Source organism: Streptomyces sp. NPDC036764 (assembly GCF_055609385.1).
The window spans coordinates 171,729-286,478 of the sequence record NZ_JBVJPT010000015.1 but is presented as its reverse complement, the minus strand read 5'-3'; the positions used below and the strand labels follow the sequence as shown (position 1 = coordinate 286,478).

General features: G+C 70.9%; 97 protein-coding genes, 6 tRNA genes and 3 pseudogenes (1 of these 106 cut by a window edge). 65 read left to right on the top strand and 41 right to left on the bottom strand.

The window, feature by feature from the left end; all coding sequences use genetic code 11:
- Positions 1-121: 121 nt before the first annotated feature.
- The gene (locus ACZ69Q_RS38325; RefSeq protein ID WP_471051478.1) at positions 122-1,657 is read right to left on the bottom strand and encodes an MFS transporter; all 1,536 of its coding nucleotides are present in this window, start codon (positions 1,655-1,657) and stop codon (positions 122-124) included.
- 83 nt (positions 1,658-1,740) lie between these two features.
- Between ACZ69Q_RS38325 and ACZ69Q_RS38320 the strand changes: the two genes are divergently transcribed.
- Positions 1,741-2,325 carry a TetR/AcrR family transcriptional regulator gene (locus ACZ69Q_RS38320; RefSeq protein WP_471051475.1) on the top strand — a complete coding sequence of 195 codons (585 nt, stop codon included), beginning with the start codon at positions 1,741-1,743 and terminating at the stop codon, positions 2,323-2,325.
- Here the strand turns inward: ACZ69Q_RS38320 and ACZ69Q_RS38315 are convergent.
- Genes ACZ69Q_RS38315 through ACZ69Q_RS38300 form a run of 4 tightly spaced genes read right to left on the bottom strand, consistent with a single transcriptional unit; the run spans position 2,312 to position 7,215 of the window.
- A complete protein-coding gene (locus tag ACZ69Q_RS38315) occupies positions 2,312-2,992 on the bottom strand; it encodes an ATP-binding cassette domain-containing protein (RefSeq protein ID WP_471051472.1) in 681 nt (226 codons plus the stop codon). The genes ACZ69Q_RS38320 and ACZ69Q_RS38315 overlap by 14 nt on opposite strands.
- Positions 2,989-3,960, bottom strand: coding sequence for an ABC transporter ATP-binding protein (locus ACZ69Q_RS38310; RefSeq protein ID WP_471051469.1), 972 nt, complete (start codon positions 3,958-3,960; stop codon positions 2,989-2,991). The genes ACZ69Q_RS38315 and ACZ69Q_RS38310 overlap by 4 nt, the downstream gene beginning before the upstream one ends.
- Positions 3,950-5,719 carry an ABC transporter permease subunit gene (locus ACZ69Q_RS38305; RefSeq protein ID WP_471051467.1) on the bottom strand — a complete coding sequence of 590 codons (1,770 nt, stop codon included), beginning with the start codon at positions 5,717-5,719 and terminating at the stop codon, positions 3,950-3,952. The genes ACZ69Q_RS38310 and ACZ69Q_RS38305 overlap by 11 nt, the downstream gene beginning before the upstream one ends.
- On the bottom strand, positions 5,716-7,215 hold the full coding sequence (locus ACZ69Q_RS38300) for an ABC transporter substrate-binding protein (protein WP_471051464.1): 1,500 nt from the start codon (positions 7,213-7,215) through the stop codon (positions 5,716-5,718). The genes ACZ69Q_RS38305 and ACZ69Q_RS38300 overlap by 4 nt, the downstream gene beginning before the upstream one ends.
- Positions 7,216-7,368: 153 nt before the next feature.
- Here ACZ69Q_RS38300 and ACZ69Q_RS38295 point away from each other — a divergent pair, with 153 nt between their 5' ends.
- On the top strand, positions 7,369-8,937 hold the full coding sequence (locus ACZ69Q_RS38295; protein ID WP_471051461.1) for an FAD-dependent monooxygenase: 1,569 nt from the start codon (positions 7,369-7,371) through the stop codon (positions 8,935-8,937).
- Positions 8,938-8,955: 18 nt separating this feature from the next.
- On the opposite strand, the gene ACZ69Q_RS38290 is transcribed toward ACZ69Q_RS38295, so the two are convergent.
- Positions 8,956-10,158 carry a PucR family transcriptional regulator gene (locus ACZ69Q_RS38290; RefSeq protein WP_471051459.1) on the bottom strand — a complete coding sequence of 401 codons (1,203 nt, stop codon included), beginning with the start codon at positions 10,156-10,158 and terminating at the stop codon, positions 8,956-8,958.
- A gap of 181 nt (positions 10,159-10,339) precedes the next feature.
- Here ACZ69Q_RS38290 and ACZ69Q_RS38285 point away from each other — a divergent pair, with 181 nt between their 5' ends.
- Together ACZ69Q_RS38285 and pruA are read left to right on the top strand one after the other, a co-directional pair.
- Positions 10,340-11,266 carry a proline dehydrogenase family protein gene (locus tag ACZ69Q_RS38285; protein ID WP_471051458.1) on the top strand — a complete coding sequence of 309 codons (927 nt, stop codon included), beginning with the start codon at positions 10,340-10,342 and terminating at the stop codon, positions 11,264-11,266.
- Between the two features lie 39 nt (positions 11,267-11,305).
- Positions 11,306-12,937 carry an L-glutamate gamma-semialdehyde dehydrogenase gene (pruA, locus tag ACZ69Q_RS38280; RefSeq protein ID WP_471051455.1) on the top strand — a complete coding sequence of 544 codons (1,632 nt, stop codon included), beginning with the start codon at positions 11,306-11,308 and terminating at the stop codon, positions 12,935-12,937.
- 78 nt (positions 12,938-13,015) lie between these two features.
- Here pruA and ACZ69Q_RS38275 read toward each other — a convergent pair whose 3' ends face one another.
- A complete protein-coding gene (locus ACZ69Q_RS38275; RefSeq protein ID WP_471051453.1) occupies positions 13,016-13,222 on the bottom strand; it encodes a DUF5988 family protein in 207 nt (68 codons plus the stop codon).
- A 107-nt stretch (positions 13,223-13,329) separates the two neighbouring features.
- On the opposite strand from ACZ69Q_RS38275, the gene ACZ69Q_RS38270 reads away from it, so the two are divergent.
- Complete coding sequence (locus tag ACZ69Q_RS38270; RefSeq protein ID WP_471051451.1) at positions 13,330-13,887, top strand: GNAT family N-acetyltransferase; 558 nt, start codon at positions 13,330-13,332, stop codon at positions 13,885-13,887.
- A 258-nt stretch (positions 13,888-14,145) separates the two neighbouring features.
- Positions 14,146-14,286 carry a hypothetical protein gene (locus ACZ69Q_RS38265; RefSeq protein ID WP_471051449.1) on the top strand — a complete coding sequence of 47 codons (141 nt, stop codon included), beginning with the start codon at positions 14,146-14,148 and terminating at the stop codon, positions 14,284-14,286.
- Positions 14,287-14,343: 57 nt separating this feature from the next.
- Here the strand turns inward: ACZ69Q_RS38265 and ACZ69Q_RS38260 are convergent, their stop codons facing one another.
- A complete protein-coding gene (locus tag ACZ69Q_RS38260; RefSeq protein WP_471051446.1) occupies positions 14,344-15,921 on the bottom strand; it encodes a purple acid phosphatase family protein in 1,578 nt (525 codons plus the stop codon).
- Between the two features lie 143 nt (positions 15,922-16,064).
- On the opposite strand from ACZ69Q_RS38260, the gene ACZ69Q_RS38255 reads away from it, so the two are divergent.
- The gene (locus tag ACZ69Q_RS38255; RefSeq protein WP_471051443.1) at positions 16,065-17,108 is read left to right on the top strand and encodes a 3-isopropylmalate dehydrogenase; all 1,044 of its coding nucleotides are present in this window, start codon (positions 16,065-16,067) and stop codon (positions 17,106-17,108) included.
- 269 nt (positions 17,109-17,377) lie between these two features.
- Positions 17,378-18,466, top strand: a complete 1,089-nt coding sequence (locus ACZ69Q_RS38250; RefSeq protein ID WP_471051441.1) for a branched-chain amino acid aminotransferase — start codon at positions 17,378-17,380, stop codon at positions 18,464-18,466.
- Here the strand turns inward: ACZ69Q_RS38250 and ACZ69Q_RS38245 are convergent.
- Entirely contained in the window at positions 18,463-19,914 is a 1,452-nt protein-coding gene (locus ACZ69Q_RS38245) for a cytosine permease (protein WP_471051440.1), read from the bottom strand. The genes ACZ69Q_RS38250 and ACZ69Q_RS38245 overlap by 4 nt on opposite strands.
- A 129-nt stretch (positions 19,915-20,043) precedes the next feature.
- Between ACZ69Q_RS38245 and ureA the strand changes: the two genes are divergently transcribed.
- The 8 genes from ureA to ACZ69Q_RS38205 all read left to right on the top strand — a co-directional run bounded on the left by ureA (position 20,044) and on the right by ACZ69Q_RS38205 (position 30,157).
- Positions 20,044-20,748, top strand: a complete 705-nt coding sequence (ureA, locus tag ACZ69Q_RS38240) for an urease subunit gamma (RefSeq protein WP_471051437.1) — start codon at positions 20,044-20,046, stop codon at positions 20,746-20,748.
- Complete coding sequence (locus ACZ69Q_RS38235; protein ID WP_471051434.1) at positions 20,745-22,454, top strand: urease subunit alpha; 1,710 nt, start codon at positions 20,745-20,747, stop codon at positions 22,452-22,454. The genes ureA and ACZ69Q_RS38235 overlap by 4 nt, the downstream gene beginning before the upstream one ends.
- Positions 22,455-22,463: 9 nt before the next feature.
- Positions 22,464-23,504, top strand: coding sequence for an agmatine deiminase family protein (locus tag ACZ69Q_RS38230; RefSeq protein ID WP_471051431.1), 1,041 nt, complete (start codon positions 22,464-22,466; stop codon positions 23,502-23,504).
- A 9-nt stretch (positions 23,505-23,513) separates the two neighbouring features.
- A complete protein-coding gene (locus ACZ69Q_RS38225; protein WP_471051428.1) occupies positions 23,514-24,113 on the top strand; it encodes a TetR/AcrR family transcriptional regulator in 600 nt (199 codons plus the stop codon).
- A gap of 122 nt (positions 24,114-24,235) precedes the next feature.
- Positions 24,236-26,446, top strand: coding sequence for a hypothetical protein (locus tag ACZ69Q_RS38220; RefSeq protein ID WP_471051426.1), 2,211 nt, complete (start codon positions 24,236-24,238; stop codon positions 26,444-26,446).
- Between the two features lie 26 nt (positions 26,447-26,472).
- On the top strand, positions 26,473-27,753 hold the full coding sequence (locus ACZ69Q_RS38215; RefSeq protein WP_471051423.1) for a TolB family protein: 1,281 nt from the start codon (positions 26,473-26,475) through the stop codon (positions 27,751-27,753).
- Between the two features lie 308 nt (positions 27,754-28,061).
- Positions 28,062-29,666, top strand: coding sequence for a citramalate synthase (cimA, locus tag ACZ69Q_RS38210; RefSeq protein ID WP_471051420.1), 1,605 nt, complete (start codon positions 28,062-28,064; stop codon positions 29,664-29,666).
- 56 nt (positions 29,667-29,722) lie between these two features.
- The gene (locus ACZ69Q_RS38205) at positions 29,723-30,157 is read left to right on the top strand and encodes a VOC family protein (RefSeq protein ID WP_471051418.1); all 435 of its coding nucleotides are present in this window, start codon (positions 29,723-29,725) and stop codon (positions 30,155-30,157) included.
- 17 nt (positions 30,158-30,174) lie between these two features.
- On the opposite strand, the gene ACZ69Q_RS38200 is transcribed toward ACZ69Q_RS38205, so the two are convergent.
- The gene (locus ACZ69Q_RS38200) at positions 30,175-32,037 is read right to left on the bottom strand and encodes a lectin (protein ID WP_471051415.1); all 1,863 of its coding nucleotides are present in this window, start codon (positions 32,035-32,037) and stop codon (positions 30,175-30,177) included.
- A 237-nt stretch (positions 32,038-32,274) separates the two neighbouring features.
- On the opposite strand from ACZ69Q_RS38200, the gene ACZ69Q_RS38195 reads away from it, so the two are divergent.
- Both ACZ69Q_RS38195 and ACZ69Q_RS38190 read left to right on the top strand, forming a co-directional pair.
- On the top strand, positions 32,275-35,301 hold the full coding sequence (locus tag ACZ69Q_RS38195) for a glycoside hydrolase family 3 protein (protein ID WP_471051412.1): 3,027 nt from the start codon (positions 32,275-32,277) through the stop codon (positions 35,299-35,301).
- A gap of 105 nt (positions 35,302-35,406) precedes the next feature.
- Positions 35,407-36,747 (top strand): hypothetical protein, encoded by a 1,341-nt coding sequence (locus tag ACZ69Q_RS38190; protein ID WP_471051409.1) that lies wholly within the window; start codon positions 35,407-35,409, stop codon positions 36,745-36,747.
- Positions 36,748-36,774: 27 nt separating this feature from the next.
- Here the strand turns inward: ACZ69Q_RS38190 and ACZ69Q_RS38185 are convergent, their stop codons facing one another.
- The 4 genes from ACZ69Q_RS38185 to ACZ69Q_RS38170 all read right to left on the bottom strand — a co-directional run bounded on the left by ACZ69Q_RS38185 (position 36,775) and on the right by ACZ69Q_RS38170 (position 40,744).
- Positions 36,775-37,998 (bottom strand): MFS transporter, encoded by a 1,224-nt coding sequence (locus ACZ69Q_RS38185; RefSeq protein WP_471051406.1) that lies wholly within the window; start codon positions 37,996-37,998, stop codon positions 36,775-36,777.
- Positions 37,999-38,105: 107 nt separating this feature from the next.
- A complete protein-coding gene (locus tag ACZ69Q_RS38180; RefSeq protein WP_471051403.1) occupies positions 38,106-39,251 on the bottom strand; it encodes a hypothetical protein in 1,146 nt (381 codons plus the stop codon).
- 184 nt (positions 39,252-39,435) lie between these two features.
- On the bottom strand, positions 39,436-40,011 hold the full coding sequence (locus ACZ69Q_RS38175) for a cysteine hydrolase family protein (RefSeq protein ID WP_471051505.1): 576 nt from the start codon (positions 40,009-40,011) through the stop codon (positions 39,436-39,438).
- Between the two features lie 154 nt (positions 40,012-40,165).
- Positions 40,166-40,744 (bottom strand): cysteine hydrolase family protein, encoded by a 579-nt coding sequence (locus ACZ69Q_RS38170; RefSeq protein ID WP_471051400.1) that lies wholly within the window; start codon positions 40,742-40,744, stop codon positions 40,166-40,168.
- A 153-nt stretch (positions 40,745-40,897) separates the two neighbouring features.
- On the opposite strand from ACZ69Q_RS38170, the gene ACZ69Q_RS38165 reads away from it, so the two are divergent.
- Entirely contained in the window at positions 40,898-41,944 is a 1,047-nt protein-coding gene (locus ACZ69Q_RS38165; RefSeq protein WP_471051397.1) for a GlxA family transcriptional regulator, read from the top strand.
- 231 nt (positions 41,945-42,175) lie between these two features.
- Here the strand turns inward: ACZ69Q_RS38165 and ACZ69Q_RS38160 are convergent, their stop codons facing one another.
- From ACZ69Q_RS38160 to ACZ69Q_RS38150, 3 genes are all read right to left on the bottom strand, one after another.
- Positions 42,176-42,958, bottom strand: a complete 783-nt coding sequence (locus tag ACZ69Q_RS38160; protein WP_471051395.1) for a serine protease — start codon at positions 42,956-42,958, stop codon at positions 42,176-42,178.
- A 239-nt stretch (positions 42,959-43,197) separates the two neighbouring features.
- Complete coding sequence (locus tag ACZ69Q_RS38155) at positions 43,198-44,400, bottom strand: Cmx/CmrA family chloramphenicol efflux MFS transporter (protein ID WP_471051392.1); 1,203 nt, start codon at positions 44,398-44,400, stop codon at positions 43,198-43,200.
- Positions 44,401-44,522: 122 nt separating this feature from the next.
- The gene (locus ACZ69Q_RS38150) at positions 44,523-45,542 is read right to left on the bottom strand and encodes a DMT family transporter (RefSeq protein WP_471051502.1); all 1,020 of its coding nucleotides are present in this window, start codon (positions 45,540-45,542) and stop codon (positions 44,523-44,525) included.
- A gap of 132 nt (positions 45,543-45,674) precedes the next feature.
- Here ACZ69Q_RS38150 and ACZ69Q_RS38145 point away from each other — a divergent pair, with 132 nt between their 5' ends.
- Positions 45,675-46,253 (top strand): TetR/AcrR family transcriptional regulator, encoded by a 579-nt coding sequence (locus tag ACZ69Q_RS38145; RefSeq protein WP_471051499.1) that lies wholly within the window; start codon positions 45,675-45,677, stop codon positions 46,251-46,253.
- Between the two features lie 133 nt (positions 46,254-46,386).
- Positions 46,387-46,956, top strand: a complete 570-nt coding sequence (locus ACZ69Q_RS38140; protein WP_471051390.1) for a YdeI/OmpD-associated family protein — start codon at positions 46,387-46,389, stop codon at positions 46,954-46,956.
- A gap of 37 nt (positions 46,957-46,993) precedes the next feature.
- Here ACZ69Q_RS38140 and ACZ69Q_RS38135 read toward each other — a convergent pair whose 3' ends face one another.
- The gene (locus tag ACZ69Q_RS38135) at positions 46,994-47,599 is read right to left on the bottom strand and encodes a YceI family protein (RefSeq protein ID WP_471051388.1); all 606 of its coding nucleotides are present in this window, start codon (positions 47,597-47,599) and stop codon (positions 46,994-46,996) included.
- 135 nt (positions 47,600-47,734) lie between these two features.
- Here ACZ69Q_RS38135 and ACZ69Q_RS38130 point away from each other — a divergent pair, with 135 nt between their 5' ends.
- The 3 genes from ACZ69Q_RS38130 to ACZ69Q_RS38120 all read left to right on the top strand — a co-directional run bounded on the left by ACZ69Q_RS38130 (position 47,735) and on the right by ACZ69Q_RS38120 (position 52,026).
- Positions 47,735-50,050, top strand: a complete 2,316-nt coding sequence (locus ACZ69Q_RS38130; protein ID WP_471051385.1) for a polysaccharide lyase 8 family protein — start codon at positions 47,735-47,737, stop codon at positions 50,048-50,050.
- A 154-nt stretch (positions 50,051-50,204) separates the two neighbouring features.
- Complete coding sequence (locus tag ACZ69Q_RS38125; RefSeq protein ID WP_471051382.1) at positions 50,205-51,788, top strand: acyl-CoA carboxylase subunit beta; 1,584 nt, start codon at positions 50,205-50,207, stop codon at positions 51,786-51,788.
- A gap of 46 nt (positions 51,789-51,834) precedes the next feature.
- On the top strand, positions 51,835-52,026 hold the full coding sequence (locus ACZ69Q_RS38120) for an acyl-CoA carboxylase subunit epsilon (RefSeq protein ID WP_330356368.1): 192 nt from the start codon (positions 51,835-51,837) through the stop codon (positions 52,024-52,026).
- A gap of 155 nt (positions 52,027-52,181) precedes the next feature.
- Here the strand turns inward: ACZ69Q_RS38120 and ACZ69Q_RS38115 are convergent, their stop codons facing one another.
- The 8 genes from ACZ69Q_RS38115 to ACZ69Q_RS38080 all read right to left on the bottom strand — a co-directional run bounded on the left by ACZ69Q_RS38115 (position 52,182) and on the right by ACZ69Q_RS38080 (position 62,725).
- Complete coding sequence (locus ACZ69Q_RS38115; protein WP_026248371.1) at positions 52,182-52,763, bottom strand: GTP-binding protein; 582 nt, start codon at positions 52,761-52,763, stop codon at positions 52,182-52,184.
- Complete coding sequence (locus ACZ69Q_RS38110) at positions 52,744-53,316, bottom strand: DUF742 domain-containing protein (RefSeq protein WP_471051379.1); 573 nt, start codon at positions 53,314-53,316, stop codon at positions 52,744-52,746. The genes ACZ69Q_RS38115 and ACZ69Q_RS38110 overlap by 20 nt, the downstream gene beginning before the upstream one ends.
- A 95-nt stretch (positions 53,317-53,411) precedes the next feature.
- Positions 53,412-53,825, bottom strand: a complete 414-nt coding sequence (locus ACZ69Q_RS38105; protein WP_037781109.1) for a roadblock/LC7 domain-containing protein — start codon at positions 53,823-53,825, stop codon at positions 53,412-53,414.
- A gap of 10 nt (positions 53,826-53,835) precedes the next feature.
- Positions 53,836-57,087: a sensor histidine kinase gene (locus tag ACZ69Q_RS38100; protein ID WP_471051376.1), complete on the bottom strand. Its 3,252-nt coding sequence runs from the start codon at positions 57,085-57,087 to the stop codon at positions 53,836-53,838.
- A gap of 388 nt (positions 57,088-57,475) precedes the next feature.
- Complete coding sequence (locus tag ACZ69Q_RS38095) at positions 57,476-58,051, bottom strand: GTP-binding protein (protein WP_030051303.1); 576 nt, start codon at positions 58,049-58,051, stop codon at positions 57,476-57,478.
- Positions 58,032-58,430, bottom strand: a complete 399-nt coding sequence (locus tag ACZ69Q_RS38090; RefSeq protein ID WP_003997626.1) for a DUF742 domain-containing protein — start codon at positions 58,428-58,430, stop codon at positions 58,032-58,034. The genes ACZ69Q_RS38095 and ACZ69Q_RS38090 overlap by 20 nt, the downstream gene beginning before the upstream one ends.
- Positions 58,431-58,543: 113 nt before the next feature.
- The gene (locus tag ACZ69Q_RS38085; protein ID WP_005479910.1) at positions 58,544-58,957 is read right to left on the bottom strand and encodes a roadblock/LC7 domain-containing protein; all 414 of its coding nucleotides are present in this window, start codon (positions 58,955-58,957) and stop codon (positions 58,544-58,546) included.
- 9 nt (positions 58,958-58,966) lie between these two features.
- Positions 58,967-62,725: a sensor histidine kinase gene (locus ACZ69Q_RS38080; RefSeq protein ID WP_471051373.1), complete on the bottom strand. Its 3,759-nt coding sequence runs from the start codon at positions 62,723-62,725 to the stop codon at positions 58,967-58,969.
- Positions 62,726-63,290: 565 nt separating this feature from the next.
- Between ACZ69Q_RS38080 and ACZ69Q_RS38075 the strand changes: the two genes are divergently transcribed.
- The 10 genes from ACZ69Q_RS38075 (at position 63,291) to ACZ69Q_RS38030 (ending at position 69,631) form a co-directional block, all read left to right on the top strand.
- Positions 63,291-63,473 (top strand): hypothetical protein, encoded by a 183-nt coding sequence (locus ACZ69Q_RS38075; protein WP_471051370.1) that lies wholly within the window; start codon positions 63,291-63,293, stop codon positions 63,471-63,473.
- A 166-nt stretch (positions 63,474-63,639) separates the two neighbouring features.
- Positions 63,640-64,425 (top strand): fumarylacetoacetate hydrolase family protein, encoded by a 786-nt coding sequence (locus ACZ69Q_RS38070; RefSeq protein ID WP_471051368.1) that lies wholly within the window; start codon positions 63,640-63,642, stop codon positions 64,423-64,425.
- Positions 64,418-65,902, top strand: a complete 1,485-nt coding sequence (gltX, locus tag ACZ69Q_RS38065; RefSeq protein WP_471051365.1) for a glutamate--tRNA ligase — start codon at positions 64,418-64,420, stop codon at positions 65,900-65,902. The genes ACZ69Q_RS38070 and gltX overlap by 8 nt, the downstream gene beginning before the upstream one ends.
- Positions 65,903-66,067: 165 nt before the next feature.
- Positions 66,068-68,278: a hypothetical protein gene (locus ACZ69Q_RS38060; RefSeq protein WP_471051362.1), complete on the top strand. Its 2,211-nt coding sequence runs from the start codon at positions 66,068-66,070 to the stop codon at positions 68,276-68,278.
- Between the two features lie 36 nt (positions 68,279-68,314).
- The gene (locus ACZ69Q_RS38055) at positions 68,315-69,046 is read left to right on the top strand and encodes an HAD family hydrolase (RefSeq protein ID WP_471051359.1); all 732 of its coding nucleotides are present in this window, start codon (positions 68,315-68,317) and stop codon (positions 69,044-69,046) included.
- A 91-nt stretch (positions 69,047-69,137) separates the two neighbouring features.
- Positions 69,138-69,209, top strand: a tRNA-Gln gene (locus ACZ69Q_RS38050).
- A 21-nt stretch (positions 69,210-69,230) separates the two neighbouring features.
- Positions 69,231-69,303 (top strand) — tRNA-Glu (locus ACZ69Q_RS38045).
- 62 nt (positions 69,304-69,365) lie between these two features.
- Positions 69,366-69,438 (top strand) — tRNA-Glu (locus tag ACZ69Q_RS38040).
- A 20-nt stretch (positions 69,439-69,458) separates the two neighbouring features.
- Positions 69,459-69,530, top strand: a tRNA-Gln gene (locus ACZ69Q_RS38035).
- Between the two features lie 28 nt (positions 69,531-69,558).
- Positions 69,559-69,631, top strand: a tRNA-Glu gene (locus tag ACZ69Q_RS38030).
- A 49-nt stretch (positions 69,632-69,680) separates the two neighbouring features.
- Here the strand turns inward: ACZ69Q_RS38030 and ACZ69Q_RS38025 are convergent.
- Positions 69,681-70,325, bottom strand: coding sequence for a MerR family transcriptional regulator (locus ACZ69Q_RS38025; RefSeq protein ID WP_471051356.1), 645 nt, complete (start codon positions 70,323-70,325; stop codon positions 69,681-69,683).
- A gap of 87 nt (positions 70,326-70,412) precedes the next feature.
- On the opposite strand from ACZ69Q_RS38025, the gene ACZ69Q_RS38020 reads away from it, so the two are divergent.
- Positions 70,413-70,922: a DUF4188 domain-containing protein gene (locus ACZ69Q_RS38020; RefSeq protein ID WP_471051353.1), complete on the top strand. Its 510-nt coding sequence runs from the start codon at positions 70,413-70,415 to the stop codon at positions 70,920-70,922.
- Between the two features lie 114 nt (positions 70,923-71,036).
- On the opposite strand, the gene ndgR is transcribed toward ACZ69Q_RS38020, so the two are convergent.
- Positions 71,037-71,753, bottom strand: coding sequence for an IclR family transcriptional regulator NdgR (gene ndgR, locus ACZ69Q_RS38015; protein ID WP_217215073.1), 717 nt, complete (start codon positions 71,751-71,753; stop codon positions 71,037-71,039).
- 201 nt (positions 71,754-71,954) lie between these two features.
- Between ndgR and leuC the strand changes: the two genes are divergently transcribed.
- The 4 genes from leuC to ACZ69Q_RS37995 all read left to right on the top strand — a co-directional run bounded on the left by leuC (position 71,955) and on the right by ACZ69Q_RS37995 (position 75,261).
- A complete protein-coding gene (leuC, locus tag ACZ69Q_RS38010; protein WP_471051350.1) occupies positions 71,955-73,385 on the top strand; it encodes a 3-isopropylmalate dehydratase large subunit in 1,431 nt (476 codons plus the stop codon).
- Positions 73,386-73,391: 6 nt separating this feature from the next.
- The gene (leuD, locus tag ACZ69Q_RS38005; protein ID WP_471051347.1) at positions 73,392-73,985 is read left to right on the top strand and encodes a 3-isopropylmalate dehydratase small subunit; all 594 of its coding nucleotides are present in this window, start codon (positions 73,392-73,394) and stop codon (positions 73,983-73,985) included.
- Positions 73,986-74,251: 266 nt separating this feature from the next.
- Entirely contained in the window at positions 74,252-74,482 is a 231-nt protein-coding gene (locus tag ACZ69Q_RS38000) for an SCO5555 family protein (RefSeq protein WP_217215076.1), read from the top strand.
- Positions 74,483-74,619: 137 nt separating this feature from the next.
- Complete coding sequence (locus ACZ69Q_RS37995; protein ID WP_471051344.1) at positions 74,620-75,261, top strand: HU family DNA-binding protein; 642 nt, start codon at positions 74,620-74,622, stop codon at positions 75,259-75,261.
- A gap of 82 nt (positions 75,262-75,343) precedes the next feature.
- On the opposite strand, the gene ACZ69Q_RS37990 is transcribed toward ACZ69Q_RS37995, so the two are convergent.
- Both ACZ69Q_RS37990 and cofC read right to left on the bottom strand, forming a co-directional pair.
- The gene (locus ACZ69Q_RS37990) at positions 75,344-75,547 is read right to left on the bottom strand and encodes a hypothetical protein (protein WP_471051341.1); all 204 of its coding nucleotides are present in this window, start codon (positions 75,545-75,547) and stop codon (positions 75,344-75,346) included.
- An 88-nt stretch (positions 75,548-75,635) separates the two neighbouring features.
- Entirely contained in the window at positions 75,636-76,274 is a 639-nt protein-coding gene (cofC, locus tag ACZ69Q_RS37985) for a 2-phospho-L-lactate guanylyltransferase (protein WP_471051338.1), read from the bottom strand.
- A 170-nt stretch (positions 76,275-76,444) separates the two neighbouring features.
- Between cofC and ACZ69Q_RS37980 the strand changes: the two genes are divergently transcribed.
- The 3 genes from ACZ69Q_RS37980 (at position 76,445) to ACZ69Q_RS37970 (ending at position 79,474) form a co-directional block, all read left to right on the top strand.
- Entirely contained in the window at positions 76,445-77,239 is a 795-nt protein-coding gene (locus ACZ69Q_RS37980; protein ID WP_471051335.1) for a lysophospholipid acyltransferase family protein, read from the top strand.
- Positions 77,236-78,246, top strand: a complete 1,011-nt coding sequence (locus ACZ69Q_RS37975; RefSeq protein ID WP_471051331.1) for an NAD(P)H-dependent glycerol-3-phosphate dehydrogenase — start codon at positions 77,236-77,238, stop codon at positions 78,244-78,246. The genes ACZ69Q_RS37980 and ACZ69Q_RS37975 overlap by 4 nt, the downstream gene beginning before the upstream one ends.
- 70 nt (positions 78,247-78,316) lie before the next feature.
- Positions 78,317-79,474 carry a D-alanine--D-alanine ligase family protein gene (locus ACZ69Q_RS37970; protein ID WP_471051328.1) on the top strand — a complete coding sequence of 386 codons (1,158 nt, stop codon included), beginning with the start codon at positions 78,317-78,319 and terminating at the stop codon, positions 79,472-79,474.
- 15 nt (positions 79,475-79,489) lie between these two features.
- Here the strand turns inward: ACZ69Q_RS37970 and ACZ69Q_RS37965 are convergent, their stop codons facing one another.
- Both ACZ69Q_RS37965 and ACZ69Q_RS37960 read right to left on the bottom strand, forming a co-directional pair.
- Positions 79,490-79,999: a DUF3515 domain-containing protein gene (locus tag ACZ69Q_RS37965; RefSeq protein ID WP_471051325.1), complete on the bottom strand. Its 510-nt coding sequence runs from the start codon at positions 79,997-79,999 to the stop codon at positions 79,490-79,492.
- A 20-nt stretch (positions 80,000-80,019) separates the two neighbouring features.
- Positions 80,020-80,253: an Lrp/AsnC family transcriptional regulator gene (locus ACZ69Q_RS37960; RefSeq protein WP_030952852.1), complete on the bottom strand. Its 234-nt coding sequence runs from the start codon at positions 80,251-80,253 to the stop codon at positions 80,020-80,022.
- Positions 80,254-80,459: 206 nt separating this feature from the next.
- On the opposite strand from ACZ69Q_RS37960, the gene ACZ69Q_RS37955 reads away from it, so the two are divergent.
- Both ACZ69Q_RS37955 and thiD read left to right on the top strand, forming a co-directional pair.
- Positions 80,460-81,428 carry a thiamine-phosphate kinase gene (locus tag ACZ69Q_RS37955; RefSeq protein WP_126395335.1) on the top strand — a complete coding sequence of 323 codons (969 nt, stop codon included), beginning with the start codon at positions 80,460-80,462 and terminating at the stop codon, positions 81,426-81,428.
- The gene (gene thiD, locus ACZ69Q_RS37950) at positions 81,425-82,216 is read left to right on the top strand and encodes a bifunctional hydroxymethylpyrimidine kinase/phosphomethylpyrimidine kinase (RefSeq protein ID WP_471051321.1); all 792 of its coding nucleotides are present in this window, start codon (positions 81,425-81,427) and stop codon (positions 82,214-82,216) included. Before ACZ69Q_RS37955 ends, thiD begins: the two co-directional genes overlap by 4 nt.
- A gap of 131 nt (positions 82,217-82,347) precedes the next feature.
- Here thiD and rpmB read toward each other — a convergent pair whose 3' ends face one another.
- A complete protein-coding gene (gene rpmB / locus ACZ69Q_RS37945) occupies positions 82,348-82,533 on the bottom strand; it encodes a 50S ribosomal protein L28 (protein WP_003993230.1) in 186 nt (61 codons plus the stop codon).
- A 256-nt stretch (positions 82,534-82,789) separates the two neighbouring features.
- Between rpmB and ACZ69Q_RS37940 the strand changes: the two genes are divergently transcribed.
- On the top strand, positions 82,790-84,478 hold the full coding sequence (locus tag ACZ69Q_RS37940; RefSeq protein WP_471051318.1) for a DAK2 domain-containing protein: 1,689 nt from the start codon (positions 82,790-82,792) through the stop codon (positions 84,476-84,478).
- A gap of 13 nt (positions 84,479-84,491) precedes the next feature.
- Here ACZ69Q_RS37940 and ACZ69Q_RS37935 read toward each other — a convergent pair whose 3' ends face one another.
- Together ACZ69Q_RS37935 and ACZ69Q_RS37930 are read right to left on the bottom strand one after the other, a co-directional pair.
- Entirely contained in the window at positions 84,492-87,422 is a 2,931-nt protein-coding gene (locus tag ACZ69Q_RS37935; RefSeq protein ID WP_471051315.1) for a tetratricopeptide repeat protein, read from the bottom strand.
- The gene (locus ACZ69Q_RS37930) at positions 87,422-89,257 is read right to left on the bottom strand and encodes an HSP90 family protein (RefSeq protein ID WP_471051312.1); all 1,836 of its coding nucleotides are present in this window, start codon (positions 89,255-89,257) and stop codon (positions 87,422-87,424) included. The genes ACZ69Q_RS37935 and ACZ69Q_RS37930 overlap by 1 nt, the downstream gene beginning before the upstream one ends.
- A gap of 190 nt (positions 89,258-89,447) precedes the next feature.
- On the opposite strand from ACZ69Q_RS37930, the gene recG reads away from it, so the two are divergent.
- The 8 genes from recG to mutM all read left to right on the top strand — a co-directional run bounded on the left by recG (position 89,448) and on the right by mutM (position 96,684).
- Positions 89,448-91,655 carry an ATP-dependent DNA helicase RecG gene (gene recG / locus ACZ69Q_RS37925; protein WP_471051309.1) on the top strand — a complete coding sequence of 736 codons (2,208 nt, stop codon included), beginning with the start codon at positions 89,448-89,450 and terminating at the stop codon, positions 91,653-91,655.
- A 107-nt stretch (positions 91,656-91,762) separates the two neighbouring features.
- Positions 91,763-92,350, top strand: a complete 588-nt coding sequence (gene rsmD, locus ACZ69Q_RS37920) for a 16S rRNA (guanine(966)-N(2))-methyltransferase RsmD (RefSeq protein ID WP_471051307.1) — start codon at positions 91,763-91,765, stop codon at positions 92,348-92,350.
- Between the two features lie 26 nt (positions 92,351-92,376).
- Positions 92,377-92,856 carry a pantetheine-phosphate adenylyltransferase gene (coaD, locus tag ACZ69Q_RS37915; protein WP_471051496.1) on the top strand — a complete coding sequence of 160 codons (480 nt, stop codon included), beginning with the start codon at positions 92,377-92,379 and terminating at the stop codon, positions 92,854-92,856.
- A 60-nt stretch (positions 92,857-92,916) separates the two neighbouring features.
- The gene (locus tag ACZ69Q_RS37910; protein ID WP_471051305.1) at positions 92,917-93,975 is read left to right on the top strand and encodes a cell division initiation protein; all 1,059 of its coding nucleotides are present in this window, start codon (positions 92,917-92,919) and stop codon (positions 93,973-93,975) included.
- Between the two features lie 139 nt (positions 93,976-94,114).
- On the top strand, positions 94,115-94,756 hold the full coding sequence (locus ACZ69Q_RS37905) for a YceD family protein (RefSeq protein ID WP_471051302.1): 642 nt from the start codon (positions 94,115-94,117) through the stop codon (positions 94,754-94,756).
- Positions 94,757-94,758: 2 nt separating this feature from the next.
- Complete coding sequence (rpmF, locus tag ACZ69Q_RS37900) at positions 94,759-94,932, top strand: 50S ribosomal protein L32 (protein ID WP_003951102.1); 174 nt, start codon at positions 94,759-94,761, stop codon at positions 94,930-94,932.
- A 19-nt stretch (positions 94,933-94,951) separates the two neighbouring features.
- Positions 94,952-95,740 carry a ribonuclease III gene (rnc, locus tag ACZ69Q_RS37895; RefSeq protein ID WP_471051493.1) on the top strand — a complete coding sequence of 263 codons (789 nt, stop codon included), beginning with the start codon at positions 94,952-94,954 and terminating at the stop codon, positions 95,738-95,740.
- A gap of 83 nt (positions 95,741-95,823) precedes the next feature.
- Positions 95,824-96,684: a bifunctional DNA-formamidopyrimidine glycosylase/DNA-(apurinic or apyrimidinic site) lyase gene (gene mutM / locus ACZ69Q_RS37890; protein WP_471051299.1), complete on the top strand. Its 861-nt coding sequence runs from the start codon at positions 95,824-95,826 to the stop codon at positions 96,682-96,684.
- Here the strand turns inward: mutM and ACZ69Q_RS37885 are convergent.
- A complete protein-coding gene (locus tag ACZ69Q_RS37885; protein ID WP_471051297.1) occupies positions 96,657-97,058 on the bottom strand; it encodes a winged helix-turn-helix transcriptional regulator in 402 nt (133 codons plus the stop codon). The genes mutM and ACZ69Q_RS37885 overlap by 28 nt on opposite strands.
- Positions 97,059-97,165: 107 nt before the next feature.
- Between ACZ69Q_RS37885 and ACZ69Q_RS37880 the strand changes: the two genes are divergently transcribed.
- The 4 genes and pseudogenes from ACZ69Q_RS37880 (at position 97,166) to ACZ69Q_RS37865 (ending at position 99,768) form a co-directional block, all read left to right on the top strand.
- Positions 97,166-97,756 carry a flavodoxin family protein gene (locus tag ACZ69Q_RS37880; protein WP_471051294.1) on the top strand — a complete coding sequence of 197 codons (591 nt, stop codon included), beginning with the start codon at positions 97,166-97,168 and terminating at the stop codon, positions 97,754-97,756.
- A gap of 230 nt (positions 97,757-97,986) precedes the next feature.
- A pseudogene (locus ACZ69Q_RS37875) lies at positions 97,987-98,124 on the top strand (DUF7144 family membrane protein); the annotation flags it as partial.
- A gap of 869 nt (positions 98,125-98,993) precedes the next feature.
- Positions 98,994-99,084, top strand: a tRNA-Ser gene (locus ACZ69Q_RS37870).
- Positions 99,085-99,369: 285 nt separating this feature from the next.
- The gene (locus ACZ69Q_RS37865; RefSeq protein ID WP_471051291.1) at positions 99,370-99,768 is read left to right on the top strand and encodes a squamosa promoter-binding protein 15; all 399 of its coding nucleotides are present in this window, start codon (positions 99,370-99,372) and stop codon (positions 99,766-99,768) included.
- Positions 99,769-99,883: 115 nt separating this feature from the next.
- On the opposite strand, the gene ACZ69Q_RS37860 is transcribed toward ACZ69Q_RS37865, so the two are convergent.
- Positions 99,884-100,162, bottom strand: coding sequence for a hypothetical protein (locus ACZ69Q_RS37860; RefSeq protein WP_471051288.1), 279 nt, complete (start codon positions 100,160-100,162; stop codon positions 99,884-99,886).
- 61 nt (positions 100,163-100,223) lie between these two features.
- Positions 100,224-100,502 (bottom strand): annotated as a pseudogene (locus ACZ69Q_RS37855) (transposase); the annotation flags it as partial.
- Between the two features lie 144 nt (positions 100,503-100,646).
- Here ACZ69Q_RS37855 and ACZ69Q_RS37850 point away from each other — a divergent pair.
- Positions 100,647-101,384: pseudogene (locus ACZ69Q_RS37850) on the top strand (tyrosine-type recombinase/integrase); the annotation flags it as partial.
- Positions 101,385-101,404: 20 nt separating this feature from the next.
- On the opposite strand, the gene ACZ69Q_RS37845 reads toward ACZ69Q_RS37850, so the two are convergent.
- Positions 101,405-102,559 (bottom strand): CAP domain-containing protein, encoded by a 1,155-nt coding sequence (locus tag ACZ69Q_RS37845; RefSeq protein WP_471051285.1) that lies wholly within the window; start codon positions 102,557-102,559, stop codon positions 101,405-101,407.
- Between the two features lie 152 nt (positions 102,560-102,711).
- Between ACZ69Q_RS37845 and ACZ69Q_RS37840 the strand changes: the two genes are divergently transcribed.
- The 4 genes from ACZ69Q_RS37840 to ACZ69Q_RS37825 all read left to right on the top strand — a co-directional run bounded on the left by ACZ69Q_RS37840 (position 102,712) and on the right by ACZ69Q_RS37825 (position 109,172).
- Positions 102,712-102,993, top strand: a complete 282-nt coding sequence (locus tag ACZ69Q_RS37840) for an acylphosphatase (protein ID WP_393510093.1) — start codon at positions 102,712-102,714, stop codon at positions 102,991-102,993.
- Between the two features lie 381 nt (positions 102,994-103,374).
- Complete coding sequence (locus ACZ69Q_RS37835; RefSeq protein ID WP_030048901.1) at positions 103,375-103,578, top strand: hypothetical protein; 204 nt, start codon at positions 103,375-103,377, stop codon at positions 103,576-103,578.
- A 253-nt stretch (positions 103,579-103,831) separates the two neighbouring features.
- The gene (smc, locus tag ACZ69Q_RS37830) at positions 103,832-107,461 is read left to right on the top strand and encodes a chromosome segregation protein SMC (RefSeq protein WP_471051282.1); all 3,630 of its coding nucleotides are present in this window, start codon (positions 103,832-103,834) and stop codon (positions 107,459-107,461) included.
- A gap of 295 nt (positions 107,462-107,756) precedes the next feature.
- Positions 107,757-109,172, top strand: coding sequence for a sugar porter family MFS transporter (locus ACZ69Q_RS37825; RefSeq protein WP_471051279.1), 1,416 nt, complete (start codon positions 107,757-107,759; stop codon positions 109,170-109,172).
- Between the two features lie 118 nt (positions 109,173-109,290).
- Here the strand turns inward: ACZ69Q_RS37825 and ACZ69Q_RS37820 are convergent, their stop codons facing one another.
- Positions 109,291-110,262 carry an LLM class flavin-dependent oxidoreductase gene (locus ACZ69Q_RS37820; protein WP_471051277.1) on the bottom strand — a complete coding sequence of 324 codons (972 nt, stop codon included), beginning with the start codon at positions 110,260-110,262 and terminating at the stop codon, positions 109,291-109,293.
- Between the two features lie 105 nt (positions 110,263-110,367).
- Between ACZ69Q_RS37820 and ftsY the strand changes: the two genes are divergently transcribed.
- Positions 110,368-111,576 carry a signal recognition particle-docking protein FtsY gene (gene ftsY / locus ACZ69Q_RS37815; RefSeq protein WP_471051274.1) on the top strand — a complete coding sequence of 403 codons (1,209 nt, stop codon included), beginning with the start codon at positions 110,368-110,370 and terminating at the stop codon, positions 111,574-111,576.
- 85 nt (positions 111,577-111,661) lie between these two features.
- Here ftsY and ACZ69Q_RS37810 read toward each other — a convergent pair whose 3' ends face one another.
- Positions 111,662-112,318, bottom strand: a complete 657-nt coding sequence (locus tag ACZ69Q_RS37810) for a bifunctional DNA primase/polymerase (RefSeq protein WP_471051271.1) — start codon at positions 112,316-112,318, stop codon at positions 111,662-111,664.
- Between the two features lie 458 nt (positions 112,319-112,776).
- Between ACZ69Q_RS37810 and nsdA the strand changes: the two genes are divergently transcribed.
- Entirely contained in the window at positions 112,777-114,270 is a 1,494-nt protein-coding gene (gene nsdA / locus ACZ69Q_RS37805; protein ID WP_471051269.1) for a transcriptional repressor NsdA, read from the top strand.
- A gap of 334 nt (positions 114,271-114,604) precedes the next feature.
- On the top strand, positions 114,605-114,750 hold the 5' end (the start) of the coding sequence (locus ACZ69Q_RS37800) for an ammonium transporter (protein WP_471051266.1). The gene runs 1,198 nt beyond the window's last position; only the first 146 of its 1,344 coding nucleotides appear in the window; the start codon lies at positions 114,605-114,607; its stop codon lies beyond the right edge, outside the window.

Here is a 114,750-nt window from a genome sequence, read left to right as displayed (position 1 = left end):
CCCCCCCCCCCCCCCCCCCCCCCCCCCCCCCCCCCCCCCCCCCCCCCCCCCCCCCCCCCCCCCCCCCCCCCCCCCCCCCCCCCCCCCCCCCCCCGCTTCCGGCCCTGAAGGGGCCTCGTCCTCACACGCCGGACGGGCTGAGCTGGTCAGCCTGTCCGGCGTTCTGGCGTGCCCGTCGCGGCAGGCTCACCGCCGCCAACACCGCCGCTCCCGCCAGCAGCAGCGCCCCCGCGACCGCCGCGCCGTGCATCCCGCTGGTGAACGCCTCGCGCGCGACCGTGGCAAGCCCCGGCACCCGATCGGCGACCGCCAGTGCCCCGCCAAGCGTCTCGCGGGCCGTGTCCGGGGCCGAGTCCGGGATGTCGTGACGGTAGATCGCCGTACCGATCGAGCCGAGCACCGCCATGCCCAGCGCGCCGCCGAACTCTCCGCCGGTCTCCATCAGGGAGGACGCGGCGCCGGCCCGCTCCACCGGGGCGGTGCCCAACGCGAGGTCCATGATCTGGGACATCACCGTGACGCCGCCGACGGCCAGGACCGCGCACGAGGTCAGCACCAGCCACATCGAGTCCGTTCCGGCGAGGGTCAGCAGCGCGAAGCCGGCCGCGGCGATCGTGAAGCCCGCCGTGACGACGTGGGCCCGATCGACGCCCTTCTGCACCAACTGGGTCGCGATCGGCCCCGCCGCCCCGATCGGCACCGACGGCAGCAGCGCCCACAGGGCCGCCTCCAGCGCACCCATGCCGAGCACCGACTGCAAGTACTGCGTGGTGAAGTACGACGAGCCCATCACCGCGAACATGCAGACGAGGTTCAGGGCGACCGACGGCGCGAAGCCCCGCCCCCGGAACAGGGCCGGGGAGATCATCGGTGAGGCGCTCGTGCGCTGCCGGTGCACGAACAGCGCCGCGAACAGCAGGCCGACGGTGATCGAGACGACGTAGCGGACGTTCCAGCCCTCGGAGGGAATCTCCTTCAGGCCGTAGACCACGGGGAGCACGGCCGCCATCGACAGGGGGACGCTCAGCAGGTCGAAGCGGCCGGGTGCCGGGTTCTTCGACTCGGGGAGCAGGATCGGGCCGAGGATCAGCAGGAGCGCCATCGCGGGCAGGTTGACCAGGAAGACCGAACCCCACCAGAAATGCTCGACCAGCACGCCGCTCATCACCGAGCCCAGCGCGATCCCGCCGGTCATCACGCCGGACCACACACCGATCGCCTTCGCGCGCTGGCCGGGGTCGGTGAACAGCGTGCGCAGCATGGCCAGCGTCGACGGCATCAGGGTCGCGCCGCCGATGCCGAGGACCGCGCGGGCCGCGATCAGCATCTCGGCGCTGTTCGCGTAGGCCGCCGTCAGCGAGGCGGCGCCGAAGGCGGCGGCGCCGATCACCAGGAGCCGGCGGTGGCCGATGCGGTCGCCGAGCGAGCCCATCGTCATCAGCAGGCCGGCCAGGACGAAGGCGTAGATGTCGAAGATCCAGAGCTGCTGGGTGCCGCTCGGCTCCAGGTCCGCGCTGATCGCCGGGATCGCGAAGTAGAGGACCGAGACGTCCATCGAGACCAGCAGCAGCGGCAGCATCAGCACGCCCAGGGCGGTCCATTCGCGGCGGCCGGCCCGGGCGGGCGGTGCGGTGGTGGTGCTCGGGTTCGTTGTCATGACGGTGAATGTACGCGCGTCTTAAACGCTTGTCTAGAACGTTTGTATAGGACGGTTGTATGGATCGGCGGTAGGGTGGTCGCATGGGACACCGTGAGGATCTGCTGGAGGGCGCCAAGCGCTGCCTGCTCGACAAGGGCTTCGCGCGCACGACGGCGCGGGACATCGTCAAGGAGTCGGGGACCAACCTGGCCTCGATCGGCTACCACTACGGCTCGAAGGACGCGCTGCTGGCGCAGGCGTACGTGTCGCTGGTCGAGGGGATGAGCGATGCCTTCGACGGCGACGGGAGCGCCGGGATCACCGCCGAGCCGGGCTCGTTCGAGAGATTCGAGCAGGTGTGGTCGAACATCATCGGCACCATGCGCGAGCCCGGTTCGATGTGGCGGCTCAGCATGGAGATCGTCGTCATGGGCGACCGGCTGCCCGAGCTGCGCGACCATCTTGCGGCGGCTCAGCGGGAGGCCGGGCGCGGGCTGATTCCGCTGCTCATGGGCGGACGGGAGGAGGACGTCCCGGAGGAGGCCGTGGACACGCTCGGCATGTTCTACGTGACCCTGATGACGGGCCTGATCGCGCAGTGGACCTTCGACCCGAAGACCGCGCCCGGCGCGGAGCAGCTCACCGCGGGGCTGCGTCAGGTGTTCGAGGCGTTCACGGGGAAATGACGCGTCCTTCGCGCATCTCGATCGCCCGGTGCGCGAAGTGCCGTACGACGGCCCGGTCGTGGCAGATGAACAGGTAGCCGAGGCCGAGGTCGTCCTGGAGGTCGGCGAGCAGGTTCAGCACGCCGGCCCGGACGGAGGGGTCCAGGGACGAGACCGGTTCGTCGAGGACCAGCAGTCGCGGTTCGCAGGCCAACGCGCGTGCTATGCCGACGCGTTGGCACTGGCCGCCGGAGAGTTCGTGCGGCCGGCGCTCGCCGCAGGACGGGTCCAGGCCCACCCGGTCGAGGAGTTCGGCGACCTGGGCGGGACCGTCGTCGGGGCTCCAGCGGCCCTGCACCTTCAGCGGTTCCGCCACGGCCTCGCGGACGCGTTGGCGCGGGCTGAGGGAGCCGTACGGGTCCTGGAGGACGGGCTGCATGCGCGGGCGGACCGGCCGCAGCTCACGTTCGCTGAGCGTGGTCAACTCCCGCCCCTCGAAGCGCACTTCACCGGAGTCCGCGCGGCGCAACTGGAGCACCGCCAGGGCCGTGGAGGACTTGCCGCAGCCGGAGGGGCCGCACAGGGCGAGGGTCTCGCCGGCGGCCAGGGTGAAGGAGACGTGGTCGACGGCGGTGACGTCGCCGTGGCGGACGACGAGGTCGCGGACGTCGAGGAGCGGGTCACTCATGCGGGCTGCGGCCCCTCTGTCAGGAACAACTCGGTTGCCGGGTACGGGAGTTCGGGCCAGCGGTCGCAGGCCACCAGCCGCCCCTCCACCCGCTGCGGCTCCGGCTCCGCCGTACGGCAGGCATCCGCGGCGAGCGGGCAGCGCGGGGCGAAGGCGCAGCCCGGCGGCAGGGCGTCCGGGACGGGCGGGGTGCCACGCAGGGCGGGGAGGCGACGGCCCGCGGGCGCGTGCTGCGGGAGGGAGGCCAGCAGGCCCGCCGTGTAGGGGGCGCGAGGCCGGTCCAGCACCTCGTGCGCCGGGCCGAGCTCGGTGAGCCGGCCGGCGTACATCACCAGCACCCGGTCCGCGTGGTCCCGTACCACGTCCATGTCGTGGGTGACCAGGACGAGCGCGGCCCCGACGGCCTCACGCCGCTCGGCGAGCACCCGCAGCACCTGGTCGCGGTGCTCCTCGTCCAGGGCGGTGGTCGGCTCGTCCGCGACGACGATTCCGGGCTCGCCGACCGTCGCCATGGCGATGACGGCGCGCTGCCGCATGCCGCCGGAGTACTCGTGCGGATACGCCCGTGCCCGGCGCGCGGCGTCCGGGATGCCCACCCGGTCCAGCGCGGCGACCGCACGGGCCCGGGCCTCCTTGCGGGAGACGCCGGCCACCGACCGTACGGCGGCGGCGAGTTGGTCGCCCACCGGGTGCACGGGGGAGAGGGCGGACAGGGCGTCCTGCGGGACGAGGGAGATACGGCGGCCGCGGTGGGCCGAGAGGTCCGGCAGGATCGTGCCGCTCGTCGTCGCGCGCCGGGGCAGCATGCCGAGCAGGGCCCGGGCGGTGAGCGACTTGCCCGCGCCCGACTCGCCCACGATCGCCAGGACTTCGCGCGGGCGGACGTCGAAGGACAGGCCGCGCACGGTCGGGGCGCCGTCGAAGGCGATACGCAGGTCTCGCACCGACAGCAGTACGTCAGACGGCAACGGAGGGCTCCTTCCGTGGTTCGGCCCCGGTCGCTCGCCGTGGCCTCGCCCGACGGCCGGGCACGGCCGCCGCCCCTGACACCGCAAGGCCCGCGAGCAGGGCCAGTGCGACCGCCGGGGCGAGGGCCGCCCAGGGGGCGCGCTCGACGTAGGCACGGGACTCGTCGAGCAGCAGCCCCCACTCGGGCGCGGGCGGCTGGGCGCCCAGGCCCAGGAAGCCGAGGGAGGCCAGGGCGAGGGCGATGCCGGGCAGGCGCAGCAGGGCGTGGCGGGCGACCGGGGCGGCGACCGACGGCAGGACGTGCCGGGTGACGATCCACAACGGGGTCGCCCCCATGGCCCGCTGTGCGGTGAGGAACGCGGACGCCCGCACCTCCTGCACGAGCGCCGCCGCGTGCGCGGACAGCGCCGGCCAGGAGATCAGGGCGACGGCGAGTGCCGCACCGGCCGTGCCGGGACCGGTCGCAGCGGCGACCAGGATGCCGACGATCACCGGCGGCAGGGCGTTGGCGATGTCCGCCGCGCCGGCCGCGACGCCGGGCATGAAGCCCATCGCGAGCGCGACCAGCAGGCTCAGCGCGCAGATGGCGACGGCCGTGCCGACCGTCGAGGCGGCGCCATGGCCGAGGCGGGCGAGCACATCGCGGCCGAGGGCGTCGGTGCCGAGCGGGTGCGCCCAGGAGGGGGCGGCGAGCCGGGCGGCCGTGTTCACCGTGTACGGGTCGCGCAGCAGGCCCGAGCCGATGGTGAGCAGCAGGACGGCGGCGAGCGTGAGCGGGACCGCCGGGTGGGCACGGACCGGGCGGGCCGGCGGCAGGCTCAGCCCCGCGTCACGCAGGGCGGGGCCGAGCAGCCGGCGCCGTACGCCCAGCGCCACCGCGCCCGTGACCAGGCCGAGCAGCAGCAGGGCCATTACGGAGCCCTGGAGCAGCGGCAGGTCCTGCGACTTGGCCGCGCCGAGTGCGCTGCGGCCGATGCCGGGCACCGCGAAGACCATCTCCACCGCGACCGCGCCTCCCGTCAGGCCGACGGCGACCATCCCGAACTGCGGTACCAGCGGCGGCAGTACGCGCCGCAGCGCGGCCCCCGCGATCCTGGCCCGGCTCACCCCGGCGCCCCGCCACAGCTCCACCCACCGTTCGTCGAGGACGGCGGGCAGCGCGTCCGCGACCAGTCGGCCGAGCAGCCCGCCCGCCGGGACGCCGAGGGCGAGCGCGGGCAGCACCAGATACCCGGGGCCCGCCCAGCCGGCCGTCGGCAGCCACCCCAGCCACACCCCGCACACCAGCAGCGCGACCGTGGCCAGCAGGAACTCGGGTACGGCGGCGAGCATCGCGGCGAACGCGCCGGCCGAACCCCGGCCCCGCACCAGTACGGGCACGACGATTGCGGCGGCCAGCACGACCGCCACGCCGAGCGCCGCGCCCATCAACCCCAGCGACACCTGGAGCCCGGCGACGACGGACGGCAGCACATCGGTGCCCGACACCCAGGAGGTGCCGAAGTCGCCGCGCAGCAGGTCGGCGGCCCAGCTCCGCAGCAGGGCGAGGGGGCCGGCGTCCAGTCCGAGGTCCGCGCGGATCGCGGACAGGGCCTCCTCGGTCGGCTCCTGCTCGGCCGACCTGGCGCGCAGCACGGTGAGCGCGGGGTCCCGGTGCGAGAGCCAGGGCAGCAGACCGACGGTGGCCAGGACGGCGACGAGACAGACGATCCGGGCCGGCGCGGCCGAGGTGGTCGACCTCCGTGCGGTGGGCCTCACTTGACGTAGGTGTTCACGGTGACGAGCTCGCGCTCGCGCGGGTCGTGCGCCGCGCCGACGACACCGGCCGCGTCGCCCTGGATCACCCGCTCGTGCAGCAACGGCACGGCCGCGTCGGTGGCGAGTACGGCGGCCTCGGCGGCGACGATCGCCTCGCGGCGGGCCTCACCGACCTTCGTGCCGGCGGCCTTCCTCAGCCGCTCGTCGACGCCGTCGCTCGCGAACTGCGACAGGTTGAAGGTGCCCTCGGAGGCGAAGTCGCTGTAGAGGTACGCGGCCGGGTCGCCGGAGTCGAGAACGGTGGCACGGGACAGGACGAACGCGTCGAACCGGCCCGCGAGGGCGTCGGCCTCGATGTTGGTGTACTCGCGGACGTCGAGCTTCACCTCGAACCCGGCCTTCTGGAGCTGCTGTTGCAGCAGTGCCGCCACCTCCGGCATCTCCGAGCGGTCGGTGTACGTCCCGATGGTGATCGCGGCGCCCTTCGGGTCACCCGCCCCGGCAGCCCGCGTGACCGGCTCGCGCAGCTTCGCCGCCCACGGCAGTGCCGGGCCGAGCAGCCCCTCGGCGACGTCGGCGCGCCCCTCGTACACGCCCTGCGCGATGGCGTCGGTGTCGATCGCCTCGCGGGCCGCCGCCCGCAGTGCGGGGTCCTCGAACGCGCCCTCGGCGGTGTTCAGATACAGCGTGTTGGTGCGCGGCATCGGGACTTCGGTGATCAGGTCCTGGTCGAGCACCGCCGCCTGGGAGACCGGGATCGCCTCGACGATGTCGGCCTCGCCGCTGCGCAGCGCCGCCGCGCGGGCGGTGCCGTCGGGGACGAACTTCACGTCGATCCCGGGGGCCTTGGCCCTGCCGCCCCAGTAGGCGTCGTAGCGGTCGAGGGTGGCGGCGGCGGTGCCGTCGGCCTTCGTGAGCTCGAAGGGTCCGGTGCCGGCGCCGACGGGGTTCACCGTCTTCCCCCGGTACGCCTTCGCCGCCAGGATCGACAGTTGGGGCGAGCAGAGGCGTTGCGGGATCAGCGGGTCCTCGGTGGCGGTCGTGACGGTGACCGTGCCGGCGTCCGCGGCCTTCGCGGTCAGCTCGACGCCGTCGAGGATGCGGGGCTTGGGGGAGGCGGAGGCCGCCTTCGCCAGGGAGCGGACGACGGAGGCGGCGTCCAGTCTCGTGCCGTCGTGGAACGTGACGCCGTCGCGTATGTCGAAGGTCCAGGTTCTGCCGGACTGCCGCCACGCTGTGGCCAGGGACGGCCGGGCGTCGCCGTCCTCGTCGAGCCGTACGAGGGTCTCGGCGGTCGACCAGCGCGACAGCTTGAACGCGTCGTCGGAGAGCGGGGACAGCCCGGAGCGCGGGGGCTGCATCATCGCGACGCGTACGCGCTTGCCGTCGGCCCCCGCTTCGGTGGCGGACTCGGCACCGGCGAAGCAGCCGGTGAGCAGTGCGGAGACCGCGGTCAGGGCGGTGGCGGGGAGCAGGAGACGGGCGGGCAGGCGCACGGAACCCTCCGGGTAAAGGGGCAGTCAAGAGAGCGGTTGCTGCGACCGTAGCATGATGACAATCGTTTTCAATAATTAGTCCCAAGGTGTGGGGTGAGGCTCTGGCCGTCGCCTGTCGTTGCGGTCGTGCGCTGCGTGCGGATGATGGATCCCATGCGGCTCGACACGCCTGGAGCAGGCGCCGAGGTGGATGTTCTGATCGTCGGTGGCGGGCCCGTCGGGCTCACCGCCCGGGCGCTGCTCGAACGCTGGGGCGTACGGACCCTGCTGGTCGAGAAACGCCGTGAGTTGTCGCCGTTCCCACGGTCCCGGCTGGTCAACGTGCGCACGATGGAGATCTTCCGGCAGCTCGAACTCGCCGAGCGGATCACGCAGGCCGCGTTCGCGCCGGAGTACGGCCGGATCCGCTTCCGGGACACGCTGCACGCCCCCGACTTCGCCTCGGCGGCGATGATCGGGGTCAACGGGCCGGTGCCGGAGAGCCCGGTGACCGGCGCCGTCACCTCGCAGGACCGGCTGGAGCCCACCCTGCTCGGCGCCGCCGCCTCCGAGGTGCGGTTCGGTGTCGAACTCGTCGACCTCGCCGAGAAGGGCGAGAGGGTCGTCGCCCTGCTCGCCGACCACGACGGCGGGGAGCGCACACGCGTCAGCGCCCGCTACCTACTGGCCGCCGACGGCGCCAACTCCACCGTCCGCGAACGGCTCGGCATCGGCACCGAGGGCCCCGGCGCGGTCGGCCGCGTCACCACCGTCGTCTTCGACGCCGACCTCGGCCGGTGGTCCGCACGGCAGCCCGCCGGGGTCTACCTCACCTCGCAGGGATCGTTCCTGCCGCTGTACCCCGAGGGCGGCTGGGCCTGGTTCACGCCCACACCCGAGGACACCGGCGGCGCCGACTGGCCCGGCCTCGTCGCGCGTTCCCTCGGCGCCGACGTGAAGGTCGACGTCCTTCGCGTGCAGCACTGGGTGGTGAACGCCTTCGTCGCCGAGCGCTTCCGGCACGGACGGACCCTGCTGGCCGGCGACGCCGCGCACGCGATCCCGCCCGCCGGCGGTCTGGGCATGAACGTCGGCGTCGCCGATGTGCACAACCTCTGCTGGAAACTGGCGGGCGCGCTGCAGGGCTGGGCCGGGCCCGCGCTGCTGGACAGCTACGAGCGGGAACGGCGGCCCGTCGCCCACCGCACGCTCGGCCAGGCGGTGGAGAACTCCAAGATGATGTTCCAGGTGCAGGACGTGCGCCGCGAACAGCTCAGCGCGGGCGCCGCGCGGCCGCCGGACCACGTCGAACCGCCCTGGTCGGAACAGTACTTCGCGCAACTCGGTCTGGTGCTCGGCGTCGCCTACCGCTCCGACGCCGTCCTGACCGGCGACGGCACGCCGACGATGCCGCCGGAGACGGGCACGACCTACGTCCCCACGGCCGAACCGGGCCACCGCGTGCCGCATCTCTGGCTCACCGACGGCCGCTCCACCCTCGACGCGTTCGGCGAGTGGTTCACCCTGCTCACCTCCGCCCCCGACGACTGGCGGCCACCCGCCACCCCGCCCTGGCCGCTGCGCGTCGAGCCGCTGCCCGCCGAGCACACCGAACAGTGGGACCTGCCCCCGCAGGGCGCGCTGCTCGTCCGCCCCGACGGCCACATCGCCGCCCGCTTCGGCGACGGACCGCCGGGCGACGGCACCCTCCACGACGCCCTCGCCGCCGTCACCTCGCGCTGACCGGCCGATCCGGCCCGGCTACAGCCGCGCCCCCTTGAGCGCCATGTGCAGCAGCAGCCGGTCCTCCCCGTCGTCGAGGTCCAGGCCCGTGAGCTGTTCGACGCGGGAGAGGCGGTAGTACAGGGTCTGTCGGTGGATACCCAGCTCGGCTGCCGTGCGGCCGGCCTGGCCCGCGCAGTCCAGGTAGACCTCGGCGGTGCGGGCGAGTTCCTGATGGGCGGGGGAGAGGAGCGGGGCGACCGCGGGGTCGTGGAGGGTCTGCGGGGAGAGCGAGGTCAGCAGGCGGTACGGACCGATGCCCGACCACTCCGCCACCGGGCCCAGCTTCGGTTCCGCGAGGGCCGCGCGGGCCGCGGCCGACGCCTCCTGCCAGAGTGTGCCCAGCTCGGCGAGGCCGGTACGCGGCTCGCCGAGGCCGGCCGCGACCTGCGCCGGGCCGCCCGGCTTGGGCGGCCGGGTGGCGGCGGGGCCCTCCTTCAGCAGCCGGGACGCCGCCGCCTGGGCGGCCGTGCGCACCTGCGGCGAGCGCAGCCGTACGAGCACGGCGAGACTCTGCCCGGACGCGCCCCACGGCACCGTGCACAGCGCGGTCGCGTGCGGCACCGTCCGCACGGACGGGGCGTCGTCGGGGTCCGCCGACTGCCACGGGGCCACGCAGACGACAGTGTGGACGCCGTCCGCGCGCGGGCCGAGGGCCGTGCGCAGCTCGGCGATCGCCATGTCGCCCTGCCAGCCGCGCTCGGCGGTCAGCGCGGCCCGCAGCTCCCGGCTCAGGTCCGCCCCGTGCTGCGCCTCGTCCGCGAGCAGCGCGCCGATCCGGGCGGTCACCTCCATCGCGGCCGTGAGCTGCTGGTCCGTGGGCCCCGGATCGTCGTCCAGGAGCCAGACGTAGCCCCGTACTACACCCCTGTGGCGTACCGGCAGGCAGATACGTCCGCGGTACACCCCCGCCTCCGGGGTGCGCGGGATCCGCACCGGCCCGGTGGCGCGTGTGATGCCGAAGCCCTCGAACCAGGTCTTCACGGCCGACGTGGAGCGGCGCGTCAGGATCGAGCGGGCGCGGACGGGGTCCAGGGCCGAGGCGTCGAGCTCGTCCTCGCTGTCGTAGGCCCCGAAGGCGATCAGCTCGAAGTCCCGGTTCTCCAGCGTCGCGGGGGCGCCCAGGAGCTCCGAGATCTCGTCGACCAGCTCCTGGTAGTCACCCTTGAATTCCGACGTCACCCGGGCATTCTCCCGCATTTTCCGAGGCTCTTCATACATCTGTCTGAGATCTGCGGCACGGATGCGTGACAGGTGTCGATGGCCGACGATCGGAGGGATCCTTAGGTTTCACGGTGGTTCTCCGTGCCGTACCCGACTGGTTGGGATTCGGCTGCTTTTCTCCTGTCTGTGGAGGTGCCCCGTGCTGGGTCCCGTGATTCTTGCCGCGTCGCGCAGCGACCGGATGCGACGCCTGATCTCGGCGGCCCCGGTGACCAAGCAGGTCGTCGACCGCTTCATCCCGGGCGAGACGGTCGACGAGATCGTGCCGATCATCAAGGACCTCAGCGACCGGGGTCTTGAGCTGACGATGGACGTCGTCGGCGAGGACATCACCCGCCCGGAGCAGGCCGCCGCCGCCCGGGACGCCTATCTGGCGCTGATCGACCGGCTCAAGGAGCTGGAGCTGGGCACCAGGGCCGAGATGTCCGTGAAGCTGTCGATGTTCGGCCAGGCGCTGGAGGGCGGCCACGAGCTGGCCCTCGCCAACGTCCGCCCCGTCGTCGAGGCCGCCGCAGCGATCGGTACGACCGTCACCCTCGACGCCGAGGACCACACCACCCTCGACTCGATGTTCGCCATCCACGAGGAGCTGCGGAAGGACTTCCCGCAGACCGGCTGCGTCATCCAGGCCTACCTCTTCCGCACCGAGGCCGACGCCCGCCGCCTCGCGGAGAGCGGCAGCCGGGTGCGGCTGGTCAAGGGCGCCTACAAGGAGCCCGCCGAGGTCGCCTACCAGCAGAAACACGAGATCGACAAGGCGTACGTCCGGATCCTGAGGATTCTGATGGAGGGCGCCGGGTACCCGATGATCGGCTCCCACGACCCCCGCCTGATCTCCATCGCCCAGGAACTGGCCCGCACGGCCGGGCGCAAGCTGGACGAGTACGAGTTCCAGATGCTGTACGGCATCCGCAGCGACGAGCACCTGCGCCTCGCCGCCGAGGGCCACCGCATGCGCGTCTACACGGCCTACGGAACCGACTGGTACGGCTACTTCATGCGCCGCCTCGCGGAGAAGCCGGCCAACCTGCGCTTCTTCGCTCGCAGCATGATCAGCAAGGGCTGAGCCCGAACACCCGCTCAAGTTCAAGGAGTTACGGATCTCATGGACGCTGTGACCCAGGTCCCCACCCCCGTCAACGAGCCGGTGCACGGCTACGCCCCCGGCTCGCCCGAGCGTGCCCGCCTCGAGGTCAAGCTCAAGGAGCTGGCCGAGAACCCGATCGACCTGCCGATGACCATCGGCGGCGAGAAGCGGATGGGCGGCGGCCAGCGCGTCGACGTCGTGCAGCCGCACAACCACAAGGCCCGCATCGGCACCTACGGCACCGCCACCCAGCAGGACGCCCAGGACGCCATCGACGCGGCCCTCGCCGCCGCCCCGGCCTGGCGCGCGATGTCCTTCGACGACCGCGCCGCGATCATCCTGCGCGCCGCCGAGCTGCTGGCCGGCCCCTGGCGCGAGACGCTGGCCGCCTCCACCATGCTGGGCCAGTCCAAGACCGCCCAGCAGGCCGAGATCGACACCCCCTGCGAGCTCGTCGACTTCTGGCGCTTCAACGTCAAGTACGCCCGTGACCTGCTCGCCGAGCAGCCCCCGGCGAACTCCCCGGGCGTCTGGAACCGCCTCGACCACCGCCCGCTCGAGGGCTTCGTCTACGCGATCACGCCGTTCAACTTCACGGCCATCGCGGGCAACCTGCCGACCGCCCCGGCCCTCATGGGCAACGTCGTCGTCTGGAAGCCGTCCCCGACCCAGACTCATGCCGCCGTGCTGCTGATGCAGCTCCTCGAGGAGGCCGGGCTGCCCAAGGGCGTCATCAACCTCGTCACCGGCGACGGCATTGAGGTCTCCAAGGTCGCCCTCGAGCACCGCGACCTCGCCGGCATCCACTTCACCGGCTCGACCAAGACCTTCCAGTACCTGTGGAAGACGGTCGGCAACAACATCGAGAAGTACCGCTCCTACCCGCGCATCGTCGGCGAGACCGGCGGCAAGGACTTCGTCGTCGCCCACCCGAGCGCCGACAAGGCGGTCCTGAAGACGGCCCTGACCCGCGGTGCCTTCGAGTACCAGGGCCAGAAGTGCTCGGCGACCTCCCGGGCGTACATCCCGGCGTCGATCTGGAACTCCGGCTTCAAGGAGGAGTTCGCGGCCGAGGTCGACTACATCACCATGGGTGACGTCACCGACCTGTCCAACTTCATCGGCGCCGTCATCGACGAGCGCGCCTTCGCCAAGAACAAGGCCGCCATCGACCGCGCCAAGCAGGACGACTCCTGCACGATCGTCGCGGGCGGCTCCTACGACGACTCGGTCGGCTACTTCGTCCGCCCGACCGTCATCGAGTGCAGCGACCCGGAGAACGAGGTCTTCACGACCGAGTACTTCGGCCCGGTCCTCGCCGTGCACGTCTACGAGGACGACAAGTACGACGAGATGCTGGACCAGATGGAGTCGGTGTCCGCCTACGCGCTGACCGGCTCGGTCATCTCCGGCGACCGCGCCGCGACCGCGTACACGATGGACAAGCTGCGCTACGCCGCCGGCAACTTCTACATCAACGACAAGTCGACCGGCGCCGTCGTCGGCCAGCAGCCCTTCGGCGGCGGCCGTGCCTCCGGCACCAACGACAAGGCCGGCGCCCCGCAGAACCTGATGCGCTGGACGCTGACCCGCGCCATCAAGGAGACGCTGGTCCCGCCGACCGACTACGGCTACCCGCACATGGGCTGACACGCCAACTCATCGGAAAAGGCCGGGTCTTGAACGGACCCGGCCTTTGCCGTGCGGGCAGAACGCGGCCAGGGTGAGCTACTCGGCGATCTCCGTGCGCTCCCACCACTCGTAGACCGGCAGCGCGCCCTGCGGTGAGTCCATCCGCCGTGTCGTCGGCCGGAAGTGCTCGTATCCGCCGCGGAGCTTGATCTTCACGTCCGGCCCCGGGGACGGGGCCGGGACGACCCGATCGGGCAGGTCGTCCGGGCCGCCCTCGAGGAACACCTTCGCCGTGTCGTTCATGACCTCACCGTTCCCCTCGTCGTGACCGTCTGTCCCGTGCCGCGCTGAGGATCAGCCGAGTGGGCGATCCCCGGCAGCGGTCGGCGGGCGGCGCCGATACTGGACGGATGACCACGACCGCGTCCGCACCCACACCCCGCACCGCGCACACCGCCGACCTCACCCCCGCCGAACTGCGCGCGATCCGCGCCCTGTTGCACGACGCCTTCGACGGCGACTTCTCCGACGAGGACTTCGACCACGGGCTCGGTGGCATACACGCCCTGGTCCACGACGACGCCGGGCTGCTCGTCGCACACGGGTCGGTGGTGATGCGGCGGGTGCGGCACCGGGAGAGGTGGCTGCGGGTCGGGTACGTCGAGGCGGTCGGCGTACGGCCCGACGCGCGCCGCACCGGGCTGGGGGGCCTGGTGATGGCCGAGCTGGAGCGGGTGATCGGGCGGGCGTACGACGCGGGGATGCTCTCCGCGAGCGACGAGGGGGCCGCGCTGTACGCCGCCAGGGGCTGGCAGGTGTGGAGCGGGCGGGTCTGCGGGCTCGGGCTCGACGGCGTCGTCCATCTCCCGGACGAGGAGGGCAGCACCTTCGTGCGGACCGCACTCGCCGGGCCGCTGGATCCCGCATTCGAGCTGGTCTTCGACTGGCGGGACGGGGATGTGCTGTGACGGGCCGTCGGTAGAAAGCGCAGGTCAGAGGCGTGTGACCCACTGCACCGTCTCAGATAGTAGGAAGTCCGAGTAATTGTGGAGACAGACGCGCCGTCCTCCCTTAGCTTTGTAGAAGCCGAACGTCTCGCTCGATCAAGCGAATGGCGGTCGTGAGCCGAGCCCCGTGCAGGCAACCCCTGCGGCCCGCTCCCCGCCCCACCCGGCGTCTCGAAACCCGTCTGTGTACTCCCGGATTGTCGAAGGAGTCGATTTCCCATGACCGAGACGACCGCCCGCCGTCGAGTCCGTCACATCTCCCGTACGAGCGATGCCGACCGCAAGAACGCGGCCGCCGCCCTCCAGCGTGCCCTCGACCGCAGGGACAACGGCGGCAGCACCGGCCACCAGGCAGCCTGACGCCCCGACGCCCGCAAGAGCCGGGAGCCGCACCCGATCGAGGTGCGGCGTGTGGGTTCAGGCCCCGCGCCGCACCTCGAAGTGGTCGACCCGCTTGCCCTCCGGCGTCAGCGCCGACACGGTCAGCCGCGGCTTCGCACCGCTCTCCGCCTCCACTGAGAGGAAGGAGAAGCCCCGGTAGCGCACCCGCGACCACTCGACGCTCTCCGCCTTGGTGCCGCGCGACTTGGTCCACTTGAAGGAGTCGACCGACTCCCGCTCGGTGACATGGCCCTCGTAGCTCTCCTCGACGCCCGTCGGGAAGCCGTACAGGTCCTTGCCGCCGCCGCCCGCCGTGACGTACACGATCCCGTCCCGCCTCGGATCCGTCGTCGCGCCGATCGGCACCGGGCTGCCCACCTCGCCGTTCTTGATGGCGTCGGTGCGCTCGTAGACATGGTTGTGCCCGTTGATCACCAGGTCGACCTGGTGCTGGGCGAACAGCGGCACCCACTCGGCGCGAAGGCCCCCGTCGGAGGCGTGCGTCGAGGTCGAGTAGGCGCAGTGGTGGAAGTAGACGACGATGAAGTCCACCGCGCTGTCGGCCCGCAGCTCACCGAGCGTGCGGTCCAGCCATTTGGTCTGCCGCCCCTGCGAGTAGCCGAAGTTGGCGGGGATCTCGTACGACACGTCGTTCGCGTCCAGCGCGACCACGCCGACGTTGCCGTACGTGAACGTGTACACCCCCGGTGCCGAGCGCGGGTCGAAGCCGCTGTCCGGGAGGGAGAAGCGGGCGAACTGGCCGCCATAGCCGTCCGGCGAGTACCACGCCTCCATGTCGTGGTTGCCGGTCGTCACCATCCACGGCACCGACTTCGCCACCGACTCCGTCTGCTTGAGGAAGACGTCCCACATGCCGGCCTGGAAGGCGTCCGAGTCCTTGCCCTTGCCGGTCGGGTTGGCGTAGCAGATGTCCCCGGCGTGCAGATGGAAGGCGGGGTCCTGGCGCAGCAGGGCACGGTCGTTGTCGGCCGCGTGCATCCCGACGCCCTGGTCGCCGAACGCGGTGAACACGAACCGCTCGGGCGGGCTCGCGGGCGCCGTCCGGAACGACGCGATCGTGGACCTGTTGCCGGGGGAGGCCGGGTCGAAGCCCTCGTGCCCGACGCCGTAGTAGTACGTAGTGCCCGGCCGCAGGTTGTCCAGGGCCGCGTGCAGGTAGTACTGATCGACCGCCGCGCTCACGCCCTTGATCTCCGGGGTGTGCAGGTCGCGCACCTCCGCCTCGATCCGGCGGTCCAGGTCGTCCGGCCGCAGCCCGATCCGGACGTACGGCTTCTTCACCGCGGCCGGCACCTGCCAGGAGATCCGCATCCGGGTCTTCGGGTCGGCGCCGAAGGCGAGATGGCGGCCGAAGGGGGCGGCGGCCGAGCCCGGCACCTTCGTGAGGGTGGACGCCGACGCCGACGCCGAGGCCCTCGCGCCGGACGTACCCGTCTCCGATCCCGCGCAGCCCGTCAGCAGACCGCCCGCCACCGCGCCCGCCGTCACCAGCGTGCGGCGCCGGGTCAGCTTGGTGCGAAGGTACTCGTGCTGCTCCGCCATGGTCATACGGCGGGCGAGCTGCGGAGGGATGCCGAAGTCGGGGATGTCCATGCTGGGAAAGTTCCCAGCGCAGGCCAACACCCTGCATACATACGGGTGAACGGCAGTCGAAGCGCTGACGCCCGTCCCTCGTTCGGCTGTCCGCATCGCGGACACCGCATGTCATCCCATGGGACGAGGAGTAGGGTGCCGACATGTCTCGCAGCCTCAATCTCGCAGTGATTCCCGGTGACGGCATCGGCCAGGAGGTCGTGACCGAAGGTCTGAAGGTCCTCTCCGCCGTCCTTCCGCAGGATGTGAAGCTGGAGACCAAGGAGTACGACTTCGGCGCCCGGCGCTACCACGCCACCGGTGAGACCCTCACCGACGCAGACGCCGAGGCGCTGAAGCAGCACGACGCCATCCTTCTGGGTGCCATCGGCGACCCGTCGGTCCCCTCCGGCGTCCTGGAGCGCGGCTTCCTGCTCAAGCTCCGCTTCCTCTTCGACCACCACGTCAACCTGCGTCCGTCGAAGCTCCTGCCGGGTGTCGCCACCCCGCTCGCCGGGCAGCCCGAGATCGACTTCGTCGTGGTCCGCGAGGGCACCGAGGGCCCGTACACCGGCAACGGCGGCACCATCCGCAAGGGCACCGAGCACGAGGTCGCCACCGAGGTCTCCGTGAACACGGCCTTCGGCGTCGAGCGCGTCGTCAGGGACGCCTTCGCCCGTGCGCAGGCCCGCCCGCGCAAGAAGCTGGCGCTGATCCACAAGAACAACGTGCTGGCCTTCGCCGGTCACCTGTGGACGAACATCTTCAACAAGGTGGCCGAGGAGTTCCCCGAGGTCACCACCGAGTACATGCACGTCGACGCGGCCACGATCTACCTGGTCACCCAGCCCGAGCGGTTCGACGTCATCGTCACCGACAACCTCTTCGGCGACATCATCACCGACCTCGCCGCGGCCGTCTCCGGCGGTATCGGCGTCGCCGCGAGCGGGAACATCAACCCGTCCGGCGCGTTCCCGTCCATGTTCGAGCCGGTCCACGGCTCGGCCCCGGACATCGCCGGCCAGGGCAAGGCCGACCCGACGGCCACGGTCCTGTCCGTCGCCCTGCTCCTGCGTCACCTCGGCCACGACGCCGAGGCCACCCGCATCGAGGACGCCGTCTCGGCCGACCTCGCGGAGCGCACCGGCAAGCCCGCCCGCAGCACGTCGGAGATCGGCGACGCGCTGGCCGTACGAGTAGCCGGCTGACCCCGCCGCGCCACTCGAACTTCGAAGCCGCCGGGTCACCCAGCCCCGGCGGCTTCCACATGTCCGCCGCCGGGTGGCACCATCGACCCCCGGGTCGCGATTTCTCGCCGATCACGCCGAACAGGCCGATTTCTTCCGCGGCTGCCGCTTGCGATAATCGAACGCGGAGCCGCGGAATGAGGGAATGCTCGGACGTCCTAGCACTGGCCACTGGCAGTACTGGCGTGAGCGCGGCCCGCCACAACCTAACCGGTGAAGGACACCTACTCATGACGACGCCCACGATCGAGCTCAAGCCCTCCGCCAGCCCGCTCGCCGCCGCAGAGCGCGAGGCGATACTGGCCAACCCGGGGTTCGGCCGCCACTTCACCGACCACATGGTCACGATCAAGTGGACCGAGGGCCGCGGTTGGCACGACGGCGAGCTCGTGCCGTACGCGCCGCTCTCCCTCGACCCGGCCACCATGGTGCTGCACTACGCGCAGGAGATCTTCGAGGGCCTGAAGGCCTACCGCCAGCCCGACGGGACCGTCGCCTCCTTCCGTCCCGAGAAGAACGCCCGGCGCTTCCAGTCCTCGGCCCGCCGGCTCGGCATGCCCGAGCTGCCGGTCGAGACCTTCATCGAGGCGTGCGACGCGCTGGTCACGCAGGACGCGGACTGGGTGCCGGCGCACGGCGGTGAGGAGTCCCTCTACCTGCGCCCCTTCATGTTCGCCACCGAGGTCGGCCTGGGCGTGAAGCCCGCCAGCGAGTACCTGTTCATCGTCATCGCCTCGCCGGCCGGCGCCTACTTCCCCGGCGGCGTGAAGCCCGTGTCCATCTGGGTGTCCGAGGACCACGTCCGGGCCGTGCCGGGCGGCATGGGCGACGCCAAGACCGGCGGCAACTACGCCGCGTCCCTGCTGGCCCAGGCCGAGGCCGCCGCTGAGGGCTGCGCCCAGGTCTGCTACCTCGACGCGGTGGAGCGCAAGTGGGTCGAGGAGCTCGGCGGCATGAACCTGTACTTCGTGTACGGCGACAAGATCGTCACGCCCTCCCTCACCGGCTCCATCCTGGAGGGCGTCACCCGTGACTCCCTCCTCCAGGTCGCCCGTGACCTCGGCTACGAGGCGGAGGAGGGCCGGGTCTCCGTCGACCAGTGGCAGCGCGACTCCGAGAACGGCACCCTGACCGAGGTCTTCGCCTGCGGCACGGCAGCCGTCATCACCCCGGTCGGCATCGTCAAGCGCACGGGCGCGGAGTGGCAGCAGGGCGACGGCGAGCCCGGCGAGGTGACGCTCAAGCTCCGCCAGGCCCTCCTCGACATCCAGCGTGGCAAGGCCGACGACCGGCACGGCTGGATGCACAAGCTGGGCTAGTTCTCGGCTGTGACCGTCAGGGCCGCCACCGACTCCGTGTCCGTGGCGGCCCTTTCCTGTGCCGGAGCGGACTCGCCGAGCGTCAGCAGCAGGTACGCCACACCCCCCACCACCCCCGACAGCAGGAAGCTGCAATCCACCCCGCCCGTCAGGGACAGCAGCGGACCCTCGTACGACGGCAGGGAGACGGCGAGCAGGCCGACCGTCGCGCCCAGGGCCCAGGACACGGCCGCCGGGATGTTCCAGCCGGCGCGGAACCAGTAGATGCCGCCCCGTGCGCGGCGGTTGAAGACCTGGAGGGCGTCCGCGTCGTACACGCCCCGGCACCGCGCGAAGCCGATCAGGGTGATGACCGCCCACGGTGTGCCGACGGCCGTCAGCAGCAGCACGAAGGACGTCATCGCGTCCTGTGCGGTCGAGGCGTAGTGGCCGACGAAGACGCAGACCGTGGCGACGACCGCGACCGTGTAGGTGGCGCGGGCGCGGGAGGCGCGCGGCAGGATGGCGTCGAGGTCGAGGCCCATGGAGTAGAGCATCAGGCCCGCGTTGCCGACCGAGCCGGCCGAGGCGGCCAGCAGCAGCGGCACCAGGTACCAGGCGGGGGAGGCGTCGACCAGGGGGCCCGCGTAGTCGAGGGCCGCGCGGGCCGCGTACGACGTGAAGGTGCCGAAGAGCTGCGGGACCAGCAGCCCCAGCATCAGGCCGAGCCAGGTCGCGTGCAGCACCCGGCGTGAGGAGTGGCGGGCCGGGGAGATGTAGCGGGTGTAGTCGCCGAGGAGGGTGATGAAGGCGATGGGGCCCGACAGCCCCGCCGCGACCGTCGCCAGCAGCCACGTCGGCCAGAACCCGCCCAGCAGATAGCCGCCCGCTCCGGGCAGCGCGTCCGTCGTGAAGTACGGGGCGTAGGCGATCACGCCGAGGGCCAGCAGGGCCGTCATGCCGACCGCGAGGACGCGGGACAGGGCGAGCAGCACCCGGTAGCCGTACACGGCGCCCGCGACCGTCGCCGCGGCCAGCAGCCCGTAGACCACGCCGTACGCCACCCCGTTCGCCGGCAGCCCGAACAGCCGGCCCAGCACGCCCACCATCACGTCGCCGCCGATCCACACGGTCAGGGCCGTGTAGCCGAGGGCGAGCAGCAGGCCGACCACCGAGCCGACCAGTCGGCCGCGTACGCCGAACTGGGCGCCGGAGGAGGTCGACAGGTTCGTCGCCGTGCGCAGGGAGATCAGGGCGAGCGGGGCGGTGAGGGCCGTGCCGGCCACCGTGCCCACCACGATCGAGCTCACCGACGCCCACCAGCCCAGGCCGAAGGACGGGGGCAGCCAGCCGAAGACGATCACCCCGAGGCAGAGGTTCGACCCGAGCAGGATCGAGACGAGGTCCCGGGGGCCGCTCGTGCGTTCCTCCTCGGGGATGGTGTCGACTCCGCGCTGTTCCATCGGCATGGGTGGCTCCCTCGGTTTGAGTGACGTTCAATCTGAAGTGCCCGAGGTTTGCTGTCAACCTTTCGGTCCAGCGAAATTCGTGTTTAGAGTGATGCTCTAAAGTCGAGTCTGGCAAGGAGGTGCCGCGTCGTGAGACTGACCCCCACGGAACGTGACCGGCTGCTGCTCTTCGGAGCCGCCGAGCTGGCCCGGGCGCGCAGGGCCCGCGGGTTGCGGCTGAACGTCCCGGAGGCGACCGCGCTCATCGCGGACACCGTGTGCGAGGCCGCCCGCGACGGGGCGCGGCTCGCCGAGGCGATCGAGCGCGCCCGCGGCGTGCTCGGGCCGGACGACGTGCTGCCGGGTGTGGCGGACGTCGTCACCGAGGTGCATGTGGAGGCGGTCTTCGACGACGGCTCACGGCTCGCCGTCGTCTCCGACCCCCTCGGCGGCGGACTCGGGGCCGAGGCCCCCGGCGCGCTGCTGCCGGGCCCGCGGCACGCCGAGCCGGAGGCGGCGCTGCGGCTCACGGTCACCAACACCGCGACCGTGCCCGTCTCCGTCACCTCCCACTTCCACTTCTTCGAGGCCAACCCGCGGCTCGACTTCCCGCGTGAGCGGGCCTACAGCATGCGGCTCGCCGTGCCCGCCGGGTCGTCCGTGCGCTTCGGGCCGGGGGAGAGCGTCGAGGTCGGACTCCTGCCGATCGGCGGAGAGCGGATCGCGATCGGGTTCGCGGGACTCGTCGACGGGCCGCTGGACGCGCCCGGCGCCCGCGCGGAGGCACTGCGCCGCGCCGCCGCCTGCGGCTACCTCGGCGTAACGGAAACACCCGACCAGGAGGTCGAGCGATGAGCCGCCCAGGAGGCCACCCCGCCGAGGCCCGCCGCCTGACGCCGTACGAGTACGCGGCCACCCACGGACCCCGCGCCGGGGACCGCATCCGGCTCGGTGACTCCGGGCTGACGATCCGCGTCGAGTCCGACTCCCAGCGCTACGGCGAGGAGTTCCTCGCCGGGTTCGGCAAGACCGCCCGGGACGGGCTGCACCTCAAGGCCGCCGCCGTCCGCGACACCTGCGACGTCGTCATCAGCAACGTCGTGGTCATCGACGCGGCGCTGGGGATCCGCAAGGTCTCCATCGGGATCAGGGAGGGCCGGATCTGCTCGATCGGCCGGGCCGGGAACCCCGACACCCTCGACGGGGTGGACGTCGTCGTCGGCACGGGCACCTCGATCGTGTCCGGCGAGGGGCTCATCGCCACTGCCGGAGCCGTCGACACCCACGTCCACCTGCTGTCGCCGCGCATCATGGAGGCCTCGCTCGCCTCCGGGGTGACCACGGTCATCGGCCAGGAGTTCGGGCCGGTGTGGGGCGTCGGCGTCAACTCGCCCTGGGCGCTGAAGCACGCCTTCAACGCCTTCGACGCCTGGCCGGTCAACATCGGCTTCCTCGGCCGGGGTTCGTCGTCCGACCGGGCGCCCTTGGTGGAGGCCCTCGCCGAGGGCGGCGCGTCCGGCTTCAAGGTGCACGAGGACATGGGCGCCCACACCCGCGCGCTGGACACGGCCCTGCGCGTCGCCGAGGAGCACGACGTCCAGGTCGCCCTGCACAGCGACGGGCTGAACGAGTGCCTGTCGGTCGAGGACACCCTGCGCGTCCTGGAGGGCCGCACCATCCACGCCTTCCACATCGAGGGCTGCGGCGGCGGACACGTCCCCAACGTGCTGAAGATGGCCGGGGTGCCGAACGTCATCGGCTCCTCCACCAACCCCACCCTGCCCTTCGGGCGGGACGCGGTCGCCGAGCACTACGGCATGATCGTCTCCGTCCACGACCTGAAGACGGACCTGCCCGGCGACGCCGCCATGGCCCGTGACCGCATCCGCTCCTCGACGATGGGCGCCGAGGACGTGCTGCACGACCTGGGCGCCATCGGCATCACCTCCTCCGACGCACAGGGCATGGGCCGGGCCGGCGAGACCGTCCGCCGCACCTTCGCGATGGCCGGGAAGATGAAGGCCGAGTTCGGCGCACCCGAGGACCACGACAACGAACGCGTCCTGCGCTACATGGCCAAGCTGACCATCAATCCGGCCATCGCCCACGGCCTCGCCCACGAGGTCGGCTCGATCGAGGTCGGCAAGCTGGCGGACATCGTGCTGTGGCGGCCGGAGTACTTCGGCGCCAAGCCGCAGCTCGTGCTGAAGTCCGGGTTCCCGGCGTACGGCGTGACCGGCGACCCGAACGCCGCCACCGACACCTGCGAACCCCTCGTCCTGGGCCCGCAGTTCGGGGCGTACGGCGCCACCCCCGCCGACATCTCCGTCGCCTTCGTCGCCCAGGCCGCCGTCGACCAGGGCAACGACACGATGCCGACCCGGCGCCGCAGGGTCGCCGTGCGCGGCACACGCGGCATCGGGCCCGCCGACCTGCGCCTCAACTCCCGTACCGGAGCGGTCGACGTCGACCAGCGCACGGGCCTGGTCACCCTCGACGGCGAGCCGCTGCACTCCGAGCCGGCCGAGTCCGTCTCCCTCAACCGCCTCTACTTCCTCTAAGGACCCCCCATGTCTGCTGCCTCCGACGGCTTCCGAATGCCCGCCGAGTGGACCCCGCACGAGCGCACCTGGATGGCCTGGCCGGGGCCGAACGTGACCTTCGAGGACGCCGAGGATCTCGTGGCGGCCCGCTCGGCCTGGGCGGCGGTCGCCCGTGCCGTGCGACGCTTCGAACCGGTGACGGTGGTATGCGGCCCGGGACGGTCCGAGGAGGCCCGGACGCTGCTCGGTCCGGGCGTGGAGACCGTGGAACGGGACCTCGACGACGCCTGGATGCGCGACATCGGCCCGACGTTCCTGACCAACGGTGCCGGTGAACTCGCCGCTGTCGACTGGACGTTCAACGGCTGGGGTGCGCAGGACTGGGCCCGCTGGGAGCACGACGCGAAGATCGCCGCGTATGTCTCGGACCTGGCCGGCTCGACGAGGACGTACGCCTCGAAGCTGGTGAACGAGGGCGGTGCGATCCATGTCGACGGCGAGGGGACGGTCCTGCTCACCGAGACCGTCCAGCTCGGTCCGGAGCGCAACCCGCACTGGACGCGGGAGGAGGTCGAGGCCGAGATCCACGCCATGCTCGGCACCCGCAAGGCGATCTGGCTGCCCCGCGGCCTCACCGGCGACTATCCGCCCTACGGCTTCGGCACCCTCGGCCACGTCGACATCGTCGCCGCCTTCGCCCGCCCCGGCGTCGTCGTGGCCCATGTGCAGCCCGACCCCGCGCACCCCGACCACGAGGTGACCCGGGAGACCGTCGGCCTGCTGCGGTCGCAGACGGACGCCCGCGGCCGCCGCCTGGAGGTCGTCGAGGTCCCCGCCCCGACCGTCCTGGAGACCGACGGCCACTGGGCCGACTACTCCTACATCAACCACTACCTCTGCAACGGCGGCGTGGTGCTCTGCGGCTTCGACGACCCGCGCGACGAGATCGCGGCCGGCATCTTCCGGCGGCTCTTCCCGGAGCGGACGGTGACCCTCGTCGACGCCCGTACGATCTTCGCGGGTGGTGGAGGCATCCACTGCATCACGCAACAGCAGCCGAAGATCTAGGAGCCGCAGATGGCCGGTGGGCGCAGGCAGGCGCCGCCCCGCGACGAGGTCCTCGCCGCCGCCATGGAGATGATCGCCGAGCGCGGTCTGGAGAAGCTCACCATGGCGGCGCTCGGCAATGAGGTCGGCATGAGCAGCGGCCATCTCCTGTACTACTTCCACTCCAAGGACGAGCTGCTGCTGCGCACCCTGGAGTGGAGCGAGGGGCGCCTGGGCACCGAGCGGGGCCGCCTCCTCACCCGGTCCGCCTCCGCCCGCGAGCGCCTCGACGCCTACGTCGACCTGTACGTCCCCGACGGCCACCGCGACCCGCACTGGACCCTGTGGCTGGAGGTCTGGAACCGCTCGCAGAACGCCGACGACGCCGCCCGCGACCGGCAGGCCGCCATCGAGGGCGCCTGGCACCGGGACCTGGTGGCGCTGCTGGCCGAAGGGGTGTCGAGGGGTGAATTCCCGGCGGTCGACCCGGACCGTTTCGCGGCGCGGCTGCGGGCGCTCCTCGACGGGTTCTCGATCCATGTCGCCATCGGGCTGCGGGGCACGGACCGAGCGCAGGTTCTGCGCCACGTAAGGGAGTTCCTCGACGACGCTCTCCTCGCGGACTCCTGAGCCAACGCCCTGGTTGTACGCAATATTGCGGATTGACCCTGTAGCCCGTGGTGCGTTTGCCTCGTGGGGAGCCCTCGGCGCGGGCCGGGGGGAAAGCGTCCACGGGGACAACAGGGGGAAACATGTCCAGAGCCGTGCGTGTGTCCGGTGCCTCCTTAGGGACGGCGCTGCTGCTCGCGCTCACCGCAACGACCGCAGCCGCCGCGCCGCACGCACCACGCGTCGAGATGGTCAGCACCGCCGCCGACGGTGCCCGGGCCGACGGCGCCTCCAGCGCCGCGATGATCACACCGAACGGGCGCTTCGCGGCGGATCGCGAGTTCGCCCTGACCTGGACCTCCGCGACCGTCGCCCAGGCCGCTCCGCAGGAGCCGCCGCGTACCGTGCGCGCGAGCACCGCCGCCGACGGCGGACAGGCCGACGGACCCTCCGGCGGCGCCGCGCTCGGCGCCGACGGCCGCCACGTCGCGTTCACGACCACCGCGCCGAGCTTCGGCTGCGCGCACTTCTTCCCGTGCCTGCTGGTGAAGGACGTGAGCACCGGCGCGGTCACCAGGATCGACCTCGGCAGCGGCTACACGTACGCCTCGCCGATGTTGAGCGCCGACGGCGGCCGGGTGGCCTTCTCCGCGGGCACCCGGTTCACGGCCCCCTACCTGTTCGACAGCGCCACGGGCCGTGCGGAGCGGCTGTGGCCCGAGAACCCGCCGGGCTCCGACGAGTTGGGCCGGGCGCAGTCGATCAGCCCGGACGGCACGCATGTCGCGTACACCATCGGCAACCGCAACGGCCCGCAGAACACCCGGCTCCTGTACGTCCGCGACACGGCCACCGGCACCGACGAGCTGATCTCGCCCGCCGAGGAGGGCCCGAAGGGCGGGGCCTCGGTGAGCGGCGACGGCATGCGGGTCGCCTACTCGGTCCAGACCGGCTCCGAGGACGACCCGAGGGACGTCTTCGTCAAGGACCGGGCGACGGGCGAACGGACCCAGGTCGACACCGGTCTCGGCGTCGCCTACCTGGTCCGCATCACCGCGGACGGGCGCCGCGTCCTGCTGGAGGCCGACGGCGGCCTGTACGTCCACGACCTCCGCACGGGGCGCTCTCGGCGGGTGGCCGACGGCTCTGTCTCCACCGCCACGGCGGACGGCCGGTACGCGGTCGTCTCGGGCGAGGACGGCACCCGGGTGCGCGATCTGCGGACCGGTTCGCGCGGGGCCGCCCTCCCGCCGACCGCCCAGGTGATGGATGGGGCGCTGGCCGCCAAGGGGCGTGCGGTCGCGTTCAGCGCGAGGGAGTCCCATCTGGTGCCGGGCGACACCAACGCGGAGTCGGACGTGTTCGTCTTCTCGGGCGAGCTGCGGAAGAACCCGGCCCCGATGCCCTCCGTCACCGAGCGGATCAGCATGACCCGGGACGGACAGCAGCGGTCCGGGGCGTCGTACGACCCGGTGATGGGGGAGGGCAAGGTCGTCGCCTTCACCTCGCAGGACGATGTGTTCGTCAACGCGGCCGGTGGCATCTCGCAGGTCGACTCCCCCGCGCAGAAGCCGTCGAGCGAGGGCACCCCCTGCTACAGCGGACGCATGGTGGGCTACGTGGCCCCGCTGGAGACGGACGGCGGACGGGGCGTCCACATCCGCAACCGCGCCGTCGGCAAGCTCACCAGCCTGGGCTCCTACCAGGGCGTCCGCTTCACCTGGATGGGACAGCCCGTCGTCGACCCGACCTGCCAGTGGGTCACCTACGCGGCTACCCTGCCCGCCACCGACGCCGATCCGCACCCGCAACCGCGGGTCTACCGCTTCCGGTTCAACGGCGGCACCACCGACGTCGTCAGCGCGCCGACGGGCCAGGCGGCGGGCAACCCGTCGATCAACTACGACGGCCGGTACATCGCCTTCGAGCAGGGCGGCGGCATCAAGGTCCGCGACCTGGACACCGGGGCCCTGGAGCAGGCAGCCGAGCACGGGTCGGCACCCTCGCTCAGCGCGGACGGCCGCAAGGTCGCCTTCCAGCAGGGCCGTGACATCCGCGTCCGTGACCTGGACACCGGCGCCACGACCCGCGTCAAGGGCACACAGCCCTCGCTGGCCGGGGACGGAACGGCGCTCGCGTACACCTCGGGCCGCGGCGTCCACCTGCTCGAACTCGCCACGGGCAAGCGGCAGTTGGTAAGCGTCGACCGATGGGGCGGCCGCAACGACCTGCCCGCCGGGCATCCGTCCGTCAACGCCGACGGCACCGTCGTGGCGTTCGAGTCGGCGTCACCCGATCTGGTGGAGGGTGACACCAACGGGGTAACGGACGTCTTCCTGCGGACAGTCCAGTAACAGCAACCGACCACGGGGGAACAAGCATGCACAGCACCAAGCGAGTCCGCGCGCTCGCCGTCGCCCTGGCCGCCACCACGGCGGCCCTGGCCGGGACACAGGCGAGCGCCGGACCCCGCGTCCCGTCCGTCGAGCGGGTCACCCTGTCGGCGACGGGGGAGCAGGGCAACGGCCACTCCTACGCGCCGGAGTTCAGCGCCGACGGCCGCCTCGCGGCCTTCACCGCGGACGCGTCCAACCTGGTGTCCGGCGACACCAACGAGGTGTCGGACGTCTTCGTGCGCGACCTGCGCACAGGGGCCGTCGAGCGGGTCAGCGTCGCCTCGGACGGCACCCAGGCCGACCAGCGGTCGACCGTGCAGGGCATCAGCGCCGACGGCCGGTACGTCCTGTTCCGCTCCAACGCCAGGAACCTGGTCCACTGGGACACCCCGCCGGCGGACGCCGGAGCCGACGACATCTATCTGCACGACCGGCGCACCGGCACCACGAAGCGGATCAGCGTCGCCTTCGACGGGGGTTCCGCCTACGCGGCCGGCGCCGCCATGTCGGACAACGCCCGCTACATCGCCTTCAACGCCAAGGCCGACCGGATGGAGGACGGAGCCGCCGACCTGTTCGGAGCCGTGTACGTCTTCGACCGCCGCACCGGCACGACCGAGCGGATCAGCAACCCGGACCGGCCCACCAACCCGGCGCTCTTCCAGGACGTGAGCGCCGACGGCCGGTACGTCCTCTACACCCAGCTCGTCCCGCGCAGCTCCAACGGGGTCACCTGGGTGCACGACCGCCGCACCGGCGCCGAGGAGCGGGTCAACGTCAAGGCCGACGGCTCCCCGGCACCGCGCTACGCGCTGCCCGCCACGCTCTCCGGGGACGGCCGCTCGGTCGCCTTCGAGAACGGGGACGAGGACCTGGTCCCCGGCGGCGGCCCGGACGCGTCCGACATCTACGTCCGCGACCTGCGCACCGACGTCACCCGGCGGATCGACGCCGGGCCCGACGGGGAGAGCATGCCCGACCGCCCCGTGCTCAGCGAGGACGGCCGGTACGTGGGCTACGAGGCCACCCCGCGCCTGCCCGACGGAACGCCCGGCCCCGCCAACATCTACCTCCGCGACCTGCGCACCGGCAGCACCCGCCTGGTCAGCGCGTCCGTCGCCGGCGGGCCCGTGACGGACGCGTCCGTCTGGCTGGCGTCGGTGAGCGCGGGGGCGGAGCGCCTCGGACTCAGCACCGCCTCGTCCCAGCTCGTCGCCGGCGACACCAACGACGTGAGCGACGGCTTCGTCCGCCGGCCGCGGTGATCAACGCAGTGTTCGCATCCTGAGACGGACGGTGAGCTCGGGGGCGGTCTGTGCCAGACTGCCTCCGTGCTCTCGTTCGCCATGATTATTGGCAGCAGGCGCGCCGGTCCGCAGTGACCACCACGTACGACCAGGTACGGGTGGACACCGTCGTCCTCGACCCGCGCGCAGACCTCTCGCACCCGCGAGGGGTTTTTCGCTTTTCTGGCCCACCTTCAGCCGGGAGCGCAGCGCGAGGGATCATTGGAGGACGGTGGAGCCGGTCATTCCGGTAACGACCGAGATCCAACTTCAGGAGCCTTGACACCATGACCGAACCCAGCGAGCTCGACGATTCGTTCCACGTCTTCGACACCACCCTGCGCGACGGCGCGCAGCGGGAGGGCATCAACCTCACCGTCGCGGACAAGCTGGCCATCGCACGGCACCTGGACGACTTCGGCGTGGGCTTCATCGAGGGCGGCTGGCCCGGCGCCAACCCGCGCGACACCGAGTTCTTCGCGCGCGCCCGGCAGGAGATCGACTTCAAGCACGCCCAGTTGGTCGCCTTCGGCGCCACCCGGCGCGCGGGCGGCAAGGCGTCCGAGGACCCGCAGGTCAACGCGCTGCTGGAGTCCGGTGCCCCGGTGATCACCCTGGTCGCGAAGTCCCACGACCGGCATGTCGAGCTCGCCCTGCGCACCACGCTGGACGAGAACCTGGAGATGGTCCGCGACACGGTGTCCTACCTGAGCGCGCAGGGCCGGCGCGTCTTCGTCGACTGCGAGCACTTCTTCGACGGCTACCGCGCCAACCCCGAGTACGCGAAGTCCGTCGTCCGTACGGCGTCGGAGGCCGGCGCGGACGTCGTGATCCTCTGTGACACCAACGGCGGCATGCTCCCCGCCCAGGTCCAGGCCGTCGTCTCCACCGTCCTCGCCGACACCGGCGCCCGGCTCGGCATCCACGCCCAGGACGACACCGGCTGCGCGGTCGCCAACACCCTCGCCGCGGTCGACGCGGGCGCGACCCACGTGCAGTGCACGGCCAACGGCTACGGCGAGCGCGTCGGCAACGCCAACCTCTTCCCGGTCGTGGCCGCCCTGGAGCTGAAGTACGGCAAGAAGGTCCTGCCCGACGGTCACCTGCGCGAGATGACCCGCATCTCGCACGCCATCGCCGAGGTCGTCAACCTCACCCCGTCGACGCACCAGCCGTACGTCGGCGTCTCCGCCTTCGCGCACAAGGCGGGACTGCACGCCTCCGCGATCAAGGTCGACCCGGACCTGTACCAGCACATCGCCCCCGAGCAGGTCGGCAACACCATGCGGATGCTGGTCTCCGACATGGCGGGCCGCGCCTCGGTCGAGCTCAAGGGCAAGGAGCTCGGCATCGACCTGGGCGGCGACCGGGAGCTGGTCGGCCGGGTAGTCGAGCGGGTCAAGGAGCGCGAGCTCAAGGGCTACACCTACGAGGCGGCGGACGCGAGCTTCGAACTCCTGCTGCGCGCCGAGGTCGAGGGCAAGCCGCTGAAGTACTTCCAGGTCGAGTCCTGGCGCGCGATCGTCGAGGACCGCCCCGACGGCAGCCACGCCAACGAGGCCACGGTCAAGCTCTTCGCCAAGGGCGAGCGCATCGTCGCCACGGCCGAGGGCAACGGCCCCGTCAACGCCCTGGACCGGGCGCTGCGGGTGGCGCTGGAGAAGATCTACCCGCAGCTCGCCAAGCTGGAGCTCGTCGACTACAAGGTCCGCATCCTGGAGGGCGTGCACGGCACCCAGTCCACCACCCGCGTACTGATCTCCACGTCCGACGGGGCGGGGGAGTGGTCGACGGTCGGCGTCGCGGAGAACGTCATCGCCGCGTCCTGGCAGGCCCTGGAGGACGCGTACACGTACGGCCTGCTGCGGGCCGGGGTGACGCCGGCGGAGTAGGCCGAACGGACCTCGCCGCCGCCCCCCGGCCCCGTCGTCCACGGCACAGTGGAGCCATGGACGACAAGGACACAGACGCCAGGCACTTCCTCGCCCGGGGGCAGGCGGCGACCCGGCTGCCCGCCCAGGACCTGGAGCGGGCCCGGCGCTTCTACGCCGAGAAGCTCGGTCTCGAGCCCGTCGACGAACGGCCCGGCGGGCTGCTGTACCGGTGCGGGGGCACGGAGTTCGCCGTGTACCAGTCGACGGGCGCCTCCCCCGGCACCTTCACCCAGATGGGATGGCAGGTCCAGGACGTCGAGGCGGTGGTCGCGGAACTCAGGCGGCGCGGCGTCGAGTTCGAGGAGGTCGACGTGCCCGGCCTGCGCACGGTCGACGGCATCGCCGACGTCGAGGGGCACTACCCGAGCAAGGGCTTTCGCGGGGAGCGCGCCGCCTGGTTCCACGACAGTGAGGGCAACCTGCTGGGCGTGGGCGAGCCGTACGCCTGAGGCCCCCCGCCCGGACGCTACTGAAGACGCCACTTCTGGTTGGCGGCGCCCGTGCAGCTCCAGATCTGGGCACGGGCGCCGTTCGCCGAGGAGTTGTCGCTCACGTCGAGGCACTTGTTCGCGGCACGGTTGACCACGTCGCCGGTGGACGCGTTGTACGACCACTGCTGCGCGCCCGAGCCGTTGCAGTCGTAGAGCTGGACCTTCGCCCCGTCCGCGGTCGAGCCGGACGTGACGTCCAGGCACTTGCCCAGCGCCCGCACCGACCCGTCGGACTGCACCGTCCACCGCTGGGCGGCCGAGCCGTTGCAGTCGTAGAGCTGCACCGCCGTGCCGTTGGCCGTCGAACCGCCCGCCACATCGAGGCACTTGTTCGCGAGGCCCACCAACGCTCCCGACTGCGAAGGCCCCTCGGTCTGCGTGCCCGACCAGGTGAAGGTCGCCGACGTCTTGCCCGGCAGCGAGTAAGTGGCGTGCTGCGAGCCCCAGTTGATCGTCACGGTCTTCGCGGCCGACGCGTCGTTGTAGGCGATCAGGGCCTTCGAGCCGTCGGGGTTGCGCCACGCCACGTTCGGCACCGAGGAGGACGCGGTCGACGCGATGCGCTGCGCACCCGGCTTCACGAACTTCGTCAGATGGCCCATGGTGTAGTACTCGACCGTGTAGTCGACCTGCCCGTGCCGCGAGTCGCCGTTGTGGACGGTGATCAGGCCGTCGCAGGTGCCGCAGCCGCCGTTGTGCGGACCGCGGTTCTGGTCCAGCGCGAGGGACCACTTGGTCACCGACTTCGCCCAGTTGCGGGTGTAGTCGATGATGTTCATCATGTCCTCGCGCTGCTGATCGGCGATCCAGGTGCCGCCCGAGTGCTCGGTGCCGAAGGCGTCGAGCTGCGGGTACTGGTTGTGCACCTGCGTCTGCTTGGCCACGTCGCCGCCGTACCCGTGCCAGGCGATCCCGCCGAAGTTCGGGTGGTTGCGCACCGCCGCGTCGTCGACCGTCTGCGCGGCGTAGGCGTCGTAGGTGTCCCAGTTCCAGTCGTGCGCCAGCACCTTGGTGGACAGCCCGGCCGCCTGGAGCTTGGGCAGCAGCTCGTTCTTGGTGAAGTACGCGAGCCCGCTCGCGTTCCAGCTCATCGACGGATAGCCCGAGCAGCACGTCGGTTCGTTCTGCGCGGTGACGTACGCGATCGGGACGCCCTGGGCCTGGTAGGCCTGGACGTACTTCACGAAGTACGAGGCGTACGTGCCGTAGTGCTCCGCCTTCAGCCAGCCGCCGTTGAGCTGCCCGTTGTCCTTCATCCAGGCCGGGGCCGTCCACGGGGAGGCCATCACGGTGAGCTGGGGGTTGAGCTGACGCGCCTGCCTGGTCAGGGGCACGACGTCCTGGAGGTCGTGTGCGATCGTGAACTCGGAGAGGTCGGGGTCCGTCTGCCCGGCCGGCATGTCGTCGTAGGTGTAGCCGAAGCGGGCGAGGTCCGAGCCGCCCATGGGGTTGCGCAGGAACGACAGCCCGATGCCCTCCGTCGGGGAGAACAGCTTGCGCATCGTGTCGTCCTTCGTGGCCTGCGACAGCGCGCCGCTGCCGTCCATCAGCCAGGCCGCGGTGTCCGTGAAGGACGCGCCGCCGCCGGTGAAGGTCTGGTAGCGGGTGTTCTCGTCGACGGTGATGTTCTCGCCGCCGCCGCCGGAGCCGGCCTGGAAGGCGAACGGCGTCTGCTGCTGGAGCCCGCGCACCACATGGCGGCCGCCGGAGTCGTCCGTCGTGGTGAGCCAGGCGGTGACCTGCTCGCCCGCGGCCTGCGCGGGCGCGGCCGCCGAGAAACCGGCCGTGGTGAGAAGCCCGGCGACAAGCAGCCCGAGCGTCCGAGTGGATCTCCTCATGGAGCGCAGCCCTTCTTCGGTGGGGGTTGGGGGGCGTGCGAGGCGTGAGTAAATGACGCCTTCGTGTACGCGTCAAGAGGTCTCGCGTTCACGAGATGAAGGGACAACGCCACTGATCCGGCCAGGACTTGGGAGTGCACCGGTTCTGACGTGAAGTCTTGACGCCAAATGACACCCCCAGTTAACTCAAGGCGTGAGGTAAGTCATAAGTGGACCATGAGAGTCGAGGGACGTTCCATGCGAAGAACCGCCCTGCTCGTCTCCGCCGCCCTCTTCACCACCCTGCTCCCGCTCACCGCCGCCGCCCCCGCCTCCGGCGCCGAGGACCCCGCCCCGGTCCCCGTGGACCGCTTCGAGGGCGAGGTCCCCTTCGCGCGCCCGCCCGCCGAGGGCCTGTTCACCTGGGGCGGCGACAACGACGACCCGCCCGCACTGACGCTGACCGCCCGCGACGACGCACCCGAGGGCGAGAAGGTCCTCGCCGGCACCTACGACATCAGCGGCTACGGCGGCTTCACCCACGACTTCGCCTTCGCCGAACCCGCCCACGACTGGTCCGCCCACAAGGGGATCCGCTTCTGGTGGGACGGCCGGAACAACGGCAAGAAGATCGCCTTCGAGCTCAAGGACGGCGGCGCCGACGGCGAGGCCAGCGAGCTCTGGACGACGTCGTTCACCGACGACTTCAGCGGCTGGAAACAGATCGAGCTGCCCTTCACCGCGTTCACTTATCGCACGGACTACCAGCCCGTCGGCGGCATCGACCACATCCTCGGCCTCACCGAGACCTGGGGCTACTCCGTCACCCTCCCCGCCGGCGCCAAGGGCGAATTCGCCATGGACGGCGTCGAGTTGTACGGCAGGGCCGACCAGTCGCTGCGCGCCTCCGTCCTCACCGACGCCGCCGTGTACCCGGTGCGCGAGGGCGACACGGCCGCCGTGCGGATCTCGGTCGCCACCACCGGGTCCGCCCCGCTCGACGAGCCCGTGACGGTCAGCTACGAGACCGCGGGCGGCAGCGCGGACGCCGGCAAGGACTACACGCCCGTCAGCGGGACGGTCACCTTCCCCGCCGGCACCGTCTCCGGCACCTCCCGCACCGTCCGCGTCCCCACCCTGAAGGACAGGTCCGCCGAGCCCGCCGAAACGGTCCCGCTGAAGCTGACGGTCGCCGGCGCCAAGGCTCCCGCCGAGACCCCGCAGGTCGTGGTCGACGCGCACGGACTGCCGTATCTGGACAGCAGGTTGCCGGTGAGGAAGCGCGTCGCCGACCTCCTCTCCCGCATGTCCCTGGCGGAGAAGGCCGGCCAGATGACGCAGGCCGAGCGCGGCGCCCTGACGAACGCGGGTGATGTCGCCGCGTACGACCTCGGCTCGATCCTGTCCGGTGGCGGCTCCACGCCGACGCCCAACACCCCGCAGGCCTGGGCCAGGATGATCGACGGCTTCCAGCTCCGGGCGCAGGCCACCCGCTTCCAGATCCCGCTGATCTACGGCGTCGACGCGGTGCACGGCCACAACAACCTGGTCGGCGCGACGATCATGCCGCACAACGTCGGTCTCGGCGCGACCCGCGACCCTGACCTCGCCTACCGCGCGGGCGCGGTGACGGCCGCCGAGACCCGGGCCACCGGTATCCCCTGGGACTTCGCGCCCTGCCTGTGCGTGACCCGGGACGACCGCTGGGGGCGGGCGTACGAGTCCTTCGGCGAGGACCCGGCCCTCGTCGACTCCATGGAGACGATCATCCAGGGCCTCCAGGGCGCCGCGAACGGCAGTGACCTGAAGGACGACGACAAGGTCCTCGCCACCGCCAAGCACTTCGTCGGCGACGGCGGCACCGGCTACGGCTCCTCCACCAACGGCACCTACACCATCGACCAGGGCGTCACCAAGGTCACCCGGCAGGAGCTGGAGGCCGTGCACCTGGCGCCGTACCGGACGGCCGTCGACCGCGGTGTCGGCACGGTCATGCCGTCGTACTCCTCGCTCGACCTCGTCGGCGACGGACAGGGCCCGGTCAAGATGCACGCCCGCGCCGACATGATCAACGGCGTGCTCAAGGACCGTATGGGCTTCGACGGCTTCGTCATCAGCGACTGGAACGGCATCGACCAGATCCCCGGCGACTACGCCTCCGACATCCGTACGTCGGTCAACGCCGGCCTCGACATGATCATGGCCCCGTACGCCTTCCGGGACTTCCACACCACGCTCGTGAAGGAGGTCGAGGCCGGACGCGTCAGCCGGGCGCGCATCGACGACGCCGTCTCCCGCATCCTCACCCAGAAGTTCCGGCTGGGACTCTTCGAGAAGCCGTACGCCGACACCGGCGGCGCGGCGAGGATCGGGTCCGCCGCCCACCGGTCCGTGGCGCGCGAAGCGGTGGCCGAGTCGCAGGTGCTGCTGAAGAACACCGGCGGCGTCCTGCCGCTGAGGAAGTCGCAGAAGGTGTACGTCGCCGGATCCAACGCCGACGACATCGGCAACCAGAGCGGCGGCTGGACGATCACCTGGCAGGGCTCGTCCGGGGACATCACGCCCGGCACGACGATCCTGGAGGCGATGCGAAAGAACTCCACGGCGCTGACGTACTCCAAGGACGCCTCCGCGCCCCTGACCGGCCACGACGTCGGCGTGGTCGTCGTCGGCGAGACCCCGTACGCCGAGGGCGTCGGGGACGTCGGCAACGGCCATGACCTGCGGCTGAGCGCCGCCGACCAGGCGGCCGTGGACAAGGTGTGCGGCGCGATGAAGTGCGCGGTGCTGATCGTCTCAGGGCGTCCGCAGCTCATCGACGACGAGCGCCTGGCCGGGATCGACGCCCTCGTCGCCTCCTGGCTGCCCGGCACCGAGGGCGACGGCGTGGCGGACGTCCTCTACGGCAGGCGGCCCTTCGGCGGACAGCTCCCCGTGACCTGGCCGAAGAGCGAGGCGCAACTGCCGATCAACGTCGGCGACACCTCCTACGACCCGCGGTTCCCCTACGGCTGGGGCCTGACCACGCTGACCAAGGTGCCCGCGGGCGGCGCCGCGACCCTCACGGCGCTCGGCATCGCGGCCCGCGCCGCCGAGAAGGCGGGCGCGCAGGCGGCGGGCCGTGCGCTCGTCACCAAGGCCCGGCTGATCGTCCAGCAGCGGGCGGCCGGCACGGGCATCACCGAGGCGGTGGCGAAACCCTTCGCCGACGCCGACCATCTGCTGCTGACCGGCCGGTACGGGGCGGCGGTGGAGAGGCTGAGCGCGGCGTACCGCGCGGCCTGAGCCGCCGTACGGCACGCGGCGGGACGCCGTGCGGCCGCCGGTCCCGGTGGGATCCAGCCACCGGGACCGGCGCCTTTGCCCCTCGCATCAGGTAGCGTCGAGAGTATGAGGACTCCGCTCTTCCGGGGCCTCATGCGCTCGCTGATCGTGCCGGTCGCCGCCGCAGTGGCGGTGCTCACGGCAGGCGCGACCGGCGCACATGCGGCCACCGACCTATCGCAGGTCGCCGAGGCGCTGCGCGACGGGCCCGTGTACGTGGACCCCGCCGCCTCGGACCAGCTCTCGTCGGCGGACGCCGAGGCGCTCGCCGACAAGATCGAGGACGCCGACAAACCGGTCTTCGTCGCCGTTCTGCCGGCCGACCAGCCGACCAAGGACCTCCTGCTGAACCTCCGTACGGAAACCGGCATCACGGGCCTGTACGGCGTCCGCGTCGGCGACCGGTTCGACGCGGCGGCCGACTCCTCGGTGATGTCCCGGCAGGCGGTCGACAACCTGGTCGCCTCGGTGCAGAGCGCCGGCGACCCCAAGGCCCAGCTCAACGACTTCGTCGACGCGGCGCTGCGCAACGTGGGCGGCACGGCGCCCGCCAGTTGGAGCGACGGCGGCGGCTCGGGCGTGGACGCCAGCGGTCTGATCGCCGTCGGCGCGGTGGTGGCCGCGGGCGGCGCGGGCGCGTACGCGCTGGTGCGGCGCAACCGGCGGCGCCACGAGGCGGAGCAGCGCGCGGCGCTGGAGAAGCTGCGGGTCGTGGTCGACGAGGACATCACCGCGTTCGGCGAGGAACTGGACCGGCTGGACTTCCACCCGGCGGAGTCCGGCGCCGACGACGCGATGCGCGCGGACTACGAGCGGGCCCTGGACTCCTACGAGCAGGCGAAACGGCTGATGGACTCCGCCCGGAAACCGGAGGACGTCAAGGCCGTCACACAGGCCCTGGACGACGGCAGATTCTCCCTCACCCAGCTCGCCGCCCGCCGGGAGCACAAGCCGTTGCCGCAGCGCCGGCCGCCGTGCTTCTTCGACCCGCGGCATGGCCCGTCGGTGGCCGACGAGACCTGGACGCCACCCGGTGGCGCCGCCCGCGAGGTCCCGGTCTGCGCGGCCGACCGCACCCGCCTGTCCGAGGGCCGCGACCCCGTGGTCCGCGAGGTGGACACCGAGCAGGGCCGCCGCCCGTACTGGGAGGCCGGCCCCGCCTACGGCCCCTGGGCCGGCGGCTACTTCGGCGGCGGCATCCTCCCGGGTCTCCTGGTCGGCACGCTGCTGGGCAGCATGATGGCCGGGCCGGCCTATGCGGCCGACTACGGCGCGGGCTACGGCTACGGCGGTGGCGGCTACGAGGGCGGTGACGTGTCCGGGGCGGACTTCGACAGCGGCGACTTCGGCGGCGGCTTCGGGGGCGGTGACTTCGGCGGAGGCGGTGACTTCGGCGGGGGCTTCTGAGGACCCTCCGGTGTCCTCGGGGAACCTCTAGGCGAACGCGCCCGCGGAAGCGGTGTGCTCGGCCCGGGTGTCGTCCCGGCTGCCCGCCCGTATGTGTCCCGGCCGGGCGGCGAGGAGTCCGGCTGTCGCCTCGGGAACCACCAGGGCGATCAGGACGGCGAGGGGCACGCGCCAGCCGTCGGACACGTCGTGGAGGACCCCCAACGCCAGCGGACCGAGGCCGGCCAGCAGGTAGCCGACGGTCTGCGCCATCCCCGAGAGCTCGGCGGCGACCCGCGGTCCGTCCGCGCGCAGCCCGAGCAGCGTCATCGCCAGCGGGAAGGCGCTGCCGGTCGCCACGCCGAGCAGGCACACCCACGCCCAGCCGAGCGCGGGGAACAGCAGCAGGCCCGCGAGGGAGAGCAGTTTCGCCGCCGTCACGGCCACCACCAGGAGCCGCTGGCCGCGCATCCGGGCGGCGACGAGGGGGACGAGGAAACCCAGCGGGATGCCGATGGCCAGCATCACCGACATCATCAGTCCGGCCTCGCCGGGCGAGTACCCGCTCGCCCGCATGATCTGCGGCAGCCACGCCACCAGCGCGTAGAACATCAGCGACACGAGCCCCAGGAACGCCGACACCCACCAGGCGAGCGCCCGCCGCAGTAAGGATCCGCCCGACGCGCGCGGCGTCGCAGGCGGCGTCCGGCGATGCCTGCCCCGCGCCCCGGGGGCGGCCAGCAGCCCCCACACCGCCGCGGCCGGCACCGCCGGCACCGCCCACAGCGCCAGCGCGAACTGCCAGTCGGTCGCCGCCGCGAGCGGCACCGCGACTGCGGCGGCGAGGGCGCCGGAGACGGCCATGAGGGTCATGGCGAGGCCGGTGAACAGGCCGATCCGGCGGCCGAAGTGATCCTTGATGATCGCGGGCAGCAGCACATTGCCGACGGCGATGGCGGCCCCGGACAGCACCGTTCCGGCGAACAGCGCCGCCGGCCACGGCACCGCCCGCACGGCGGTGCCGAGCGCCAGCACCCACGCGGCGGCACACACCGCGGCCTGCGTTCCGAAGCGCCGGGCCAGCCGGGGCGCGAGCCAGGCGAAGGCGCCCAGGCACAGCACCGGCAACGTCGCCAGCACGCTGACCTGCGTGCCGGTGAGCGCCAGAGCCGCTTGTACGTTCCCGATGAGCGGCGGGGTCCCGGTGATCGCCGCGCGCAGATTGACGGCCAGCAGTATCAGACCGGTGATGAGCCACAGTCTGGTTGTCACGTTCTCTTCCCCCGTGTACGCGACGGCGGCCCCCTCCTCCGTCCAGGAGGGGGCCGCCGGGCTTTGTGGTGGTGCTCGATGTGCTTCGGACGCCGCGTGTGCGCCGGTCAGACGCGCATGCCGTGGTCGACCGGACACGTCGCCCGGCCGGCGCTGCGGAACGCCGCACCGGTCGCCCCGGGGGAGGCGGGCGAGCCGAGCTGCTTGAGGATCTCGTCGGACAGCAGGTCCTCCTTGCCCTTGAGGGCGTCGGCGACCTTGGTGTCGGAGACGAACACCAGCTCCGCGGCGATGTTGTCCTGCACGATCCGCGCGAGGTTGTCCAACGCCACCCCGATCGGGTCCGACGGCAACTGTGCCGTGGGGATGTCGATCAGATGGGTGTTCACCTTCTTCTGGTTCATCATCGGCTTGATGATGATCTCGGCCTGGTTCAGCACCGATGTCGTCCAGATCGACAGCACCACCGTGTAGAGGTCGGCCCAGGCCGCCTCGCCGATCTGCGCCCGCCACTTCCTGCACAGGCCCTGCACTGCGGAGATCTGGGCCTCGGCGGCGTACTGCATGTTCACCCGGATCGCCGGGTACACGCGGCCCGCGAACACCTGGAACGAGGCGATGTCGAAGGCGCGGGCGCGAATGGAGTCGGCGATGAACGTCAGCGCCTCGTCGAGGATCTTCGCGCAGGCGTTGTGCAGGTTCTGCGGCAGGGCCGCCGTGGCGAGGTTGTTCTTCGCCGTGGTCAGTGTGTCCGCGAAGGCCTTCAGCGGCGTGGTCCAGGCGTCGGTGCCGGGGCCCTTCATCGCCACCATGTCGAGGTCGTGGGCGTCGATCCGGTCGCCGTTGGGAACCCCCGGGACCCTGTCCGAGAGGTACTCCGCGATCGTGGAGAAGACGCCCAGCGGGACATGGGCGATGGACTTCGCCAGCTCGAACTCCTCCGCCACCGGGTGCTCGACGTACTGCTTGCCCGCGTGGACGAGGGTGAACGTGCCGCCCTTCGCGTCGTTCTGCACCACGATGACCGGCCCGAGGTTCTTGACCAGGTCGGCCTTCAGGGCCGCGTAGTTGGTGCGCATCGCCGCGTTCACCGCGCGGATGGAGTCGCGGGCGGCGGTCCGGGTGGACACCGCCTCCGCGGCCGGGGCGGCGTCGAGGACGGATGCCGTGTCGGCCTGGGCCACCGAGTGCCCCAGGAACGTCGCGGCGCCTATCCCGCCGGCGCCACCGATGAATTTCCGGCGTGTTGCCATGACTTGCTCTCCGTAGCGAATCGGTCGTCGGGTGTTCCCGCCGTGGGGGAAGCGGTGGTGTGGGGGGAACAGACCCGCCGGGAGCCGTCGATGGCCGGGACGCGGGGAGCGATGCGAGGAGGGCCCGCCCCTCTCCGGCGGCATGGCGCTGCGGGGGCCGCCGGAGAGAGAACCGCGGGCAGTGCTACGTGAGCGCGGTGTGGGAGGGGACGACGACGCCGTACAGGTCGGCGATCGTCGCCAGCGCGCTGCGGTGGATCTGGTCGGCGGACAGACCGCCGCCGACCGACGGCAGCGGCCGGGTGGCGCACGCGTCCGCGACCACGGTGGGCTTGTTCCCGCGCAGGAACGCGCCCTCCGCGGTGAACGTCACGCACATGTGCGTCATGAACCCGGCGATGACCAGGTGCTCGTTGCCCGCCTTGTCGACCAGGTCGCCGAGGCCGGTGTTCACGAAGGCGTTCGGGACCTTCTTCACCACGGTCCGCTCACCCGGCGCGGGCCTGACCCTGTCGTGGATGCGGCCGATCGGCCGGCGGATGTCGTACGGGGTGTCCGCCCCGCCGTCGTTGACGATGTGGATGACCGTCGTGCCCGCCTTCCGGGCCGCCTTCAGCAGCTCGGCCGCGGCGTCCAGGGCGGGCCGCCACCCGTCGAGTTCCATCACACCGCGGGTGTAGGTGTTCTGGTAGTCGACCATGACCAGGGTGGCGGAGGCGAGCGAAGCCGGCTTGTCCGCAAGGCCGTTGAGGCCGCGCAGCGTCGTCGTGCCCGAGGTGTCCGCCTCCGCCGCCTGCGCGGGGGAGTCGCCGAGCCGGGTGACGCCGAACGCCGTGGCGCCGCCGACCACGGCCGCGCCGCCGATCTTCAGCAGCCCGCGGCGGGACGTGCCTGCCTGCCCCCGCTCCGCCACGTCAGGCCAGCTCCTTCCCGGACGCTACGACGACGCCGTACGCGTCGGCGATGGCCGCCAGCGCGCTGCGGTGCAGCTCGTCGGCGGACACGTTCACGATCGACCGGGTGGCGCACGTGTCCGCCGGGACCGTGGGCGGGTTGCCGCGCAGGGCCGCGGACGCCGAGGTGTACGCGATGCACATGTGGGTCATGAACCCGGCGACGATCACGGTCTCGTTCCCGGCCCTGTCCACCAGCTCGCCGAGCTCGGTGCCGTGGAAGGCGTCCGGGGCCTGCTTGACGACCACCGGCTCGCCCTCGACCGGGGCCACGTCGGGGTGGATCCGCCCGATGTCCGCGCGGATGTCGTACGCCGAACCCTCGCCGCCGTCGTGCTGGACGTGGATGACCGCGGCGCCGGCCTCGCGGGCACGGGACAGCAGATCCGAGGCGGCTGCCAGGGCCGGCTTCCAGCCGTCGAGTTCCATCGCACCGCGGGTGTAGGTGTTCTGGTAGTCGACGAGGATCAGCGTCGAGGACGCGAGGGCCGCGGGGGTGTCGTCGGCACCGCCGAGTTCGCGCAGCGTCTTGCTTGCCACAGGTCTGCTCCAAGGGTCGGGGGACTCGGGCGAGTTGTTCAACAGGTTGTTGAACACGTATGCGACGCTATGGCTCGCACCGGGCTGTCGGCAATGACGTGCTATTTGCAGAAACCGACGCCCGCGTCCGCGAGTGAAACAGGGGGTTACAGGGTGGGGGCCGTGAACCGGTTGATCGTGATCGTGCTGTTCGAGGGCGTCGACCTCCTCGACGTCACCGGCCCGCCGGAGGTGTTCTCCCTCGTCCCGCGGGAGACCGCCGGGCGAGCCGGCTACGAGGTCGTGCTGGCCGCCGAGACGACGGCGCCGGTGACGACGGCGGCCGGCGTGCGGATCCTGCCCGACGCCACCTTCCACGAGGTCGCCGAACGAGCGATCGACACCCTGCTGGTGCCTGGCTCCGTCGAGGTGGACGGCGAGCGCCGCATCCACCCCATCACCGACCCCGGCACGGTGGCCTGGGTGAAGGTACTGGCCACCCGCACCCGGCGGGTGACGTCGGTGTGCGTCGGCGCGCACATCCTCGCCGCCGCCGGACTCCTGGACGGCAAACGCGCCACCACGCACTGGTCGACCGCACAGCGGCTCGCCGACGACCACCCGGCGGTGCGGGTCGACCCCGATCCGATCTTCATCCGGGAGGAGGGCGAGGTGTGGACCGGCGCGGGGATCAGCGCCTGCCTGGATCTGTCCCTGGCCCTGGTGGCGGAGGACTTCGGTGAGCAGGTGGCGCTGCGCGTCGCCCGTCAGCTCGTGATGTACCTGAAGCGGCCGGGCGGGCAGTCGCAGTTCAGCGTGCCGTTGGAGCGGGTGTCGCCGAGCCGGCGCATCGAGGACCTCCGGCATCACATCCTGAACAACATCGGCGGGCGTCTGACCGTCCCGGACCTGGCCGCGTACGCGCATGTCAGCGACCGCCAGCTCACCCGCATCTTCAAGACCGAACTCGGCACGACCCCGCACGCCTACATCGAGTCGGCCCGGGTCGAGCTGGCCGGCAACCTGCTGGAGAGCACCGACGACACGCTGGAACGCGTCGCCTCCGTCTGCGGGTTCGGCACCGTCGACACCCTCATCCGGGCGTTCCGCCGCCGCCACGCCGTGACACCGGGCGAGTACCGGGCCCGCTTCCGCGCCGCACCGGCCCGGGGGGCGTCCGAAACGGCTGATCGCGCCCGCCCCGGCCCGAGGGGCGTCTGAAACGGCCTCTGATCGCACCGCTCCGGCCCGGGGGGGGCGTCCGAGACAGCCTGATCGCGCCCGCACCGGCCCGGGGGGACCTCCGAAACGGCCTGATCGCGCCGCACGAGGGCACGGCAACGGCCCGGCGTCCGAGGACACCGGGCCGTCGCCGTGCCGGTGGGGGCCGCCGCGTGCTCAGCGGGTCGCCGGGGTCGGCGAACCCGCCGGCAGGCGGCGGACTTGCCGGGGTCAGAGCGAGGACGCCGCCGAGGCGATGGCGGAGGCGAAGGTGGAGACCTCCGTGTAGACGCCGGGGGCGTTGGGGCGGGCGCAGCCTATGCCCCAGCTCACGATGCCGACCTGGATCCACTGGTTGGCGCTGTCACGGCGGAACATCGGGCCGCCGGAGTCGCCCTGGCAGGTGTCGACGCCGCCCGCGGGCAGGCCGGCGCAGATCTCCTCGTTCGCGATGAGGCCGCTGTAGCCGCTGTAGGAGCGGCACTGGGCGTCGGTGACGAACGGCACGTTGGCCTTGAGCATGTAGCGCTGCTGGGCACCGCCCTCACGGGCCGCGCCCCAGCCGGCCACGGTGAAGGTGCCGGTGTTGTACTGCGTGGTCGTGGCGATCTTCAGCGTCGGCAGGTTGATCGGCTGGGCGAGCTTGATCAGCGCCCAGTCCTTGCCGTCGCCGTTGTAGCCGGGGGCTCGGTACACGTACGTCGAGCGGACCTGCACCCGGCCGCTGGTGGACTGGAGGTCCACGACGCCCGCGGTGGCGGTGATGGAGGTGTTGGCGCCGGTCGCGCCCACACAGTGCGCGGCGGTGAGCACGATCTGCTGGGTGTAGAGCGCGCCGCCACAGCCCATGGAGAGCCGGACCATGAACGGGAACTCGCCCTGCGCGGCACGGGTTCCGCCGACGACGCGGGAGTCGGCGGCCTGCGCGGCCGAGACGGGCTGAAGGCTGACGATCGCGAGAGCGGCGGCGCCGAGGGCCGCGCATCTCTTGAGCGCGGTGAGGAGCTTCTTCAACGTGATGCCTTCCGTGGGGGGTTGGACATACGAACGTGGAGAGAGCACGGGAATGTCGGGGGCATGCCAAACAGGGGGAGTGAGCTTCTGCTGACATGCGCCGGTCAATTCCTTTGCTGGATTATGGGAATCCTGTGACCGCCCCACAAGGGGCAAATTCCGGCCACCACGCCATCCGGACGCGGGCGGGGCCGACGTGAACCCCGCCCGCCCCGAACCGCGTCGGGCCGACGCCGTGCTCAAGCAGCGGGGCGTGAACGGCCGTCAGGCGCGGGAGACACCTCGTCCTGATCCCGTACGACGTGATCGCGCCCCATGCGGAACCCGGCCACCATCAGGCACAGCGCGACCAGTACGGCGCTGACCCACACCGGCGACCGGTAGCCGAGGCCCGCCCCGATGGCCGTACCGCCGAGCCAAGGGCCCAGCGCCGCACCGACGTTGAACGCCGCCGTGGCGAAGCCGCCGGCCAGCGTGGGGGCGTCGGACGCGGCGTGCAGTGCCTGCGAGATCAGCGTGGACCCGACCCCGAAGGACAGGGCGCCCTGCACGAGGACGAGACCGAGCGTCACGGCCGGCGTCCCGGCGCCGAGCGCGAGGGCGGCCCACCCGAGGCACAGGGCGCCACCACCGCCGACCAGCGCCGCACCGGGCCACCGGTCGGCGAGGCGCCCGCCGACGGCGACCCCCGCGAACGACCCCGCGCCGAACAGCGCGAGCACGACCGGCACCCACCCGCTCCCCAGCCCGGTCACGTTGGTGACCAGGGGCGCGAGATAGGTGAAGGTGCAGAAGGTCGCCCCGTTCACCAAGGCGCCCAGGAGCAGGGTGACTTGGAGCCGGGGGCCGCGCAGCGACCGCAGTTCACCGCGCAGCGCGCGACGGCCGGAGCCGGCCGCGCCCGGGGGTACGGACCGTGCCACGGCCGCCACGGCGGGCAGGGAGATCAGCGCGACAGCCCAGAACGCCGCACGCCATCCCCAGAGTTGACCGAGCAGTGCCCCCGCCGGGACGCCCACGACACACGCCAGGGTGACCCCGCCGAGCAGGGTGGACGTGGCCCGCCCCGTGGCCTGTGGCCCGACCATCCCGACGGCCGTGACCAGGGCGACGGCCAGGAACCCGGCGTTGGCCAGCGCCCCCACGACACGGGTGGCGACCAGCACCCCGAAGCTGTCGGTCACCGCCCCCACGACATGGACGGCGAGGAACACCGCCAGGAACCCCAGCAACGCGCCCCGCCGCGACCAGCGCCGCGCGAGCCCGGCCATGAGCGGTGCCCCGGCCACCATCCCCACGGCGAAGGCCGAGGTGAGCGCTCCGGCCGAGGGCACGGAGACCCCCAGGTCCCGGGCGATGTCCGGCACCAGCCCGGACAGCATGAACTCGGACGTCCCCTGTGCGAACACGGCGACGCCCAGCAGAAAGAGAGCGAACGGCATGAAGAAACTCCGCAACCCGAAGTCGAGGTCGAAAACGGCACGTCGAAGCGGCCGTCCGGTGGCGGAGTGAGCCCGGAAGCAGGCGAACCCGAAGGCGAGCGCGAGCGCTCGTCAGGCCGACGTCACGAGCAGCCACCGGAGAGCCGGTGGCCGGAGTCTTGAGGCTTCGGGGCTGGACACGCAGGCAGGCTATGCGGATCCGGGAGCGAGGGGCGACCGGTTTTCCGCGAGGAGCGACCGGTTGTCCGCGGAGAGCCACCGGTCTTCCGCCGGCCCGCGCGGCCGTCGCGCTGCACGATGACGACGGCCGCGAGGCCGACGGCCAGGCCGAGAGCGGTCTGCACTCCGAACGGCTCACCGAACATCAGCGCTCCCCAGACCGCCGTGACCGGAGCCATGAGGAACATCAGCGCGTTGACCTTCGTCACCCCGGAGCGGCGCAGGATGAGCCAGTACAGCCCGTACCCGCCGAAGGTGGGCAGGACGACGAGCCAGACGACCGCGACCCAGAAACCGGCCTCGGCGGGTGGCGCCGCCGCTCCCGCACCCACGGCGAACACCGTGAAGAGCGCGGCGCTGGTGGCGCAGTGGACGGTCAGCGCCACCCCGGGCGCGATCTGCGTACGCGAGCGGCTCTCCAGGAAGGTGGCCGCCACCAGCGAGAGCATGCCGAGGAACGGGACGAGGTAGGCCCACGCGGCGACACCGGTCGCGGCCATGGCGTCGGCCGTGGTGACCAGGGCGACGCCGCCCGCCCCCAGGCACAGGCCGAGCCACTGCCGGCGTGAGACGTACTGCCGCAGGAGCGGTCCGGCCAGCGCCCCGGCGACGAGCGGCTGGACGCCGTCGATCAGGGCCGTGGTGCCGCTGGAGACGCCGAGCTGGATGGCGTAGTAGACGGTGAGCAGATAGCCGCTCTGCGACAGCACACCGATCGCGGCCTGCCGTACGACGTCCCGCACGGCGAGCCCCCGCCATGACGCGCGTCCCAGTGTGGCGGCGACGACGATCAGGACCGCGGCGAGCGGCAGGAACCGCCACATCAGGACCGTGACCGCGGCGGCGCTGCCCGCGCCGAGCTTGGCCCCGATGAACCCGGAGCTCCAGCACAGGACGAACGCGATCGAGAGCAGGGCGTTCACGGACACCCACATCCACTAGACAGATCTGTATACCTGGCTCCGCTTCCCGATTATACAGATCGGTATACTTTCGGCATGGGTACGAGCATGAGCACGGGCACAGGCACCGCACAACAGCCGCAGCGAGTGACCATGACGCGTGCCGCGCGGCGCGTCCTGGAAGCCGCCGAGCGGCTGTTCTACGAGCGCGGCATCCATGCCGTCGGCGTGGATCTCATCGCCGCGGAGGCGGGAGTGACCAAGAAGACCCTCTACGACCGCTTCGGCTCCAAGGAGCGGATCGTCGTGGAGTACCTGGCCGGCCGGGACGAACGCTGGCGGGCCTTCCTCGCGCGGTACCTCGACGACCACCTCGACGCGGCGCACGCGACACCGCGGGCACGCGTCCTGGCCGTGTTCGACGCCTCCCGCGCATGGTCGGCGCAGTACGGCGCCAAGGGATGCAGCATGGTCAACGCGCACGCCGAGATCAGCGACCCGTCCCACCCGGCCTTCGCGGTCATCGCCGGGCAGAAGGAGTGGATGCTCGCCCTGTTCACCGGCCTCGCCCGCGACGTCGCCCCGGACGACGCGGACCGTCTGGGCCGGACGCTGATGCTCCTGCACGAGGGAGCCCTCGTGGCCCACGGCCTGAACGTGTTCCCGGATCCCGTGACGCACGCCCGAGACGAGGCGGCGGCCCTGCTCGACGCCGCGACCGGCGGACCCTGAGGCCGTACACGCCCGATTCCGGATGCTGTAGGCAGGCTCGACTTCCGGCGATGCCGCAAACGCCCGATTCCGGATGCCGTACGGCCCCCGGACTAGGACAGGATCCGACCTCGTTCCCGCCTAACGTGCCCCCATGACCCCCTCCGACGGCACCCAGCCCCTCGCCTTCGAGTCCGCCGCCGCACTCGACACCTGGCTGGCCGGCCACCCCGCCCCGCACCCCGGCCTCTGGATCAAGGTCGCCAAAAAGGGCTCCGGCATCGCCTCCGTCACCGCCGCCGAAGTGAACGACGTGGCCCTGTGCCACGGCTGGATCACGGGGCAGCGCAAAGGGCTCGACGCGTCGTGCTACCTCCAGCGGATCACTCCGCGCCGGCCCGGCAGCCTCTGGTCGATGGTCAATGTGCGGCGGGTGGCGGAACTCGCCGCCGAGGGCCGCATGCGCCCCACGGGCCTCGCCGAGGTCACGGCGGCAAAGGCGGACGGGCGGTGGGCGGGGGCGTACGAGTCGCAGGCCGTGGCGGAGGTCCCGGCCGAGCTGGCCGCGGCACTGGCGGAGAACCCCCGCGCCGGGGCGGCCTTCGAGCGACTGGGCAGGACCGAGCGCTACCAGGTCATGCTCGGCCTGCTGCGCGCCCGGACCGAGCGCACCAGGGCGGCCCAGGTCGCCGCGATCGTGCGGGAAATGGCGAAGCGCCGGTGAGCGTGCTGCTCACCGGCGCTTCGAGGAGGGCGTGGTGTCACGCGTTCCGGATCGCCGAGATGTCGAAGTTCAGCTTGATCTTGTCGGAGACCAGCACGCCGCCCGTCTCCAGCGCGGCGTTCCAGGTCAGGCCCCACTCGGAGCGCAGGATCTCCGCCTTGCCCTCGAAGCCGACGCGCTCGTTGCCGAACGGGTCCTTCGCGGCGCCGTTGAATTCCAGGTCGATGGTGATCGAGCGGGTGGTGCCGAGGATCTCCAGGTCGCCGGTGATGCGGTAGTCCTCGCCGCCGAGAGCCTCCGCCTTGGTGGAGCGGAAGGTCATCGTCGGGAACTCCTCGATCTTGAAGAAGTCCGCGCTCTTGAGGTGGCCGTCACGGTCCGCGGAGCCGGTGTCGATGCTCTCCATCTTGATGTCGAGGGACGCCGTGGACGCCGACGGGTTGCTGCCGTCCAGGTGCAGCGCGCCGCTGAAGTCGAGGAACTTGCCCTTGACGTTGGTGACCATGGCGTGCCGCGCGACGAAGCCGATCGTGGAGTGCGCCGGGTCGATCGTGTACTCGCCGGTCAGCGCTGCCAGGTCGGGGCTGACGGCGGCAGCAGCGGTGGCGGCGTCGGCGTTGTCCTTGCGGTTGAAGATGCCCATGGTGTGCTCCTCGGGAGGTGATGTTGAATCTTGAACTACTCAACGCGGACCACCGTAGACCTATTCCGTTCACCGTTCAACATCATCCGGAGTGTGTCGGTGGAATTACCCACCGTCACGTGATAGGGCATGGACATGACTCCGACGCGCCGTGCCTTCCTGTACGCCGCCGCCCTCACCGCGCCCTCCGCCCACGCCGCCGGAACCCCGGCCCACGCGGCGGACCCCGACCCGTACGACGCCCTGCGCCGGCGCTGGCTCGACATCGCCCTCGGCACCGGCTACGACCCGGCGGAAGAGCCGTACGCCTCCCGCCTCGCCGAGACCGGCACCCTCGCGCGAGGCTTCCAAGCCACCATGGCCCCCACCCTCGACTCCCTGTGGCCCGGCCACCCCTTCGACCCGCCCGCCGGCATCACCCAGAGCTACAGCCGCCTGTGGACGATGACCCGGGCCTACGCCCGGCAGGGCACCGGCTCCACCGCCGACCCCGGCCTCCTCGCCGACGTCCTGCGCGGCCTCGACCACCTCTCCGCCACCGTCTACAACCCCTCCACCACGCGCTACGGCAACTGGTGGGAGTGGCAGATCGGCAGCCCCCGCCTGCTGACGGACATCACGGCCGCGCTGTTCGGCCACCTCACCGACGCCCGCATCGCCGCCGCCTGCGCGGCCGTCGACCACTTCATCCCGGACGCGATGCTCACCGACTACTCGGGCACCTCGACCGGCGCCAACCGCGTCGACCTGTGCCGCAGCGTCGCCCTGCGCGGCATCCTCGGCCGGGCCCCGGCCAAGATCGCGCTCGCCCGGGACGCACTCTCCCCGGTCTTCCCGTACGTCACCAAGGGCGACGGCCTCTACGCCGACGGCTCCTTCGTCCAGCACACCTGGGTCGCCTACTCCGGCACCTACGGGCAGGTCCTCCTCGACGGCCTCGGCCGCCTCTTCGCGCTGCTCGCCGGATCGGAGTGGGAGGTGACCGACCCGAACAGGCAGATCGTCCTCGACAGCGTCGAGCGCGCCTACGCGCCCCTCATCCACGACGGGTTGGTGATGGACGGCGTCAACGGCCGGGCCATCAGCCGCGGTCACCTCAAGAGCGACGACCGGCAGGTGATGCGCAGCGACCACTACCACGGGCAGGGGATCATCGCCGCGATCGCGCTGCTCGCGGACGGCGCGAGCGCGGCGCAGCGCGAGCGCTGGTACGGCCGGGTCAAGGGCTGGATCCAACGGGACACCGTCACCCCGATCTTGACGGCGCCTCAGTTCGATGTGGCCGACCTGGCCCGGCTGCACGCCGTCGCCGAGTCGCCGGTGCCCGCTGCCTCCGACCCCGTCGGCCACCACCTCTTCGCCGCGATGGACCGGGCGGTGCACCGCCGCCCGCGCTTCGTCGCGCACATCGCCATGGCGAGCGACCGCATCGCCCACTACGAGTGCGGCAACGGCGAGAACCCGCGCGGCTGGCACACCGGCGCCGGAATGCTCTCCTGGTGGGCCGACGGCCTGGGCGATCAGTACACCGACTGGTACTGGCCGACCGTCGACTGGTACCGCCTCCCCGGCACGACCGTCTCCACCCGCCGCCTCCCCGACCGGGCCGGCGGCGAGTGGGGCGAGCCCAAGCCCGCCGCGCGATGGGTGGGCGGCACGACCGACGGCGAGTACGCGGCGATCGGCCAGCACCTGAAGGGGCTGGGGTCGACCCTCGAAGCCCGCAAGTCGTGGTTCTGTGCCGCGGACGCCGTGATCTGCCTCGGGGCCGGGATCACCTGCACGGACGGCGTCCCCGTCGAGACCGTCGTCGACAACCGGAACCTGGGGGAGAGCGGCACCCAGGCCCTCGTACGCGGCCGGGGCTGGGCCCACCTGGCGGGCCACGGCGGCTGGGTGGTGCCGTACGGCGAACTGCGCACCCTGCGCGAGGACCGCACCGGGGCCTGGGCCGACATCAACACCGCCGGCACGACCGAGCGCCGCACCCGCCGCTGGCAGACCCTGTGGCTGGATCACGGCACCGACCCGACGGACGCGGCCTACGTCTACCTGCTCATGCCCGGCGCCCGCCGCGCCGAGGTGGCCGCCCGCGCCGCCGACCGGACGTGGTTGTCGGTCCTCGCCAACGACGCCGCCTGCCAGGCGGTCCGCGTGCCCTCCCTGGGCCTGACGGCCGCGAACTTCTGGCAGCCGGGCACGGCCGGTGACCTCACCGCCTCCGCCGGGGCGAGCGTGCTGCTCCGGCGCCGGGGCCGTACCGCTACGCTCTGCGTGAGCGAGCCGCCGCGCACCGGCGAGCCGCTGGAGATCATCTGGGACCACCCCGTACGGCGCATCCTGCGGGCGGACGAGTCGGTCGAGATCCTCGCGGCAGGACGCCGACTGCGCGTCCGTGTCACTCCGGGGATGGTATGCGCGACCCATCGATGTGAGGTGGCTCTCGCCTGACGGCTTTGTGCGACCTCGACAACCCGCACGCCCTCTGAGCAGTCGGAAAGGCTGCATGCGGTGATGGTTCTGTTCAGTGGTACCAGGAAATGGGTCCGGAGACTGTACGGAGTCAACGGCTCGCTTTCCTTCGCGTCCTTCGTAAGGTCGCTACATGACCGTTTTGGATGAGGCACCGGGTGAGCCGATCGACGCCCGCGGGCGGACGGCCGAGCTGCACGAGATCCGTGCGCAGGCGCTGGCCGGCCCGAGCGAGAAGGCGACCGCGGCGCAGCACGCCAAGGGCAAGCTGACCGCCCGGGAGCGCATCGAGCTGCTGCTGGACCCGGGTTCCTTCCGGGAGGTCGAGCAACTGCGCCGGCACCGGGCCCAGGGGTTCGGGCTGGAGGCCAAGAAGCCGTACACCGACGGTGTCATCACCGGCTGGGGCACGGTCGAGGGCCGCACCGTCTTCGTGTACGCGCACGACTTCCGGATCTTCGGCGGCGCGCTGGGCGAGGCCCACGCCACGAAGATCCACAAGATCATGGACATGGCCATCGCGGCCGGTGCGCCGCTGGTCTCCCTGAACGACGGCGCCGGCGCCCGTATCCAGGAGGGCGTCTCGGCCCTCGCCGGCTACGGCGGCATCTTCCAGCGCAACACCAGGGCGTCCGGCGTCATCCCGCAGATCTCGGTGATGCTCGGCCCGTGCGCGGGCGGCGCGGCCTACTCGCCCGCCCTGACGGACTTCGTCTTCATGGTCCGCGAGACCTCGCAGATGTTCATCACCGGCCCGGACGTGGTCAAGGCGGTGACGGGCGAGGAGATCACCCAGAACGGCCTGGGCGGCGCCGACGTGCACGCCGAGACCTCCGGTGTCAGCCACTTCGCGTACGACGACGAGGAGACGTGCATCGCGGAGGTCCGCTACCTCCTCTCGCTCCTCCCGCAGAACAACCGTGAGAACCCGCCCCGGGCCGAGTCTGCCGACGCGCCCGACCGTCGCAGCGAGGTACTCCTCGACCTGGTCCCGGCGGACGGCAACCGGCCGTACGACATGGCCAAGGTCATCGAGGAGATCGTCGACGACGGCGAGTACCTGGAGGTCCACGAGCGCTGGGCGCGGAACATCATCTGCGCGCTGGCCCGCCTCGACGGCCAGGTCGTCGGCATCGTCGCCAACCAGCCGCAGGTGCTCGCCGGGGTGCTGGACATCGAGGCGTCGGAAAAAGCTGCACGCTTTGTCCAGATGTGTGACGCTTTTAACATCCCGATCGTCACTTTCCTGGACGTCCCCGGGTTCCTTCCCGGTGTCGACCAGGAGCACGGCGGCATCATCCGCCACGGCGCGAAGCTCCTCTACGCCTACTGCAACGCGACCGTGCCGCGGATCTCGCTGATCCTGCGCAAGGCCTACGGAGGTGCGTACATCGTCATGGACAGTCAGTCCATCGGTGCGGACCTCACCTACGCCTGGCCGACGAACGAGATCGCCGTGATGGGCGCGGAAGGCGCGGCCAACGTCATCTTCCGCCGGCAGATCGCCGAGGCCGAGGACCCCGAGACCATGCGGGCCCGCATGGTCAAGGAGTACAAGTCCGAGCTCATGCACCCCTACTACGCGGCCGAGCGCGGCCTGGTGGACGACGTGATCGACCCCGCCGAGACCCGCGAAGTCCTGGTCCGCTCCCTGGCGATGCTGCACACCAAGCACGCCGACCTGCCGTCCCGCAAGCACGGCAACCCCCCGCAGTAACCCACCGGTACCGCTGCGGAAACCTCTCTCACGGAGACTGACACCCATGAACCTCCCTGATATCCGCGTCGAGAAGGGCCACGCCGAGCCCGAGGAAGTCGCCGCCATCACGGCGATCCTCCTGGCCCGCGCCGCCGCCCAGCCCACCGCCGCGCCGACCCACCGAGGCCGCCCGAAGGCAGGCTGGCGCCGCCTGGAGCGCGAGCCGGGCTTCCGGGCCCCGCATAGCTGGCGCTGACTTTCTGAGCGTGGCCACGGCCCCGTCCTCCCTGGGGGAGGACGGGGCCGTGGTGTGTCTCACCGAACTGCCGCCTGACACCAACGACTTGCGGCCCCCATCCCTCCCGCAGGAGGAACGAGGGCCGCAAACGAAACGTGCCGGAGGGCGGACCGCTAGCGCAGGCGGGCCATCAAGGCGTGCTCGACCAGGGTGATCAGCGCGCTCTTGGCGTCCGCGCGGTGGCGGGCGTCCGTGGTGATGATCGGGGTGTCGGGCCCGATCTGGAGCGCCTCGCGGACCTCGTCCGGGTTGTACGGCTGGTTGCCGTCGAAGCCGTTCAGGGCGATCACGAACGGGAGGCCCGAGTTCTCGAAGTAGTCGACCGCGGGGAAGCAGTCGGCGAGACGGCGGGTGTCCACGAGCACGATCGCGCCGATGGCGCCGCGCACCAGGTCGTCCCACATGAACCAGAAGCGGTCCTGGCCGGGCGTACCGAAGAGGTACAGGATCAGGTCCTGGTCCAGGGTGATACGGCCGAAGTCCATGGCAACCGTGGTGGTCGTCTTGTCCCCGGTGTGAGTGAGGTCGTCGATGCCAGCGGAGGCTGACGTCATCACGGCCTCTGTGCGCAGCGGGTTGATCTCCGAGACGGCGCCGACGAACGTGGTCTTGCCCACGCCGAAGCCGCCCGCCACCACGATCTTCGCTGAGGTGGTGGAGCGGGAAGGACCGCCGCTAGAGCTTGCGAAGTCCACTGAGCACCCTTTCGAGCAGTGTCACGTCTGGCTGGCCGCCGGCGTTCTCGTCGCCGCCGGGCTGATGGATCGCGACCAGTCCCGCCTCCGCCAAGTCGGCGACGAGGATCCTGGCCACGCCGAGAGGGATCGTCAGCAGGGCCGAGACCTCGGCGACCGACTTGATCTCACGGCAGAGGTTGCAGATCCGCTGATGCTCGGGCAGTTGGCCCTGCATCTGATGCGGCTGCGCGGTGGTGTGCACCAGCGCCTCGATGGCGAGCTGGTAGCGAGGGCGCGTCCGGCCGCCGGTCATGGCGTACGGGCGCACCAGGGGGTTGTTCGACGCCCCGGCGGGCGCCGGCTCAGGGGCGCGTCGCTGCGGCTGCACCGGCTGGATGCGCGGAGCCGGCTGCTGGTCGTACGGCGAGGGGCCGGGGCCCTGCGGCGCGTACGGCTGCCTCTGGCTCGGCTGGGAGGGGAAGTTGTACCGGTTCTGGGAACCGTCGTTCTGGCCCTGGGCAGGGCCGTACGACCAGTTGCCCGATGACGAACCGTCTGGGGGTGTTGCCACTTTCTCTCCTCCTCCGACCGTGCCTGGCACCCATCATGTGGAGCCGCGTCCCGAAACCTTACGGCCACGGGACGCCAAAACGCACCGACTGTCTGTTAGTTGAGCAGGCTGCCTTGAAGCTCCGCACGCAGATCCGGCGTCAGGACCGAACCGGCACGGTCGACCAGAAGCGCCATCTCGTACCCAATGAGGCCGATGTCCGCCTCGGGGTGTGCGAGAACTGCGAGCGAGGAACCGTCGGAGACGGACATGATGAAGAGGAATCCCCGCTCCATCTCCACAACCGTCTGGTTCACGCTGCCGCCCTCGAAGATGCGGGAGGCGCCTGCCGTCAGAGACGTCAGACCGGAGGCGACGGCCGCGAGCTGGTCGGCGCGGTCGCGCGGAAAGCCTTCGGACATCGCCAGAAGGAGTCCGTCGGCGGAGACCACCACCGTGTGCGACACCCCGGGGGTGTTGTCCACGAAGTTGGTGATCAACCAGTTCAGGTTCTGTGCCGCCTGGCTCATCGGGCTCACACTAACGCTCCTGGTTGTAGGTGCTGTCAGGGCCGAAGCCCTGGCCGTTCGTTTCGCTGTTTGCACTGCGTCCCCGCTGGACACCGCGGCGCAGGTTGCTCAGCCTGCCCCTGACGTCCTCGGGGGCGCGGGAGACCTGTGGGCCGCCCTGAGGGGTGGCTTCGGCGGCTCCCTGGACCAGGTTGGCCTTCGGGACCCGCCGCGGCAGGCCGGAGGAGGTGACCCCGCCCGCCTTGGGCTTGCGGAGCTGCGAGGCCTGCTGCCAGCGCTCATCGTTCTGCGAGCGCCAGGACTCGTTGCCGTTGTTCTCCGGTGCGGACGCCGGTGCCGGCGTCTCCTGCCGAGCGGGCCGGGTGCCGTTGGCGCCGTTCACGGAGGCACCGCGGCGCGGAAGCCCGGCATCGGTCATCGTGTGGCCGGCGGAGGGGGCCGCTCCCGGACGGTCGAAGCCTACGCGGTCGCGCTCACTCACGTCATCGGCCTGCGCCGATTCCGCTTGCGGAGCGTACTGGTCCGGGTAGTCGTTGCGGTAGCCGTCCTGCTGCGGCCAGTCGTCCTGGTGGCGCCGCTGCTCGAAGGCCGGGAAGGACTCCGGGGCGGAGGTGCCGGCGGCCGCGGGCTCCTCACGAGCGGGCTCCGCATAGGAGGGCTCGGGGTAGCCGCCGCCGGACGAGAAGGTGTCGTTGCGCGGCAGGCCGCCGTTCTGCCCGTAGTACGTGTCGTCGTACGCCGGACGCTGTTCCTCGTACGACGCCTGCTGCGGCTCGTCGTACGCCGCCTGCTGCTGCTCCTCGTACGCCTGCTGCCGGTCGTAGCCCTCGCGCTGTTCGCCGAAGCCGCCGGGACCGTTGCCGTAGGAGGGCTGCGCCGGGAAGTCGTCGGCGTAGGCGGGCAGCTCAGGGGTGTCCTGGGGCTGGCCGTGCATCTCGGCCTCCAGGGCCGCGCGGCGCTCACCGCGCAGCAGGGAGCGGCCGACCGGGTCCAGGTCGCGCAGGTCGTCCGGAACCTCGGCGTTGTAGCGGCTGTCGTCGAAGCCGAGCTCGGCGGCCGTACGCAGCGGCTGCTGGTTGAAGTTCTCACCCTGGAAGTGCTGCTCCGGGATGATCTGCGAGACGGTGAACTCGTCCTGGGCCGGCTGCTGCTCGCCGCCGCCACCGTGCGTGATGGCGTCCGGCAGCATGACCAGCGAGGTCGTGCCGGCCTGCTCGCCGGAGGGGCGGAGCTGGACGCGGATGCCGTGCCGGTCGGACAGCCGGCCGACCACGAACAGGCCCATGCGCTGGGATATCGCGGCGTCGACGGTCGGCGGGTTGGCCAGCTTGTGGTTGATGTCCGCGAAGTCCTCGGCGGTCAGGCCGATGCCCTTGTCGTGGATCTCGATCATGATCCGACCGTCGGGGAGACGGGTGGCGGTCACACGAACCTTGGTCTGCGGGGAGGAGAACGTCGTCGCGTTCTCCAGCAGCTCGGCGAGCAGGTGCACGAGGTCGGTCACGGCGCGGCCGTGGATCTCGGCCTCCGGGACACCGGAGAGCTCGATGCGCTCGTACTGCTCCACCTCGGAGGAGGCGGCGCGCAGGACGTCGACCAGCGGGACCGGCTGGTCCCAGCGGCGGCCGGGCTCCTCGCCGGCGAGGACGAGGAGGTTCTCGCCGTTGCGGCGCATACGGGTCGCGAGGTGGTCCAGCCGGAAGAGGTTCTCGAGCTGGTCCGGGTCGGCCTCGTTGTTCTCCAGGTCGGTGATCAGGGTGAGCTGGCCCTCGATCAGCGACTGGTTGCGGCGCGACAGGTTGGTGAAGATCGCGTTGATGTTGCCCCGCAGCAGGGCCTGCTCGGCGGCGAGCCGGACGGCCTCGCGGTGGACCTGGTCGAAGGCGCGGGCGACTTCGCCGATCTCGTCCCGGGTGTTGATCGGGATGGGCGCGACCCGGGTGTCGACACGGCCGGGGTCGGTGCGCGAGAGCTGGTCGACCAGCATGGGCAGGCGCTGCTCGGCGATGCCGAAGGCGGCGTTGCGGAGCTGGCGCATCGCGCGGGACATCTGGCGGGCCACCATGCCGGCCAGGATGAACGCGGCGAGCAGGGCGACCACGACGGCGGCACCGGTGATCAGGGCGTCGCGCTTGGCGTCGTCGGAGATCACCGAGGCCTCGTTCACCGCGGTGTTGGCGAGGTCGTTCTCGATGTCGCGGTACGCGTTGTACTTGAGGGTGTTGACCGCCCACCAGTTCTCGGCGGTGATGCCCCCCGCGGCGAGCGTGGCCCGCTCGCTGGTGTCCGTGGAGCCGAGCTGGGCGAGCGCACCGACCATCTTGACCGGGTCGGACGGCGGCGCCACGTAGTCCGGGTTCTTCTGCTTGGCCGCCGTGGCCATCGCCACGCCCTCGGCCTTGATCTCCTTGGTGGCGTCCTCGAGCTTCTGGTTGTCCTGCTCGGTGCCACCGCTGATGTACTCCTGGATGGCGATGCCCTCCAGGTAGGCGTACGAGGAGAGGGCGACGCGCTGCTTGGCCAGGTCCGTGGCCTTGGGGCCCGGCTTGACCAGCATGTGCATGCCGATGGAGCGCTCCAGCGAGAGCGCGCCCTTGGTGAGCGAGATGGCGTAGACGGTACGGCCGTAGCTGGTGATGTTTCCGGTGCCCAGGCCCAGCTCGTTGGAGAACTCGAGCAGACGGTGCTCGACCTCGACGTAGCCCTCTTCGGTCTTCACGCCGTCGAGCTTGTTGGTGTAGGCGGCGGCGCGCAGGTCCGTCAGGTCCGGCTCCACCTCGCGGAAGCGCTCCAGACGGCGCACCAGGTTGGGCCGGTCCGGCATGTTCTGGGCGGCCACGTCGAAGGCGTCGGCGGCCTTGTCGGTCGCGGCGCGGACCTTGACGACCGTCGGGTCGTCCTCGCCCTTGCCCTGGAGGAGGGGAGCGGCGGACACGTCGCGCTCGACGAGGAGGGCATCGCCGTAGGTGAGGGCGGCGGCGACCAGGCGCGCGGTGTTCTCCGCGTCCTCGGCCTCCTGCCAGGTGTCGATCGAGCTCTTCACCTGGAAGCCGCCCATGACGAGGCCGACCATCACGGGTATGAGCAGGATCGCGTTCAGCCGGGTCGGCACGCGCCAGTTACGCGGCGAGAGGCGGCCGCCGCTTGATGCGGGCGCCGCCGTTGGTTCCGATCCGGGCACAGGGACAGGCGCCGCTCCGCGCGGCGGCGGGGTGAAGTTGCCCCGGGCCGACGGCTCGGGACTGTTCTTGCTTCGCCTCACTCGACCAACAACCTTCCGGCGGGGTCGGCACCTACGTTTGTGCCGCAGTGTCTCAGAGCCCAGTTCGCCATCGAGTACGTAGTACTGCTGAGTACGTCTTTGACTATTGGGCAGTTCTCGCATTCCAGCACGTGGGCCTGCGCTCTTCCAAACAGTGGAAGGAACAGATTCCGAGCCGTGAATGCCCTAGATAAAACGGTCATAAAGAACGAGCCCCGCCAAAAGGCGGGGCGTTTGTACGCGCAGCGAGACCGCTTGACCGCGACGAGTGGCCGTACCACCCGATTCCTCTGCCGAAACGTTATGAACAACGGAGCCGACCGTGTCAAAGGCCACAGCCGGCTCCGGCACATCTACGACAACTGCCGTATGGCGCTGCTGATTTGCCCTACCGCAGCCGGGCCATGAGCGCGTGCTCGACCAGGGTGATCAGCGCACTCTTGGCATCGGCCCGGTGCCGGGCGTCGGTGGTGATGATCGGCGCGTCCGGACCGATCTGAAGCGCCTCGCGCACCTCGTCGGGCGTGTAGGGCTGGTGCCCGTCGAAGCCGTTGAGGGCGATCACGAACGGCAGACCGCTGTTCTCGAAGTAGTCGACCGCCGGGAAGCAGTCGGCCAGGCGCCGGGTGTCCACGAGCACCACCGCACCGATCGCGCCGCGCACCAGGTCGTCCCACATGAACCAGAAGCGGTCCTGGCCGGGCGTACCGAACAGGTACAGGATCAGGTCCTGGTCCAGGGTGATACGGCCGAAGTCCATGGCCACCGTGGTGGTGGTCTTGTCGCCGGTGTGAGTCAGGTCGTCGATGCCCGCGCTCGCGGATGTCATGACGGCCTCGGTGCGCAGCGGGTTGATCTCCGAGACGGCGCCGACGAACGTGGTCTTGCCCACGCCGAAGCCACCCGCCACCACGATCTTGGCGGAAGTGGTCGCCCGACCCGGTTCAGAGCTTGCGAAGTCCACTGAGCACCCTTTCGAGCAGCGTCACGTCCGGAGCGCCGCCGTTGTTCTCGTCGCCACCCGGCTGGTGGATGGCGACCAGGCCGGCCTCGGCGAGGTCCGCGACGAGGATCCTGGCCACGCCCAGCGGCATGGACAGCAGAGCGGAGACCTCGGCGACCGACTTCACCTCACGGCACAGGTGGCAGATGCGCTGGTGCTCCGGGAGGAGCCCCATGAGCGCTGCCGGGTCGGCCGTCGTGCTGATCAGGGCCTCGATGGCCAACTGGTAGCGCGGCCGGGTCCGGCCACCGGTCATCGCGTACGGACGTACCAGCGGCTGGTCGCCCTCATCCTCGTACGGCTCCGCGTACGGATCATGAGAGGCGGTGGGCGGGGTCATGAATCCTCCGGGCTGGGACAGCAAGTCGGTCAGTCAAGCCGTCTGGGTGAGGGCCAGTGGGGGGATTGTGGCGGCCGGACGGTGATTTGGTGAGACGGATTGGATCCGCGCGATCAGTGGAGCAGACTGCCTTGCAGTTCGGCGCGCAGGTCGGGCGTGAGCACCGCGCCCGCGCGGTCGACCAGCAGCGCCATCTCGTAGCCGACGAGGCCGATGTCGCATTCGGGGTGGGCGAGGACGGCGAGGGACGATCCGTCCGAGACCGACATCAGGAAAAGGAACCCCCGCTCCATTTCCACGACGGTCTGGGCGACGTCGCCGCCCTCGAAGATCCGGGACGCGCCCGCCGTGAGCGAGGTCAGGCCCGACGCGACGGCCGCCAACTGGTCGGCTCGGTCGCGGGGGAAGCCCTCCGACATCGCCAGCAGCAGGCCGTCGGCGGACACGACGACGGTGTGGGACACACCCGGGGTGTTGTCCACGAAGTTGGTGATCAACCAGTTGAGATTTTGTGCCGCCTGGCTCATCTGGCTCAACTAACGCTCCTGCTGGTGAGTGGGGCTCGGGAAGCTGCCGGTCTGACCGGTACCGGTACCGGCCTGACGACCCTGTGCGATACCCCGACGGAGATTGGTCAGCCGACCGCGTACGTCATCAGGCGCACGCGAGATCTGCGGACCGGTTTGGTGCTGTTGCTGCTGAGCCGTACCCGCGACGAGGTTCGCCCTGGGCACCCGGCGCGGCAGGCCGGAGGTGGTGACGCCGCCCGCGGCCGGCTGCCTGACGCGTTCAGCCTGCCGGACGAGGTCGTCGTTCGGCGAGCTGCGCCAGGAGGTCGACGCGGGACGTTGGGGAGCGGGGGGCTGCTGCGGCCGCTCGGCGGGAGCCTGCGGCTCCTGGTGCGCGGCGGGCGCCGGGGCCGAACCGCCGGCATCGGGCTGACGCCCCTGCGGACCGCCGTGGAACCAGTTGGTCTCCAGCGTGTCGTACAGCGGGGTACGTCCGTCGCCGGGACCCGTCGCGGGCGGCAGGGCCTCGGGCTCCTGGCGCGGCCGCTGCTGCGGACGCTGCGGGACCGGGGGCTGCGCCGGGCCGACGAGGCCGGAGTTGCCGCCGTAGCTGCCGTTGGCCTGGGGCCGCTCGAACTGGCCGGTGGAGTCGGCGTTCTGGCGGCCGGGCAGGGAGTGCTGCCCGGTCGAGCTGCCGTCGTAGCCCTGCGGTACGGAGAACTGGCCCGTCTGCGACGAGTTGTTCTGGCCCGGGGAGCCGTAGACGTCCGGGCGGACGAACTGACCGGTGTTCTGCGATCCGTTCGCGCCGGGGTTCTGCGGCCCGCTGGTACCGGGACGGGCGAACTGGCCCGTGTTCTGCGGGTTGTACGCGCCGGGGGCCGGGGCGTCGAAGTCCGGGCGGGCGAACTCCGAGGTGGAGCCGGGGCCCTGCCGGTCGTCGACGCGCGGCATCCGGGAGGTCTGTGCGGGGTCCTCGTCGTGCCCGCGCGGGGTGTCGAGCGAGGCGCGCGGCACCGGCGGCTGCGCGTTCTCGTCGCTCCAGCTCGGGCGGGAGGGCTGACCGGCACCCGGCAGCTCGGCACGCGGACCACCGCGCGGCGGAAGCTGCGGCTGGCGGCCACGACGGCCCTTCTCGCCACCGGGGGGCGGCGACTGCGGCGCCGGCGAGCCGCCGGGCCGGGACTGCTCGCGGCCGGAGCCGCGGTTGCCGCCGTAGGAGTCCTGGCCTGCGCCGTAGGAGTCCTGGCCGCCACCGAACGCGTCCATGCCCGCGGCCTGCATGCCCTGCGGAGCACCGGGAGCCTGACCGCCGAAGCCGGCGCCCGCGGCAGGGCGACCCTGCGACGGGGCGCCCGGACCCTGCGGTCCACGCGGCGCGCCCGGTCCACCCTGCGGTCCGCCGTCCCGTCCGGGCAGCGCGGCCCGCGGTCCCTGACCGGCACCGAGCCGGCCACCGCCGGACGCACCGGCGCCGAGCGCACCACCCTGAGCACCGCCACCCGGCGCACCCGCGCCGAGCGAGCCGCCCTGGGCCTGACGGCGGGCGGCAGCCACACCGGCTGCGGCCTGCGCGGCGGCCGGACCGCCGGAGGCACCGGGGCCGTTCGGACCGGGCTTGCCACCGGCCGGCTTCTTGCCGCCCTGGGCGACGTCCACGGGCAGCATGACCAGCGCGGTCGTACCACCGGAGTCGGACGGGCGGAGCTGGATGCGGATGCCGTGCCGCTGCGACAGACGACCGACCACGAAGAGGCCCATGCGGCGGGAGACGGAGACGTCCACGGTGGGCGGCGAGGCGAGCCGCTCGTTGATCGCCGCGAGGTCCTCGGGGGAGAGGCCGATACCGGTGTCGTGGATCTCGATCAGGACGCGGCCGTCGGGCAGCGCGTGACCGGTGACCTTGACCTTGGTCTGCGGCGAGGAGAAGGAGGTCGCGTTCTCGAGCAGCTCGGCGAGCAGGTGCACGAGGTCGTTGACCACGCGGCCGGCCACTTCGGTGGTCGGCACGGAGGCCAGCTCGATGCGCTCGTACTGCTCCACCTCGGACGCGGCGGCACGGAGCACGTCGACCAGCGGGACCGGGCGGGTCCAGCGGCGGCCGGGCTCTTCACCGGCGAGGACGAGGAGGTTCTCACCGTTACGGCGCATGCGCGTCGCGAGGTGGTCGAGCTTGAACAGCGAGGAGAGCTGGTCCGGGTCGGCCTCGCGCGACTCCAGTTCGGAGATGAGCGAGAGCTGACGCTGGATGAGGCCCTGGGAGCGGCGCGAGAGGTTGGTGAACATCGCGTTGACGTTGCCCCGCAGCAGGGCCTGCTCGGCGGCGAGGCGGACCGCCTCGCGGTGCACGTCGTCGAAGGCCGCGGCCACCTGGCCGATCTCGTCCCGGGAGTGCACACCGACCGACTCGACGGAGGTGTCGACGTCCTGCGGGTCCGCCTCCGAGAGCTGCTTGACCAGCTCGGGCAGACGGTCCTGGGCGACCCTGGTGGCGGTCTCCTCCAGGCGGCGCAGCGAGCGGATCATGGAGCGGGCCACGACGAAGGCGCCGACCAGCGAGACACCGAGCACGATCAGGATCAGCGCACCGGAGATGATCGCCTCGCGCTCGGAGGCGTTGCGCAGCTCGCGGGCCTTCTGCTCCATCTCCTCGAGCAGCGTGGTCTCGATCGCGCGCATGCCCTGGAGCTTGGTGGTGCTGTCGTCCACCCAGTCCCGGTAGGAGCGGCGGTCCAGGTCGGCGAGGCCGTTGGGGTTGCCGAGGGCGCGGCCGGCGTACTTGTCGGTGGCCGCGATGGTCGGGTTGCCCTCTTCGATGGGCTTGAGCAGCTCGGCGGACTCGGCGCCGTAGATGCTCTTGAACTGACGCAGCTCGGACTTCTGGCTCGTCAGCGCCGACGACGCGTACAGCCGGTCGTTCTCGGTCAGGTCGCCGCGCTGGGTGTTGTTCGCGGGCAGTGCCGCCGCGAGGACCGCGCGCTGGATGGAGGCGTACTCCTTGGCGGTGGAGAAGGCGGACAGAGCACGCGTGCTCTGGATCATCTCCGGGTTGCTGGTCGCCTCCGCCATGTCCTGGGAGAGGCTGAGCAGGTTGGTGATCAGCCGGTGGTAGGCCTCCACCGTCTGGGTGGAGTTGCCGTCGGCCTCGTAGGCGGTGTTGCGGATCCTCGCGATGTCGTTCAGGTCGCCGACGAGCTGGACGAGGTTGTCGCGGACGCCCTTGAGGTTGCCGTCCTTGCTGGTGTCGTCGATCTCCTCGGAGGCCTCGATGAAGCCCGTCATGGCCCGGTCCGTCTTGTCCCGGTAGCCCTTGACCGTGTAGTCGGAGGCCTTGGCGCCGTGCGCGAGGGGACCGGCGGACTGGTCGCGCTCCTCCTGGAGCGCCGCCGCCAGCTCGGTGGCCCGCTTGGTCATGTCCGTCAGCAGCCGCATGTTCTCGAGCTGCTGGATGTCGTCCATGTTGTCGCTGATGCGCAGTGCGCCCAGCGAGGTGGCCGCGACCACCGGGAGCGTCAGCAGCGCGACGAGGCGTGTGGAGATACGCCAGTTGCGCAGGGCTATTCGCGATCCCGGGCCGACAGGGCTCTTCGAAGCCTTCGCCGGCGGTGCGGTGGGGTTAGCCGTGCCCGGGGACGCCGACACGGCGGGGCGCCCGGAGCGCTCACCGCCGTCCACCGACGCCGTAGGGCCCGGGTTCTGGGCGTGCTGGGGCGAGGGACCTCGGTCGGTCCCGCCGTGCTCCGGCTCCGCCGAAGCGCTGCCATCCCTCTTGAAACGTCCCTGCACTAGCGTCGCAACCTCTGGACCAGGCGCCCTTCCGCGTGAACGGACGGGCACGGTGTCGGCGTATTAGGGAGCGTCCTGAACACGCTCCCCGATGGTCGTGAGTGACCGGCGCTGGCTCCCCCTTCTCGCCGCCACTCGGCGCTCGAAGCGCCCCCTGTGCGCCGGCTCGATCCTGCGGCGGTCCGTGAGATTCCAGCACAGTGCAGGATCTCCAACAAGGCCCGTAGGTCGAGCCGTAACATACGTGACGCCACGTGAGTGCGAGATTACCTGCCGTAGAATTTAATCTCCCCCATAACGGACTTATGCCCGCGAGCCGCTCGTGCGCGGGGGGTGTCCCAGTCGCCATGATCAGGAGCGGAATGACGGGTTCAGGGGGGCAATGTCCGTTTCGTCGGAGTGAAATGCAAGTCTGAATTGACCGATTTGCCCGTAGCTCCGTGAGCAAACTCACATACCGATCAAGCGGTCTTCACGGCTTCTCGCGGGAATCGCATGTTTAGCCTGACGTTTTACAAGAGGGATGATTCTGCCAACCCGCTCTACGACAGGACCCAGTACAGCCGTGAAGACGACGATGATCCGCACCATAGCCAACCCGCGGCGCACGACGCTGGCCCACCTCGCCGACGCCGAGGAACTGCACATCCCGCAGCAGCCGGAGCACTCCCTCGATCTTCCCGCTCAGACCGCCAACCCCAAGCGCACCATCCTCCAGGAGATGCCCGTCACCGCCACCGCCCAGTAGTACGCGGGACGGCGGCCGATTGTTCAATAACGTACGAACAATCGGTCGTGTGACGGCTTGTGCACGCGGCCTCGGCGCCCGCGACAATGGGCGAGGCGCCAGCCCCTGACCGCGTTAGCCTGGAGCGTCAGACTCCAGCTTGCTCAAGTGAGGGGCGCAAGATCCCGTGCGCATCGCCAGATTCTCCATCGACGGGAACGTCGCCTTCGGCGCGGTCGAGGGTGACAGGCCGGACGAGCTCGTCCTCGACATCATCAAGGGCATCCCGTTCGCGGACTTCGAGCTCTCCGGTACGAAGGTCCCGTTGAGCAAGGTCAGGCTGCTGCCGCCGGTGCTCCCCAACAAGGTCGTGGCCTTCGGCCGCAACTACGCCGAGCACGCGCGCGAACTCGGCAACGACGTGCCGGACGCCCCGTTCGCCTTCTTCAAGCCCTCCACCGCGGTGATCGGCCCCGGCGACGAGATCCAGTACCCGTCCTTCACCGAGGACCTCCACCACGAGGCCGAACTGGCCGTCGTCATCGGCCGCATGTGCCGCGAGGTCCCGCGCGAGCGCGTCAAGGACGTGATCTTCGGCTTCACCTGCGCCAACGACATCACCGCCCGGGACGTCCAGAAGCGCGAGAAGCAGTGGGCCCGGGCCAAGGGCTTCGACACCTCCTGCCCGCTCGGCCCCTGGGTGGAGACGGACCTGGACCTCGAGCGGGCGTCCGACCTCACCATCCAGCTCACCGTCAACGGCGAGCAGCGCCAGCTCGGCCGCACCAGCGAGATGGTCCACCGCATCGAGGATCTGATCGTCAACATCACCGAGGCCATGACGCTGCTCCCCGGCGACGTGATCCTCACGGGCACCCCCGCAGGGGTCGGCCCCCTCAACGTCGGCGACGAGGTCGCCGTCACCATCGAAGGCATCGGCACTCTCACCAACAAGGTTGTCAAGCGTGGCTAGCGCACCCGGCTCCCCAGTCCGCGTCCGATTCTGTCCCTCGCCCACCGGTAACCCCCACGTGGGCCTGGTCCGCACCGCCCTGTTCAACTGGGCGTTCGCCAAGCACCACCAGGGCACCCTGGTCTTCCGCATCGAGGACACCGACGCGGCCCGCGACTCCGAGGAGTCCTACACCCAGCTCCTCGACTCGATGCGCTGGCTGGGCTTCGACTGGGACGAGGGCCCCGAGGTCGGCGGCCCGCACGCGCCCTACCGCCAGTCGCAGCGCATGGACCTCTACAAGGACATCGCCGCCAAGCTCCTCGACGCCGGCCACGCCTACCGCTGCTACTGCTCCCAGGAGGAGCTGGACAGCCGCCGCGAGGCCGCCCGCGCCGCCGGCAAGCCCTCCGGCTACGACGGCCACTGCCGCGACCTGACCGACGCGCAGGTCGAGGAGTACAAGGCCCAGGGCCGCGCCCCGATCGTCCGCTTCCGCATGCCCGACGAGACGATCACCTTCACGGACCTGGTCCGCGGCGAGCTGACCTTCACCCCGGAGAACGTCCCGGACTACGGCATCGTCCGCGCCAACGGCGCCCCGCTGTACACGCTCGTCAACCCGGTCGACGACGCCCTGATGGAGATCACCCACGTCCTGCGCGGCGAGGACCTGCTCTCCTCGACGCCCCGTCAGATCGCCCTGTACAAGGCGCTGACGGAGCTCGGCATCGCGAAGCAGACCCCGGCCTTCGGCCACCTGCCGTACGTGATGGGCGAGGGCAACAAGAAGCTCTCCAAGCGTGACCCCGAGTCCTCGCTGAACCTCTACCGCGAGCGCGGATTCCTGCCGGAGGGCCTGCTCAACTACCTCTCCCTGCTCGGCTGGTCGCTCTCCGCCGACCAGGACATCTTCACGATCGACGAGATGGTCGCGGCCTTCGACATCGCGGACGTGCAGCCCAACCCGGCCCGCTTCGACCTGAAGAAGTGCGAGTCGATCAACGGCGACCACATCCGCATGCTCGACGTGAAGGACTTCACCGAGCGCTGCGCCCCCTGGCTGAAGGCCCCGTTCGCCCCCTGGGCCCCCGAGGCCTTCGACGAGGTGAAGTGGCAGGCCATCGCCCCGCACGCGCAGACCCGCCTGAAGGTCCTGTCGGAGATCACGGACAACGTCGACTTCCTGTTCCTCGCGGAGCCGGTCTTCGACGAGGCGTCCTGGGCGAAGGCGATGAAGGAGGGCTCCGACGCCCTGCTGCGCACCGCCCGCGAGAAGCTGGACGCGGCCGACTGGTCCTCCCCGGAGTCCCTGAAGGAGGCCGTCCTGGCCGCCGGTGAGGCCCACGGCCTCAAGCTCGGCAAGGCCCAGGCCCCGGTCCGTGTCGCCGTCACCGGCCGCACGGTCGGCCTGCCCCTGTTCGAGTCCCTGGAGGTCCTGGGCAAGGACACGACCCTGGCCCGGATCGACGCGGCGCTGGCGAAGCTGGCGGCATAGCACGTTCACAGCGGGGCGGCGTCCGGTTCGGGCGCCGCCCTTCGCGTGTACGCCCAGCCGTCGCCCGGAGTTAACCCTTCCAGTCAACTTCCGCTTCCCGGGCGCACGTTGGATGTCCCCCGTGCACATGATGAGCGTGTGCACCCTGTCAACAGGGGGATGAACGTGACTCGTTCACGAAGACTTGCCGCGGTGGCGCTCGGCGGCGCGGTGGCTCTGACATGTGCCCTGCCGATCACGCCGGCGCAGGCCGTGGACTCGCCGGTGGGGACGGTCCGGCTCAGCGCGGAGAAGCGGGCAGAGCTCCGGTACGTCTGGGCGGGTGCGTCCGGCTTCCGGTACGCCTCGGGCAGCGGGGGCTCCACCACCTGGTTCGAGTACCCGGACTTCGTCCCGCCCGCGCACGCGGGGCCGGACGACCCGGCCACCGGCACCGACGTGACCACCACGGTGAGCGGCGCCACCGCCACGCAGAAGCACCGCTCCACGGGCGTGACCGCCACCCTCACGATCCCGCCCGGCCAGACCTACCAGGGCGCCGTGGGCTGGAGCGTGTGGACCCGGGACACCGCCGGCGCCGTGCATGTGCTGCGCGCGGGCGCCGACGGCACCACGACGGACGTGCCGGTCTCCGGCCTCCCGGAGGGCGCGCAGCCCACCGGCTACGTCATCGGCGGCTCGGTCCGCCGCATCGCGGTCGTCTACCGACTGGACGGGACGTACTCCGCCGGCCTGCTCGATCTCACGGACGGCGCCTTCCGCTCGTACATCACCGATGTGGGCGAGAACCCGGAGGTCGTCTTCAACGATCGCTGGCTCGTCGCCGAATGGAAGTCGATCCGGCTCGACGCCGAGCCCGGCACCCAGCCCGCCGCGCTGACCCCCTGGGGTGCCCATCTCGAAGCGGTGGTCGGCGACCAACTCCTCATCGGGAACCCGGACTTCGTGAGCGGCGCCGAACCCGCTCTGACCGCCCGCTCCCTGGTGACCGGCACCAACGCCACCGTGCTCACCTCGTCGTTCGGCGGAATCGGCCCGACCCTGGACGGCGGCGCGCTCGCCACCGCCGGACCCTCCAGCCTCGACTGGAACGTCCACCGGATCACGCCCACCGAGGACGGTGGCACCGCCACCCAGAAGGTCGCCCAGGTGCCCGCCACGGCGGCCGGCGTCCACGGACTGGCCCTCGCCGGCGGCGAGTTGTTCCTCTACGGCACGACGCCCGCCGCCGCCTACCGGTTCAACAGCTTCCAACTGGACGCCAGCGGCAGGCCAATCGGTCAGCAGACCCAGCGCAGCCCCGGACTGAGCGACAGCACCTGCCTGCCCGGCGACGCCGCCTGCCCCCAGCTAGAGGCCACGGGCGACGGCCGGGTCTCCTACCTCTGGACCAGCTCCGGCGGCCAGGAATCCGTCCTCAACGTCGGCCTGGACACCACCACCATCCGCACCGAACCCACGGACGGCGACACCGGCGGCCGTATCCCCGGCGGCAGCGGCCGATACGTGCTCTACAACGGCGGCTCCGGCACCCAGCGGGTCGTCGACTTCCCGAACGGCACGACCGAGGGCACCACCGTCCTCACCCGAGCCCGCACCGCGGCCGCGGTCTGGGGCCAGGTGCTGTGGACTCCCGGCACCACCCAGGGCTCCGTCGTCGGCAAGCACCTCAAGACCGGCCAGACGGTCTCCACCGTGGCCACCGGCGCGCCCTGCACCCCCACCGACATCCAGGCCGTCAACACCTGGCTGTACTGGTCCTGCGGCACCACCGCGGGCGTCTACGACCGGGCGACCAACCGGAAGATCACGGTCCCGGCCGACAACGGCCCGGCCCGCCTCGCCGACGGCTTCCTGCTCCGCGAGAACCGCACCACCCACGAACTGCTGCTCACCGACTTCCACGCCGGCACGGCCGCCACGCGCACCCTGGTCAAGCTGCCCACCGGCGACTGGAACACCGGAGGCAGCAACGGCCGCTGGGCCGTGGACCGCTTCGGCGGCCACATCGCCTACCTCAACGGCACCTACGGCGAGGTCTCGATCGTGGGCAGCGGGGTCCCCGCCTCGGCGCTCGCGCAGATGGAGGCCCAGACGGACGCGGTGCCGTTCGGCCCGACGAAGTCCAACCCCTGGCAGCCCGTCTGGCAGCTCAACAAGCCCGCCACCTGGACACTCACCCTGAGTAACAGCGGCGGCACGGTGATCCGGACCCTCACCGGCAGCACCAAGGGCGCCGCCGTCCGCGCCGCCTGGGACGGCTACGGCGAGGACGGCCGCCGGCTCACCGGCACGTACACCTGGAAGCTGACCGCCCAGCCCCGCGACGACCAGGGCCCGGCCCTCACCACCACCGGCACGACCACGGTCAACTGACGGACAGACCCGTGCCGTCCGGGTTACCGTCGGATCATGGCGATACGGGCGGTGGTCTGGGATGTGGACGACACCCTCTTCGACTACACCGCGGCGGACCGCGCGGGAATGCGGGCGCACTTGCTGACCGAGGGCCTGCTCGACGGATACGACAGCGTCGAGCAGGCCCTTGTGCGGTGGCGGCAGGTCACGGACGCCCAGTGGGCACGGTTCTCCGCCGGGGAGGCGACCTTCCAGGGCCAGCGGCGTGATCGCGTACGGGTCTTCCTGGGAGCGGAGCTCACCGACGCCCAGGCCGACGAGTGGTTCGAGCGTTACATCGGTCACTACGAGGCCGCCTGGGCCCTCTTCCCGGACGTCCTGCCCGTCCTCGACACCCTCGCCGCCAGCCACCGGCACGCGGTGCTGTCCAACTCCAGCCTCACCGTCCAGGACCGCAAGCTGCGGGTACTCGGCGTCCACGACCGCTTCGAGGCGATCCTGTGCGCCGCAGAGCTCGGCGTCTCCAAGCCGGAGGCCGGCGCCTTCCACGCCGCCTGCGCCGCTCTCGACCTCGCCCCGCACCAGGTCGCGTACGTCGGCGATCACCCGGAGATCGACGGGCGGGGCGCCTTGGACGCCGGACTGCTGTCGGTGTGGATCGACCGGGACGGGGCGTACACCAGCGACGACGACTCCGGCGGACCGCGCCGGATCGCCTCCCTCGCCGAACTCCCCGCGATCCTCGGCGCGGATACCCGTTTTGGAGCCCCGTCCACCTTCAGGTAATGTTCTTCCTGCGCCGCCGGGGAGCGGGCCGAAAGGCCGGGAACCGGAGGAGCAAACTAGAACAAGATCCCCTGAGGGGCTTGCGTTCCAGTGGCCTATGGTGTAATTGGCAGCACGACTGATTCTGGTTCAGTTAGTCTTGGTTCGAGTCCAGGTAGGCCAGCTCGCAGAGCTCATCTGCAAAGCCCCCGTTGTGTAGCGGCCTAGCACGCTGCCCTCTCAAGGCAGTAGCGCCGGTTCGAATCCGGTCGGGGGTACAGATCCTTCCCGCGAGGACGGTTCGGGTAGCTCCCGCCGATCTCGATGCAGGATCGCTAGGGCCCCCGTTGTGTAGCGGCCTAGCACGCCGCCCTCTCAAGGCGGTAGCGCCGGTTCGAATCCGGTCGGGGGTACGAACTGGTCTAAACCACATTGGTCTATGGTGTAATTGGCAGCACGACTGATTCTGGTTCAGTTAGTCTTGGTTCGAGTCCAGGTAGACCAGCTCGGATCTGCGGAAACGTAAGATCCATGCCCCCGTTGTGTAGCGGCCTAGCACGCCGCCCTCTCAAGGCGGTAGCGCCGGTTCGAATCCGGTCGGGGGTACAGAGACAAGGCCCTTCGCTTCGGCGGAGGGCCTTCGTCGTGCTGCCGGTTACTCGAAGCCGTACCGCCGCGTCGTCTCCTCCTCCTGGGCGAGGCGGTGCAGCGCCTGCAGGATCGGCTCGTTGATGATCGCCCCCAGGACCGCCCACTCGACCCGCTCCTCCTCCGAGGGGTGCGTCTCCATGTTGTCCAGGTCGAGGACTGCTGTCCGGTGCATCAACTCGGCGTACGGCGCGAGCAGTTCGGCCCCCCAGTCGTAGCCGAGCCGGCGGAACGCGGCCACCGCCACCACCAGTGAGCGGTACGCGGGGGAGACGGTCGTGAGCTGCTTGGCGTTCTCCCAGCCGAGCCGGTCCAGGAGCGTGCCGACCTCCTGGTGTGCGGCCCGGATGTACTCGTCGTCCTCGTCCGGCTCCGGAATCTGCGGCAGCGCCCACACCGCCGCGCCCAGGCGCATCGCGCGGGGCAGGGAGTCGTCGTCCACATGCCCCAGCACCTCCTTGACGGTCGCCACCGGCACCCGGCCGACCTGGATCATCGCGCGGATCAGCCGCAGCCGGCGCAGGTGCTCCTCGTCGTACTCGGCCGTGGTCGTGTTGATCTGCCGGCCAGGGGCCAACAGTCCTTCGCGCAGGTAGTACTTGATCGTCGAGGTGGACACCCCGCTGTGCTCGCTCAGTTCAGCCAGCCGCATCTCTTGCGCCCTTCATTGGGGAGTGTCACTATCCAAGCATCACTCGCAAGGATAGTGCCGCTATCCGACAGGGGAGGCAGGGACCGCATGTTCGCCAAGCCGGTACCGGGAGGCACCACCGCGGACACCGAGGGCGATGTGGTCGTCCTGTTGATCGGGATGCGCATCAACCACTTCTGGGCCGTGCATCACTGGCTGCCGGTGGCGGTGGCCATGCCGCGGATGCTGCGCGAGCTGGGGAGGGCGCCCGAGCTCGGCCTGCTCGGCCATGTACTGCTGACGGCCTCGCCGCGGACGTTCTACGTCGTCCAGTACTGGGAGTCGAAGGAGAAGCTCTACGCCTACGCGCACGCGTCGGACATGCTCCACCGCCGGGCGTGGGCGATCTTCAACCGCAAGGAGAAGGCGGGGAAGGTCCGGCAGCACGTGGGGATGTGGCACGAGACGTACGTCGTGCCGGAGGGGTCGTACGAGTCGATCTACTCGGACATGCCGGCGTTCGGGCTGGCGGCGGCGCACGGGCAGGTGCCGGTCGAGCGGCGGGGGCGGTATGCGAAGGACCGGTTCGCTCACAGGTCCGGGAGCGCGGCTTCCTAGGGGCGCGGGGGACTGCGTCCGCCCCCGGGGTGGGCCACCGTCCCGTCGGTGAAGGACCTGCCGCGGCGTTGAGGCCGGTCCTTCACCGACGGGACTACGGCATTGCCGGCGCCGTCAGCCTGTGCGGCGCAGGGCCTCCGAGAGGCGGGCCGCGGCGTCGATGACCGCCTGGGCGTGCATACGGCCCGGGTGGCGGCTGAGGCGCTCGATGGGGCCGGAGACCGAGACGGCGGCCACGACGCGGTTCGAGGGGCCGCGCACGGGCGCGGAGACGGACGCGACGCCCGGCTCGCGCTCGCCGATCGACTGGGCCCAGCCCCGGCGTCGTACACCGGAGAGCGCGGTGGCCGTGAAGCGGGCGCCCTGGAGGCCGCGGTGCAGGCGCTCCGGCTCCTCCCAGGCCATGAGGATCTGCGCCGACGAACCGGCCTTCATCGTGAGCGTCGAGCCGACCGGGACCGTGTCCCGAAGACCGGACAGGCGTTCCGCCGCGGCGACGCAGATACGCATGTCGCCCTGGCGGCGGTAGAGCTGCGCGCTCTCGCCGGTGACGTCACGGAGGTGGGTGAGGACCGGGCCCGCCGTGGCGAGGAGGCGGTCCTCACCGGCCGCCGCGGCCAGTTCCGCGAGGCGGGGGCCCAGAATGAACCTGCCCTGCATGTCACGCGCCACCATGCGGTGGTGTTCCAGAGCCACGGCCAGCCGATGAGCCGTGGGTCGTGCCAATCCGGTGGCCGAGACGAGCCCTGCGAGGGTGGCCGGACCGGACTCCAGGGCGCTCAGGACAAGGGCTGCCTTGTCCAGAACGCCGACGCCGCTACTGTTGTCCATGAAACGATACTCGCGTCTCACTCTGTGAAACGCAAGTTCAATTTTCCGTGGAACGCGCCACTCTGGAAGAACGAAGGCAGAGCGGCCCGTGAACAGAACGGGCCTGGCGGCGGACGCCCGGAAGCAGGGGCGCGGGCGGCGGTCGCCTTCTCAAGATCTCTAGTTGGGCCGGTGGACCGTATACCGGCCGAAGGGAAAGCGATGGGTAGGACACTCGCGGAGAAGGTCTGGGACGACCATGTCGTCCGGCGCGCCGAGGGCGAGCCCGACCTCCTCTTCATCGATCTGCACCTGCTGCACGAGGTGACCAGCCCGCAGGCCTTCGACGGCCTCCGCAAGAGCGGTCGCCGGGTGCGCCGGCTCGACCTGACCATCGCCACCGAGGACCACAACACCCCGACCCTCGACATCGACAAGCCCATCGCGGACCCGGTCTCCCGCGTCCAGCTCGAGACGCTGCGCAAGAACGCCGCCGAGTTCGGGGTGCGGCTGCACCCGCTGGGCGACGTCGAGCAGGGCGTCGTGCACGTCGTCGGCCCGCAGCTCGGCCTGACCCAGCCGGGCATGACCGTGGTCTGCGGTGACTCCCACACCTCCACGCACGGCGCCTTCGGCGGTCTGGCGTTCGGCATCGGCACCTCCCAGGTCGAGCACGTGCTGGCCACCCAGACGCTGCCCATGGCCCGCCCGAAGACCATGGCCATCACGGTCAACGGCGAGCTGCCCGAGGCCGTCACCGCCAAGGACCTGATCCTGGCGATCATCGCCCGGATCGGTACGGGCGGCGGCCAGGGCTACGTCCTGGAGTACCGCGGCGAGGCCATCGAGAAGCTCTCGATGGAGGCCCGGATGACCATCTGCAACATGTCGATCGAGGCCGGTGCCCGCGCGGGCATGATCGCCCCCGACCAGACCACCTTCGACTACCTCGAGGGCCGCCCGCACGCGCCCAAGGGCGAGGACTGGGACGCCGCCGTCGCGTACTGGAAGACGCTGAAGACGGACGCGGACGCCGAGTTCGACGCCGAGGTCGTCATCGAGGCCGCCGAGCTGTCGCCGTTCGTCACCTGGGGCACCAACCCGGGCCAGGGCGCGCCGCTTTCGGCATCGGTCCCCGATCCTGCTTCGTACGAAGACGCTTCGGAGCGCCTCGCCGCCGAAAAGGCCCTGGAATACATGGGGTTGGAGGCCGGTCAGCCGCTGCGTTCCATCAAGGTGGACACCGTCTTCGTAGGCTCCTGCACCAACGGTCGTATCGAGGACCTGCGCGCCGCCGCCGAGCTCGTGAAGGGCCGCAAAGTCGCCGACGGCGTACGGATGCTGGTCGTGCCCGGCTCCGCGCGGGTCGGTCTGCAGGCCGTTTCCGAGGGCCTGGACGTCGTCTTCAAGGACGCCGGCGCCGAATGGCGGCACGCGGGCTGCTCGATGTGTCTGGGCATGAACCCGGACCAGCTCGCCCCCGGTGAGCGCTCCGCGTCCACGTCCAACCGCAACTTCGAGGGGCGGCAGGGCAAGGGCGGCCGCACGCACCTGGTGTCGCCGCAGGTCGCGGCGGCCACCGCGGTCCTGGGCCACCTGGCTTCCCCGGCCGACCTGTCCGACGCCGAGACCCGTACGCCCGCTGGAGTCTGAGAAGTCATGGAAGCATTCACCAAGCACACCGGCCGGGCCGTTCCGCTGCGCCGCTCCAATGTCGACACCGACCAGATCATCCCTGCTCACTGGCTCAAGAAGGTGACCCGGGACGGGTTCGAGGACGGGCTGTTCGAGGCCTGGCGCAAGGACCCGGAGTTCGTCCTCAACCGGCCCGAGCGCGAGGGCGCCACCGTGCTGGTCGCCGGCCCCGACTTCGGCACCGGCTCGTCCCGTGAGCACGCGGTCTGGGCGCTGCAGAACTACGGTTTCAAGGCCGTCATCTCCTCGCGCTTCGCGGACATCTTCCGCGGTAACTCGCTCAAGAACGGCCTGCTCACGGTGGTTCTGGAGCAGAAGATCGTGGACGCGCTGTGGGAGCTCACCGAGAGGGACCCGCAGGCCGAGGTCACGGTCGACCTGGAGGCCCGCGAGGTGCGCGCCGAGGGCATCACGGCTCCCTTCGAGCTGGACGAGAACTCCCGCTGGCGGCTGCTGAACGGCCTCGACGACATCTCGATCACCCTGAGGAACGAGGACGACATCGCCGCCTACGAGGCGAAGCGGCCGTCGTTCAAGCCGCGCACGCTCCAGATCTGACCCGAGAGTCGCGCACAAGGCGACTTTCGGACACCGAAAACACCCACCCAGTACCCCCGATCAGCCCGATCGGGGGTACTGGCATGTCTGCACCCGAACGGTCCTGTGCTGGGTGCGTGCCCCGCTCAACTTCCCACGTTAGGGCGGGTGTTGCCGGGGTACGCGAGTGGTGCGGCGGTGACTTCCGCAAGTGCCCGGAAGGCCATTTGAGGCCGGAGTTACACCCCTGGCAGGCGACAACTCGCCCCAGATGGCACAATCTGTGCATGGAACACGACGGCCAACTCGAGCTCTATGCGGCAGTCGCGGACCAACTGAAGGAAGCGCACGCAAGAGTGCGCGCACTGCAAGTCCCGGAGGGCGTACGGATGGCGCTGACCCGGAAGCTGCTGGTCATTACGGCCGCGGCCAAGCACGACGTCGCCGAAGCGACAAGGCGTCTGGAGCGGTTCATGGCGGATCTCGACGCGGGGCGATTCCCCGAAGAGGAACGCTGAACACCTTCGAGACAGTCGAGTCTGTTGCGGCACAAGGGTGATTAGCCCGTTTCGTGTTTGATTTGCGGTATATATCTGCCTAACGTGCGAAAAAGCTTGAACACTTTCGTTCTGGCGATGTCTCCGAAGGGGAAGACGTGAACAAGGCGCAGCTCGTAGAAGCGATTGCCGACAAGATGGGCGGCCGCCAGCAGGCCGCCGATGCTGTCGACCACGTACTGGACGCGATCGTCCGCGCGGTCGTCTCGGGTGAGCGGGTCTCGGTCACCGGCTTCGGTTCGTTCGAGAAGGTCGACCGTCCGGCTCGGTACGCCCGTAACCCTCAGACGGGCGAGCGGGTTCGGGTCAAGAAGACCTCCGTTCCGCGCTTCCGTGCGGGTCAGGGCTTCAAGGACCTGGTGAGCGGCTCGAAGAAGCTCCCGCGGGGCGGCGAGGTCGCCGTCAAGAAGGCGCCCAAGGGCAGCCTGACCGGTGGTGCCTCGGCGACGGTCAAGAAGGCCGCCGCGAAGAAGACCACCAAGGCGGCCGCGAAGAAGGTGACCGCGAAGAAGACGACGGCCAAGAAGACGACGGCCGCCGCCAAGAAGACCACCGCGAAGAAGACGACGGCCAAGAAGACCACGGCCGCCGCCAAGAAGACCACCGCGGCGAAGAAGGCCACCGCCAAGAAGGCGACGGCGAAGAAGGCCCCGGCGAAGAAGGCCACCGCCAAGAAGGCCCCGGCCAAGAAGTCGACGGCGCGCAAGTCCACCGCCAAGAGGACCACGCGCAGCAGGTAGGACCGCACAGGGGCACTCACGCGCCGGGCCGGACTCCGCACGGAGTCCGGCCCGCGGCGTGTTCAGGCGCCCGGTGCCGGGCTTAGAAGGTCTGCAACGTCACCAGCGTGATGCGCAGGGACCCGCCCTCGCCCTCCGTCTCGATGCGGACCCGTTGCCCGGGGCGCAGCAGCCGCAGGCCGCCGGCGTCGAAGGCCGGGGCGTCGAAGGGGACCGGGGTGCCGTCGTCCAGGAGGACGCTGCCGGTACGGGTTTCGGCGTCGTAGGTGTACGAGGTGGCCTGCATGGGGTCAGCCTATGCCGGGTTGTGGTTCGGCCGCGGCGCCGTTCGGGGCCGGTCGCGCGGTTCCCCGCGCCCCTGAAGGGCGTGGCCGCTACGGTTCCTTGATCAGCAGCCGTGCGGCCGCTGTCGCCGTTCGCGGGCCCACGCCCAGGGCCAGTGCGGCTCTCAGATCGGCGCCGGTGTCCACGTCCTGGCGTACCGAATCCACGTCGTCGAGGTCGAGTTCCGTGGCACCCGAGGCGCGGTGCCGGGCCCGCGAATCCCCGCCGAATGCGGGGCGCAATTCATGGCCGGGGGCAGCCGTCAGCAATGTGGTGCCGATGGCCGCCGCATCGGGGAGAAAAGCGCGTGGGAATTCCGCCGCCGAGTCCATTACCCGGGCCAATTCCAGCGGGCGCAGCGCGGGAAGGTCGGCGTTCAGGGCGGCGACGGGCGTTTCCGGGCGGGACGCGCGTACGACCGCCGCCGCGTGCGCCAGCGCGGCGTTCAGGCCGCCGCCGGGCTCGTCGGGGACGATGTGCGCGCCAAGTGCGCCCAGCTCGCGCCCGGCCAGGGCATCGTCCGTGACGACGGCCACATCCTTCACCGCCGGGCAGGCCAGCGCCGCGGCCACGGTGTCCAGGGCGAAGGCGAGTGCCAGGCCCGGGCGCAGTGCGTCCGCCGCGGTGTCCGACAGCCTGCTCTTCGCCCGAGCCAAGGGCTTCAGGGGTACGACCAAGGTCCACTGCACTGGCGTTCCGTCCCTCTCTAGTCGCGGTCATTGTCACTCAGCCGTCACCAGGGCCATCTGGCGGTTGCAGCCGCGAGGCGTACGGTGTTCTCGACAGACCGGCGGCCTGGGGCGACACTTGTGCGGCCCCCAGGCCCGATGTCGTTCGATCCCTAGAGGAAGGTGCACGCGTGCCCCGCCGCAGAATCGGCTTCTGGTACCGCTTCGCCGCGGTGCTCTGCAAACCGCCGCTGGTGGTTCTGATCAAGCGGGACTGGCGTGGAATGGAGCACATTCCGGCCGAGGGTGGATTTATCACCGCGGTGAACCACAATTCGCACATCGATCCCTTCGCGTACGCGCACTTTCAGTACAACACCGGCCGGGTTCCGCGATTCCTGGCAAAGAGCGGGCTTTTCAAGAAGGGGTTCGTCGGCGCCGCGATGCGCGGCACCGGGCAGATCCCCGTCTACCGGGAGACCACGGACGCGCTGAGCGCGTTCCGGGCCGCGATCGACGCCGTGGAGCGGGGCGAATGCGTCGCCTTCTACCCGGAGGGCACCATCACCCGGGACCCCGACCAGTGGCCCATGACCGGCAAGACCGGCGCCGCGCGCGTGGCCCTGCAGACCAAGTGCCCGGTGATCCCGGTCGCGCAGTGGGGCGCCAACGAGCTGCTGCCCCCCTACGCCAAGAAGCTCAACATCCTTCCGCGCAAGACCCACCAGGTGCTCGCGGGCCCGCCGGTGGATCTGACGGGCTTCTACGACAAGGAGATGACCCCGGACCTCCTCAAGGAGGCGACCGAGGTCATCATGGCCGCCATCACCCGCCAGCTCGAGGAGATTCGCGGCGAGAAGGCGCCCGGCACGACGTACGACCCGCGCCGGGAGCGCATCGAGCAGCGCCGCAGGACCGCCGCGCAGAACAACGCGCAGAACAACCGGCAGACGAAGGCCGAGCAGGAAGAGGGGCAGGGCACGTGAGCAAGCCCGTCAAGGCGGCAGTCCTGAGTGCCGGTTCGTGGGGCACGGCCTTCGGCATCGTCCTCGCCGACGCCGGCTGCGAAGTCACCCTGTGGGCCCGCCGTCCCGAGGTCGCCGACGCCATCAACTCGGCCCGCACGAACCCCGACTACTTCCCCGGCGTCGAGCTCCCGCAGGGCATCCGGGCCACCACCGACCCCGCCGAGGCCATGGCCGGCGCCGACTTCACGGTGCTGTCCGTCCCCTCCCAGACCCTGCGCGCCAACCTCGCCGAGTGGACCCCGATGCTGGCGCCGGGCACCGTCCTGGTGTCGCTGATGAAGGGCGTCGAACTCGGCACCACCATGCGGATGAGCGAGGTGATCGAGGACGTGGCGAAGGTCGGCCACGACCGCATCGCCGTGGTCACCGGGCCCAACCTGGCCCGTGAGATCGCCTCCCGCATGCCCGCCGCGGCCGTCGTGGCCTGCACCGACGAGTCCGTCGCCCAGCGCCTGCAGGCCGCCAGCCACACGCCGTACTTCCGCCCGTACACCAATACGGACGTGGTGGGTTGCGAACTGGGCGGTGCCGTGAAGAACGTCATCGGCCTCGCCGTCGGCATCGCGGACGGCATGGGCCTCGGCGACAACGCCAAGGGCTCGCTCATCACCCGCGGCCTCGCCGAGACGACCCGGCTCGGGGTCGCGCTGGGCGCCGACCCCCTGACGTTCTCCGGCCTCGCCGGCCTCGGCGACCTGGTGGCGACCTGCTCCTCGCCGCTCTCGCGCAACCACACCTTCGGCACCAACCTCGGCAAGGGCATGACCCTCCAGGAGACCATCGCGGTCACCAAGCAGACCGCCGAGGGCGTCAAGTCCTGCGAGTCCGTGCTGGATCTGGCCCGTCGGCACGGCGTCGACATGCCGATCACGGAGACGGTCGTCGGGATCGTGCACGAGGGCAAGCCGCCGGTCGTCGCCCTCAAGGAGCTGATGTCGCGCAGCGCCAAGCCCGAGCGACGCTGAGCGACGCCGGGCGGAACGCCACCCTCCGGACGCTGACTCGGACCCTACGGGCGGGTACGCTCATCGCGATATGAGCACCGAGAACCTCCCCCAGAGCCCAGTCCAGCCGCAGCGCAAGCCGCGTGTGGCCGTCGTGTTCGGCGGCCGCAGCTCCGAGCACGGGATCTCCATGGTCACCGCCGGCGCCGTACTGCGCGCGATCGACCGGACGAAGTACGACGTCCTGCCGATCGGCATCACGCAGAGTGGCCGCTGGGTGCTCACCGCCGACGACCCGGAACGCATGGCGATCACCGAGCGCCGCACGCCCAACGTCGAGCAGTTGGCCGACTCCAGCGAGGGCGGCGTGGTGCTCCCCGTCGACCCGGCGAACCGCGAAGTCGTCTACGCCGAGCCTGGATCGGTGCCCAAGGCACTGGGCGAGATCGACGTGGTCTTCCCGGTGCTGCACGGGCCCTACGGCGAGGACGGCACCCTCCAGGGCCTGCTGGAGCTCTCCGGGGTGCCCTACGTCGGCTCCGGCGTGCTGGCCTCGGCCGTCGGCCAGGACAAGGAGTACATGAAGCGGGTTTTCACCTCCTTCGGGCTCAAGGTGGGCCCCTACGTGGTGATCCGGCCGCGCGAGTGGGAGCAGGACGAGTCCGCCGCCCGCAAGAAGATCATCGACCTCGCCGGCGACCACGGCTGGCCGCTCTTCGTGAAGCCCGCGCGGGCGGGCTCGTCGATCGGCATCACCAAGGTCGAGGACCTGTCCGGCCTGGACGAGGCGATCGCCGAGGCGCAGCGGCACGACCCGAAGATCCTCGTCGAGGCGGCACTGCGCGGCCGCGAGATCGAGTGCGGGGTGCTGGAGTTCGAGGACGGCCCGCGCGCCTCCGTCCCGGCGGAGATCCCGCCGCCGGACGCGCACGCCTACTACGACTTCGAGGCCAAGTACATCGACTCCACGCCCGGCATCGTGCCGGCGCCGCTGACGCCCGAGGAGACGGCCGAGGTGCAGCGCCTGGCCGTCGACGCCTTCGAGGCGGCCTCCTGCGAGGGCCTGGTGCGCGCGGACTTCTTCCTCACCGAGGACGGGGAGTTCGTGATCAACGAGATCAACACGATGCCCGGATTCACGCCGATCTCTATGTACCCGCAGATGTGGCAGGCGAGCGGGATCAGCTACCCGGACCTGGTGGACCGGCTGATCGAGGCGGCGCTGCGGCGCTCGACCGGACTCAGGTAGGAGCCACCGCGGTGGTCAGTCGGCGATCCCTTCGGGGATCGCCTTCTTGACGGCCGAGGCCAGGTCGATCAGCACACTCGAACTGTCCCGGCCCTCCGGCACGGTGACCTCGACATACGCGCGACGCAATGCGGTGGTGAACCGGTACCCCCCGTCGCCGTCCTCCTCCATCAACCACCTGACGCCGTTCACGCCACCGGCCACCGCGTCGTCGTCCCGGCCCTCGGCCACCTTGGGGTCGCTCATCTTCGGCGGTCGCACGACACCGCACCGCAGTATGATCGCCGGGTCTCCCCAGCCCGCGGTCAGCGTGGACGCGGGCGAGGGATCCTCACGGTCGGCACCGTCCACCTCGGCCGGCAGTACCTTGTCGAGGTTCTGGCACAGCTTCGTGGCCTTCGCACCGGGGCTGGGAACCGCCGCCGACGCGCTGCCGTCTGCTGATGAGCAGCCCGCGGTGGTGACCAGCAGAAGGAACGCGGGCAGCCCGATGACAGCAAAGCGCCGGTGACGGAAAGAGTTCACCGGCCAAGGGTAGACGGGGGCTACAGATGTACGACCGGGCAGGTCAGGGTGCGCGTGATGCCGTCCACTTGCTGGACCTTGGCGACCACCATGCGACCCAGGTCGTCGACCGTGTCAGCTTGGGCGCGCACGATGACGTCGTACGGTCCGGTGACGTCCTCGGCCTGGATGACTCCAGGGAGCTTGCTGATCGTCTCGGCGACGGTCGACGCTTTGCCGACCTCCGTCTGGATCAGGATGTACGCCTGTACCACGGAACCTCCAGGGCGGCCACGAGGATCATGTGGGGAAAAGGAACGCCACGGTATCGCGTCCCCGCTCGTCACGGGGAGACCCTCGATGGCCAGGGCCCCCGCGCCGTGGTGCGGGGGCGACAGAAGTTGACGTACATCTCGACCGTAGCGAGCACCGTAGGGACGCGCGACCGGGTGCGGACTGGGACAGAAGGGGCGTAAGGGCAATGAAGGGCACTGTTGGTGAGCTCGGGGAGTTCGGGCTCATCAGGGAGCTCACCTCCCGTCTCACCACCACCCCGGCGGTCCGGGTCGGCCCGGGCGACGACGCCGCGGTGGTGGCCGCGCCCGACCGCAGGGTGGTCGCCAGCACGGACATCCTGCTGGAGGGACGGCACTTCCGCCGCGACTGGTCCACGGCCTACGACGTCGGCCGCAAGGCCGCCGCACAGAATCTCGCGGACATCGCCGCCATGGGCGCCGTACCGACCGCGCTGCTGCTCGGCCTGGTCGTGCCGGCCGAACTCCCGGTGACCTGGCCGAGCGAGCTGATGGACGGACTGCGCGACGAGTGCCAGGTCGCGGGCGCCTCGGTGGTCGGCGGTGACGTCGTACGCGGTGACACGATCATGGTGTCGATCACCGCGCTCGGCGATCTGCGCAACCAGGAGCCCGTCACCCGGGCCGGCGCGCAGCCCGGCGACCTCGTCGCCGTGACCGGCTGGCTGGGCTGGTCCGCGGCCGGATACGCCGTGCTCTCCCGGGGGTTCCGCTCGCCGCGCGCCTTCGTGGAGGCGCACCGGCGTCCCGAGCCGCCGTATCACGCGGGTCCGGCCGCCGCCGGGCTCGGCGCGACCGCGATGTGCGACGTGAGCGACGGGCTGATCGCCGACCTCGGCCACATCGCCGAGGCCAGCAAGGTCCGGATCGACATCCGCTCGGGCGCGATCGACATCCCGACGCAGATGAACGACATCGGGCAGGCCGTCGGCGTCGACCCCATGCAGTGGGTGCTGACCGGGGGAGAGGACCACGCGATCGTGGCGACCTTCCCGCCGGACGTGAAACTGCCGGCCCGCTGGAAGGTCATCGGCGAGGTCCTCAACCCCTCGGCGCTGCCCCAGGTCACGGTGGACGGGGCGCCGTGGACGAAGAAGGGCGGCTGGGACCACTTCGGCGGGGACATCGAGTCATGATCCCCAACGTCCTCACTGTGGCCGGTTCCGACTCCGGCGGGGGCGCGGGCATCCAGGCCGACCTGAAGACGATGCTCGCGCTCGGCGTGCACGGCATGAGCGTGATCACCGCGGTCACCGCCCAGAACTCCCTCGGCGTGCAGGGCGCCTGGGAGCTGCCGGTGGAGGCGGTGCGGGCGCAGTACCGCAGCGTCGTCGACGACATCGGCGTCCAGGCGGTCAAGACGGGCATGCTCGCCTCGGCCGAACTGGTCGAGGCGGTGGCGGAGTTGATCGGCGGCACCGACGCGCCCGCCGTGATCGACCCCGTCGGCGTCTCCAAGCACGGCGACTCACTGCTGGCGTCGTCCGCGCTGGAATCGGTGCGTACGAAGCTGCTGCCCGTGGCGACCGTGGCGACGCCGAACCTCGACGAGGTGGCGCAACTGACCGGCGTGCACGTCGAGTCCGAGGAGCAGCTTTGTGAGGCCGCGGCGGCCGTGCTGGCGTACGGTCCGCGCTGGGTGCTGATCAAGGGCGGTCATCTCTCCGGCGACGCCGTGGATCTGCTCACCGACGGCTCCGCGGAGCACTGGCTGCGGGCGCCCCGGCACGACAACCGCCACACACACGGGACGGGCTGCACGCTCGCCTCGGCGATCGCCTCGGGGCTCGCGAAGGGGCTGGCCGTGCCGGAGGCGGTGGCGGCGGCGAAGGAGTACGTCACCGGGGCGATCGCGGCCGGGTTCGCGCTGGGCGGGGGCATCGGTCCCGTGGATCACGGGTGGCGGTTCCGCGACGGCGCGTAGCCCACGGGCTGCCTGCGGGAAGCCGCTGGGCCTCGCTGGGCAGTCGCCGGGCACAGCAAAGAGCCGGTCCACCAGAGGTGGACCGGCTCAGTGCAGCGAACCAGCAGTGGCCGCGCGCGAAGCTGTGGGCGTCAGCGCGAGACCTTGCCGGCCTTGATGCACGAGGTGCAGGCGTTCACGCGCTTCGGCGTCCCGCCGACCACGGTACGGACGCGCTGGATGTTCGGGTTCCAGCGACGGGACGTACGGCGGTGCGAGTGCGAGATGTTGTTGCCGAAGCCCGGCCCCTTGCCGCAGACGTCGCAGTTGGCAGCCACGGGTCACTCCAAAGACTTCAGATGCACTTACGGTTGATCCCGGCAGGCCGGGATCAAGATCAAGGATCAGAGATCTGAGTGGCGTTGCCAGGGGTACGGCCCGATGTGGATCGGGCAACCGGAGCAGCATACAACGACTGCGCCAGTGGAACGAAACTACCATGGCTGCTCAGGGGTCTGCTCCCGGCCCTCTTCCGGCGCCCACCGGCCCTGGGTCTACGCTGCGTGCCACGTTCGGCCGTTCAAGGAGGCGCAGGTGGCGCAGGTGCCGCAGACATTCTTCGATGCTCTCGCGGTGCGCACCTGGTGCGGTCTCGCGCTGGAGTCGCTCGGCCGCGCGCGTGAGGAGATCGACGCGATCAACGTCTATCCCGTGGCCGACGGGGACACCGGGACGAACCTGTATCTGACCGTCGAGTCGGCGGTCGCCGCGGTGGAGGCCGTGTTCACCGCCTACGACGTGGGCAAACCCACCCTCGCGGACGCCGCCCGCGCCATGGCGCACGGCGCTCTCATAGGCGCCCGCGGGAACTCCGGCACGATCCTCGCCCAGCTCCTGCGGGGCATGGCCCAGGTGCTCGCCGACGGTGAGACGGCTCACACCGACGGATCCGGTCTGCGCCTCGCCCTGCGGCGGGCCGCCGACTCCGCCCGCCTGGCCGTGGCCCACCCCGTCGAGGGCACCGTCCTCACGGTCGCCTCGGCCGCCGCCGACGCGGCCCACGGTGCCGCCGGCGACGACTGCGGCGCGGTCGCGCGGGCGGCCTACGAAGGGGCGCGTACGGCGCTGGCCGCGACGCCCGGACAGCTTGCGGTCCTGGAGCGCGCGGGAGTGGTCGACGCCGGAGGGCGGGGCCTGCTGGCGGTGCTGGGCGCGCTGGTGGAGACGTTCACGGGGGAGGCGGTGCCCGCGGTCGCCGGGGCGCACGCGCGCGTGGCGGGCGCTGCGGCCACGGCCCCGGTCGCCACTGAGGGCGTCTCGCTCACCGAGGCCGAGGACTGCGCCGACGTCGTGGACGCGGGCGGCCCCGCCTTCGAGGTGATCTACCTCCTGGAGGCCGAGGACGCGGCCGTGGCGCGACTGCGGGAGCGGCTCGACGGCCTCGGGGACTCGCTCGTGATCGTCGGCGGTGACGGACTGTGGAACGTCCATGTGCACGTCGACGACGCCGGGGCCGCCGTGGAAGCCGGCGTCGAGGCCGGACGGCCGTACCGGATCAGGATCACCCACTTCGGGGTCGGTGACGCGCACACCACCGGCGAGCGGCTGCCCCGCGAGCGGGTCCAGCGGGCCGTCGTCGCCGTCGTGCCCGGCGAGGGCCTGGCCGGGCTGTACGGCGAGGCCGGCGCGACCACCGTCCTCGCGCGCCCCGGGGAGCCGCCGGCCAGCGGGGAGCTGGTGGAGGCCGTACGGCGGGCCCACGCGCGCGAGGTCGTGCTGCTGCCCAACGACGCCGAACTGCGGCACACCGCGGCCGCCGCGGCCGAGCAGGCCCGCACCGAGGGCATCCGCGTGGCGCTGATCCCCACCCGCTCCGCGGTCCAGGGCATCGCCGCGCTCGCCGTGCACGAGCCGGAGCGCCGCTTCGACGAGGACGTCGTGTCGATGACCTCGGCGGCCGGCGCGACCCGCTACGCCGAGGTCGCCGTCGCCGAACGCCAGTCCTGGACCATGGCCGGCATCTGCCAGGCCGGCGACGTCCTCGGCCTCATCGACGGCGACGTCGCCGTGATCGGCACGGACGTCACCGTCACCGCCGAGGGCGTCCTCGACCGCATGCTCTCCGCGGGCGGCGAACTCGTCACCCTCGTCCTCGGCGACGAGGCGCCCGAGACGATCGCCGAGCACCTCGAAGCACGCGTGCGTGAGTCCTACCTCGCCGTCGACACGGTCGTGTACCGGGGCGGCCGGCAGGGGGCCGTGCTGCTCATCGGCGTGGAGTGAGCCCGGCCGGGGCCTACGCCCCGTCCTGCTCCCGCACCACCTGAAGCATCTGCTGTGCCTCCGCCCGCCGCTCCAGCGCCGTCCCGTCGTCCTCTTCGGCACCGTCGTACGCCACCAGCACCGCACGCGCGCGTGCCGCCGCGTCGGCCGGGCGGCTCAGGTCGGCCTCCAGCCAGCCCGCGGCGAGCTCGGCGCCGGTACGGCTGTGCAGGGCGTCGTCACCGAGCGAGGCGAACACCTCGACGGCCCGCGCCACCTGGGACAGGGCCTCCTCCAGCACGCCCTGGATCGACTCGTCCTCGGCGTCCTCCGCGGCGGAACGCGCCAGCAGGTCGCTGAACTGGCGGTGGGTGTGGCCGAGTTCGGCGACCAGGCGCTCGCGCGCCTCCTCGTCGTCTGACGCCTCCAGCGCCGCCCGGCACTCCTCGACCGCGCTCGCCATCAGCTCGGACGCGGTGTCCTCCCGGTCGTCCTCGCCCAGCGCCAGCCACGCGCGTGCACGCAGCGAGCGGACCAGACCGTGGACGTTGCCGACGGAGCGCCACAGCGCGCCCGCGCGTGCGTACGCCCGGTCCGCCTCGGCGTGCAGGCCCGCATGGCCCAGGGACTCGGCGGCGAGGTGGGCGAGCGTGGCGTGGTCGTGCTGCTCGGGCCAGTGCCGGGCGGTCTCGGCGGCCTGCAGACGGCGTTCGGCCGCCGCCCGGTGCTCGCCCAGCTCGCTCAGACAGTCGCCGAGCCACCACTGCGTCTGGACGACCGCCCCGTCGCCGTGCGTCTCGGCGGACAGGTCCCCCAGCGCCGACTCCAGCACCTCGGCGGCCTCGGCGAACCGTCCCTGCCGCAGCAGGAACCCGCCGAGCTGATGCCGCGCCCAGGCGCCCAGCGTGCGGCTCTCGCCCGCCTCGTCGGCCCAGTGCGCCGCCTCCAGGGCGTGTTCCGCGGCCTCCTCGGACAGCCCCCGGCCGCCGAGCACCTCGGCAAGCTGAAGGTGGAGCTGGGCCCGTCCCATCGCCTCCAGGTGCGGCCCGCCGTGCTCCAGGGCCGCCCGCAGCGCCCGCTCGGCCTCCGCCGTGTCGCCGAGATGGTGCGCGAGCCCGGCCAGCCGGGCCTCGTACTCCACCGCGAACCACGGCAGTCCCGCCCCGACGAACGCCGCCGAGGCCCGCGCGAACAGCTCCGCGGCCCCCTCCACGTCCCCCGCGAGCGCCGCCAGCTCCGCGAGCATGGCCTGCGCCTCCGCGATCCGCGACGCGAGCCGTACGTCGTCCCCCGACTGCCCGTCGACGAGCGCGAGCACCTCACGGGCGGCGGTCCCGGCGTCGGCCACGAGGACCTGCGGCAGCGCGTCCTCGGCCTCGTGCACCCGCCGCATCAGGATCCGCGCCCGGCTCATCAGCACGGCCGCCGTCTGACGCACGCCGGTGCCGTCGTCGGCGTACAGCGCGAGCGCCGCGTCGTACAGGTCGGCGATGGCCGCGAGGGCCTCGTCCACCTCGCCCGTGAGGGCGCGCACGTACGCACCACGCGCGCGTGCCGCCAGCGCCTCCCCGGGGTCGCCCGCCTCCGCGTAAAGACCGGCGGCCTCCTCGAACAGGGAGATGCCCTCGGGGCCCAGGTCCATCGCCCGGTGGTCGGCGATCTCCGCGCGGTCACGGGCGTCCAGCTCGACGCCCTCGGCGGCCCGCGAGACGGCCGCCCACGCCTCCACGGCGCCCGGCTGGAGGGTGTCCGACAGCCGCCGTGCCTCGGCGATCAGTGCCGGCAGGTCGGGCCGGGTGTCCTCGGAGGAGTCGGCCGCGGCCGGCGCGGGCACGAGGGGCGTCGGCCGGGCCGCCGTACGCACTCCGAGGGGCAGCCGCTCCACCAAGGGCTCCTGTGCCATGCGCGCGCGTGCCCGCTCGCTCATGTGGGCCGTGCCGTTGCGCTCGTCGAAGCGGCCGGCCAGGGCGAGGGCCTCCTCGCGCGCGTGGGCGGCGAGTTCGCGGGCGGTCCAGGTGCGGCCCGCCGGACCGGGCACCTGCTGACCGCCCAGGCCGAGCACGCTCAGGCGGTCCATCAGCAGGGCCACCACCGTCATGAACTCCAGCTTGCTGCGCGGGTGCCCGTCGTCCGTGAAGTACGCCGGACGCTCCGCGAGCAGCTCCAGGCCGCGCGCCTCGTTGCCGGTCAGCACACAGAACTCCACATGGTCCGCGTACGCCCCGCGCATGCTCTCCATGGCCCGCACGAGCCGGAAACCCCGCAGATGGTTGGCGCGGGCCTCGTCCACGCGGCCCAGGCGCAGCAGCGGCGTCAGGGAGGACGCGAGGACCGTGTGCGGCTCGTGGGCGCAGGTGAACTCGCCCTCCAGCACCGGACCCCACAGCCGCAGCGCCTCGGCGTCCCGCCCCCGCTCGGCCTGCCACCAACCCTGCCCGTGCAGCTCGCACGCGTGGCAGTCGGCCATGGCGTCCCGGTCGGCGGCCAGCCAGGCACCGTACGCCCGCTCCGCCCGCGCCACGTCACCGATGTGCGCGGCCACGCTGAACTCGGCGCCGCGCACCGCCCGTTCGGAGTGCCCGGCGAGCCGGTAGCGGTGCTCCATCTCGCCGAGCCACTTCTCGATCGAGGCCAGCGGGACGTGCGGCTGGTCGAGCATGCCGGACGACATCCACTTGAAGACCCAGTGCAGCGAATGCGTCTCGTACTCGTCGAAGTCCTCGGGCCGCTCGTCCCACATGCGCAGCAGTCGCGCGAAGGGGACGAACATCTTGGCCTTCTCGGAGCTGTAGTTGTAGACCTTGAGCTGGTGCCCGAGCGCCTCGATCACGGCCAGCGGGACGTTCAGCTTCTCCGCCTCGGCGAGCAACTGCTCCGCGCGCGCGTTGCGGGCGGGACCCTCCGGCTCCTCGCCGTTCTCCGCCATGGCCCGGCGCAGCGAGTCGAAGTCGGTGATCTCACTCATCAGCGGCCTCCCTCGCCGTTCGTGGCCCACTCCAGAAGACCGATGAAGGCCCGGTTCAGCAGCGCCGAGTCGGCGGGCCTGAGCGGGCGCTGCGCCATCAGCAGGGCCTGCCCGTACAGGGACTCCGTCGCGGTGCCGATCAGCTCCGGATCGCCAAGCGAACCGATCCGCCGGATCAGCGGGTTGAGGTGGTTCAGCACCAGCCGCGCGCGGGGCGCGCTGCCGCGCAGCGAGCCGAGGATGCCCGCCCACAGGTCGTCGGCCTGCTCCTCCGCCTCGGCCCGCGCCTGCTCGTGCCGGGCGGCCCGGTCGTCCAGGTGCAGCGCGGGCACGGACAGCGGATGGAAGGCCCGCAGGACGACGTCACAGCCCAGCGGGTCCAGCTTCGCCCGCGCGGCGGCAAGGAAGCCCGACAGGGCCAGTTCCTCGGCCGGGTCGACCGCGTCCAGATGGGCGGTCACGGTGTCCGCGTCCAGTTCGGTGACGACCGTCCCCGGCCGCACCGACGGCAGTGCCTCGATCAGCTCGCTGTCGTAGGTGTAGCCGCCGTTGATCACCCCGACGCCCTGCGCGGAGGCGATCGGCGCGACCTGGCGGTACTCCTCCACGGTCCGCGTGAAGTGCACCACCGCGTGCCGCTGTGCGAACTCCTCCAGGGACAGTTGCCCGTCGGACGTCTCGAACGGCAGCCACGGCAGCATCGTGCGCAGCATCTCCTTGTCGTGCCGCGCCAGGGACTTCACGCCCAGGTGGTGCACGGACAGGAACGCCGCCAGCCGCTGCGGATCACCGGCCGCGAGCCCCGTCAGCCAGGACCGGATCCTTTCCCCGAGCGCGTCCCGTACGGCCGCCAGCGTCTCGTCCTCGTACAGCGCCTCGCGCGAGGCCGTCGGCCTGAGGCTGTCGGTGTCCAGGACGCAGCGCACGAAGAACGCCCAGTCGGGCAGGAGCTGTTCGGCCCGCTCCGTCAGCAGCATGCCCTTGAGGTGGACGCGATGACCCGCCCGCTGGGCCGGGCTGACCGCGGCCGGCAGGACGTACGCCACCCCGCGGATCCCGGCCAGCGGCACGTTCAGCTCGATCGAGTCCAGCGGGGTGAAGCCGAACAGGTCCTGACAGTGCCGGGCCAGCGCCACCCGGCGGTTGGCGGGGGAGGGGTACGAGCGGTCCCAGGGCGCCGGAAGGTCGGTGACCGCCTCGCCGCCGACCCGGACGTCGTACGGCAGCAGCGAGCCGAAGTCCCGCGCCAGCGACAGGACCCGGTCCTCGGCCAGCCACTCGGCGGCACCGGCGCGCGCCACGAGGTGCACGGTGGTGCCGGGTTCGGGCCGGGCGTCGTCCGGCAGGGTCCGCACGGTGTACGAACCGTCGTCCGCCGCCGTCCACTCCACGGGCGGCGCGTCCGGCGTGCGGGCGCTGCGGCTGACCACCCGGATCCGCTCGGCGACCACGAAACAGGCCAGCAGGCCGATGCCGAACTGCCCCAGGAAGTCGGACCGGGCCTCCTGAAGTCCCTCCGCGCGCTTGGAGCTGCGCCCGATGGTCGCGAGGAGGTTGTGCACGTCCGCCTCGGTCAGCCCGATCCCGGAGTCCTCCACCCGCAGGGCGCCCGACTCGGCGTACAGCCGCACCACCGCGGGCGCGCCCGGCTCCTCGGCGCGTCTGGCGGTGATGGCGTCGACGGCGTTCTGCAGGAGCTCGCGCAGATAGACCTTGGGACTGGAGTAGAGGTGGTGGGAGAGCAGGTCCACCAGACCGCGCAGGTCGACCTGGAACGTATGAGGTGACTGGGACGGCTGAGGGGCCTGGGATGACTGTGAGGTCTGGGAGTCCATCGTCGCAGCGCCGTTGGGGGGTCTCGGAGACGGCGCGGGGTCGGGCGGTCCCGGTGAGGCGGTGACCGCGAAAGGATGGCCGGAGCGCGCCATCCTAGAGCCGAAACGAGCCGCCTGACCAGGGGTTTCCGGGACGTTTACCGGGACGGCCGCAGCGGCCTCTACGGCTTTGTCAGTGCCGTGGTGTGGAATGGATCTCGTGCCCGCACTGGAAGAACCACTGAAGAAAGTGCTCGGCCCTCCCACCGCGAAGGTGATGGCCGAGCATCTCGGCCTGCACACCGTGGGCGACCTGCTGCACCACTATCCGCGCAGATACGAGGAGCGCGGCCAGCTCACCCACCTCGCCGACCTCCCCATGGACGAGCACGTCACCGTGGTCGCGATGGTCGCCGACGCCCGCCTGCACACCTTCGCCTCCAGCAAGGCCCCCCGGGGCAAGGGACAGCGCCTCGAAGTCACGATCACCGACGGCAGCGGCCGCCTCCAACTGGTCTTCTTCGGGGCCGGCGTTCACAAGCCCCACAAGGAGCTCCTGCCGGGCACCCGCGCGATGTTCGCGGGCAAGGTCTCCGTCTTCAACCGCCGCCTCCAACTGGCACACCCGGCCTACGAATTGCTGCGCGGCGACTCGGACGAGACCGTCGAGACCTGGGCCGGCGCCCTGATCCCGATCTACCCGGCCACCGGCAAACTGGAGTCCTGGAAGATCGGAAAGGCCGTCCAGACGGTCCTGCCCAGCGCGCAGGAGGCGGTCGACCCGCTCCCGCCCGCTCTCCGCGAGGACCGCGGCATGGTCCCCCTCCCCGAGGCCCTCCTCAAGATCCACCGCCCGCACACCAAGGCGGACATCGAGGACGCCCGCTCCCGCCTCAAGTGGGACGAGGCCTTCGTCCTCCAGGTCGCCCTCGCCCGCCGCCGCCACGCCGACGCCCAACTCCCCGCGGTCGCCCGCCGCCCCAGCCCCGACGGCCTCCTGACCGCCTTCGACGCCCGCCTCCCCTTCACCCTCACCGAGGGCCAGCAGAAGGTCTCGAAGGAGATCTTCGACGACCTGGCGACCGAGCATCCGATGCACCGGCTGCTCCAGGGGGAGGTCGGATCGGGCAAGACGATGGTGGCGCTGCGCGCCATGCTCGCCGTCGTCGACGCGGGTGGGCAGGCCGCCATGCTCGCGCCCACCGAGGTGCTGGCCCAGCAGCATCACCGGTCGATCGTCGAGATGATGGGTGAACTGGCCGAGGGCGGGATGCTGGGCGGGTCCGAGCAGGCCACCAAGGTGGTGCTGCTGACCGGTTCCATGGGCGCGGCCGCCCGGCGTCAGGCGCTGCTGGACCTGGTCACCGGCGAGGCCGGGATCGTCATCGGCACGCACGCGCTGATCGAGGACAAGGTGCAGTTCCACGACCTCGGCCTGGTCGTGGTCGACGAACAGCACCGGTTCGGCGTGGAGCAGCGCGACGCCCTGCGCGGCAAGGGCAAGCAGCCGCCCCATCTGCTCGTCATGACGGCGACGCCTATTCCGCGCACGGTTGCGATGACGGTCTTCGGTGATCTGGAGACCTCCGTCCTCGACCAGCTCCCGGCCGGCCGCTCGCCCATCGCCTCCCATGTCGTCCCGGCCGCCGACAAGCCCCACTTCCTGGCCCGCACCTGGGAGCGGGTGCGCGAGGAAGCCGGCAACGGCCATCAGGCGTACGTCGTCTGCCCCCGCATCGGGGACGAGGAGGACGACCCGAAGAAGGCGGGCAAGAAGAAGTCCCCCGAGGACGAGGCGGAGAAGCGCCCTCCGCTCGCCGTCCTCGACGTGGCGGACCACCTCGCCAAGGGTCCCCTCCAGGGCCTGAAGGTCGAGGTCCTGCACGGCCGTATGCACCCCGACGACAAGGACGCCGTCATGCGCCGCTTCGCCGCCGGCGAGACGGACGTACTGGTCGCCACGACGGTCATCGAGGTCGGTGTGAACGTCCCCAACGCCACCGCGATGGTGATCATGGACGCCGACCGCTTCGGTGTCTCCCAGCTCCACCAGCTCCGTGGCCGCGTCGGCCGTGGCTCGGCGGCGGGCCTCTGCCTCCTCGTCACCGAGATGCCGGAGGCCAGCGCGGCCCGCCAGCGTCTCAACGCCGTCGCCGCCACCCTCGACGGCTTCGAGCTCTCCCGCATCGACCTCGAACAGCGCCGCGAGGGCGATGTCCTCGGCCAGGCCCAGTCCGGGGCCCGCACCAGCCTGCGGATGCTGGCGGTCATCGAGGACGAGGAGATCATCGCGGAGGCGCGGGAGGAGGCGGTGACGCTGGTGGCGGCGGATCCGGAGCTGGAGCATCTCCCCGGTCTGCGCACAGCACTGGACGCCCTCTTGGACGAGGAAAGGGAACAGTTCCTGGAAAAGGGGTGAGGGATGCCGACCCAGGGGCGGGGGGCTGTATGGACCATGCGGCTACCGCCTTGGGGGCGCGACCAGCCACACTGAAACTAAAAGCCGCCCACAACCAAGGACCCCAGATGACCCGCGTGATCGCCGGCGCAGCCGGCGGACGTCGTCTAGCCGTGCCGCCCGGCACGGGCACCAGGCCAACATCAGACCGCGCACGCGAGGGTCTCTTCTCCACCTGGCAGTCCCTCCTCGGCGGCCCCCTGGAGGGGGAGAGGGTCCTCGACCTGTACGCGGGTTCGGGCGCCGTCGGCCTGGAGGCCCTGTCCCGCGGCGCCGGCCACACCCTCCTCGTCGAGGCCGACGCGAGAGCGGCCCGCATCATCCGCGAGAACGTCAGGAATCTCGGCCTGCCCGGCGCCGAGGTGAGGTCGGGCAAAGCCGAACAGATCATCCAGACCCCGGCGCCGGCCGAGCCGTACGACATCGTCTTCCTCGACCCGCCGTACGCGGTCACGGACGACGATCTTCGGGAGATTCTCCTCACACTCCGCGCGGAGGGCTGGCTCGCGCCCGAGGCGCTGGTCACCGTGGAGCGCAGCACCAGAGGCGGGGAATTCCGGTGGCCCGACGGATTCGAAGCGATCCGGGCCCGTCGTTACGGCGAGGGAACGTTTTGGTACGGTCGCGCCGCCTCTACGTGCGAAGACGCACGATGACCGGACCGGAGAGCGAGGGATCACAAGTGCGCCGCGCCGTATGTCCCGGGTCGTTCGACCCGATCACCAACGGACATCTCGACATCATTTCCCGCGCCTCCAGGCTGTACGACGAGGTCTACGTCGCAGTCATGATCAACAAGTCCAAGCGGGGGCTGTTCGAGATCGAGGAGCGGATCGACCTGATCCAGCAGGTCACCGCGGAGTTCGAGAACGTCCGGGTCGAGGCCTTCCACGGCCTCCTCGTCGACTTCTGCAAGGAACGCGACATCCCGGCCATCGTCAAGGGCCTGCGCGCGGTCAGCGACTTCGACTACGAGTTGCAGATGGCGCAGATGAACAACGGCCTGTCCGGCGTGGAGACGCTCTTCGTGCCGACCAACCCCACCTACAGCTTCCTCTCCTCCTCGCTGGTGAAGGAGGTCGCCACGTGGGGCGGCGACGTGTCCCACCTGGTGCCGCCGCTGGTGGTGGAGGCCCTCAACAAGCGTCTGCGCCAAGGCTGAACGGGCGGCTACAGTCGTCCCGTCCGTCTCCATCAAGCTGTAGAGAGTGGCGAGCACACGGTGGACGTACAGAACAAGCTCGACGAGATCGTCGCGGCGGTCTCAGGTGCCCGGTCGATGCCGATGTCGGCCTCGTGCGTGGTCAACCGCGCCGAACTGCTCTCCATGCTGGAAGAGGTCCGTGCGGCCCTGCCCGGCTCGCTCGCCCAGGCCCAGGAGCTGATCGGCGACCGTGAGCAGATGGTCGAGCAGGCCCGCCAGGAGGCCGAGCGCATCATCGGGCAGGCGCACGCCGAGCGCGGCTCGCTGATCTCCGACACCGAGGTCGCCCGCCGTTCCCAGGTCGAGGGCGACCGCATCCTCGCCGAGGCCCGCCAGGAGGCCGAGGACGTCCGCGCGGAGGCCGACGACTACGTCGACTCCAAGCTCGCCAACTTCGAAGTCGTCCTCACCAAGACCCTCGGCTCCGTCGGCCGCGGCCGCGAGAAGCTCCTTGGTACCGGCCCCGGCCTCGACGAGCAGGGCTACGAGGACGAGGACGCCCCCGAGCGCAGCCACGACCCCGAGACCCTGCGCCGCACGGCCGACCAGTACGTCGACGCCAAGCTCGGCGCCTTCGAGGCCGTCCTCGCCAAGACCCTGGAGGCCGTCGGCCGCGGCCGGCAGAAGCTGCACGGCCGGATCGCCACCGACGACCTCGGCGCCCTCGCCGACGACCTCGGCACCGTCCAGCACTCCAGCGACGCCGACTACCTCGCCGACCTCGCCGCGCTCGCGGAGCAGGACGCCCCCGCGGCCCCGGCCGAACAGCCGACGCCGGCCGTACCGGCGCAGCCGCAGTACGACCCGCAGCCCGTGCAGCCGGCGTACGGCTACCAGCAGGCGGACGCCTACGCCGGCTACCAGCAGGGCTACGGCGGCCAGCAGGACCCGTACGGCTACCAGCAGGCCGATCCCTATGCCTATCAGGGCTACGACGCCCAGCAGGCGGCCTACGACCAGCAGCAGCCCCAACAGGCCGCCCAGCAGTCGTACGCCCTCGACGAGACCAGCCTCTTCGACACCGGCATGATCACTCCGGAGCAGCTCAGGGCGTACGAGCAGGGGCGCGGTCAGTAAGGGAACGCACCCGATTGGGCCGTGAGCGAAAGGTCCAGTATCCTGGCTCTTCGGTCGCGCGTACGTCCGCGATCAAAGCTGCCCGGGAACACCGAGGGCAGTGACCCCTCGAGCTCAGCAGATCGAAAGCAGGAATGGCGTGACAGCCCGCCTCGACCACCGCAACCCTCTCGTGTTCGACACGCACGAGCTGGGTCGGCGGCCCGGTGCGCTGCAGCGCCTGACCCGCACGATCGACGCCCCCAAGGACCTCGGTATCCAGAAGGTCGTCGGAGTGCCGGAAGGCGCCCCGGTGGAGCTCGAACTCCGACTCGAGTCGGTCATGGAAGGGGTGCTTGTCACAGGCACCGCCCGTGCACAGGCCGAGGGGGAGTGCGTAAGGTGTCTGGAGCCGCTTCAGCTCGACGTCGAAGCGGAATTCCAGGAGATGTTCTCGTACCCTGACGCCGACGATCGGGGCCGCGTTCACCACGCGGAACCCGGCGACGACGCCGAGGACGACGAGGGCAGGCTCTTTCTCGAGGACGGCATGTTCGACCTCGAACCCGTGCTGCGCGATGCGGTGGTGCTCGCACTGCCGATGCAGCCGGTGTGCCAGGAAGACTGCCCGGGACTGTGCGCCGAGTGCGGAGCACGTCTCGCGGACGACCCGGACCACCACCATGACGCCGTCGACATCCGTTGGGCGGCACTGCAGGGACTCGCCGGTTCACTCGAAGACGGCGAGAAGGACGAGATGAGCGGCGCCGAACCGGGCGTCGACGAGAAGCAGGAGAAGTAGCCGTGGCTGTTCCGAAGCGGAAGATGTCGCGCAGCAACACGCGCCACCGCCGGTCGCAGTGGAAGGCTGCGGTCCCCACCCTGGTTGCGTGCGAGCGCTGCCACGAGCCCAAGCAGCAGCACATCGCGTGCCCGTCTTGCGGCACCTATAACAAGCGCCAGGTCCTCGAGGTCTGAGCGGCTGGTGAGAGGCACTGTGTCCACGCCTAAGAAGAACGCTGCGGACAACACAGCCTCGTCCCACACGCTGTTGGAAGGGCGGCTCGGGTACAAGCTCGAGTCCGCCCTTCTGGTGCGTGCGCTGACCCACCGTTCCTACGCGTACGAGAACGGCGGTCTGCCGACCAACGAGCGCCTGGAGTTCCTCGGGGACTCCGTGCTGGGTCTCGTGGTCACGGACACGCTGTACCGAACCCACCCCGACCTGCCCGAAGGCCAACTGGCCAAGCTGCGGGCCGCGGTGGTCAATTCGCGTGCGCTGGCGGAGGTCGGCCGTGGGCTGGACCTGGGCTCCTTCATCCGGCTCGGCCGTGGTGAAGAGGGCACGGGCGGCCGGGACAAGGCGTCCATCCTCGCCGACACCCTGGAAGCGGTGATCGGCGCGGTCTATCTCGACCAGGGCCTGGACTCGGCGGCGGAGCTGGTGCACCGCCTGTTCGACCCCCTGATCGAGAAGTCCTCGAACCTCGGAGCCGGCCTGGACTGGAAGACCAGTCTCCAGGAGCTCACCGCGACCGAAGGACTCGGTGTGCCCGAGTACCTGGTCACGGAGACCGGCCCCGACCACGAGAAGACCTTCACTGCTGCCGCCCGCGTCGGAGGCGTCTCGTACGGCACCGGCACCGGCCGCAGCAAGAAGGAGGCGGAGCAGCAGGCCGCTGAATCCGCGTGGCGGGCCATCAAGGCCGCCGCGGAGGAGCGTGCCAAGAAGGCGGCCGAGAACGCCGCCGAGCCCGACGCGGACGCGTCGTCGGCCTCCGCCTGACCGAACAGCGCGATCCGAGCGCCCGTCCCGGCCAATGGGGCGGGCGCTCGGCCCATACCCGCAAGGTGTGTACGGGGGATCCCATGCCCGAGTTGCCCGAGGTCGAGGTCGTACGGCGCGGCCTGGAGCGGTGGGTCGCCCACCGCACGGTCGCCGACGCCGAGGTTCTGCACCCGCGTGCCGTACGCCGGCACATCGCCGGCGCGGACGACTTCGCGCACCGCCTCAAGGGCCACCGGATCGGAGTCCCCAGCCGCCGCGGCAAGTACCTGTGGCTGCCCCTGGAGGACACCACCCAGTCGGTCCTCGCCCACCTCGGCATGAGCGGCCAGCTCCTGGTCCAGCCGCACACCGCGCCCGACGAGAAGCACCTCAGGATCCGGGTGCGTTTCGCGGACGCGCTCGACACCGAGCTGCGCTTCGTCGACCAACGCACCTTCGGCGGACTGTCGTTGCACGACAACACCCCCGACGGCCTGCCCGACGTCATCGCGCACATCGCCCGCGACCCACTCGATCCGCTCTTCGACGACGAGGCCTTCCACCAGGCCCTGCGCCGCAAGCGCACCACCATCAAACGGGCCCTGCTCGACCAGTCGTTGATCAGCGGCGTCGGCAACATCTACGCGGACGAGGCCCTTTGGCGCGCCCGACTGCACTACGAGCGCCCGACCGGCACCTTCACCCGCCCGCGCAGCCTCGAACTCCTGGGCCACGTAAGGGACGTGATGAGCGCCGCCCTCTCGGTCGGCGGCACGAGCTTCGACAGCCTGTATGTCAACGTCAACGGCGAGTCGGGCTACTTCGACCGCTCACTCGACGCGTACGGCCGTGAAGGGCTGCCCTGCAAGCGGTGCGGTACGCCGATGCGCAGGCGGCCCTGGATGAACCGGTCCAGCTACTTCTGCCCGAAGTGTCAGAGGGCGCCGCGCGTCTCGTCGTAGTGCCGGCGTGCTTCGAGCACGTCGTCCATCTGCCCCTCCACGAAGTGGATGAGGCTCAGCAGCCGCTCGGCGATCCCGCGCCCCAGCGGCGTCAGCTCGTAGTCGACCCGCGGCGGATTGGTCGGCTGGGCGTCGCGGTGCACCAGGCCGTCCCGCTCCAGGGCGTGCAGTGTCTGGGACAGCATCTTCTCGCTGACGCCGTCGACCCGACGGCGCAGCTCGTTGAAACGCAGCGAGCCCTCGTACAGGGCGCCCAGAGTGAGTCCGCCCCAGCGGCCCGTGACGTGCTCCAGCGTGCCGCGCGAGGGGCACGCCTTGGCGAACACGTTGTACGGGAGGTCCTGCGCCTCCGTGCGCTCCTGCGTGGTGTCCATGACTGAAGCGTACTCGAACGCAGCGCTAACTGGCAGGTTGCACTAACCAGAAGTTAGTGCTTTCCTTTGGTCATCGCCAGTGAGCTGCCTATTTCAGGAGTGCCTACGTGACCACCCCCGTTGTCTCCATCGCCTACCACTCCGGTTTCGGCCACACCGCCGTCATCGCAGAGGCCGTCCGCGCCGGTGCCGTCGAGGCCGGTGCCGAGGTGCACCTGATCAAGGTCGACGAGATCACCGAGGAGCAGTGGACGATCCTCGACGCCTCCGACGCCATCGTGTTCGGCTCGCCGACCTACATGGGCACCGCGTCCGGCGCCTTCCACGTCTTCGCCGAGGCCACCTCCAAGCGCTGGGCCGAGCAGGCATGGAAGGACAAGCTGGCCGCCGGCTTCACCAACTCCGCCTCCAAGAGCGGCGACAAGCTGCACACCTTGCAGTTCTTCCAGATCCTGGCCGCCCAGCTCGGGATGCACTGGGTCAACCTCGGCCTGCTCCCCGGCTGGAACAACAGCGCCGGCTCCGAGAACGACATCAACCGCCTCGGCTTCTTCAGCGGTGCCGCCGCCCAGACCAATGTCGACCAGGGTCCGGAGGCCGTCCACAAGGCCGACGTGGCGACCGCCGAGCACCTCGGCCGCCGGGTGACCGAGACCGCGAAGACGTTCGCCCTCGGCCGCGCCGCGGCCGCCGCGTAGGCACACAGCCACCCACACACGAGGGGCTCCCATCCGGTCTTCACCGGGTGGGAGCCCCTCGTCGTAGGCGTGCGTGGTGACGCACCCGCCTCACCGCCACGGCGTCCGAATGCCGACGGAGTGCCGTCGTGCCAGGCTGAGATCAGGGATCGAGTCAGTCCATCCATCAGGTTCGGCTGACCGGATGGCTCTGCGACCCAAGGAGGCCGACGTGGCCGGGTGAAGCCAACTTGGGCCCGCGCCCCTGGCATGGGCCCACGTCCGGTACCACCCTCTTCGACGCGGCACTGATGATCTTCGGCGGTGCGATGGCGATCTTCGAGGGAGTCGCCGCCATCGCTGAGGACGACCTGTTCCTCGCGACACGTCCGGCTCACGACGACCGGATGGCCTGACGGCGGCTGTCCGGACCCGGAGCAGGGCCGCCGTGGATCAGAAGGGCTTCTAGGTCTCTGACCTGCGGTTGTCTCAGTAGCCGAAGAAGTCACGGGCCGGATCTCTGACCTGCGGCCGTGCATTTGGTCAACGCTGCGACCTGCGACTTAGCCGTCGGTGGTTGTCAGCGTTGGTCGTCGTTGAGCACCCCCGCACGGCCCAGAGACGGCCCGAGCGGGGGTGCACTCGGCCGTCCACGATCGGCACATCCCCCAGACTGGTTTTGCCGCCGGCTTCAAGGGCACACGGCCAGTGACACTCCGCGGAGGTGCTGAGACGAGTGCCGGAGAACGGGCCAAGGCGAAGGCCGAACAGGTGGTCGGAAAGACTGTGCGGAAGGCGGCCCACGCTGTGCACAAAGGAACCCTCGAAGCAAAAGGCGCCGCTCTCGAAGCACGGGGCATGATGCGCGGCGCGAAAGAACGGTCCAAAGGCTCCCTCAAGCACTGACAGGTCGCTGCTGTACCGCACGGAGGGCCTGACCACGGTGGTCAGGCCCTCGGCGTGTGTCCGGTCCGATTGCCTACAAGCGTGGTGGGCGTTCCCTCGCCCCGGTCGGCTGGGCGGAGGGTCATGGCGACAGCGCGGCCGGCGTGCTGGCATACGGTGGATCGCTACCTCTGATGTCGCCGCGCACCGCTTTAGGAGCGAGGTTGGGCGGTCATCCGCGTGACCTGGGATGTTGCGGCCTTGCTGATCGCCGGCTGCCCTGCCTGGTGGGACCCGTGGTTCACCGTGAGTCCCCGCCCGTCATGGCACGCATGTGGCATGCGGCGCCCCGCGCAAGACGTGCTCCGAAGTCGGTGGAGTCTCAATGGCCCTGGCAAGCCCGCCGACGATCTTGAAAACCGTCGTGGCGCGAGTCACCGTGGGTTCAAATCCCACACCCACCGCAGGTGAACGGCCCCTGACCAGGTGAGCTGGTCGGGGGCCGTTGTGCTGCCCGATGTCCGCGAGTCCACTATTCCCCGCAGGTCCCCGCCTGATCGGGCACGGATGGGGCACGGACATCGTCTGATCCGTAGCTCTGTAGAGATCGGTCACTGGCGGCCATACAGGCTGCCGGGGGTGTCATGAGGGTCGCTGCCGGTTGCTGGGGTTGCTGTACTTCGCTGCTGTATTGCAGTCGGTCGAAAGGCGCTCGCTCGGTTGATTGGAGGTGAGGTACAACGAGCGTCATGAGTTGGGTTACCAATGTGATGATCTCGGCCGATCGCGCCGATCAAGTAAACGTCGAAGCCCTGAGCGACTGGCTGAGTGAGGAGGCCCCGTACCGCCAGCAGCCGGACGCTTTCGGTGTTGGCCACTTGAACCTGATCACAGACCAGGATCCCGGGTGGGGTGGCTGGAAGTGGCCCGAATGCAGGGTGTGGGCGGGCGCTCTCAACCACTGCGATCTGGATGCTCTCAGGCAACGGGTCGCCGAGGTGCCGTGGCGGGAGCCCAACGTCGTGCAACTCTTCGTCATGGATCAGGAGGAGTCGTTCTTCCGTCTATGGATGATCCGGGGCGGCGAACTGAGGCAGTTCGCGCCATTGGAGCCGTCTGAAGAGGATGCGGGCTTCTACCTGGCCTAACACGAGTCCGCCGGAGCCCCAACTACTGAGGGCGGATCCGGCCTGTTGTGGGCGGCATGAGGTCGGCGGAGTCTTAATGGTCGAGTCAAGGGCCTCTGATGGGCCGCTGGTGCTGTCAGGCGTCGGTGTCGGCGGCCTCTTCGAGCAGGTCCATGGCGCGGTTGTGGAAGCGGCGCTCGGCGTCCCGGCATGGGGCGGTGAAGAAGGCTCGTTGGGCTTCGGCAAGATCGCAGTTCAGCAGGCCCATGGTCACGAATACGGCTTCCACTCCGTGGCACCCGTTGTCCTTGAGGAACTGTTGGAGTGCGTCCGTGTCGCCGGTGGCCTCCCAGACGGGCCGGGCGGTTTCCTGCATGGCAGCGATGCGTGCTGTTCGTTCTGCGTCGAAGCCCACTGGACCCACCTTCCTGGTTTGGCCGCAGGCTATAGCCAGGTAGGCGGGGTGCGCGGCCTGTTCAAGCGGCTTGAGCGACGGGTGGATGGAGAGTGAAGAGTCTGCCGTCACGCAAGAGCGCCCATAGGACGTCGACACGTCGGCGGGCGAGGGCGATGACGGCTTGGACGTGCTTGCAGCCCTCGGCTCGCTTCTTCACGTAGTAGTCGCGGTTGGGGCCTTCGCGGATGATGCTGGTCTGGGCGGAGAGGTAGAAGACGCGGCGGAGGCGTCGGCTGTAGCGCTTGGGGCGGTGGAGGTCGCCGGTGTGGCGTCCGGAGTCGCGTGGAACGGGCCCGAGGAACACCCGCCGTCAGCTCCGTAAATAGCGATCAAGGCGCAGATCTCAATCAGCGGCCAGGGCGTCCCAAAGAGCGGGGCGGCCACTCCACCGGAGCCACCGGGGGCAAGCGACTTTAGAGCCACACCCCACTCTTCCGGACCGCCAACCAACTTACGGAGCGACTTTGTGCAGGCTCCTCGTCTCGAACCTCGCAAGGTCAAGCCTTGGCCCGCCGAGCGAGTGATGGGAGTGCGTGCGGCTCTGCCGGAGAGCTACCAAGCTCTGGTGAACGTCGTCGCCGGATGCGGCCTGCGACAGGGGGAAGTCTTCGGCCTGACCGTGGAGGACGTGGACTTCCTCGGTGGGGTGATGCACGTAGTCCGGCAGGTCAAGCTGCTGCAACGTCATCGGGCGGTGTTCGCTCCACCCAAGGGTGGCAAGGAGCGTGACGAGCCTCTGCCTGAGTCGGTGGCCTTTGCGCTGGCTGCGCATCTGAAGCGTCACCCGGCAGTGAAGGTCACCTTGCCGTGGAAGACGCTCGACGGTCCTCCGGTGACGGCATCGCTGATCTTCACCGGCTCCATGGGCCTGGCCCTTGATCGGAACCGCTTCAACGATCGAGTGTGGCGGCCGGCGCTTCGGGCAGCGGGCGTGGAGACCGGGCGGGACAACGGCATGCACGCGCTGAGGCACTTCTACGCCTCGGTGCTCCTGGACGCGGGGGAGAGCATCAAGGCTCTCAGCGAGTACCTGGGACACCACGATCCCGGCTTCACGCTGCGCACGTACACGCACCTGATGCCGTCCAGCGGGACCCGAACCCGGGCCGCTGGCGACCGCGTCTTTCAGGACGTTGACCCTGCGGAAGATGGCCCGGGGACGGCCCAGGGACAGTCTTAGGTCTCTGACCTTCGGTTATCTCAGTAGCCGAAGTCCTGCGTCCACCAAGGGCCGCCGGCGCCGATGTGCACGCCGACTCCGAGCGTCTTGAAGTCGCAGTTCAGGATGTTGGCCTTGTGGCCGGGGCTGTTCATCCAGGCTTCCATCACGGCGGCCGCGTCGGACTGGCCGCGGGCAATGTTCTCGCCGCCGAGGTCGGTTATGCCGGCCTTCGCGGCCCGGTCCCACGGGGAGGCCCCGGTGGGGTCGGTGTGGTCGAAGAAGCCCCGGTCGGCCATGTCCTCGCTGAACCTCTGGGCGAGATCGGCGAGCGAGCTGTTGGCGGCGACCGCGCTGCAGCCCACCCGCGCGCGCTCCTCGTTCACGAGCCGGAGCACCTCGGCCGCGGCGGCGGCCTCGGCGGACACCGTCACGGGAGCGCTGGTCCGCTCGTCGGACTTCGGCGGCTTCTCCGCCTGCTTCTCGGGCGCCTTCGTGGCCTTGCGCGAAGGCGTCTGCTTCGGCTTCTCGCTGGGCGTGGCCGACGGCTTCTTCGACGGGGTCTTCGTCGGCGCGGCCGACGAGGTCGACGGAGCCGGCGAGGAGGGCCGCTCGACGTCACGGCTCGTCGCGTCGCCGCTGTCGTCCCGGTCGGCGTTGCCGGACGTGCCGCCCTGCTCGGCGGGGGAGTTGGTCGGGGAGTCGGCCGCCTGCACCCGGTCCGTGCCGTTGCCGCCGCCGAGCTGGTAGTTGTCGATGCCGGGCACCACGCCCGCGGCCACCGCGACCGTGCCGATGGCCACCGCCGCGGAGACGCCGAGCAGCCCGGTCTTCACCGGAGCCGCGGCCTTCTTCTTGCGGCGTCGGTGCGAGGCCCCTGGCCGCCTGGTGCCGGAGTCGGGCGTGAAGCCCTCGCTCCGGAAGGCGGCGTCCGCGTCGGAGTCGCCCGGGAACGTCGTGGCGGCGGTGAACCGGTCGTAGTCCTCGTCGGTGGCGAAGAGGTACGCGTCGCTCCTCGCGTAGGCCTCGGCGTACGCCTCCGGGTTCAGATAGGGCGCGATGCCTCTGGCCGGGCGGTCGCTGGTGTACGAGTCCAGCGGGTCGTGGCCCTGCGTGTAAGAGCCGTCCGTATTAGTGACCCCCGTGGCGCGGCCCGTGGCGGCGCGGCCGGCGGCGGAGCGTCGGTGGCGTCCCATGTCCTGGCCTTCCTCGTCCCTGCGGTCTCAACGTCCTCACGGAACTCACACGATCGAGTGAGTTTCATATGAGATTCATTGGGTGGGGACGGTACCCCATGGCGCCAGAGGAAGGAGTGCCCCGAGAGACATTGGCCCGTTAGGTTGCACTCATGAGCGAGGATGTGCGGTTGGTCGCCTGGGTGCGTGGACGCGTCCAAGGTGTGGGTTTTCGCTGGTTCACGCGGGCGAAGGCCCTTGAGATCGGCGGCCTGAGTGGTTTTGCTCTCAATTTGGACGACGGCCGGGTCCAAGTCGTCGCGGAGGGCTCCCGGGGCGGCTGCGAGGGGCTGCTCGACTGGCTCCAGGGCAACGACACGCCCGGGAGGGTGGACGGAGTCACCGAGATCTGGGACACACCTCGCGGGGGTTACGACGGCTTCGCCATCCGTTGAGCCGTTTCTGTAAAGCGACCCAGGCGCAAGCGGACGGACCTGCCACCGGCAACTGCCCCGTGCAGAAATGAGCAGGTGGTTGCCAAGAACGGCGCGCGGTGGCAGGCTCCGCACTTAAGGATGATCGCCACGCCCCTAGGGGCCCGCAGGAGTCGCCGCGTCGCCGCTTGCGGCCGCGTGCCCCCGGGCTTTCCCGCCAATACGGGGCGTGATCGTGTTGACCGTCAAACTTTTTGGTGAGACGCTGAAAGCCCCGCGCACCCTAGCTGTTTGGCGTGGCTGAACGGCAGCACAACTCCAGGCCTGCCAAGCAACGCGGGTGCGAATCCCTCACGACCCACACCGCATCGGTCGGTCACTCAGTGTGGAGGACCATCCATCATGGCAAAGGCGCTTCTCGGTTACGTCGGCGGCTCCGACCCTCGACTCCTCGCCGAGATGCGACGGCTCCAGCAGCGTGTCCAGGACCTCGAATCCGAGCTCGGACGGATCCAGGCCGAGAACGACGCGCTGACGGCTGCCGCTTCTCACGACAGGATCATGGAGAGCATCGACGCACACCAGGCGGAGCCTGCGCTCACCTGATCACTGCATCGCTCCACAACAGCACAAGCAGTGGTCGGGCGGCACATATCCAACCGCTAAGTAGTTGTCGGACGACCGGTTCGCCGGCCGTCAGAAGTTGCAAGGGACGCTTCGGCGTCCCTTCTTTCTTGCCCCCGGCTTAATGCCCCGCGCATCCTTTCACCCTCTTTAACGTCTGGTGTGCCCTGCACGTTCACCGGTGAAACCGTGCGTTCATGGAGCGAGACTTCCCCGGAAGGTAGAGTCCACCGGCGTGCACCTCAAGGCCCTGACCCTCCGAGGGTTCAAGTCGTTCGCATCGGCGACCACGCTCCGGTTCGAGCCGGGCATCACGTGTGTCGTCGGTCCGAACGGCTCGGGCAAGTCCAACGTCGTGGACGCGCTTAGCTGGGTCATGGGCGAGCAGGGTGCCAAGTCGCTGCGCGGCGGCAAGATGGAGGACGTCATCTTCGCCGGCACCACCGGCCGCCCGCCGCTGGGCCGCGCCGAGGTGTCGCTGACCATCGACAACTCCGACGGGGCACTGCCCATCGAGTACTCCGAGGTCACCATCACGCGGATCATGTTCCGCAACGGCGGCAGCGAGTACCAGATCAACGGTGACACCTGTCGCCTCCTCGACATCCAGGAACTGCTCTCCGACTCCGGCATCGGCCGCGAGATGCACGTCATCGTCGGCCAGGGCCAGCTCGACTCCGTACTGCATGCGGACCCCATGGGCCGCCGCGCCTTCATCGAAGAGGCGGCCGGCGTCCTCAAGCACCGCAAGCGCAAGGAGAAGGCACTGCGCAAGCTGGACGCGATGCAGGCCAACCTCGCACGCGTGCAGGACCTCACCGACGAACTGCGCCGTCAGCTCAAGCCACTGGGCCGGCAGGCGGCGGTCGCGCGCAGGGCCGCCGTCATCCAGGCGGATCTGCGCGACGCCCGGCTCCGCCTCCTCGCCGACGATCTCGTACGACTGCGGGAGGCGCTCCAGGCCGAGGTCGCCGACGAGGCCGCGCTGAAGGAGCGCAAGGAGGCCGCCGAGCAGGAGCTGAAGAAGGCGCTCCAGCGCGAGGCCACCCTGGAGGGCGAGGTCCGCCGGCTCACCCCGCGCCTCCAGCGGGCCCAGCAGACCTGGTACGAGCTGTCCCAGCTCGCCGAGCGGGTGCGCGGCACGATCTCGCTGGCCGACGCGCGCGTGAAGAGCGCGACGTCCGCGCCGCCGGAGGAGCGGCGGGGCCGCGACCCCGAGGACATGGAGCGCGAGGCCGCCCGCATCCGCGAGCAGGAGGCCGAGCTGGAGGCCGCCCTCGAAGCGGCCGAGCGGGCCCTGGAGGACACGGTCGCCCACCGCGCCGAACTGGAGCGTGAGCTCGGCCTCGAAGAACGCCGGCTCAAGGACGTCGCCCGCGCCATCGCCGACCGCCGCGAGGGCCTCGCCCGGCTGAACGGCCAGGTCAACGCGGCCCGTTCGCGTGCCGCCGCCGCCCAGTCCGAGATCGACCGCCTTGCCGCCGCCCGGGACGAGGCCCAGGAGCGGGCCGTCGCCGCCCAGGAGGAGTACGAGGAGCTCAAGGCCGAGGTCGACGGCCTGGACGCCGGCGACGCGGAACTCGCCGAGCGGCACGACACGGCGAAGGCGCAGCTCGCGGAGGCGGAGGCCGCTCTGACGGCGGCCCGCGAGGCGTCCACCGCGGCGGAACGCAGGCGTGCCGCGACGCAGGCCCGGCACGAGGCGCTGGCCATGGGACTGCGCCGCAAGGACGGCACCGGGATACTCCTGGGCGCCCGCGACCGCCTGACCGGCCTGCTCGGCCCGGCGGCGGAGATGCTGACGGTGACCCCCGGCCACGAGGTCGCCCTGGCCGCGGCCTTCGGCGTTGCGGCGGACGCCATCGCGGTGACCTCGCCGTCGGCCGCGGCGGAGGCCATCAAGCTGCTCCGCAAGCAGGACGGCGGACGGGCGGCACTGCTGCTGTCGGGAACGCCGGAAGAGCCCGCGCCCCAAAGGGGCGCGGGGAACTGCGCGCCCAGCCACAACCAACCCGCGGACGCCGGACGACAGGACGTGGCACCTCCGGTCGCGGCACAACCCGCGGAGCGCTTCGCGGCCGATCTCGTCCGCGCCCCAGCCGACCTCATGCCCGCCATCCGCCGCCTCCTGCAGGGCATCGTCGTCGTGGGCACCCTCGAAGAGGCCGAAGACCTCGTCTACGCCCACCCCGATCTCACCGCCGTAACCGCCGAAGGCGACCTCCTCGGCGCCCACTTCGCCCACGGCGGTTCCGCCGGCGCCCCCAGCCTTCTCGAAGTACAGGCCTCCGTGGACGAGGCCGCCGCCGAACTGGAAGAACTGGCCGTCCGCTGCGAGGAACTCACCGAGGCGCAGCACGCCGCCACTGAGCGGCGCAAGGAGTGCGCCGCGCTCGTCGAGGAGTTGGGGGAGCGGCGCAGGGCGGCCGACCGGGAGAAGTCGTCCGTCGCGCAGCAGCTCGGCCGGCTCGCCGGGCAGGCGCGCGGTGCCGCGGGCGAGGCCGAGCGGTCCGTCGCCGCCGCCGCGCGGGCGCAGGAAGCCCTCGACAAGGCGCTGACGGAGGTCGAGGAGCTGGCCGAGCGGCTCGCCGTGGCCGAGGAGATGCCGGTCGATGAGGAGCCCGACACCTCGGTACGCGACCGGCTCGCCGCCGACGGCGCCAACGCCCGGCAGACCGAGATGGAGGCCCGCCTCCAGGCCCGTACGCATGAGGAGCGGGTCAAGGGGCTGGCCGGACGGGCCGACTCCCTGGACCGGGCCGCCCGCGCCGAACGCGAGGCACGCGCGCGTGCCGAGCAGCGGCGGGCACGGCTGCGCCACGAGGCCGCAGTCGCGGAAGCCGTCGCCTCCGGCGCGCGGCAGTTGCTGGCGCACGTCGAGGTGTCCCTCGCCCGCGCCGAGGAGGAGCGCGGCGCGGCCGAGGCCGCCAAGGCCCTGCGGGAACAGGAGCTGACCGCCGCACGGAACGCCGGCCGCGACCTCAAGGGCGAACTCGACAAGCTGACCGACTCCGTCCACCGCGGCGAGGTCCTCGGCGCCGAGAAGCGCATGCGGATCGAGCAGCTCGAGACCAAGGCGCTGGAGGAGCTGGGCGTGGAACCCGCCGGGCTCGTCTCCGAGTACGGCCCCCACCAGCTCGTACCGCCCTCCTTGGCCGCCGAGGGCGAGCAGCTCCCCGAGGACCCCGAGCACCCCCGCAACCAGCCCAAGCCGTTCGCGCGGGCCGAGCAGGAGAAGCGGCTCAAGGCGGCGGAACGCGCCTACCAGCAGCTCGGCAAGGTCAACCCGCTCGCCCTGGAGGAGTTCGCGGCGCTGGAGGAACGGCACAAGTTCCTCAGCGAGCAGCTCGAGGACCTGAAGAAGACCCGCGCCGATCTGCTCCAGGTCGTCAAGGAGGTCGACGAACGCGTCGAGCAGGTCTTCACCGAGGCGTACTGGGACACGGCCCGGGAGTTCGAGGGCGTCTTCAGCCGGCTGTTCCCGGGCGGCGAGGGGCGGTTGATCCTGACCGACCCCGACAACATGCTCACCACGGGTGTCGATGTGGAGGCGCGCCCGCCCGGCAAGAAGGTCAAGCGGCTGTCGCTGCTCTCGGGTGGTGAGCGTTCACTCACCGCCGTTGCGATGCTCGTGTCGATCTTCAAGGCCCGGCCGAGCCCGTTCTACGTCATGGACGAGGTCGAGGCCGCCCTCGACGACACCAACCTCCAGCGGCTGATCCGCATCATGCAGGAGCTCCAGGAAGCCTCGCAGCTCATCGTGATCACGCACCAGAAGCGCACGATGGAGGTCGCCGACGCGCTGTACGGCGTCTCCATGCAGGGCGACGGCGTCTCGAAGGTCATCAGCCAGAAGCTTCGCTGAAGCCGGGCAGCCGGGTAGCCGGGTAGCCGGGTAGCCGGGCCGGCGGGCTGCCGGGCCGCCGGGCTGCCGGGCTCGACAGGTCACCGAACCGCTCAGCCGGAACCTTCACTCCTTCACCTTCGCTTCAAGAAGTGAACACACGTCACCCGGATGCGTCTCCAAAGTCACAGCAGTCTCCCTATTGACTTCGGAACTTGAAGGCATAAGGTCTCCAACGTTGCTTTTAACTTCAGGTATCACTGCCTGAAACGGCTGACCCCCACCCGGCAGCGTTGCCGGTGCCCGAGGAGTACACGTGACCAGCACAGCGCAGGCACCCACATCCGGAGCCAGGACGGCTCACCCCGAGCATCTCGGGCACGTCGTCTTCATCACCGCGGCGGCCGCCATGGGCGGCTTCCTGTTCGGTTACGACAGCTCCGTCATCAACGGAGCCAACGGCGGCATCCAGGACCGGTTCGACCTCAGCTCGGGCGTCACCGGTACCGTCGCCGCCAGCGCCCTGCTCGGCAGCGCCCTCGGCGCCGCGATCGCCGGCCGCATAGCCGACCGCATCGGCCGGATCCGCGTCATGCAGATCGCTGCGGTGCTGTTCGCTGTGAGTGCCGTCGGTTCCGGTCTGCCGTTCGCCGCGTGGGACCTCGCCGCCTGGCGTGTCCTCGGCGGTATCGCCATCGGCATGGCCTCGGTCATCGGCCCGGCCTACATCGCCGAGGTCGCCCCGCCCGCCTACCGGGGCAGGCTCGCCTCGTTCCAGCAGGCCGCCATCGTCATCGGCATCGCCATCTCCCAGTTGGTCAACTGGGCCCTGCTGAACATGGCCGACGGCGAGGAGCGCGGAACCATCGCGGGCATCGAGGCCTGGCAGTGGATGCTCGGCGTGATGCTCGTGCCCGCCGTGATCTACGGGCTGTTGTCCTTCGCCATCCCCGAGTCCCCGCGCTACCTGATCAGCGTCGGCCGTATCGCCGACGCGAAGAAGGTGCTCGCCGACGTCGAGGGCGGCGTGGACCTGGACGGCCGGGTCAGCGAGATCGAGCAGGCCATGAAGAGCGACCACAAGTCCACGTTCAAGGACCTGCTGGGCGGCCGGTTCGGACTGCTGCCGATCGTGTGGATCGGTATCGGCCTCTCCGTCTTCCAGCAGCTCGTCGGCATCAACGTCATCTTCTACTACTCGAACCTGCTGTGGCAGTCCGTGGGCGTCGACCCGTCGAGCTCGTTCTTCTACTCGTTCGAGACCTCGATCATCAACATCATCGGCACCGTGATCGCGATGATCTTCGTCGACCGGCTCGGCCGCAAGCCGCTCGCGCTCATCGGCTCCGTCGGCATGGGCATCTCGCTCGCGGCGGCCGCCTGGGCCTTCTCCTTCCAGCACGGCAGCGACCCGCTGCCGACCGCGCAGGGCTACGTGGCGCTGATCGCCGCCAACGCCTTCGTCCTCTTCTTCGCCCTGTCCTGGGGCGTGGTCGTCTGGGTCATGCTCGGCGAGGTCTTCCCGAACAAGATCCGCGCCGCCGCCCTTGGTGTGGCCGCCTCGGCCCAGTGGGTCGCCAACTGGCTGATCACGATCACCTTCCCGGACCTGGCGGACTGGAACCTGTCGCTCACCTACGTCATGTACGCGGTGTTCGCCTTCCTCTCCATCCCGTTCATCCTCAAGTTCGTGCCCGAGACCAAGGGCAAGAAGCTGGAGGAGATGGGCTGAACCGCCCACCCGGACCCGGGGGGAAGGGCCAAGTCCCCGCTGCCCCTCCCCCCGTAACCCGCCGCCGCCCCGGCTCGGCCACTGCCCGAGCCGGGGCGGCGGTGTCGTGTACGGCGGGTCAGGCGTCCAGCGCGGGCAGCACCCGCTCGCAGAACAGCCGCAGACTCCGCCACCCCTCCTCCACGGGCATCCCGCCCGACAGGGGGTGCAGCACGTAGTTGTCGAACCCCAGCGCCACACACTCCTCGGGCGTCACGATCCGGTACACGCCCTCGGCGCGCAGCTCCGCCACCGTCGTGGCCCCCGACTTCACCGCCGAGCGGATCTCACCGGACTGCCAGGAGGCGTAGGTGCGGGCCTCGTGCAGGAAGTGCCGGCCGTGCTCGGCCCAGGTCCGGTCGGGGTCCTCGGCGATGTGCAGCAGAGGCGTCTCGGCGGCCGGCATCATCGTCCACCCCTCGGTGCCGTACTCCACCAGCCGCTCCTTGTAGTACGCCTCCAGCTCCGGCAGGTGCGCGCTGGGGAAGAACGGCAGACCGAGGCGGGCGGCCCGGCGGGCGGCGGCCTTCGAGGAGCCGCCGACCAGGAGCAGCGGGTGCGGGTCGGTGAACGGGCGCGGGGTGATCCGTACCGTACGGCCGCGGTACTCGAAGGGCTCGCCGGTCCACGCCTTCAGCAGCGTCTGAAGCAGCTCGTCCTGGAGCCTGCCGCGCCGCTTCCACTCGACGTCGAACAGGGCGTACTCCTCGGGCCGGTACCCGATCCCGGCGACCGTGACCAGCCGCCCGCCGCTCAGCAGGTCCAGGACCGCGATCTCCTCGGCGAGCCGCAGTGGGTCGTGCAGCGGGCCGATGATCGCCGAGACGGTGACCGCGAGGCGCCGCGTCGCGCCGAAGACGGCCGCCGCGAAGCCGAACGGCGACGGCAGCCAGTTGTTCTCTGCGCCGTGATGCTCCTCCGTCTGCACCGTGGTGATGCCGTGCTCGTCGGCGTACGCGGCCATCTCCAGGGCCGCCCGGTAGCGGGCGGCGAGTGAGGCGGGGGTCGCGTCGGGCTCGACGAGGTTGAAGCGTACGACCGTGACGGGCATGGGGGTCCCCCTTCACCGGGCGGGTATGAAGGCGGACGTTAGCTGACGGTGTGTCAGACATCCAGAGGGGTGTCGCCGGGTTCCATGGCTGATACTGGACGGGTTATGGACATCGTCATCCTTGCTGTAGTCATCGCCGTGGTCGTGCTCGGCGCGCTCGGCGGGCTCATCGTCGGCAGCCGACGCAAGAAGCTGCCCCCGCCGCCGCCCGCCGCCCCCGACATCACCGCCCCTCCGGCCGAGCCGCACGTCGGCGACGAGGCCGAGACACCGCGCGACGAACCGCGCCGGACCATAGAGGAGGTGGATCTTCCCGACGGATCGACCGGGGTCGCCGTCGAGGAACCGCCCGTCGTCGAAGAGCTCCCGCCGACCGAGATCGAGGTCCCGGAGCCCACCGCCGGCCGCCTGATCCGGCTGCGCGCCCGGCTCTCCCGCTCGCAGACCGCCCTCGGCAAGGGGCTGCTCACGCTCCTGTCGCGCGAGCACCTCGACGAGGACACCTGGGAGGAGATCGAGGACACCCTGCTCACCGCCGACGTCGGCGTGGCCCCCACCCAGGAACTGGTCGAGGGCCTGCGCGAGCGCGTGAAGGTCCTCGGCACCCGCACCCCCGAGGAGCTGCGCGGCCTGCTGCGCGAGGAACTCCTCAAGCTGGTCGGCACCGACATGGACCGCGTGGTCAAGACCGAGCCCGAGGCCAGCAAGCCCGGCATCGTGATGGTCGTCGGCGTCAACGGCACCGGCAAGACCACCACCACCGGCAAGCTCGCCCGCGTCCTCGTGGCCGACGGCCGCAGCGTGGTCCTGGGCGCCGCCGACACCTTCCGTGCCGCCGCCGCCGACCAGCTCCAGACCTGGGGCGAGCGCGTCGGCGCCTACACCGTGCGCGGTCCGGAGGGCGGCGACCCCGCCTCCGTCGCCTTCGACGCGGTGAAGGAGGGCAAGGAGATGGGCTCCGACGTCGTCCTCATCGACACCGCCGGGCGCCTGCACACCAAGACCGGGCTCATGGACGAGCTCGGCAAGGTCAAGCGCGTCGTCGAGAAGCACGCGCCGCTGGACGAGGTGCTGCTCGTGCTGGACGCCACCACCGGGCAGAACGGCCTGGTGCAGGCCCGTGTCTTCGCCGAGGTCGTCGACATCACCGGCATCGTGCTGACCAAGCTGGACGGCACCGCCAAGGGCGGCATCGTCGTCGCGGTGCAGCGTGAGCTGGGTGTGCCCGTGAAGCTGATCGGGCTGGGGGAGGGCGCCGACGATCTGGCTCCGTTCGAGCCGGAGGCGTTCGTTGACGCCCTTATCGGAGAGTGACACCAGCCACCGACTTCGGTATGTGGTGCAAGAAGCGCCCGCCTCCCAAGGTGCAGTTGGGAGACGGGCGCTTTGCTGTGTACGCCTAGGCCCGTGACCTGTGTGCCACGTACGCCAGCGTGCCCAGCAGCAGCCGGGCCGCCGGCGGTTTCGTCGCGGTGTCCAGCGCCGGCGGCCGCAGCCAGCGCACCGGACCCAGTCCGCCCCGGTCGGACGGCGGGGCCGTGATGTGCTCACCGGGGCCGAGGCCGCGCAGATCCAGGTGGGTCGGGTCGTCCCAGCCCATGCGGTAGAGGATCTCGGGGAGCTCGGCGGCGGCGCCGGGGGCGACGAAGAAGTGGGCGCGGCCGTCGGGGGTGGCGGTGACCGGGCCGAGGGGCAGGCCCATCCGTTCGAGCCGGGTCAGCGCGCGGCGTCCGGCGGGCTCGGCCACCTCGATGACGTCGAACGCCCGCCCGACCGGCAGCATCACCGCGGCGCCCGGGAACTCCGACCACGCCTTGGTGACCTCGTCGAGCGTGGCCCCGGCCGGGACCTGGGGCGCGAAGTCCAGGGGGTGTGCGCCGGGCGCGTCGCAGTCGGAACGGCCGCACGAGCAGGCGCCCGCGGCGGCGCGCGCGCCGGGCGCCGCGTCCCAGCCCCACAGGCCGGTGAACTCGGCGACGGCGGTGCACTCCGAGGCGCGGCCGCGTCGCCGCGAGCCGGATCGCATCTCTCGGATGCCGCCGATCGTGAAGCCCATGCCCCCTCCAACGGTCCAGCGCGCCGGTGGTTACGACGCGAATGCGGAACGTGACCCTGTGTGTTCCTCGGTGGCCGGATACCCGTTTCGCGCCGCTCGGTCCACGCGGCGCTTCGAAGTGCCCCGGGTTGCGGGCTGGGCGACACGCGCCCCTCAGTGCTTCGCTACGCCCACTTCCAGCCGTCCTATGTCAAGTGAATCGCGTGGAGGCGACCGTGAGTTCATTCGAAGGGGTGGCGAATGGTGGCGATTCTGGGATCGCCATGGCTGGACCAGTGATCGTAGGATTACCGTGTGTGCACGGAGCTTCGGGGCACATGCGCTCGTGGGTATGCCGGGGGCAAGGCGGCTTTCCGTTCGAAGGGTGAGAACCGCCGGACGGCCGACCGTATTTACCGGCATTCTGATAGGGCTTGGCGCACTCGGTGACAAGTGGTCCAAGGGATGGGGGCGTTCCAGTGAGCGGCAACAGCGAAGGCGGTACGAGTGCCGGTGGCGCATCGCATGCTGACAAGCGCCCGAACGAGCTCCTCACGTCCTGGTTCGTGCGCAGCGGCTGGTCGAAGGGCGAACTCGCCCGCCAAGTGAACCGCCGGGCCCGCCAGTTGGGCGCCAACCACATCTCCACCGACACCTCCCGCGTACGCCGCTGGCTGGACGGCGAGAACCCCCGCGAGCCGATCCCCAGGATCCTGTCCGAGCTGTTCTCCGAGCGGTTCGGCTGCGTCGTCTCCGTCGAGGACCTCGGCCTGCGCGCCGCCCGTCAGTCACCCTCCGTGTCCGGCGTCGACCTGCCCTGGACGGGCCCGCAGACGGTGGCCCTGCTCAGCGAGTTCTCGCGCAGCGACCTGATGCTGGCGCGGCGCGGCTTCCTCGGGAGCTCGCTGGCCCTGTCCGCGGGCCCGGCGCTCATCGAACCGATGCAGCGCTGGCTGGTCCCCGTGCCGCCCGCCCCGTACCACGAGCCCCGCACCGTCCCGTCCACACGCGCCCGTGGCCGGCTGTCCAAGCCCGAGCTGGACCTGCTGGAGTCCACCACCGTGATGTTCCGGCAATGGGACGCCCAGTGCGGCGGCGGCCTGCGCCGCAAGGCGGTCGTGGGCCAGCTTCACGAGGTGACCGACCTCCTGCAGGAGCCCCAGCCCGAGGCCACCACCCGCAAGCTGTTCAAGGTCGCCGCCGAGCTCGCCGAGCTGGCCGGCTGGATGTCGTACGACGTCGGACTCCAGCCCACCGCGCAGAAGTACTTCGTCCTCGCGCTGCACGCCGCCAAGGAGGCCGGTGACCGGCCGCTCGGCTCGTACGTGCTGTCCAGCATGAGCCGCCAGATGATCCACCTCGGCCGGCCCGACGACGCCCTTGAGCTGATCCACCTCGCGCAGTACGGCAGCCGGGACTGCGCGAGCCCGCGCACCCAGTCGATGCTGTATGCGATGGAGGCCCGCGCGTACGCCAACATGGGCCAGCCCGGCAAGTGCAAGCGGGCGGTCCGGATGGCCGAGGACACCTTCGCCGAGTCCGACGAGTGGGACGAGCCGGACCCGGACTGGATCCGCTTCTTCTCCGAGGCCGAGCTGTACGGCGAGAACTCCCACTCCTTCCGCGACCTCGCCTATGTCGCCGGCCGCAGCCCGACGTACGCCTCGCTGGCCGAGCCGCTGATGCAGCAGGCCGTGGAGCTGTTCGCGAAGGACGGCGAGCACCAGCGGTCCTACGCGCTGAACCTCATCGGTGTGGCCACGGTCCATCTGCTTCGGCGCGAACCCGAGCAGAGCGCGGTCTACGCCGAGCAGGCCATGGCGGTCGCCAAGAAGGTGCGCTCCGAACGCGTCAACACTCGTATTCGAAAGACGGTCGACACGGCCGTACGCGATTTCGGTGATCTCGCCGAGGTCGTGGACCTCACCGACAAGCTCGCCGTCGAGCTCCCGGAGACCGCCGAGGCGGTCTGAACCCGGGGGGCAACCCCTGGGAACCCCCAGAACCCCGGCCGCGGCCGGCCCTCCCGAACTGCCCGACTCGGCTCCCCCATGCCAGGTCATCGGAAGGCCGACCGCGGCCGGTTCTTTCCTTCAATGAAGGTTGCGCCACGATAACGATCAGGCGGCCGAACATCCGGCAGTTCATCGACGCGTAACACGCAAGGCGCCTTCGTCACGGCAGCGAAACAACGAGGGGCTTCCACCGAAACGGCGCTGCGCCAATCTCTTGGCGCATAACCGGCCCACCCCTCATACCGCTCAGGCTTCGCCCGCACGGGGCCGTACCAATGACGAGGAGACGCCGATGGCATCAGCCGCCATCACGCTTGCGGCGGACGCACCCACGCTGTCGTCCGCCAACACAGGCTTCATGCTCATCTGTTCCGCCCTGGTCCTGATCATGACCCCGGGCCTTGCCTTCTTCTACGGAGGCATGGTCCGCGTCAAGAG

Bases quoted from the DNA above. Each gene is read 5' to 3' on its own strand.
- ndgR (WP_217215073.1), bottom strand. From the start codon at position 71,753: ATGGACAACAGTAGCGGCGTCGGCGTTCTGGACAAGGCAGCCCTTGTC.
- ACZ69Q_RS37930 (WP_471051312.1), bottom strand. From the start codon at position 89,257: ATGGACTCCCAGACCTCACAGTCATCCCAGGCCCCTCAGCCGTCCCAG.
- ACZ69Q_RS38125 (WP_471051382.1), top strand. From the start codon at position 50,205: ATGACCGTTTTGGATGAGGCACCGGGTGAGCCGATCGACGCCCGCGGG.
- mutM (WP_471051299.1), top strand. From the start codon at position 95,824: ATGCCCGAGTTGCCCGAGGTCGAGGTCGTACGGCGCGGCCTGGAGCGG.
- ACZ69Q_RS37835 (WP_030048901.1), top strand. From the start codon at position 103,375: ATGGCAAAGGCGCTTCTCGGTTACGTCGGCGGCTCCGACCCTCGACTC.
- pruA (WP_471051455.1), top strand. From the start codon at position 11,306: ATGGACGCTGTGACCCAGGTCCCCACCCCCGTCAACGAGCCGGTGCAC.
- leuC (WP_471051350.1), top strand. From the start codon at position 71,955: ATGGGTAGGACACTCGCGGAGAAGGTCTGGGACGACCATGTCGTCCGG.
- cimA (WP_471051420.1), top strand. From the start codon at position 28,062: ATGACCGAACCCAGCGAGCTCGACGATTCGTTCCACGTCTTCGACACC.
- ACZ69Q_RS37810 (WP_471051271.1), bottom strand. From the start codon at position 112,318: ATGGGCTTCACGATCGGCGGCATCCGAGAGATGCGATCCGGCTCGCGG.
- ACZ69Q_RS38215 (WP_471051423.1), top strand. From the start codon at position 26,473: ATGCACAGCACCAAGCGAGTCCGCGCGCTCGCCGTCGCCCTGGCCGCC.
- ACZ69Q_RS38090 (WP_003997626.1), bottom strand. From the start codon at position 58,430: ATGACCCCGCCCACCGCCTCTCATGATCCGTACGCGGAGCCGTACGAG.
- ACZ69Q_RS37820 (WP_471051277.1), bottom strand. From the start codon at position 110,262: ATGCCCGTCACGGTCGTACGCTTCAACCTCGTCGAGCCCGACGCGACC.
- ACZ69Q_RS38200 (WP_471051415.1), bottom strand. From the start codon at position 32,037: ATGAGGAGATCCACTCGGACGCTCGGGCTGCTTGTCGCCGGGCTTCTC.
- ACZ69Q_RS38135 (WP_471051388.1), bottom strand. From the start codon at position 47,599: ATGGGCATCTTCAACCGCAAGGACAACGCCGACGCCGCCACCGCTGCT.
- ACZ69Q_RS37840 (WP_393510093.1), top strand. From the start codon at position 102,712: ATGAGCGAGGATGTGCGGTTGGTCGCCTGGGTGCGTGGACGCGTCCAA.
- ACZ69Q_RS38205 (WP_471051418.1), top strand. From the start codon at position 29,723: ATGGACGACAAGGACACAGACGCCAGGCACTTCCTCGCCCGGGGGCAG.
- rsmD (WP_471051307.1), top strand. From the start codon at position 91,763: ATGACCCGCGTGATCGCCGGCGCAGCCGGCGGACGTCGTCTAGCCGTG.
- ACZ69Q_RS38225 (WP_471051428.1), top strand. From the start codon at position 23,514: ATGGCCGGTGGGCGCAGGCAGGCGCCGCCCCGCGACGAGGTCCTCGCC.
- ACZ69Q_RS38250 (WP_471051441.1), top strand. From the start codon at position 17,378: ATGACGACGCCCACGATCGAGCTCAAGCCCTCCGCCAGCCCGCTCGCC.
- ACZ69Q_RS38295 (WP_471051461.1), top strand. From the start codon at position 7,369: ATGCGGCTCGACACGCCTGGAGCAGGCGCCGAGGTGGATGTTCTGATC.
- ACZ69Q_RS37990 (WP_471051341.1), bottom strand. From the start codon at position 75,547: ATGCAGGCCACCTCGTACACCTACGACGCCGAAACCCGTACCGGCAGC.
- leuD (WP_471051347.1), top strand. From the start codon at position 73,392: ATGGAAGCATTCACCAAGCACACCGGCCGGGCCGTTCCGCTGCGCCGC.
- ACZ69Q_RS38325 (WP_471051478.1), bottom strand. From the start codon at position 1,657: ATGACAACGAACCCGAGCACCACCACCGCACCGCCCGCCCGGGCCGGC.
- thiD (WP_471051321.1), top strand. From the start codon at position 81,425: ATGATCCCCAACGTCCTCACTGTGGCCGGTTCCGACTCCGGCGGGGGC.
- ACZ69Q_RS38190 (WP_471051409.1), top strand. From the start codon at position 35,407: ATGAGGACTCCGCTCTTCCGGGGCCTCATGCGCTCGCTGATCGTGCCG.
- ACZ69Q_RS38020 (WP_471051353.1), top strand. From the start codon at position 70,413: ATGTTCGCCAAGCCGGTACCGGGAGGCACCACCGCGGACACCGAGGGC.
- ACZ69Q_RS38315 (WP_471051472.1), bottom strand. From the start codon at position 2,992: ATGAGTGACCCGCTCCTCGACGTCCGCGACCTCGTCGTCCGCCACGGC.
- ACZ69Q_RS38130 (WP_471051385.1), top strand. From the start codon at position 47,735: ATGACTCCGACGCGCCGTGCCTTCCTGTACGCCGCCGCCCTCACCGCG.
- recG (WP_471051309.1), top strand. From the start codon at position 89,448: ATGGATCTCGTGCCCGCACTGGAAGAACCACTGAAGAAAGTGCTCGGC.
- ACZ69Q_RS38180 (WP_471051403.1), bottom strand. From the start codon at position 39,251: ATGGCAACACGCCGGAAATTCATCGGTGGCGCCGGCGGGATAGGCGCC.
- ACZ69Q_RS38270 (WP_471051451.1), top strand. From the start codon at position 13,330: ATGACCACGACCGCGTCCGCACCCACACCCCGCACCGCGCACACCGCC.
- ACZ69Q_RS38145 (WP_471051499.1), top strand. From the start codon at position 45,675: ATGACGCGTGCCGCGCGGCGCGTCCTGGAAGCCGCCGAGCGGCTGTTC.
- ACZ69Q_RS38195 (WP_471051412.1), top strand. From the start codon at position 32,275: ATGCGAAGAACCGCCCTGCTCGTCTCCGCCGCCCTCTTCACCACCCTG.
- ACZ69Q_RS38265 (WP_471051449.1), top strand. From the start codon at position 14,146: ATGACCGAGACGACCGCCCGCCGTCGAGTCCGTCACATCTCCCGTACG.
- ACZ69Q_RS38235 (WP_471051434.1), top strand. From the start codon at position 20,745: ATGAGCCGCCCAGGAGGCCACCCCGCCGAGGCCCGCCGCCTGACGCCG.
- ACZ69Q_RS38255 (WP_471051443.1), top strand. From the start codon at position 16,065: ATGTCTCGCAGCCTCAATCTCGCAGTGATTCCCGGTGACGGCATCGGC.
- ACZ69Q_RS38105 (WP_037781109.1), bottom strand. From the start codon at position 53,825: ATGAGCCAGGCGGCACAGAACCTGAACTGGTTGATCACCAACTTCGTG.
- ACZ69Q_RS38155 (WP_471051392.1), bottom strand. From the start codon at position 44,400: ATGCCGTTCGCTCTCTTTCTGCTGGGCGTCGCCGTGTTCGCACAGGGG.
- ACZ69Q_RS38000 (WP_217215076.1), top strand. From the start codon at position 74,252: ATGGAACACGACGGCCAACTCGAGCTCTATGCGGCAGTCGCGGACCAA.
- ACZ69Q_RS37865 (WP_471051291.1), top strand. From the start codon at position 99,370: ATGAGTTGGGTTACCAATGTGATGATCTCGGCCGATCGCGCCGATCAA.
- ACZ69Q_RS37885 (WP_471051297.1), bottom strand. From the start codon at position 97,058: ATGGACACCACGCAGGAGCGCACGGAGGCGCAGGACCTCCCGTACAAC.
- ACZ69Q_RS38275 (WP_471051453.1), bottom strand. From the start codon at position 13,222: ATGAACGACACGGCGAAGGTGTTCCTCGAGGGCGGCCCGGACGACCTG.
- ACZ69Q_RS38140 (WP_471051390.1), top strand. From the start codon at position 46,387: ATGACCCCCTCCGACGGCACCCAGCCCCTCGCCTTCGAGTCCGCCGCC.
- ACZ69Q_RS37935 (WP_471051315.1), bottom strand. From the start codon at position 87,422: ATGAGTGAGATCACCGACTTCGACTCGCTGCGCCGGGCCATGGCGGAG.
- ACZ69Q_RS38320 (WP_471051475.1), top strand. From the start codon at position 1,741: ATGGGACACCGTGAGGATCTGCTGGAGGGCGCCAAGCGCTGCCTGCTC.
- ACZ69Q_RS37955 (WP_126395335.1), top strand. From the start codon at position 80,460: ATGAAGGGCACTGTTGGTGAGCTCGGGGAGTTCGGGCTCATCAGGGAG.
- ACZ69Q_RS38260 (WP_471051446.1), bottom strand. From the start codon at position 15,921: ATGGACATCCCCGACTTCGGCATCCCTCCGCAGCTCGCCCGCCGTATG.
- ACZ69Q_RS38120 (WP_330356368.1), top strand. From the start codon at position 51,835: ATGAACCTCCCTGATATCCGCGTCGAGAAGGGCCACGCCGAGCCCGAG.
- ACZ69Q_RS38055 (WP_471051359.1), top strand. From the start codon at position 68,315: ATGGCGATACGGGCGGTGGTCTGGGATGTGGACGACACCCTCTTCGAC.
- ACZ69Q_RS38025 (WP_471051356.1), bottom strand. From the start codon at position 70,325: ATGCGGCTGGCTGAACTGAGCGAGCACAGCGGGGTGTCCACCTCGACG.
- ftsY (WP_471051274.1), top strand. From the start codon at position 110,368: ATGGACATCGTCATCCTTGCTGTAGTCATCGCCGTGGTCGTGCTCGGC.
- ACZ69Q_RS37845 (WP_471051285.1), bottom strand. From the start codon at position 102,559: ATGGGACGCCACCGACGCTCCGCCGCCGGCCGCGCCGCCACGGGCCGC.
- ACZ69Q_RS38245 (WP_471051440.1), bottom strand. From the start codon at position 19,914: ATGCCGATGGAACAGCGCGGAGTCGACACCATCCCCGAGGAGGAACGC.
- ACZ69Q_RS38220 (WP_471051426.1), top strand. From the start codon at position 24,236: ATGTCCAGAGCCGTGCGTGTGTCCGGTGCCTCCTTAGGGACGGCGCTG.
- ACZ69Q_RS38085 (WP_005479910.1), bottom strand. From the start codon at position 58,957: ATGAGCCAGGCGGCACAAAATCTCAACTGGTTGATCACCAACTTCGTG.
- ACZ69Q_RS38230 (WP_471051431.1), top strand. From the start codon at position 22,464: ATGTCTGCTGCCTCCGACGGCTTCCGAATGCCCGCCGAGTGGACCCCG.
- ACZ69Q_RS37970 (WP_471051328.1), top strand. From the start codon at position 78,317: ATGAGCACCGAGAACCTCCCCCAGAGCCCAGTCCAGCCGCAGCGCAAG.